The organism is Umezawaea endophytica, assembly GCF_025061645.1.
GTDB lineage: Bacteria > Actinomycetota > Actinomycetes > Mycobacteriales > Pseudonocardiaceae > Umezawaea > Umezawaea endophytica.
Genome location: NZ_JANYMP010000007.1, coordinates 163,061 through 277,649, shown reverse-complemented (window position 1 = coordinate 277,649; position 114,589 = coordinate 163,061). Strand labels below are relative to the sequence as shown.

The 114,589-nt window shown below is 72.2% G+C and carries 104 protein-coding genes and 2 pseudogenes (2 of these 106 cut by a window edge); 49 read left to right on the top strand and 57 right to left on the bottom strand.

Annotated elements, in window-relative coordinates; genetic code table 11:
- Positions 1-141, bottom strand: the 5' end (the start) of a protein-coding gene (locus tag NZH93_RS17580) for a glycoside hydrolase family 13 protein (RefSeq protein ID WP_259624177.1). The gene continues 1,494 nt to the left of window position 1, outside the view; the window shows 141 of its 1,635 coding nt (coding positions 1-141); its start codon is at positions 139-141; its stop codon lies off the left edge, out of view.
- 160 nt (positions 142-301) lie between these two features.
- Here NZH93_RS17580 and NZH93_RS17575 point away from each other — a divergent pair, with 160 nt between their 5' ends.
- Together NZH93_RS17575 and NZH93_RS17570 are read left to right on the top strand one after the other, a co-directional pair.
- Positions 302-1,306: a phosphotransferase family protein gene (locus NZH93_RS17575; protein WP_259624176.1), complete on the top strand. Its 1,005-nt coding sequence runs from the start codon at positions 302-304 to the stop codon at positions 1,304-1,306.
- A 7-nt stretch (positions 1,307-1,313) separates the two neighbouring features.
- On the top strand, positions 1,314-2,684 hold the full coding sequence (locus tag NZH93_RS17570; protein ID WP_259624175.1) for an MATE family efflux transporter: 1,371 nt from the start codon (positions 1,314-1,316) through the stop codon (positions 2,682-2,684).
- Here NZH93_RS17570 and NZH93_RS17565 read toward each other — a convergent pair.
- Positions 2,671-4,332, bottom strand: coding sequence for an NPCBM/NEW2 domain-containing protein (locus NZH93_RS17565; protein ID WP_259624174.1), 1,662 nt, complete (start codon positions 4,330-4,332; stop codon positions 2,671-2,673). The two genes, NZH93_RS17570 and NZH93_RS17565, sit on opposite strands and share 14 nt — an antisense overlap.
- 248 nt (positions 4,333-4,580) lie before the next feature.
- On the opposite strand from NZH93_RS17565, the gene NZH93_RS17560 reads away from it, so the two are divergent.
- Together NZH93_RS17560 and NZH93_RS17555 are read left to right on the top strand one after the other, a co-directional pair.
- The gene (locus NZH93_RS17560) at positions 4,581-5,291 is read left to right on the top strand and encodes an NAD(P)-dependent oxidoreductase (protein ID WP_259624173.1); all 711 of its coding nucleotides are present in this window, start codon (positions 4,581-4,583) and stop codon (positions 5,289-5,291) included.
- Positions 5,292-5,334: 43 nt separating this feature from the next.
- Positions 5,335-5,706, top strand: coding sequence for a winged helix-turn-helix transcriptional regulator (locus NZH93_RS17555; protein WP_259624172.1), 372 nt, complete (start codon positions 5,335-5,337; stop codon positions 5,704-5,706).
- A 16-nt stretch (positions 5,707-5,722) separates the two neighbouring features.
- On the opposite strand, the gene NZH93_RS17550 is transcribed toward NZH93_RS17555, so the two are convergent.
- Positions 5,723-6,202, bottom strand: a complete 480-nt coding sequence (locus tag NZH93_RS17550; protein ID WP_259624171.1) for a winged helix-turn-helix transcriptional regulator — start codon at positions 6,200-6,202, stop codon at positions 5,723-5,725.
- Between the two features lie 90 nt (positions 6,203-6,292).
- Between NZH93_RS17550 and NZH93_RS17545 the strand changes: the two genes are divergently transcribed.
- The 3 genes from NZH93_RS17545 to NZH93_RS17535 all read left to right on the top strand — a co-directional run bounded on the left by NZH93_RS17545 (position 6,293) and on the right by NZH93_RS17535 (position 10,450).
- A complete protein-coding gene (locus NZH93_RS17545) occupies positions 6,293-7,129 on the top strand; it encodes an SDR family NAD(P)-dependent oxidoreductase (protein WP_259624170.1) in 837 nt (278 codons plus the stop codon).
- A gap of 42 nt (positions 7,130-7,171) precedes the next feature.
- Entirely contained in the window at positions 7,172-7,804 is a 633-nt protein-coding gene (locus tag NZH93_RS17540; RefSeq protein WP_259624169.1) for a uridine kinase family protein, read from the top strand.
- A gap of 381 nt (positions 7,805-8,185) precedes the next feature.
- Positions 8,186-10,450: a M4 family metallopeptidase gene (locus tag NZH93_RS17535; RefSeq protein WP_259624168.1), complete on the top strand. Its 2,265-nt coding sequence runs from the start codon at positions 8,186-8,188 to the stop codon at positions 10,448-10,450.
- Positions 10,451-10,497: 47 nt separating this feature from the next.
- Here the strand turns inward: NZH93_RS17535 and NZH93_RS51455 are convergent, their stop codons facing one another.
- Both NZH93_RS51455 and NZH93_RS51450 read right to left on the bottom strand, forming a co-directional pair.
- Complete coding sequence (locus NZH93_RS51455; RefSeq protein ID WP_259624167.1) at positions 10,498-11,145, bottom strand: response regulator transcription factor; 648 nt, start codon at positions 11,143-11,145, stop codon at positions 10,498-10,500.
- Between the two features lie 31 nt (positions 11,146-11,176).
- A pseudogene (locus NZH93_RS51450) lies at positions 11,177-11,857 on the bottom strand (sensor histidine kinase); the annotation flags it as partial.
- A gap of 590 nt (positions 11,858-12,447) precedes the next feature.
- Here NZH93_RS51450 and NZH93_RS17520 point away from each other — a divergent pair.
- Positions 12,448-12,786 carry a hypothetical protein gene (locus NZH93_RS17520; RefSeq protein WP_259624166.1) on the top strand — a complete coding sequence of 113 codons (339 nt, stop codon included), beginning with the start codon at positions 12,448-12,450 and terminating at the stop codon, positions 12,784-12,786.
- Positions 12,787-12,826: 40 nt separating this feature from the next.
- On the opposite strand, the gene NZH93_RS17515 is transcribed toward NZH93_RS17520, so the two are convergent.
- Positions 12,827-14,512, bottom strand: coding sequence for a carbohydrate-binding module family 20 domain-containing protein (locus NZH93_RS17515; protein ID WP_259624165.1), 1,686 nt, complete (start codon positions 14,510-14,512; stop codon positions 12,827-12,829).
- Between the two features lie 181 nt (positions 14,513-14,693).
- Here NZH93_RS17515 and NZH93_RS17510 point away from each other — a divergent pair, with 181 nt between their 5' ends.
- Positions 14,694-15,686: a LacI family DNA-binding transcriptional regulator gene (locus NZH93_RS17510; RefSeq protein WP_259624164.1), complete on the top strand. Its 993-nt coding sequence runs from the start codon at positions 14,694-14,696 to the stop codon at positions 15,684-15,686.
- Here the strand turns inward: NZH93_RS17510 and NZH93_RS17505 are convergent.
- The 6 genes from NZH93_RS17505 to NZH93_RS17480 are packed head-to-tail and all read right to left on the bottom strand — an operon-like array spanning position 15,683 to position 22,435.
- A complete protein-coding gene (locus NZH93_RS17505; RefSeq protein ID WP_259624163.1) occupies positions 15,683-16,432 on the bottom strand; it encodes a nucleotidyltransferase domain-containing protein in 750 nt (249 codons plus the stop codon). The two genes, NZH93_RS17510 and NZH93_RS17505, sit on opposite strands and share 4 nt — an antisense overlap.
- Before the next feature lie 10 nt (positions 16,433-16,442).
- A complete protein-coding gene (locus NZH93_RS17500; protein WP_259624162.1) occupies positions 16,443-18,443 on the bottom strand; it encodes a glycoside hydrolase family 31 protein in 2,001 nt (666 codons plus the stop codon).
- Between the two features lie 16 nt (positions 18,444-18,459).
- Positions 18,460-19,266 (bottom strand): carbohydrate ABC transporter permease, encoded by an 807-nt coding sequence (locus NZH93_RS17495; RefSeq protein ID WP_259624161.1) that lies wholly within the window; start codon positions 19,264-19,266, stop codon positions 18,460-18,462.
- A complete protein-coding gene (locus NZH93_RS17490; protein WP_372506665.1) occupies positions 19,263-20,177 on the bottom strand; it encodes a carbohydrate ABC transporter permease in 915 nt (304 codons plus the stop codon). The genes NZH93_RS17495 and NZH93_RS17490 overlap by 4 nt, the downstream gene beginning before the upstream one ends.
- Positions 20,174-21,406 (bottom strand): ABC transporter substrate-binding protein, encoded by a 1,233-nt coding sequence (locus NZH93_RS17485; protein WP_259624160.1) that lies wholly within the window; start codon positions 21,404-21,406, stop codon positions 20,174-20,176. The genes NZH93_RS17490 and NZH93_RS17485 overlap by 4 nt, the downstream gene beginning before the upstream one ends.
- A gap of 27 nt (positions 21,407-21,433) precedes the next feature.
- Entirely contained in the window at positions 21,434-22,435 is a 1,002-nt protein-coding gene (locus tag NZH93_RS17480; RefSeq protein ID WP_259624271.1) for a LacI family DNA-binding transcriptional regulator, read from the bottom strand.
- Positions 22,436-22,717: 282 nt separating this feature from the next.
- Here NZH93_RS17480 and NZH93_RS17475 point away from each other — a divergent pair, with 282 nt between their 5' ends.
- Both NZH93_RS17475 and NZH93_RS17470 read left to right on the top strand, forming a co-directional pair.
- The gene (locus NZH93_RS17475; RefSeq protein ID WP_259624159.1) at positions 22,718-25,678 is read left to right on the top strand and encodes a glycoside hydrolase family 3 protein; all 2,961 of its coding nucleotides are present in this window, start codon (positions 22,718-22,720) and stop codon (positions 25,676-25,678) included.
- 118 nt (positions 25,679-25,796) lie between these two features.
- Entirely contained in the window at positions 25,797-26,459 is a 663-nt protein-coding gene (locus NZH93_RS17470; protein ID WP_259624158.1) for a Pr6Pr family membrane protein, read from the top strand.
- On the opposite strand, the gene NZH93_RS17465 is transcribed toward NZH93_RS17470, so the two are convergent.
- The 14 genes from NZH93_RS17465 to NZH93_RS17400 form a co-directional block, all read right to left on the bottom strand.
- Positions 26,416-26,967 carry a GNAT family N-acetyltransferase gene (locus NZH93_RS17465; RefSeq protein ID WP_259624157.1) on the bottom strand — a complete coding sequence of 184 codons (552 nt, stop codon included), beginning with the start codon at positions 26,965-26,967 and terminating at the stop codon, positions 26,416-26,418. The genes NZH93_RS17470 and NZH93_RS17465 overlap by 44 nt on opposite strands.
- Entirely contained in the window at positions 26,964-28,448 is a 1,485-nt protein-coding gene (locus NZH93_RS17460; RefSeq protein WP_259624156.1) for an ABC transporter ATP-binding protein, read from the bottom strand. The genes NZH93_RS17465 and NZH93_RS17460 overlap by 4 nt, the downstream gene beginning before the upstream one ends.
- Positions 28,445-29,221, bottom strand: a complete 777-nt coding sequence (locus NZH93_RS17455; RefSeq protein ID WP_259624155.1) for an ABC transporter permease — start codon at positions 29,219-29,221, stop codon at positions 28,445-28,447. Before NZH93_RS17455 ends, NZH93_RS17460 begins: the two co-directional genes overlap by 4 nt.
- The gene (locus NZH93_RS17450) at positions 29,218-30,168 is read right to left on the bottom strand and encodes an ABC transporter permease (protein WP_259624154.1); all 951 of its coding nucleotides are present in this window, start codon (positions 30,166-30,168) and stop codon (positions 29,218-29,220) included. The genes NZH93_RS17455 and NZH93_RS17450 overlap by 4 nt, the downstream gene beginning before the upstream one ends.
- The gene (locus tag NZH93_RS17445) at positions 30,165-31,697 is read right to left on the bottom strand and encodes an ABC transporter substrate-binding protein (RefSeq protein ID WP_259624153.1); all 1,533 of its coding nucleotides are present in this window, start codon (positions 31,695-31,697) and stop codon (positions 30,165-30,167) included. The genes NZH93_RS17450 and NZH93_RS17445 overlap by 4 nt, the downstream gene beginning before the upstream one ends.
- Positions 31,694-32,482 (bottom strand): class I SAM-dependent methyltransferase, encoded by a 789-nt coding sequence (locus NZH93_RS17440; protein ID WP_259624152.1) that lies wholly within the window; start codon positions 32,480-32,482, stop codon positions 31,694-31,696. The genes NZH93_RS17445 and NZH93_RS17440 overlap by 4 nt, the downstream gene beginning before the upstream one ends.
- The gene (locus tag NZH93_RS17435; protein ID WP_259624151.1) at positions 32,479-33,672 is read right to left on the bottom strand and encodes an MFS transporter; all 1,194 of its coding nucleotides are present in this window, start codon (positions 33,670-33,672) and stop codon (positions 32,479-32,481) included. The genes NZH93_RS17440 and NZH93_RS17435 overlap by 4 nt, the downstream gene beginning before the upstream one ends.
- Complete coding sequence (locus NZH93_RS17430) at positions 33,669-34,688, bottom strand: enolase C-terminal domain-like protein (RefSeq protein WP_259624150.1); 1,020 nt, start codon at positions 34,686-34,688, stop codon at positions 33,669-33,671. The genes NZH93_RS17435 and NZH93_RS17430 overlap by 4 nt, the downstream gene beginning before the upstream one ends.
- A complete protein-coding gene (locus NZH93_RS17425) occupies positions 34,685-35,746 on the bottom strand; it encodes a PLP-dependent cysteine synthase family protein (RefSeq protein ID WP_259624149.1) in 1,062 nt (353 codons plus the stop codon). Before NZH93_RS17425 ends, NZH93_RS17430 begins: the two co-directional genes overlap by 4 nt.
- Entirely contained in the window at positions 35,743-36,576 is an 834-nt protein-coding gene (locus NZH93_RS17420; protein WP_259624148.1) for a Rossmann-like domain-containing protein, read from the bottom strand. Before NZH93_RS17420 ends, NZH93_RS17425 begins: the two co-directional genes overlap by 4 nt.
- Complete coding sequence (locus NZH93_RS17415; protein ID WP_259624147.1) at positions 36,573-37,835, bottom strand: ATP-grasp domain-containing protein; 1,263 nt, start codon at positions 37,833-37,835, stop codon at positions 36,573-36,575. Before NZH93_RS17415 ends, NZH93_RS17420 begins: the two co-directional genes overlap by 4 nt.
- A gap of 197 nt (positions 37,836-38,032) precedes the next feature.
- On the bottom strand, positions 38,033-38,929 hold the full coding sequence (locus tag NZH93_RS17410; RefSeq protein ID WP_259624146.1) for a class I SAM-dependent methyltransferase: 897 nt from the start codon (positions 38,927-38,929) through the stop codon (positions 38,033-38,035).
- Positions 38,878-39,498 (bottom strand): cysteine hydrolase family protein, encoded by a 621-nt coding sequence (locus NZH93_RS17405; RefSeq protein WP_259624145.1) that lies wholly within the window; start codon positions 39,496-39,498, stop codon positions 38,878-38,880. The genes NZH93_RS17410 and NZH93_RS17405 overlap by 52 nt, the downstream gene beginning before the upstream one ends.
- Before the next feature lie 365 nt (positions 39,499-39,863).
- On the bottom strand, positions 39,864-40,253 hold the full coding sequence (locus tag NZH93_RS17400) for a tellurite resistance TerB family protein (RefSeq protein WP_259624144.1): 390 nt from the start codon (positions 40,251-40,253) through the stop codon (positions 39,864-39,866).
- A gap of 163 nt (positions 40,254-40,416) precedes the next feature.
- Between NZH93_RS17400 and NZH93_RS17395 the strand changes: the two genes are divergently transcribed.
- The 5 genes from NZH93_RS17395 (at position 40,417) to NZH93_RS17375 (ending at position 45,629) form a co-directional block, all read left to right on the top strand.
- Positions 40,417-40,842 carry a hypothetical protein gene (locus NZH93_RS17395; protein WP_259624143.1) on the top strand — a complete coding sequence of 142 codons (426 nt, stop codon included), beginning with the start codon at positions 40,417-40,419 and terminating at the stop codon, positions 40,840-40,842.
- 2 nt (positions 40,843-40,844) lie between these two features.
- On the top strand, positions 40,845-41,111 hold the full coding sequence (locus NZH93_RS17390) for a DUF3817 domain-containing protein (protein WP_259624142.1): 267 nt from the start codon (positions 40,845-40,847) through the stop codon (positions 41,109-41,111).
- A gap of 204 nt (positions 41,112-41,315) precedes the next feature.
- Positions 41,316-42,857 (top strand): DUF4331 domain-containing protein, encoded by a 1,542-nt coding sequence (locus NZH93_RS17385; RefSeq protein ID WP_259624141.1) that lies wholly within the window; start codon positions 41,316-41,318, stop codon positions 42,855-42,857.
- Between the two features lie 70 nt (positions 42,858-42,927).
- A complete protein-coding gene (locus NZH93_RS17380) occupies positions 42,928-44,229 on the top strand; it encodes a tetratricopeptide repeat protein (protein ID WP_259624140.1) in 1,302 nt (433 codons plus the stop codon).
- Positions 44,226-45,629, top strand: a complete 1,404-nt coding sequence (locus NZH93_RS17375) for a nickel/cobalt transporter (RefSeq protein WP_259624139.1) — start codon at positions 44,226-44,228, stop codon at positions 45,627-45,629. The genes NZH93_RS17380 and NZH93_RS17375 overlap by 4 nt, the downstream gene beginning before the upstream one ends.
- Before the next feature lie 144 nt (positions 45,630-45,773).
- Here the strand turns inward: NZH93_RS17375 and NZH93_RS17370 are convergent, their stop codons facing one another.
- A complete protein-coding gene (locus NZH93_RS17370) occupies positions 45,774-46,742 on the bottom strand; it encodes a LysR family transcriptional regulator (RefSeq protein ID WP_259624138.1) in 969 nt (322 codons plus the stop codon).
- 179 nt (positions 46,743-46,921) lie between these two features.
- On the opposite strand from NZH93_RS17370, the gene NZH93_RS17365 reads away from it, so the two are divergent.
- Genes NZH93_RS17365 through NZH93_RS17355 form a run of 3 tightly spaced genes read left to right on the top strand, consistent with a single transcriptional unit; the run spans position 46,922 to position 50,198 of the window.
- Positions 46,922-47,734, top strand: coding sequence for a 2-amino-3,7-dideoxy-D-threo-hept-6-ulosonate synthase (locus NZH93_RS17365; protein WP_259624137.1), 813 nt, complete (start codon positions 46,922-46,924; stop codon positions 47,732-47,734).
- Complete coding sequence (locus NZH93_RS17360; RefSeq protein WP_259624136.1) at positions 47,731-48,828, top strand: 3-dehydroquinate synthase II family protein; 1,098 nt, start codon at positions 47,731-47,733, stop codon at positions 48,826-48,828. Before NZH93_RS17365 ends, NZH93_RS17360 begins: the two co-directional genes overlap by 4 nt.
- Positions 48,828-50,198 (top strand): class I adenylate-forming enzyme family protein, encoded by a 1,371-nt coding sequence (locus NZH93_RS17355; protein ID WP_259624135.1) that lies wholly within the window; start codon positions 48,828-48,830, stop codon positions 50,196-50,198. Before NZH93_RS17360 ends, NZH93_RS17355 begins: the two co-directional genes overlap by 1 nt.
- A 51-nt stretch (positions 50,199-50,249) precedes the next feature.
- On the opposite strand, the gene NZH93_RS17350 is transcribed toward NZH93_RS17355, so the two are convergent.
- The gene (locus NZH93_RS17350; RefSeq protein WP_259624134.1) at positions 50,250-51,059 is read right to left on the bottom strand and encodes an arylamine N-acetyltransferase family protein; all 810 of its coding nucleotides are present in this window, start codon (positions 51,057-51,059) and stop codon (positions 50,250-50,252) included.
- 21 nt (positions 51,060-51,080) lie between these two features.
- Positions 51,081-51,566: an SsgA family sporulation/cell division regulator gene (locus NZH93_RS17345; RefSeq protein WP_259624133.1), complete on the bottom strand. Its 486-nt coding sequence runs from the start codon at positions 51,564-51,566 to the stop codon at positions 51,081-51,083.
- 191 nt (positions 51,567-51,757) lie between these two features.
- Between NZH93_RS17345 and NZH93_RS17340 the strand changes: the two genes are divergently transcribed.
- Positions 51,758-53,035, top strand: coding sequence for a class I tRNA ligase family protein (locus NZH93_RS17340; protein WP_259624132.1), 1,278 nt, complete (start codon positions 51,758-51,760; stop codon positions 53,033-53,035).
- A gap of 6 nt (positions 53,036-53,041) precedes the next feature.
- Here the strand turns inward: NZH93_RS17340 and NZH93_RS17335 are convergent, their stop codons facing one another.
- On the bottom strand, positions 53,042-54,088 hold the full coding sequence (locus NZH93_RS17335) for an LLM class flavin-dependent oxidoreductase (RefSeq protein ID WP_259624131.1): 1,047 nt from the start codon (positions 54,086-54,088) through the stop codon (positions 53,042-53,044).
- A 100-nt stretch (positions 54,089-54,188) separates the two neighbouring features.
- Between NZH93_RS17335 and NZH93_RS17330 the strand changes: the two genes are divergently transcribed.
- A complete protein-coding gene (locus NZH93_RS17330) occupies positions 54,189-55,004 on the top strand; it encodes a helix-turn-helix transcriptional regulator (RefSeq protein WP_259624130.1) in 816 nt (271 codons plus the stop codon).
- Between the two features lie 39 nt (positions 55,005-55,043).
- Here NZH93_RS17330 and NZH93_RS17325 read toward each other — a convergent pair whose 3' ends face one another.
- Both NZH93_RS17325 and NZH93_RS17320 read right to left on the bottom strand, forming a co-directional pair.
- Entirely contained in the window at positions 55,044-55,829 is a 786-nt protein-coding gene (locus NZH93_RS17325; RefSeq protein WP_372506663.1) for an NPP1 family protein, read from the bottom strand.
- A 200-nt stretch (positions 55,830-56,029) separates the two neighbouring features.
- The gene (locus NZH93_RS17320) at positions 56,030-56,464 is read right to left on the bottom strand and encodes a hypothetical protein (protein WP_259624129.1); all 435 of its coding nucleotides are present in this window, start codon (positions 56,462-56,464) and stop codon (positions 56,030-56,032) included.
- A 202-nt stretch (positions 56,465-56,666) separates the two neighbouring features.
- Here NZH93_RS17320 and NZH93_RS17315 point away from each other — a divergent pair, with 202 nt between their 5' ends.
- Complete coding sequence (locus NZH93_RS17315) at positions 56,667-57,950, top strand: ABC transporter substrate-binding protein (protein WP_372506662.1); 1,284 nt, start codon at positions 56,667-56,669, stop codon at positions 57,948-57,950.
- Between the two features lie 15 nt (positions 57,951-57,965).
- On the opposite strand, the gene NZH93_RS17310 is transcribed toward NZH93_RS17315, so the two are convergent.
- Positions 57,966-60,410, bottom strand: coding sequence for a helix-turn-helix transcriptional regulator (locus NZH93_RS17310; RefSeq protein WP_259624128.1), 2,445 nt, complete (start codon positions 60,408-60,410; stop codon positions 57,966-57,968).
- 187 nt (positions 60,411-60,597) lie between these two features.
- On the opposite strand from NZH93_RS17310, the gene NZH93_RS17305 reads away from it, so the two are divergent.
- Together NZH93_RS17305 and NZH93_RS17300 are read left to right on the top strand one after the other, a co-directional pair.
- A complete protein-coding gene (locus NZH93_RS17305) occupies positions 60,598-61,455 on the top strand; it encodes a poly(ethylene terephthalate) hydrolase family protein (protein ID WP_259624127.1) in 858 nt (285 codons plus the stop codon).
- Between the two features lie 129 nt (positions 61,456-61,584).
- Positions 61,585-62,388 (top strand): SDR family NAD(P)-dependent oxidoreductase, encoded by an 804-nt coding sequence (locus NZH93_RS17300; protein ID WP_259624126.1) that lies wholly within the window; start codon positions 61,585-61,587, stop codon positions 62,386-62,388.
- A gap of 4 nt (positions 62,389-62,392) precedes the next feature.
- Here the strand turns inward: NZH93_RS17300 and NZH93_RS17295 are convergent, their stop codons facing one another.
- From NZH93_RS17295 to NZH93_RS17285, 3 genes are read right to left on the bottom strand one after another with little or no spacing between them, the layout of a single operon-like run.
- Complete coding sequence (locus NZH93_RS17295) at positions 62,393-62,986, bottom strand: TetR/AcrR family transcriptional regulator (RefSeq protein WP_259624125.1); 594 nt, start codon at positions 62,984-62,986, stop codon at positions 62,393-62,395.
- Between the two features lie 21 nt (positions 62,987-63,007).
- Positions 63,008-63,325 carry a branched-chain amino acid transporter permease gene (locus NZH93_RS17290; protein ID WP_259624124.1) on the bottom strand — a complete coding sequence of 106 codons (318 nt, stop codon included), beginning with the start codon at positions 63,323-63,325 and terminating at the stop codon, positions 63,008-63,010.
- Positions 63,318-63,998 (bottom strand): AzlC family ABC transporter permease, encoded by a 681-nt coding sequence (locus NZH93_RS17285; RefSeq protein WP_259624123.1) that lies wholly within the window; start codon positions 63,996-63,998, stop codon positions 63,318-63,320. Before NZH93_RS17285 ends, NZH93_RS17290 begins: the two co-directional genes overlap by 8 nt.
- Positions 63,999-64,060: 62 nt before the next feature.
- Here NZH93_RS17285 and NZH93_RS17280 point away from each other — a divergent pair, with 62 nt between their 5' ends.
- Positions 64,061-64,519: an Lrp/AsnC family transcriptional regulator gene (locus tag NZH93_RS17280; RefSeq protein ID WP_259624122.1), complete on the top strand. Its 459-nt coding sequence runs from the start codon at positions 64,061-64,063 to the stop codon at positions 64,517-64,519.
- Positions 64,520-64,535: 16 nt separating this feature from the next.
- Here NZH93_RS17280 and NZH93_RS17275 read toward each other — a convergent pair whose 3' ends face one another.
- Both NZH93_RS17275 and NZH93_RS17270 read right to left on the bottom strand, forming a co-directional pair.
- Complete coding sequence (locus NZH93_RS17275) at positions 64,536-64,928, bottom strand: hypothetical protein (RefSeq protein WP_259624121.1); 393 nt, start codon at positions 64,926-64,928, stop codon at positions 64,536-64,538.
- A 9-nt stretch (positions 64,929-64,937) separates the two neighbouring features.
- Complete coding sequence (locus NZH93_RS17270; RefSeq protein ID WP_259624120.1) at positions 64,938-65,342, bottom strand: hypothetical protein; 405 nt, start codon at positions 65,340-65,342, stop codon at positions 64,938-64,940.
- 211 nt (positions 65,343-65,553) lie between these two features.
- Between NZH93_RS17270 and NZH93_RS17265 the strand changes: the two genes are divergently transcribed.
- The 6 genes from NZH93_RS17265 to NZH93_RS17240 all read left to right on the top strand — a co-directional run bounded on the left by NZH93_RS17265 (position 65,554) and on the right by NZH93_RS17240 (position 71,344).
- Positions 65,554-65,820, top strand: a complete 267-nt coding sequence (locus NZH93_RS17265) for a GlsB/YeaQ/YmgE family stress response membrane protein (protein WP_259624119.1) — start codon at positions 65,554-65,556, stop codon at positions 65,818-65,820.
- 109 nt (positions 65,821-65,929) lie between these two features.
- Positions 65,930-67,099, top strand: a complete 1,170-nt coding sequence (locus tag NZH93_RS17260; protein WP_259624118.1) for an AI-2E family transporter — start codon at positions 65,930-65,932, stop codon at positions 67,097-67,099.
- A gap of 143 nt (positions 67,100-67,242) precedes the next feature.
- The gene (locus NZH93_RS17255; RefSeq protein WP_259624117.1) at positions 67,243-67,581 is read left to right on the top strand and encodes a cupin domain-containing protein; all 339 of its coding nucleotides are present in this window, start codon (positions 67,243-67,245) and stop codon (positions 67,579-67,581) included.
- Between the two features lie 161 nt (positions 67,582-67,742).
- The gene (locus NZH93_RS17250) at positions 67,743-67,886 is read left to right on the top strand and encodes a hypothetical protein (RefSeq protein WP_259624116.1); all 144 of its coding nucleotides are present in this window, start codon (positions 67,743-67,745) and stop codon (positions 67,884-67,886) included.
- Complete coding sequence (locus tag NZH93_RS17245; protein WP_259624115.1) at positions 67,847-70,636, top strand: M14 family metallopeptidase; 2,790 nt, start codon at positions 67,847-67,849, stop codon at positions 70,634-70,636. The genes NZH93_RS17250 and NZH93_RS17245 overlap by 40 nt, the downstream gene beginning before the upstream one ends.
- Before the next feature lie 69 nt (positions 70,637-70,705).
- Positions 70,706-71,344: a maleylpyruvate isomerase family mycothiol-dependent enzyme gene (locus NZH93_RS17240; RefSeq protein ID WP_259624114.1), complete on the top strand. Its 639-nt coding sequence runs from the start codon at positions 70,706-70,708 to the stop codon at positions 71,342-71,344.
- Here the strand turns inward: NZH93_RS17240 and NZH93_RS17235 are convergent.
- Positions 71,341-71,919, bottom strand: coding sequence for a TetR/AcrR family transcriptional regulator (locus tag NZH93_RS17235; RefSeq protein WP_259624113.1), 579 nt, complete (start codon positions 71,917-71,919; stop codon positions 71,341-71,343). The two genes, NZH93_RS17240 and NZH93_RS17235, sit on opposite strands and share 4 nt — an antisense overlap.
- 147 nt (positions 71,920-72,066) lie before the next feature.
- Between NZH93_RS17235 and NZH93_RS17230 the strand changes: the two genes are divergently transcribed.
- From NZH93_RS17230 to NZH93_RS51245, 3 genes and pseudogenes are all read left to right on the top strand, one after another.
- On the top strand, positions 72,067-73,695 hold the full coding sequence (locus NZH93_RS17230) for an ABC transporter transmembrane domain-containing protein (RefSeq protein ID WP_259624112.1): 1,629 nt from the start codon (positions 72,067-72,069) through the stop codon (positions 73,693-73,695).
- Positions 73,692-75,485, top strand: coding sequence for an ABC transporter ATP-binding protein (locus NZH93_RS17225; protein WP_259624111.1), 1,794 nt, complete (start codon positions 73,692-73,694; stop codon positions 75,483-75,485). The genes NZH93_RS17230 and NZH93_RS17225 overlap by 4 nt, the downstream gene beginning before the upstream one ends.
- Before the next feature lie 45 nt (positions 75,486-75,530).
- A pseudogene (locus NZH93_RS51245) lies at positions 75,531-75,599 on the top strand (large ribosomal subunit protein bL28); the annotation flags it as partial.
- 256 nt (positions 75,600-75,855) lie between these two features.
- Here NZH93_RS51245 and NZH93_RS17220 read toward each other — a convergent pair.
- The 4 genes from NZH93_RS17220 to NZH93_RS17205 all read right to left on the bottom strand — a co-directional run bounded on the left by NZH93_RS17220 (position 75,856) and on the right by NZH93_RS17205 (position 80,816).
- Positions 75,856-76,959, bottom strand: a complete 1,104-nt coding sequence (locus tag NZH93_RS17220) for a Gfo/Idh/MocA family protein (protein WP_259624110.1) — start codon at positions 76,957-76,959, stop codon at positions 75,856-75,858.
- Positions 76,956-77,690: a sugar phosphate isomerase/epimerase family protein gene (locus NZH93_RS17215; RefSeq protein WP_259624109.1), complete on the bottom strand. Its 735-nt coding sequence runs from the start codon at positions 77,688-77,690 to the stop codon at positions 76,956-76,958. Before NZH93_RS17215 ends, NZH93_RS17220 begins: the two co-directional genes overlap by 4 nt.
- Positions 77,691-77,817: 127 nt before the next feature.
- Positions 77,818-80,127 (bottom strand): ABC transporter permease, encoded by a 2,310-nt coding sequence (locus NZH93_RS17210; RefSeq protein WP_259624108.1) that lies wholly within the window; start codon positions 80,125-80,127, stop codon positions 77,818-77,820.
- Positions 80,124-80,816, bottom strand: a complete 693-nt coding sequence (locus NZH93_RS17205) for an ABC transporter ATP-binding protein (protein WP_259624107.1) — start codon at positions 80,814-80,816, stop codon at positions 80,124-80,126. Before NZH93_RS17205 ends, NZH93_RS17210 begins: the two co-directional genes overlap by 4 nt.
- Before the next feature lie 204 nt (positions 80,817-81,020).
- Between NZH93_RS17205 and NZH93_RS17200 the strand changes: the two genes are divergently transcribed.
- The 3 genes from NZH93_RS17200 (at position 81,021) to NZH93_RS17190 (ending at position 83,444) form a co-directional block, all read left to right on the top strand.
- On the top strand, positions 81,021-82,265 hold the full coding sequence (locus NZH93_RS17200; RefSeq protein WP_259624106.1) for a sensor histidine kinase: 1,245 nt from the start codon (positions 81,021-81,023) through the stop codon (positions 82,263-82,265).
- Entirely contained in the window at positions 82,262-82,930 is a 669-nt protein-coding gene (locus NZH93_RS17195; protein WP_259624105.1) for a response regulator, read from the top strand. The genes NZH93_RS17200 and NZH93_RS17195 overlap by 4 nt, the downstream gene beginning before the upstream one ends.
- A 73-nt stretch (positions 82,931-83,003) precedes the next feature.
- A complete protein-coding gene (locus NZH93_RS17190) occupies positions 83,004-83,444 on the top strand; it encodes a TIGR03618 family F420-dependent PPOX class oxidoreductase (RefSeq protein WP_259624104.1) in 441 nt (146 codons plus the stop codon).
- A gap of 36 nt (positions 83,445-83,480) precedes the next feature.
- On the opposite strand, the gene NZH93_RS17185 is transcribed toward NZH93_RS17190, so the two are convergent.
- Together NZH93_RS17185 and NZH93_RS17180 are read right to left on the bottom strand one after the other, a co-directional pair.
- Positions 83,481-85,085 (bottom strand): CocE/NonD family hydrolase, encoded by a 1,605-nt coding sequence (locus NZH93_RS17185; RefSeq protein WP_259624103.1) that lies wholly within the window; start codon positions 85,083-85,085, stop codon positions 83,481-83,483.
- Positions 85,086-85,161: 76 nt separating this feature from the next.
- Positions 85,162-85,896 (bottom strand): TetR/AcrR family transcriptional regulator C-terminal domain-containing protein, encoded by a 735-nt coding sequence (locus NZH93_RS17180; RefSeq protein ID WP_259624102.1) that lies wholly within the window; start codon positions 85,894-85,896, stop codon positions 85,162-85,164.
- Between the two features lie 102 nt (positions 85,897-85,998).
- Between NZH93_RS17180 and NZH93_RS17175 the strand changes: the two genes are divergently transcribed.
- A complete protein-coding gene (locus NZH93_RS17175) occupies positions 85,999-87,549 on the top strand; it encodes an FAD-dependent oxidoreductase (protein ID WP_259624101.1) in 1,551 nt (516 codons plus the stop codon).
- On the opposite strand, the gene NZH93_RS17170 is transcribed toward NZH93_RS17175, so the two are convergent.
- Positions 87,530-89,536, bottom strand: coding sequence for an ATP-dependent Clp protease ATP-binding subunit (locus NZH93_RS17170; protein ID WP_259624100.1), 2,007 nt, complete (start codon positions 89,534-89,536; stop codon positions 87,530-87,532). The two genes, NZH93_RS17175 and NZH93_RS17170, sit on opposite strands and share 20 nt — an antisense overlap.
- Before the next feature lie 131 nt (positions 89,537-89,667).
- Positions 89,668-90,582, bottom strand: coding sequence for a DUF1996 domain-containing protein (locus NZH93_RS17165; protein ID WP_259624099.1), 915 nt, complete (start codon positions 90,580-90,582; stop codon positions 89,668-89,670).
- Positions 90,583-90,870: 288 nt separating this feature from the next.
- Between NZH93_RS17165 and NZH93_RS17160 the strand changes: the two genes are divergently transcribed.
- Positions 90,871-93,039, top strand: coding sequence for a discoidin domain-containing protein (locus tag NZH93_RS17160; protein WP_259624098.1), 2,169 nt, complete (start codon positions 90,871-90,873; stop codon positions 93,037-93,039).
- Between the two features lie 79 nt (positions 93,040-93,118).
- On the opposite strand, the gene NZH93_RS17155 is transcribed toward NZH93_RS17160, so the two are convergent.
- Together NZH93_RS17155 and NZH93_RS17150 are read right to left on the bottom strand one after the other, a co-directional pair.
- A complete protein-coding gene (locus tag NZH93_RS17155) occupies positions 93,119-93,535 on the bottom strand; it encodes a YbaB/EbfC family nucleoid-associated protein (protein WP_259624097.1) in 417 nt (138 codons plus the stop codon).
- A 120-nt stretch (positions 93,536-93,655) separates the two neighbouring features.
- On the bottom strand, positions 93,656-94,030 hold the full coding sequence (locus NZH93_RS17150) for a nuclear transport factor 2 family protein (protein WP_259624096.1): 375 nt from the start codon (positions 94,028-94,030) through the stop codon (positions 93,656-93,658).
- A gap of 41 nt (positions 94,031-94,071) precedes the next feature.
- Between NZH93_RS17150 and NZH93_RS17145 the strand changes: the two genes are divergently transcribed.
- The 5 genes from NZH93_RS17145 (at position 94,072) to NZH93_RS17125 (ending at position 97,564) form a co-directional block, all read left to right on the top strand.
- The gene (locus NZH93_RS17145; protein WP_259624095.1) at positions 94,072-94,614 is read left to right on the top strand and encodes a PadR family transcriptional regulator; all 543 of its coding nucleotides are present in this window, start codon (positions 94,072-94,074) and stop codon (positions 94,612-94,614) included.
- Between the two features lie 34 nt (positions 94,615-94,648).
- A complete protein-coding gene (locus NZH93_RS17140; protein WP_259624094.1) occupies positions 94,649-95,782 on the top strand; it encodes a sensor histidine kinase in 1,134 nt (377 codons plus the stop codon).
- Entirely contained in the window at positions 95,779-96,453 is a 675-nt protein-coding gene (locus NZH93_RS17135; RefSeq protein WP_259624093.1) for a response regulator, read from the top strand. The genes NZH93_RS17140 and NZH93_RS17135 overlap by 4 nt, the downstream gene beginning before the upstream one ends.
- Before the next feature lie 80 nt (positions 96,454-96,533).
- Positions 96,534-97,241, top strand: coding sequence for a DUF2306 domain-containing protein (locus tag NZH93_RS17130; RefSeq protein WP_259624092.1), 708 nt, complete (start codon positions 96,534-96,536; stop codon positions 97,239-97,241).
- A gap of 110 nt (positions 97,242-97,351) precedes the next feature.
- Positions 97,352-97,564: an RGCVC family protein gene (locus NZH93_RS17125; RefSeq protein ID WP_259624091.1), complete on the top strand. Its 213-nt coding sequence runs from the start codon at positions 97,352-97,354 to the stop codon at positions 97,562-97,564.
- A 37-nt stretch (positions 97,565-97,601) separates the two neighbouring features.
- Here NZH93_RS17125 and NZH93_RS17120 read toward each other — a convergent pair whose 3' ends face one another.
- The 3 genes from NZH93_RS17120 to glyA all read right to left on the bottom strand — a co-directional run bounded on the left by NZH93_RS17120 (position 97,602) and on the right by glyA (position 101,964).
- On the bottom strand, positions 97,602-98,657 hold the full coding sequence (locus NZH93_RS17120) for a pyridoxal-phosphate dependent enzyme (protein ID WP_259624090.1): 1,056 nt from the start codon (positions 98,655-98,657) through the stop codon (positions 97,602-97,604).
- A gap of 288 nt (positions 98,658-98,945) precedes the next feature.
- On the bottom strand, positions 98,946-100,559 hold the full coding sequence (locus NZH93_RS17115) for a peptide chain release factor 3 (RefSeq protein ID WP_259624089.1): 1,614 nt from the start codon (positions 100,557-100,559) through the stop codon (positions 98,946-98,948).
- A gap of 91 nt (positions 100,560-100,650) precedes the next feature.
- A complete protein-coding gene (gene glyA / locus NZH93_RS17110) occupies positions 100,651-101,964 on the bottom strand; it encodes a serine hydroxymethyltransferase (RefSeq protein WP_259624088.1) in 1,314 nt (437 codons plus the stop codon).
- A 96-nt stretch (positions 101,965-102,060) separates the two neighbouring features.
- Here glyA and NZH93_RS17105 point away from each other — a divergent pair, with 96 nt between their 5' ends.
- A complete protein-coding gene (locus NZH93_RS17105; protein WP_259624087.1) occupies positions 102,061-103,011 on the top strand; it encodes a helix-turn-helix domain-containing protein in 951 nt (316 codons plus the stop codon).
- Here the strand turns inward: NZH93_RS17105 and NZH93_RS17100 are convergent, their stop codons facing one another.
- Positions 103,012-103,623 carry an SGNH/GDSL hydrolase family protein gene (locus NZH93_RS17100; RefSeq protein ID WP_259624086.1) on the bottom strand — a complete coding sequence of 204 codons (612 nt, stop codon included), beginning with the start codon at positions 103,621-103,623 and terminating at the stop codon, positions 103,012-103,014. It abuts the gene before it with no gap.
- Positions 103,624-103,806: 183 nt separating this feature from the next.
- Here NZH93_RS17100 and NZH93_RS17095 point away from each other — a divergent pair, with 183 nt between their 5' ends.
- A complete protein-coding gene (locus NZH93_RS17095; RefSeq protein ID WP_259624085.1) occupies positions 103,807-104,178 on the top strand; it encodes a hypothetical protein in 372 nt (123 codons plus the stop codon).
- A 12-nt stretch (positions 104,179-104,190) separates the two neighbouring features.
- Here the strand turns inward: NZH93_RS17095 and NZH93_RS17090 are convergent, their stop codons facing one another.
- Both NZH93_RS17090 and NZH93_RS17085 read right to left on the bottom strand, forming a co-directional pair.
- Positions 104,191-105,297, bottom strand: coding sequence for an FAD-dependent oxidoreductase (locus NZH93_RS17090; RefSeq protein ID WP_259624084.1), 1,107 nt, complete (start codon positions 105,295-105,297; stop codon positions 104,191-104,193).
- Positions 105,298-105,446: 149 nt separating this feature from the next.
- Positions 105,447-107,213: a glycoside hydrolase family 6 protein gene (locus tag NZH93_RS17085; RefSeq protein WP_276023561.1), complete on the bottom strand. Its 1,767-nt coding sequence runs from the start codon at positions 107,211-107,213 to the stop codon at positions 105,447-105,449.
- Positions 107,214-107,708: 495 nt separating this feature from the next.
- Between NZH93_RS17085 and NZH93_RS17080 the strand changes: the two genes are divergently transcribed.
- The gene (locus tag NZH93_RS17080) at positions 107,709-108,509 is read left to right on the top strand and encodes a hypothetical protein (protein WP_259624083.1); all 801 of its coding nucleotides are present in this window, start codon (positions 107,709-107,711) and stop codon (positions 108,507-108,509) included.
- Here the strand turns inward: NZH93_RS17080 and NZH93_RS17075 are convergent.
- Complete coding sequence (locus NZH93_RS17075) at positions 108,506-109,723, bottom strand: multidrug effflux MFS transporter (RefSeq protein ID WP_259624082.1); 1,218 nt, start codon at positions 109,721-109,723, stop codon at positions 108,506-108,508. The genes NZH93_RS17080 and NZH93_RS17075 overlap by 4 nt on opposite strands.
- A gap of 367 nt (positions 109,724-110,090) precedes the next feature.
- Here NZH93_RS17075 and NZH93_RS17070 point away from each other — a divergent pair, with 367 nt between their 5' ends.
- Positions 110,091-110,990, top strand: coding sequence for an FAD-dependent monooxygenase (locus NZH93_RS17070; RefSeq protein ID WP_259624081.1), 900 nt, complete (start codon positions 110,091-110,093; stop codon positions 110,988-110,990).
- Between the two features lie 99 nt (positions 110,991-111,089).
- On the top strand, positions 111,090-111,524 hold the full coding sequence (locus tag NZH93_RS17065) for a hypothetical protein (protein ID WP_259624080.1): 435 nt from the start codon (positions 111,090-111,092) through the stop codon (positions 111,522-111,524).
- On the opposite strand, the gene NZH93_RS17060 is transcribed toward NZH93_RS17065, so the two are convergent.
- On the bottom strand, positions 111,511-114,589 hold the 3' portion of the coding sequence (locus NZH93_RS17060; protein ID WP_259624079.1) for a P-loop NTPase family protein. The gene runs 128 nt beyond the window's last position; the window shows 3,079 of its 3,207 coding nt (coding positions 129-3,207); the start codon falls outside the window, past its right edge; it ends in the stop codon at positions 111,511-111,513. The two genes, NZH93_RS17065 and NZH93_RS17060, sit on opposite strands and share 14 nt — an antisense overlap.

The following is a 114,589-nucleotide window of genomic DNA, read 5'->3' as shown; positions in this document are numbered from 1 at the left end:
GTCGGCGCCGAGCCCGGCGATGTGGTCCAGCCCGGCGCGCAGCCCGCTGATGTCGCCGAGCCCGTCACCGTCCCCGTCCGCGAAGCTGCGGATGTAGACCTGGTAGATCACCGCGTCGCGCCACCACTCCCGCTGAGCCACGTGCTGCCCCCTCCTCCGGTCGTCCGCCGTCGATCGTGCCCCCGCAAGGCTCCCAGCGCTCGCCGACCGCGCGTCGGGAAGACTGTGGAAGCGCTCCCACGTTCGCGGTAGGTTCGTCGGCGGGACGGCCCTCCCGGCCGGGGTTCGAAGGAGTACCGCGATGGAAGCCGTGACCGAGAGCATCACCAAGAACCGGCAGCCGCTCGACGTGCTGCGCGCGATGGTGGTGCGCGCCTACGGCGAGGACCGGGCGCCCGACGGTGACGACTGGGCCGAGGAGATGATCCACGGCTGGTTCAACGTGGCGTACCGGGTCCGCCTGCGCGATGGCGAACCCGTCGTCCTCAAGATCGCGCCGCCCGCGGGGGTCGAGGTGATGACCTACGAGCGCGACCTCATGCGGACCGAGGTGACCGCGCTGGCCCTCATCCGCGAGCGCACGAGCGTCCCCGTGCCCGCCGTGCACTTCCACGACGACAGCCGCGAGCTGTGCGACGCCGACTACTTCTTCATGGAGTTCGTCGAGGGCGACAACCTGGGTGTCAACAGGGACAGCGTGCCCGAGGCGGAGAGGGAAGCCCACAACGAGGCCATCGGCGCGTTCAACCGCGAGCTGAACGGGATCAAGGGCGACCACTTCGGCCCGCTTCGGGGGTCCTCGACGCCGGACGCCACGTGGCGGCAGGTGTTCACCGGGATCATCGAGGACGTGCTCCGCGACGGCGAGCGCCGGGCCGTCGACCTCGGCCACGACTACGACGTCTTCCGGAGGCTGCTCGCCGACCACGCGGACAGCCTCGACGAGGTGACCGAACCCGTGTTCGTCGAGTGGGACCTGTGGGACAGCAACGTCATGATCCGCGACGGCGCGCTGGTCGCCATCATCGACCACGAGCGCGCGCTGTACGGCGACCCGCTGATGGAGGCCGGGTTCGTCTCGGACAGCCTGGAGGGGTTCCCCGGCGACTCCACGAGTTTCGTCCGCGGCTACGGCCGGGCGCCGTCGACGCCCGCCGAGCTGACGCGGCGCAAGCTCTACACCCTGCACCTGCTGCTGATCATGGTCATCGAGACCGTCTACCGCGGGCACACCGACCCCTCCCAGTACGACTTCGCCCGGACCCACCTCGACGCGCTGGTGGAGACGTTCGGCGACCGGCGGTGAACGCCGGTTGAACGCCGACCAAGCCGCCGCGCTCGGCACGCGGCCAGTCGGTCCGCTGCTGTGGAGCTCGTCGTTCCAGTCGACGATCGCCGTCGCCACCTACGGGATCTACGCGCTGACCAACGCGTGGTTCGTGTCGCGCGGCGTCGGGTCGATCGCGTTCGCCGCCGTGAACCTGGTCGCGCCGGTGCTGATGATCCTCGGCGCGGTGACGACCACCGTCGGCGCGGGCGGCGCGTCGCTGGTGTCGCGCAGCCTCGGGCTCGGCGACCTGCGGCAGGCCGCGCGGGCGACCGGCACCGCGTTCGTCGTCTACTGGGCGACGGCGCTGGTGATCACGGTGGTGGGCCTGGTGTTCCTCGACCCGCTGCTGACCCTGCTCGGCGCGACGGACGAGACCCGCGGCTACGCCCACGTCTACGGCGCGGTCATCCTGGCGGGCTCGATCACCGCGACCGGGTTCTCCAGCCTGGTCCGGGCCGAGGGGCGGATGCGGTTCGCCACCATGCTGTGGGTCGTGCCGGTGGTCTGCCAGATCGTCCTCGACCCGGTGCTGATCTTCGGGTTCGACCTCGGCGTCCTCGGGGCGGCACTGGGCACGGTCGGCGGCCAGGCGGTGTCGATGGGGATGAGCCTGTGGTTCTTCTTCGTCCAGCGCGACCGCCCGTACCGCGTCGCGCTCGCCGACCTGCGCCCCCACGGGCCGACCCTGCGGAAGCTGGTCGCGGTGGGCGCGCCGTCGTTCCTCGGCGGGTTCGGCGCCACGCTGGTGGTCGCGCTCGTCAACAACCTGCTGGTGGTGCTCGGCGGTCCCGTCCTGATGAGCGCCTACGCGATCTGCGCCCGCATCGGCACGTTCGTGCTGATGCCGCAGCTCGGGATCTCCCAGGGGATGCAGCCGCTGATCGGCTACAACGCCGGTCGCGGCCTGACTGACCGGGTCGACCGGACGCGCACCCTCGCCGTGCGCGCGTCGCTCGCCTACGGAACGGTCGCCTGCCTGGCGGTCCTGGTCACCGCCGGACCGCTGGTGGGGGTGTTCACCGACGACCCCGCGGTCCGGGACGCGGCCACCGACGCCCTGCGGGTCCTCGCGCTCGCCTACCCCTTGGCGGGGGTCGCGATCCTCGTGTCGGCCTACTTCCAGGCGATCGGCCGCGCCCTGCCGTCGTACGTGATCTCGATCGGGTCGATCATCGCGATCAGGGTGCCGGTCCTGCTGGTGTTCGGCCTGTTCGGCGTCGGGTGGCTGTGGGTCAGCTTCCCGGTGGCCGAACTCGTCGCCGCCGTCGCGGCCCTGACGATCCTGCGGGTGCTCGGGGGTGACCGCGCGGCGTGGCGGCCACCCCCGTTCCGGCGTCGCGTCAGGCGCAGGTGACTGTGGCGTCCGCCCAGTCCGCGTGGTCGTACCGGGCACCGTCCACGGTCGGCAGGACGGCCAAGTGCACGTACTGCTGGCCGGTCACGTTCGCCGTGATCCGCTTGGCCGCGTCGGTGCCGCGCACCACGCCGCTGGTGGCGACCTGCCCGCCCCCGGCCCACACCTCCAGCGTCACGCTGCCGTTGTCGCCGGTCTCGTCGTCGAGCCCGACCCACGCCTGGAAGCTCGTGCACCGGCCGCCGAGGTAGTAGCGCACCTCGCTGCGGGCGTGCACGCCGATGCCCCGCGCGTACGTGGTGCCGCCGATGGTCAGCGTCCGGCCGTCACCCCCGGCCCGTTCGCCGTTGCTGCGGTCGATCTCCACCGGCCCGTAGGCGCTGGCGGCCAGGCTCGCCGACAGCGCGGACACCTGCGTCGTGCCCGCCGGGGGAGTGGCGAACGCGCCCGCGCGGCTGACGCGGTAGACCACCGTGCCGTGCGCCGGGACGGAGGCGCTGATGGCGCCGGACGTCGTCGTGACCGCCTTCGACCACAGGTCGGTCAGCCGGTACGAGGTCGCGTTGCCCAGGCCCGCGGCGGTGGCCGTCGTGCTGATCGTCGCGGCCGAGCCGTTCTCGTTGAACAGCGCCACCGCCACGTCACCGCTGTCCAGCGGCTTGGTCAGCACGTGCAGGCCGTTGGCGTTGGAGATCTCCGTGGCCTGCACGCCGAGACCGTCCTGGTCGAGCGCGATCACGTCGCGGTTGGTCAGGATCGAGTACGTCGCGTCGCTCGCCGTGCGCAGGTCCGCGCCGATCAGCAGCGGGGCGTTCATCATCGACCAGAGCGTGAAGTGGCTGCGGTACTCGGTGTCGGTCATGCCGCCGTTGCCGACCTCCAGCATGTCCGGGTCGTTCCAGGCGCCGCGCTGGGAGTCCGTCGACCGCTGCACGTTGGACTTGAAGATGTTGAGCATGCTGCCCCAGTTGTCCTCGATGTCCCCCGTGGTGCGCCAGAGGTTGCCGACGGGCTGCGCCCAGTCCCACGGCGCGTTCGACCCCCACTCGCAGATGGAGAACACGATGGGCCTGCCGGTGGCGCGCAGGGCGTCGCGCATGGTCGTGTACCGCTGCTGGGCGCTCTGCCCGAGGTGGTCGCCGCAGTTGTCGTACTTGAGGTAGTCGACGCCCCACGAGGCGAACAGGTTCGCGTCCTGCTGCTCGTGGCCGATGCCGCCGGGGAAGCCCTGGGAGTCGCAGGTCTTCGTGCCCGCGCTGGTGTAGATGCCGAACTTCAGGCCCTTCCCGTGCACGTAGTCGGCGACGGCCTTGATGCCGTTGGGGAACCTGGTCCGGTTGGGCACGAGGTTGCCGCTCGCGTCCCGGTTCGGCTCGGCCCAGCAGTCGTCGAGGTTGACGTAGGTGTAGCCCGCGTCCTTGAGCCCGCGGGAGATGAACAGGTCCGCGATGCCGCGCACCATCTGCTCGTTGAAGTCCGCCCGGCAGTGGGTGGAGTTCCAGTTGTTGAAGCCCATCGGGGGCGTTTGGACGAGGCCGTTCTCCAGCGCCGCGGCGGGGGTGGCGGGGACGACGACGGATCCGATCGCGGTGAGCAGTCCGAGCAGGGCCGAGCCGAGAGCTGTACGACGCTTCTTTGCGTGGTTCATGCAGCCTCATTCTTCGGAATCGAACAACACTGATCAGAAAAGTAAGCAGAATCATCGGACCCGAACAAGACTGGGCGGTCAAGGGCAGGTCGAGTGGATTACGCCGTGAGAACGTTCTCGGTCCGGTCAGACCGCCGTTCCGCCGCGGGCGCCTTGACTATCGTTGCGGGAACCGTGGTACCGGGAGCTAGCGTCGCGGACGGGCCGGGAAGATCACCCGGCCACCACGTCCTACTGGGGGTACCACGGTGAGCAAGATCGTCGTTTTCGGTGCTGGAGGCCGGGGCGGCCGACGTTCGGTCGAGGAGGCGCTGTCCCGCGGCCACCGGGTGACGGCCGTCGTGCGCGACCCGGCGAAGTACGCGGACCTGGCTACGAGCGGTGCCGTCATGGTGGCGGGCGACGTGACGGACGCCGACGCGGTCGCCGTGGTCGCCGAGGGCCACGACGCGGCCATCGTGTCCGTGTACCGCGCGGACGTGCCCGCGGACGAGTTCTACGGCGCCTGCGCGAAGGCGATGCTGGCCGGACTGGGCAAGGCGGGCGTCGGCCGGATGGTCGTGCTCGGCATCGGCACCCTGCTGGAGACCGCGCCCGGCGTGCGGTTCATGGACCAGCCGGGGTTGCCGCCGCCGTTCAGGCCGTTCAACCTCGGCCGGGCGGTCGAGCTGGAGGTGCTGCGCACCACCGAGTCGGACGTCGACTGGGTCGTCGTGGCGGCGCCGCCGACCCCGTTGGACGACGAGGCGCCGCGCACCGGCCGCTACCGCACGACCGGCAACGAGCTGCTGCCCTACGACGACGGCGACGGCCCCACGTTCGACTACCCGTACGACGACCGCGGCCCGCGGTTCACCTTCAGCGACCTGGCCGTGGCGCTGGTCGACGAGGCCGACAACCCGGCGCACCACCGGGAACTCGTCGGCGTGACCCACCCGGACGCGAGGGGGAAGGCTTGACGGACAACGGGTTCCCGTGGTGGTGACCACGTATCCTGGTGGTGTGAGCGAGCCACTGGACCCGACCATGTTCCACGAGTGCCAGGACGTCCCGGTGCCGGTCCGGGTCGGCGACAAGTGGACCGGGAAGATCCTGGTGTGCTTGAAGGACGGCAAGCGCCGCTTCTCGGAACTCCAGGTGCCGCTGCGGGGGATCACGCCGAAGGTGCTCACGGAGTCCCTCCGCGCGATGGAGCGCGACGGGTTCGTCGTGCGGCGCGCGTATCCGGGGGTGCCGCCGCGGGTCGAGTACGAGGTCACCGATCTGGGGCGCACGCTGCTGGAGCTGATGGAGACGACCTGCCAGTGGACGGCGACGCACCTCGCGGAGGTGCTCAACGCCAGGCAGGCCTACCAGGAGCGCACAGCTTCCTAGGTAGGGCCGTCGTTGATCAGTCCGAGTAGCGGTCCCGGAAGGGGGCGCTGGCGGCTGGGCCCGCGGTGAAGACGTAGTCGTCGCCGTCGACCCGGCGGCCGGTGGTGCGGTCGACGAGGACCGGGTCGGCCTCCTCGCCGGTGGTGGCGTCTACCAGGATCATGCTGCGTTCCGACGGGGCCAGTCTGGAGTTGCCCCACGCGGCCAGCGCGACCACGATCGGGCGCAGGGAGCGGCCGAGGTCGGTGAGCACGTACTCGTGCCGGACGGGGTTGGTCTGGTAGGGGCGCTTGTCCAGCACTCCGTTGGCCACCAGGGTCTTCAGCCTGCTGGTGAGGATGCTGGTGGAGATCTTCGTGTTCGCCTGGAACTGGTCGAAGCGGCTGTAGCCGTCGAAGCAGTCGTGCAGGATCAGCAGGGTCCACCACTCGCCGACGTAGCCCAGCGCCGTGGACAGCGGGCATTCGCGGTCTTCCAGCCTGATCTTGGCGACCACGGTCGCCTCCTTCCGCAGAGTCGATTCGACTTTAGCAGTCACTCGTGCCTAGAGTGACTGCTAAGAACGAAGTGACTAGGAGGGATCCGCATGAGGACCTGGTTCATCACCGGCGGCACGCCCGGCGGCTTCGGTGCCGCGTTCGCCGACGCGGCACTGCGGGCGGGTGATCGCGTCGTGCTCACCGCGCGCCGGGTCGAGCCCCTGCGCGAGTGGGCGGAACGGCACGGCGACCGCGTGCTGGTGCTGCCGCTCGACGTCACCGACGCCGGGCAGGTCGACGAGGCCGTGGCGGCGGCCGTCGCCCGCTTCGGCGGCATCGACGTGCTGGTCAACAACGCGGGCCGGGGCTGGGTCGGGTCGGTCGAGGGCATGGACGAGAAGGCGGTGCGGGACTCGTTCGAGCTGAACTTCTTCTCGGTGCTGGCCGTCACCCGCGCCGTCCTGCCCGGCATGCGAGCCCGCGGCGACGGGTGGGTCGTCATGATGTCCTCGGTCGCGGGCCTGGTGGGCGTGCCCGGCTTCGGGTCCTACAGCGCGGCGAAGTTCGCGGTGGAGGGGATGACCGAGGTCCTGCGCCACGAGGTCGAGCCGCTGGGCGTCAAGGTGCTCGCCGTGGAGCCCGGCGCGTTCCGCACCGCCGCCTACGCGGGCTTCGCCACCGAACCCGCCACCGAGTCCATCGAGGACTACCGGCCGCTGCTGGACTCCGTGACCGCGACGATGGTCGACCAGCACGGCCACCAGCCCGGCGACCCCCGCCTCGGCGCGGAAGCCGTGGTGCGGGCCATCTCCAGCGCCGACCCGCCCCGACGGCTGGTGCTCGGCGGCGCGGGCCACGACCGGGTCGTAGCGGGCCTGGAGGCGACCCTCGCCGAACTCCGCGCGCACGAGGCCGAGTCCCGAGCGGTGGACTTCCCGGTGTGAGGTCAGGGCTATCGTCGAGTCGGGTGGGCGAGGAGGTCCTGAGTGCGGCTGCATCCCGGTGAGGTCCAGGCCTCGGGGTGGCGGGTCGAGGAACCCGCCGCCCTGGTCGGACGGTTGCGCGCGGCGGCGTCCGGCGTCACCGGGCGTCCGCTGGTCGTCGCGGTCGACGGGCGCGGCGGCGCGGGGAAGTCCACCTTCGTCGAACGGCTGCGCGCGGTCGTCCCCGCGTCCGCGGCGGTGCACACCGACGACGTCGCCTGGCACCACGCGTACTTCGACTGGGGCGGCCTGCTGGTCGAGAACGTCCTGCGGCCCCTCCACCGCGGCGAGGCGGTGGAGTTCCGGCCGCGCGCCTGGATCGAGCGCGACCGTCCCGGCGCGATCCGCGTCCCGTCCGGGGTGGACGTCGTGTGGGTCGAGGGCACCGGGATCATCCGCGAGGAGTTCGCCCCGTGGGTCGACGCCTCGATCTGGGTGCAGGGCGACCTGGACGAGCAGGAGCGGCGGCTGGTGGCGCGCGACGGCGACTCCCCGGCCCAGCGGCGGCACGTCGCCGCGTGGCTGGCCGAGGAACTGCCCCTCCTGCTCCGCGAACAGCCGTGGCGAAGGGCGACGGTCGTCGTGGACGGCACGGCACCCGGTGTCGGGATCGCCACCGCCCCTCCGGTCCCCTGAAACCCCGCCACCCGCACGCCATTTCCCCGAAGAGCGGCGACTTGTCCTTTTTCGGTTCTTTTGGCACCGCCTGACGGAATGGCGAATGGCCCACTGTTCCGCATTGCCCCCATTGGCGTATTTCCAAGGAAGGATTCCGGGTGCACGCTTCGACCTGGCGCGTCGTGCCTGGTCATCACCGTGATGGCGGGAACGGTGGCGCCTTTTCGCGTCCGAATGACGACCGTGTTGCGAGGTGTTAAAAAGTTAGTGCGGTCGTCTGTTGTCCATTCGACGTCGGTGGACGGATCCTGATTCCGTTCTCGGAACACCTCACCCCCGAACACGATCCTCCCCTGTCACGACCTGGGTCGTGCTCGCCCTGCATGAGGAGATCCACCGATGGAGTTCAGACGTCCACTCGTCCTGGCCGCGACCGGTGTCGTGGTCGCGGCACTGGTCACCCCGACAGCCGCCCAGGCCCAGCCCGCTCCCACCGCCCAGAGCGCCGAGGTCCAGGCCGCCTCCGCGGCGAGCGCCCTCGTCGCGGCGAAACCCGAAGTTCTGCACGCGAGCGCTGACGACGTGTTCGTGCAGCACCCGGTCATCTCGTCGACCGACGGCCTCAAGTACGTCCCGTACGACCGCACCTACAAGGGGTTGGCGGTGGTCGGCGGCGACTTCGTCGTCGTCACCGACTCGGCGGGCCAGGTCCTGACGACCTCGGTCGCGCAGGACACCACCATCGCGCTCGGCACGACCACGCCGACGGTGTCCAAGGCCGCGGCCGAGGCGACCGCCCGACAGCAGATGTCCACTGTGGACAGCGTCGGCGGCGCGCAGCTCGTGGCGTACACGGTCGGCACGCCGAGGCTGGCGTGGAAGAGCTCCGTCGTCGGCCGCGGCGCCGAGGGCCCGAGCAAGCTCGACGTCGTCGTGGACGCGATGACCGGCAAGGTGCTGACCACGCAGGAGCACGTCCTGCACGGCACCGGCTCCAGCGGCTGGAACGGCCCGGTCACCATCAACACCACGCACGTCGGCAGCACGTACTCCCTCAAGGACCCGTCGCTGACCAACGTGAGCTGCCAGGACGCCGCCAACAACACGACGTTCAGCGGCACCGACGACGCGTGGGGCAACGGCACCGCCACCAACCGCGAGACCGGCTGCGTCGACATCCTGTTCGCCGCGCAGACCGAGGCCAGGATGCTCACCCAGTGGTTGGGCCGCAACGGTTTCGACGGCTCGGGCGGCGGCTGGCCGATGCGCGTCGGCCTGAACGACCAGAACGCCTACTACGACGGCAGCCAGGTCCAGATCGGCCACAACTCGGCCAACCAGTGGATCGGCTCGCTCGACGTCGTGGCGCACGAACTGGGCCACGGCATCGACGACCACACCCCCGGCGGCATCTCGGGCAGCGGCACGCAGGAGTTCGTCGCCGACGTGTTCGGCGCGTCCACCGAGTGGTTCGCCAACGAGTCCTCGCCCTACGACACCCCGGACTTCCTGGTCGGCGAGACGATCAACCTCGTCGGCAGGGGCCCGATCCGCAACATGTACAACCCGTCCGCGCTCGGGCACGCCAACTGCTACTCCAGCTCCGTCCCCGGCTCCGAGGTGCACGCCGCCGCCGGTCCCGGCAACCACTGGTTCTACCTGCTGGCCAACGGTTCCAGCCCCACCAACGGCCAGCCCGCCAGCACCACGTGCAACGGCTCGGCGGTGACCGGTCTCGGCGTCCAGACCGCGATGAAGATCTTCTACAACGCGATGCTGGTCAAGACCTCCGGCAGCTCGTACCTGAAGTACCGGACCTGGACGCTGACCGCCGCGAAGAACCTCTTCCCCGGTAGCTGCGCGGAGTTCAACACCGTCAAGGCGGCGTGGGACGCGATCAGCGTGCCCGCCCAGTCGGCCGACCCGACGTGCAGCGCGACCGGCACCGTCACCGTGGCGAGCCCCGGCAACCAGTCCACCGCCGTCGGCACCGCTGTCAGCCTCCCGCTCTCCGCGAGCGGCGGCACCGCGCCGTACACCTGGACCGCCACCGGCCTGCCCGCCGGTCTGTCCGTCAACTCCGGCACCGGCACCATCTCCGGCACCCCGACGACCGCCGCCACGTCGTCCGTGACCGTGACGGCGACCGACAGCGCGAGCCGCAGCGGCTCGGCGTCGTTCACCTGGACCGTCGGCACCACCAACGGCTGCTCCGGCCAGAAGCTGCTCAACCCCGGCTTCGAATCCGGCGCCACCTCGTGGACCGCCAGCAGCGGTGTCATCGGCCAGCACGCGGCCGACGGCCAGGCGGCGCACGGCGGCACCTGGAGCGCGTGGCTGGACGGCTACGGCAGCACCCACACCGACACCCTGTCCCAGTCGGTGGCCATCCCGTCCGGCTGCCGGGCCAGCCTGACGTTCTACGTCCACATCGACTCCGCGGAGACGACCGGCACCACGGCCTACGACAAGCTGACCGTCGCGGCGGGCACGACGACCATCGCCACCTACTCGAACCTCGACAAGGCGACCGGTTACGCGCTGAAGACGATCGACCTGTCCTCGTACGCGGGCACGACGGTCGCGCTGAAGTTCACCGGCGTGGAGGACAGCTCGCTGCAAACGTCCTTCGTGGTCGACGACGGGGCGGTGACGCTGAGCTGACGCCACGGCGCGGCGGCGGGCACCCTCACGCCCGCCGCCGCGCCGTCCTACCGGACGATGCCGTGCTCCCAGGCCCACGCGGCGATCTCGACCCGGTTGCGCAGGGACAGCTTGTCCTGGATGCGGCCGAGGTGGGTCTTGACGGTGCTGAGCGACAGGTTCAGGTCCGCGGCGACCTCGTTGTTCGTCCAGCCGCGCGCGACCCTCGTGACGACCTTCGCCTCCTGCCCGCTCAACCGGTCCGCGGCGGCGTCGTCACGCGTGCGGCGGTCGTGGACGTGCTCCAGCAGCCGCACGGTGACCGACGGGGAGATCAGCGACTCGCCGTGCTTCGCCGCCCGGACGGCCTCGGTGAGCAGGCGGGCACCGGAGTTCTTCAGCACGAACCCGCTCGCGCCCGCCCGCAGCGCCCCGTACACGTACTCGTCCAGGTCGAACGTGGTGACGACGACGATGTTCGTCGACGCCGTCGCCGGGTCGCGCTTGAGCGCCCTGGTCGCCTGGAGGCCGTCGACCCGCGGCATCCGGACGTCCATCAGGCACACGTCGGGCCGGAGCGCGCGCACCTGCTCGACGGCTTCCACGCCGTCGGCCGCGAGCCCCACGACGCTGATGTCGGGCTGGGCGTCGAGGATGAGCTCGAAGCCCGCGCGGATCAGCTCCTGGTCGTCCGCGACGACCACCGTCACCGTCATCCGCCGTGCTCCTCTGCCGGGCCGGGATCGAGGCGCGCAGCAACCAGCCGCCTCCTGGGAGTGGACCACTGGTCAGCTCGCCGCCGAGCGCCGACACGCGCTCGGCGAGGCCCAGGACGCCGAAACCGCTCGGCCGGAACCGGGTTCGGCCCGAGCGGGCGCCGTCGTCGCGGACGAGCACCACCAGGTGGTCGTCGTCGGGTTCGATCACCACCTGGACGGCCGTGGCGGAGCGGGCGTGCTTGCGGACGTTCGTCAGCCCCTCCTGGACCACCCGTTCGACCGACTTCGCCAGTTCCGGCGACCAGGCGCCCGCGTTGACGCCGCCCGCCACCTCGAGGGTCGCCGGCGGGGTGAACCGGCCGACCTGCTCGCGGATGGCGTCGAAACCGCCGGTGCCGGGCGGCCGGTCGGGGCCGCCCTCCCGCAGCAGGCGCACCATCCGACCCATCGCGACCAGGCCCTCCTGGCCGGTCCGCTCGATGTTGCCGAACAGGTCCCGCCCCTTCGGGTCGGTCACGACCGCTTCGCCCGCCTGGGCCTGGACCACCATCGCCGTGACGAAGTGGGCCACGTGGTCGTGCAGGTCCCGCGCGAGTTCCAGGCGTTCGGAGCGGCGGATCCCCTCCTCTTCGGACCTGCGGCGGGCGTCGAGCGACCTGAGGTGCAGGCCCGCCGCCAGGAACGCGATCGGCAGGATCCCGGCCCACACCTCCAGGTTCTCCACCAGCGGCAGGGTCGCGGCGGGCGCCAGCCGCCGGGGCAGCAGGGCGATGGCGGCGAGGACCGGCAGGACACCCGGCACCAGCAGCCCGACCGGCAAGCGGCGGGCGTAGGACAGCAGGACCAGGAGCAGGGCGGACAGCTCCAGCAGGCCCGGCGTGCGCTGGAGCACGGAGGTCTCGGTCAGGTGGGTGGTGGCGAGCGAGCCGACGGCCGCCAGGGTGCCCAGGCCCAGCGCCCGCACCGGGTGGCCCGCCGCGGCCTGGCCCCGGACCGCCCAGGCCAGCAGCCCCGCGAGCGCGGCCGAGACCAGCAGGGTCTGGCCGGACGGCGTGCGCGGGTTGAGCGTGGCGAGGTCGGCCAGCGCCAGTCCGGCCAGCGCGAGACCGGGGACCACGACCCACGGGGTGGAGGGGTGCAGCTTCACGACGGGGAACGCTACCGGCGGCCCCGACCGTCCCGTTCAGACTTTCGGTCGAACGTCGTGGTCGCGGTCCGTACCGATGGCCGACACCGCGGCACGGCGGTCGCGTCCAGGATCGTGGTGCCGAGAAAACCCGACAGGAACGGATTCCCCTGATGACTCGACTCGCCCTGCTGGCGCCCGTGCTCGTGCTGACCGCGTGCTCGCTCACCGGCTGCGGCCTCATCGGCAGTAGCTGGGACGTGCGCGTGGAGGTGCACGGCGAGGGCACCGCCGACGTGAACGCGGAGTTCGCCGGGGAGGATGCCGGGCCGAAGGCGGTGACACTGCCGTTCGAGGAGAGCCGGAACGTGGGGTTCGGGTTCAACTACGTCTTCGTCGACAAGGCCCCGCCGGGCACGGTGTGCAAGATCTTCGTCGACGACGTGCTGCGGGAGGAGAAGACCGTGGACGAGAACGGCAAGACCAGGTGCTACGCGAACAACCAGGACTGAGCCGGTGGCCCCGTCCACAGTGGACGGGGCCACCGGGCCGTCAGTTCCGCCAGGTGTCGTTCAGGGTGGCGGGTGACGTGGCGGTGCGGTTCGCGCCGCTCTCCCACGTCACGGCGCCGTTCGACTCCTTGCGCAGGTACTTGTACTGGAACGCGGTGCCGTTCGGCAGCGACACGGACGCCTTCCACACCGGGTAGGCCGCCGAGCTCAACGGGATCGCCGCCGCCGGGTTCCACGAGCCCAGCGCCGCGTGGTCGCCGACGACGAACACGTTCTGCCCCGGCATGGTCGTGGCGTTGACCGCGAACGCGGCCGTGCCGTTGCCGGGCTGGGGGTCGGTGCCGCCGGTCGAGCCGACGTGCAGCGCGAGCGCCTCACCCGCGCCGACCGTCGCGGTGAACTGGCCGTTCGAGCCGACCGCGTAGGACACCGCGCAGCCGTCGCGCTGGACATCGCAGTAGTTCCCGGCGGGCAGCGAGGTCTGGAACGTGCGGGTGAGCGCCGAGGTCTCCTTGTTGATCGCGACGAAACCGCGCGTGCCCCGGCTGAACGAGATGGCGTTGTTGCCGTTGTCCCACCAGTTCGCCACCGCGGTGCCCGCCACCGCGTTGCGGAAGCCGACCATGTTCGCGATCTGCGGCCACTTGTGCTGGCACTTCCAGCCGTTGGCGTAGCAGGCGGCCGCGCCGGGAGGACCGGCGTCGTTGTCGGAGAACTCGTAGCCCGAGTAGACCTGCGGGGCGCCGTAGGGCCACGCGAGCATGAACACGTTGGCCAGGGTGTACGTCGAGCCGTTCTTGTAGTTGAGGGTGGAGCCGTTGCGCTCGGTGTCCCAGTTGTCGACGAACGGTCGGGCCTGGTTGCTCGCGAGGTAACCCCAGGACTGGCCGAAGTTGCTGAGGTACGAGAGCTTCTCGTTGGTGAACACGCGTTTGACGTCGTAGGCGTAGCGGAACTCGTCCACGTCGCCGGAACCGGTGTACTCGGTGGGCTGGACGGCCTCGCCCGCGCCGTAGATCACCTCGTGCACCCAGAAGGCGTTCGGGTTGCTGAGCCTGGACTTGATGGCGGACAGGTCGGCCGCGGCGATGTGCTTGGCCGCGTCGACGCGGAAGCCGTCCACGCCCATGGAGAGCAGGTTGTTCAGGTAGGCCGCGATGGTGCCGCGGACGTAGTCGCTGCCGGTGTTCAGGTCCGACAGGCCGACCAGTTCGCAGTTCTGCACGTTGTCGCGGTTGCGGTAGTCGTTGATCTGGCTGCGGCAGGAGTGGAAGTCCTGGTCGCCGTAGTAGCCGGGGTAGGTGTACTTCGAGTAGGTCGTGCCGCCGGTCCCGGTGCCCGAGCCCGCGGACATGTGGTTCACCACCGCGTCCGCGATGACCTTCACGCCCGCGGCGTGGCAGGTGTTGACCATGTTCCGGAACTGCGACTCGGTGCCGAGCCGTCCGGCGATCCGGTAGCTGACCGGTTGGTAGGAGGTCCACCACTGGCCGCCCTGGATGTGCTCGGACGCGGGGGAGACCTCGACGAAGCCGTACCCCTTCGGGCCCAGGACGGTGGTGCACTCGGTGGCCACGCGGTCGAACGACCACTGGAACAGGGTGGCGGTCACGTCCTTGGAGCCGGGCGGGGTGGCCTGGGCCGCGGGAACGGCCGACGGGATGGCTATCAGACTGGTGAGCAGGGCCGCTACCGCGAGCAGGGCCCTCCGGGTTGAGGGGACCACGTTGTCTCCTTGGGTGCAGGGTGTGCTCTACGTCATACCAGTTGCACGAGTTGCTGAAAACGTCCGCAAAGTCTTTCAGCGGGTTCGGCGGCACCCGCTCGGCAGTGCGGAGCAACGTCCGGCGGGCCCCCGAACCGCCGATCATGACCGGGGGGCTCACGCGCCCGTAGAGTCACCGGGTGTGACAGCTCGGCTCAGTGACATCGCGACCCAGGCAGGCGTCAGCGAGGCGACCGTCAGCCGGGTGATCAACGGCAAGGCGGGCGTCTCGTCCTCGACCCGGCAGGCCGTCGTGGCCGCGATGGACGTCCTCGGCTTCGAACGCCCACCCAAGCTGCGGCAGCGCAGCCAGGGGCTGATCGGTCTGATCATCCCCGAGCTGACCAACCCGATCTTCCCGATGTTCGCGCAGGTCATCGAGCAGATGCTCACCAGGGACGGCTACACGCCCGTCCTGTGCACGCAGACCCCCGGCGGCTCGTCGGAGGACCAGTTGACCGAACTGCTCGTGGACCACGGCGTCACGGGCATCGTCTTCGTCGCGGGGCTGCACGCGGACACGACCGCCGACATGGACCGGTACGTGAAGCTCGCGGGCCGCCGGGTGCCGTTCGTCATGGTCAACGGGTTCACCGACAAGGTGTCCGCGCCGTTCGTGTCCGTCGACTACCGCTCCGCCGCCCGGCTCGCCGTCTCCCACCTGGCGGAACTGGGCCACGAGCGGATCGGCCTCGCCGTCGGCCCACCCCGCTACGTCCCGACCCAGCGCATGGTCGAGGGCTTCACCCTCGCCCGGCCGGGCACGGAACTGCTGGTCGAGCACTCGCTCTACACGGTCGAGGGCGGCCAGGCGGCGGGCACCGCGCTGCTGGACAAGGGGTGCACGGCCGTCGTGTGCGGCAGCGACCTGATGGCGTTCGGCGCCATCCGCGCGGCCCGCCACCACGGCCTGCACGTGCCGCGGGATGTGTCCGTGGTCGGGTTCGACGACTCACCGCTCATCGTCTTCGCCGACCCGCCGCTGACCACGCTCCGTCAACCCGTGGACGCCATGGGCCAGGCGGCCGTGCGCGCGCTGATGGAGGAGATCGGCGGCACCCCGGCCCCGCACGCGGAGTTCGTGTTCCAGCCGGAACTCGTGGTGCGCGGCTCGACCGGGGCGAGACCCCGCTAGGTACTGGTGTCGACCAGTTCGCGCACGGCTCCGGCGATGCGCGAGGCCAGGTCGGCGTCCACCAGGCCGACCTCGGCCAGGAACGCCTCGACGGTCGCCCCGAAAGCGCGGACCAGCTCCGCCGGGTCCGTCGCGCGGACGAGGGTGGCGTCCAGCGGTGCCGTCACCTCGGCGGGCAGGTCGTCCAGTCCGCGCCCTTGAACCGCGGGCAGACCGTGCCGCAGGCAGGCGAGCGCGAGCACCTGGTCCCGCAGGCCGCTCACCATGTGCTCCGCCTGCCAGACCCGGCCGCGCGCGATGCTCGACCTCGCGTGCAGGGCGTGCAGCCAGCCCATCCCCACGAGGTCGAGCGCGTCGGGCGGCCGGGACCTCGGCACGTCCGCGGCGGTGCCGGACAGCAGCCGGAACGCCGGGCCGGTCGCGCCGAACGCCGCCGGGGGCCAGAACGACAGGTCGACCTGGAGGGTGTCGGGCAGCAGGAACACCCGGAAGAGCGCCGCCCCGCTCCGGACGTCGAGGTGGTGCACGACCTGGTGGTCCCGGTACAGGCGATCCGTCCAGTCCCGCACCACCTCGTCGCGATCGGCGTCCTCGTCCAGGCACAGCGCGAGGTCGATGTCGGACCACCGGTCCTCGCGGTCGCGCGCGGCGGAGCCCACCAGCGCGACACCGGTGATCCGGGGGTCGGCCTCCGCCGCCGACACCAGGTCGGCCCGCAGCCGTTGTCGTCCATCAGGGGTGAACACGGTCCTGACGCTAGCGGTGCACCGGCACGTCGGCGTCGTCGCGCAGGTACACCGGGATGCGCGAGCGGGGTGTGGGGGCCTCGATCGTGCGGCCGCCCAGGTGGCGTTCGCCGGTGGCCGCGTCGGTCCACGCGCTGCCCGTCGGCAGGTGGACCCGGCGGGTCTCGGCGCCGGGGTGCAGGACCGGGGCGACGAGCAGGGCCGGGCCGAACAGGAACTGGTCGTCCACCTCCCAGGCGCGCTGGTCGTGCGGGAAATCCACGAACAGCGGGCGCATCGGGGGCACGCCGGACTCGTGGGCCACGCGCATCTGCTCCATCACGTAGGGGCGCAGGCGTTCCCGCATCCGCAGCGACTCCTCGATCGAGGCCAGCGCCTCCGGCCCGTAGGACCACACCTCGTTCGGGCCGCCGGTCATCTCCGCGCCGAACTCGCCGCGCGGGTCGCGGAAGCCGTGCAGCCTGAACAACGGGCAGAACACGCCGTACTGGAACCAGCGGGTGATCAGCTCGCGGTACTCGGGCGAGTCCGGGTCGCCGCCGTGGAAGCCGCCGATGTCCGTCGTCCACCACGGGATCCCGGCCACCGCGAGGTTCAGGCCCGCCCGGACCTGCGCGCGCAGCGAGTCCCACGTGGCCGGGATGTCGCCGGACCAGACGGCCGAGCCGTAGCGCTGGCTGCCCGCCCACGCGGACCGGCTGAGCAGCACCACCTCGTCGTCGCCCTCGGCCAGCAGGCCCTCGTGGAACGCCCTGGCGTGCGCCTGCGGGTAGAGGTTGGCCACCTCGGAACCCGGACCGGCGTGGAAGCGCAGGTTGTGCGGGTGGCCGGGCTGGATCTCCGGTTCGGACGCGTCGAGCCACCACGCCCGCACGCCCTTGTCGTGGTAGTTGCGCTTCACGGTGTCCCACAGGAAGCGGCGGGCCTCCGGGTGGGTCGCGTCGTAGAGCGCGACCGGCACCTCGGCGGCGAAACCCTTGTCCTTCCACGGGGCGTGCACCGCCATGCCCTGCTCGGCGCCCACCAGCAGCCCCCGGTCGCGCAGCTCGGGGAAGTTCTCCGACAGCGGGCTCACGGTGGGCCAGATCGACACCATCAGCTTGGTGCCCATGGCGTCCAGTTCGCGGACCATGGCCTCGGGGTCGGGCCACTCGGCCTCGTCGAACCGCCAGTCGCCCAGGTGCGGCCAGTGGAAGAAGTCGGCGACGACCACCGCGAGCGGCAGGCCGCGGCCGTGGTGCTCGCGCGCCACGGCGAGCAGTTCGGCCTGGGTGCGGTAGCGCAGCTTGGACTGCCAGAACCCGGACGCCCACTCGGGGAGCATCGGCACGTGACCGGTCGCGTCGGCGTAGTGGCCGAGGATCGCGGCGGGGGAGTCGCCGGTGGTGATCCAGTAGTCGATCTGCCGGGCGTTGTCGGCGACCCAGCGGGTGCCGTTCTCGGCGAGTTCCACCCGGCCGACGGCGGGCAGGTTCCACAGGAACCCGTAGCCGCGGCTGGACAGCAGGAACGGCACGGACACCTCGGCGTTGCGCTGCACCAGGTCCAGCACGAGGCCCTTCTGGTCGAGCCTGCCGTGGGTGCGCTGGCCGAGGCCGAAGACCCGCTCGCCCTCGTACGCGGCGAACCGCTGCTCCAGCCTGCCGTACCCGCCGCCGGACGGCACGAACATCCGCGGGCCGGGCCACCAGAAGTGCGCGGGCCGCTCGGCCAGCAGTTCCTCGCCGGTGTCGGTGCGGGTGAACCGCAGCCGCGCGTCGATCCCGGTGTCGGTGTCCACGACCTCCACGGTCGCGGTCAGGGCACCGACCACCACGCTGCCCGTGCGCCCGTCGGCCGTCACGACCACCGGGGCCGGTTTGGGCGGGATGAGGGCGCCGGGCACGTCGTCGCGGATCGCGTGCTGCCCGGCCCGCACGCGCAGGCTGTCGTCGCCCCACGGCTCGACGCGCAGCACCTCGTGCCGCACCGCCACGTCGAGCGCGCGACCGTCGTCGCTGATGGAGATCATGGTGGCTCCCAAGGGGTCAGTCCTTCACGGCGCCGCTGGTGAGACCGGCGACCACGAAGCGCTGGGCGATGACGAGCAGGACGGCGGCGGGGACCGACGCCAGGACGGCGGTGGCCATGACGCCGTTCCAGTCGGCCGACTGGTTGCCGACGAACCGGTAGATGCCGACGGTGATCGGCTGGAACGACTGGCCGGTGGTGAGGGTGACGGCGAACAGGAAGTCCGCCCAGGCGAACAGGAACGAGAACAGCCCCGCTGTGACGAGCGCGTTGCGGCTGATCGGCAGGATGATGGAGAAGAACGTCCGCCAGTGCCCGGCACCGTCCACACGGGACGCTTCCGACAGCTCGCGGGGCACGGACACCATGAACGCGCGCAGCAGCAGGACGGCGAACGGGATCGTGGCCGTCGAGTCGGCCAGCACCAGGCCGAGGTAGCTGTCGATGAGCCCGAGGTTGCCGAACACCGTGTAGAGCGAGTTCGCCATCACGATGCCGGGGATCATCTGCACGATGAGCAGCGCGAAGACGATCGACGTGGCGCCGCGGACCTTGAGCTGTGCCAAGGCGTAGGAGGCCGGGGCGGCGATGATCAGCGACACCACGACGGTGCCGAGCGCGATCAGCACGCTGGACAGCAGGTGGCCGCCCTGGGTGCCGAGCGCCTTGCGGTAGCCGTCGAGGGTGCCTGCCACCGGGAACCAGTCCGGCGACGGCTTGAGCAGGGCGCCGCTGGGCTGGAATGACGCGTTGACCATCCAGTAGAGCGGGAACAGCAGGACGGCCACGACCAGCACGCCCACGAGGGTCTTGCCGGCCTTCACGACGCCGCCTCCGCCAGCGTGGACCGCAGCGAGCGCAGGTACAGCAGCCCGAAGCCGGTCGCCACCAGGATCAGCAGGTTCCCGACCGCCGCGCCCTGGCCGAACGCGAAGTCGCGGAACGACAGCGCGTAGGACCACGTGGTCAGCGTCTGGGTCGAGTTCGCCGGGCCGCCGCCGGTGACGACCATGATCACGTCGAACACCTTGATCGTGTAGACCAACCCGAGCATCAGCACGATCCCGGTGACCGGGCGCAGCAGCGGCCAGGTGATGTGCCGGAACCGCTGCCACGCCCCGGCCCCGTCCAGTTCCGCCGCCTCGTACAGGGTGGCCGGGATCGCGCGCAGCCCGCCGTGCAGCACGACCAGGTTGAACGGGACGCCGATCCAGATGTTGGTGATGATCACGGCGGGCAGCGCCCACGTCGTGCTGGTCAGCCACGGCACCGGCGCGCCCACCAGGCGCAGCAGCGCGTTGAGCACGCCGTGGTCCTGGTCGAACATCCACCGCCACACCGCGCCGCTCACCACCAGCGGCAGCAGCCACGGCAGCAGGAGCAGCGACCGCAGCGTCGCGCTGCCGAGGAACCGGCCGCTGAAGAACACCGCGAGCGCCAGGCCGATGCCGAACTGGAAGACGATCGACCCGACGGTGAACAGCACCGTGTTCAGCACCGCCGTGGTGAACAGCGGGTTCGCCAGCACGGCCGCGTAGTTCGCCAGTCCGACGAACGGCGCCTGCCCGGTGTAGAAGGAGCGCACGGTGTAGTCCTGCGCGCTCATCACGAGGTTGGCGACCAGCGGGTAGCCGAAGAACACCACCACGTACAGCAGCACGGGCGCGAGGAACGCGAACCCCGCGTAGCCGGTGCGGCGGCGTCCCGGCGACACCCGGCCGGCCGTCAGCGTCACGACCCGCTCGCCTGCTGCGCCTGGGCGAGTGCCTGCTCGGCGGGCTGCTGGCCGGTCAGCGACGACTGGATCGCCGCCGCCAGCGCCGCCGACACCTTGGGGTACTTCTCGCCGAGTTCCGCGGTGCGGGACCGTGCGGTCTCGACCTCCTCGACGAACGCCTTCATCGGCGGGTTCTGCTCGCCGAACTTCTTCGCCACGTCCACTTTGGACGGCACGTAGGCGTGGGCCTTGCTCCACTCCAGCATCGTCGGCTCGGCGAGGACGCAGGCCAGCACCTTGCCCGCCGCCTGCTGGGTCGGGCCGCCGGTCGCCGGGATCGCGCCGACCTCGCCGCCGAGCGCGACGGTGGGCTTGCCGCCCTTCTGCGGCACGGGGATCGGCACCACGCCGTACTTCAGCGACGTCTCGGCGTCCAGCCGGGCGAGGTTCCACGAGCCGTTGACCATCATGGCCGCGTTGCCCGCCACGAACTGGTCCGCCACGTCGTTCTGGCTCCAGTTCACCACCGACTTCGACGCCGCGCCCGCGTTCACCAGCTCGGTCACGTACTTCAGCGCCTCCACCGACTTCGCCGAGTCCAGGTGGGCCAGGTCGGCGCCGTTGCTCCAGAAGAACGGGAGGAACTGCCAGGTTCCCTCCTCCGACGGCAGCGCCGAGAACGCGAGCCCGTACTTCCCGTTACCGCTGAGCTTCGTCGCGGCGACCTTCAGCTCCTCCCACGTCGTCGGCGGCTGCACGCCCGCCGCGGTGAGCAGGTCCTTGTTGTACATCAGGGCGAGCCCGTTCACGCCGGGCGCGAGGCCGTACACCTTGTCCTGGTAGGTGCCCGCCTTGACGATGCTGTCGTAGTACCCGTCGGTGGCGATGCCGTAGTCGGTCAGCGGTGTGAGCGCGCCGGTCGCCGCGACCTGCTGGAGCGTCGGGTTGTCGGTGAACAGCAGGTGCGGCAGCGTCTTCGAACTGGCCCCCTGCAACACCTTCGGCAGCATCTGCGCGGCCGGGATCGCCTGCCGCTCGATCTTCACGCCGGTCTGCCGGGAGCACGCGTCGAGGATCTTCTGCCACGCCTCCGAGCCCTGCGCGTCGGCGTAGTAGTCCAGTTCGGTGATCGTCGTGGCCGCTTCCCCGGTCCCTCCACCGGGAGCGGGGGCGGGGGAGCAGCCGGTCATCGCCAGTGCCAGCAGTGCGGTCGCGGACAGCGTCCAGCCGCGCTTGGTCGTGCTCATCGGAACTCCTAGGAACGAGGTGGGGGCTCAGACGTGCGTCGTGCTGCCGCGCACGGTCAGCCTGGGGGCGAGCAGACGGGTCTCCGCGCTGGTGTGGCCGCCCAGGCTGCGGACGGTCATCTCCACGGCGAGCGCGCCGACCTCCTCGGCCGGGATCGCGACCGTGGTGAGGGCGACCGGGTGGTTCTCGGCCATGCTGTCCGGGCAGACCGCGACGACCGACACGTCCTCGGGCACCCGGCGGCCGCGGTGGCGCAGGTCCGAGAGGACGGCGGGCAGCACGGCCTCGTTGTGCACCACCAGACCCGTGACGTCGGGGTGCCGGGCGAACAGCTCGTCCAGCCCCGAGCTGACCGCGTCGTAGGAGTGCTGGCACGACCGCGGCACGGCCTTCACCCGGCGGGCGCGAGCCGCGTCGGTGAAGCCGCGCAGGAAGCGCGCCGCGTAGCTGGTGCCGCGCCGGTACACCGCGGGGGAGGGGCCGACCAGCGCGATGGAGCGGTGGCCCAGGTCGGCCAGGTGGCCCACGCAGACCGCGCCCGCCGCGGTGAAGTCGAGGTCCACGCACGGCAGCCCGCTCGGCGAGTCCGGCGCGCCGATCAGGACCACCGGCCGGTCGAGCGCGAGCAGCATCGGCACGCGCGGGTCGTCGCTCTCCACGTCCATGACGATCAGCGCGTCGGCCAGCGCCGAGGACGCGACCCGTTGCAGCGCGGCGGGGCCCTCGTCCTTGGTGAGCAGCAGGACGTCGTGGTCGTGGTCCCGCGCCGCCTTCACCACCGAGGCGACGAACTGCATCACCACGGCCACGTTGAGGTCGGTGCGCAGCGGCACGACGAGCGCCAGCACGCTGGTCCTGCTGCTGGCGAGCGCCCGCGCCCCGGCGTGCGGGTGGTAGCCGAGCCTGCGGATGCTCTCCTCGACCAGCCGCTTCGTCTTCGGCGAGATCGAGCGCTTGCCGCTGATCACGTACGAGACCGTGCTGGGCGCGACACCCGCCGCACGGGCGACCTCGTGGATCGTGACCATGGCGTGCTCCTCGTCGTCGAAGCGCATCGATTTCGTTCGAAGGTAAGTGAAGCGCCAGTTCCGCACAACCTTTTTCGCGCATTCGACGGCTATTCGACTGTCGAATTCGTCGAACGCCCAGGTCGTGTCCGATTCAGTATTTCCGTAGCAGGTCAGAGCGTTGTGGGCGGCTACTCCGAACGCTCCTTGACCCCCTTGTAACAGCGGTGCAATAGTGCTGGGCGGTCCTGGGTGGATTTCATCGAACCGATTCGACGAACGATCTTCTGCGAAGGTGGAACCATGGGCGGAACACCGGTGAGGCGCGTCCTGGCACTGCTGGTGGCCGCGGTGCTGGCGGCCCCGGTGGGGGTCGGCTCCGCCGCTCCACCCCCGTTCCGCGACCCGGACCTCCCGCTCGCCGCGCGGGTCGACGACCTGCTCGGGCGGCTCACCCTCGACGAGAAGGTGTCGCTGCTGCACCAGTACCAGCCCGCGATCCCGCGGCTGGGCATGGCGGTGTTCAAGACCGGCACCGAGGCGCTGCACGGCGTGGCCTGGTCGACCGACTACGACCACAACGGCGACGTCGTCTACGCGGACGGAACCGTGTTCCCCCAGGCACTCGGCCTCGGCACCACGTGGAACCCGGACCTGGTGAAGAGGGTCGGCACGGCCGTCGGCACCGAGGCGCGCGGTTTCCACGCGCGCAACCCCACGGTGTGGGGCCTCAACGTGTGGGCGCCGGTGGTGAACCTGCTGCGCGACCCGCGCTGGGGCCGCAACGAGGAGGGCTACTCCGAGGACCCGCTGCTGACCGCCCGGATCGCCACCGCGTACGGCGGCGGCATGCAGGGCGACGACCCGGACCACCTACGGACTGCGGCGACGTTGAAGCACTACCTGGCCTACAACAACGAGGTCGACCGGTCCACCACCAGTTCCTCGGTGCCGCCGCGGATCCTGCGCGACTACGACCAGCAGGCGTTCGAGCCGGTGCTGCGGGCCGGGGCGGCGAACGCCGTCATGCCGTCGTACAACCTGGTCAACGGCAGGCCCACCACCGCGGAACCCGACCTCGACGGCGCCGTGCGGTCGTGGTCGGAGCGGGACATCGCGATCGTCAGCGACGCGGGCGCCCCGACGAACCTGGTGAACTCGCAGGGCTACTTCGCCACCAAGGCGGACGCCGCGGCGGGCGCGATCAAGGCGGGCCTCGACAGCTTCACCGACGACGGCGTGAACGGCGTCCCCACCGTCACGGCGGTGAAAGCCGCGCTGGCACAGGGATCGCTCACCGTCGCGGACGTCGACGACGCCGTGCGGCACCTGCTGTCGCTGCGCTTCCGGCTGGGCGAGTTCGACCCGCCGGGCCGCGACCCGTACGCGGGGATCACCCCGGACGTCATCGGCGCGCCGGAGCACCGGGCGCTCGCGCGGCAGGCCGCCGCCGAGCAGGTGGTGTTGCTGCGCAACGAGAAGAACGTCCTCCCGCTGAACGCGGGCCGGTCGAGGAAGATCGCCGTCGTCGGCCCGCTGGCCGACACCCTGTACGAGGACTGGTACAGCGGCACGATGCCGTACCGCGTGACCCCGTTGCAGGGTGTCCGGGAGCGGTTCGGCGGCACCGTGGCGTCCGCCGAGGGCGTGGACCGGATCGCGTTGAAGAACCCCGCCACCGGCCGCTACCTGACGGCGTCGACCGACCCGGCGGGCGGCGCGCTGGTCGAGGACGGCGGGACGGCCGGTGCGCCCCAGTCGTTCGACGTGTTCGACTGGGGCACCGGGAAGTCCACCCTGCGCACCGTCGCCAACGGCAAGTACCTCACCTACTCCGGCGGCGCGCTCGTCAACAACGCCGCCCAGCCCAACGGCTGGTTCGTGCAGCAGCAGGTGAAGCTGGCCACCCAGCCGGACGGGTCGGTCGTGGTCGAGTACGCGGGCAACGAGGTCACCCAACCCTGGTTCGGGCCCAACAGGTTCGGCGTGGTCGGCGCGGACGGCGTGCTCCGGTTCTCCGCGCCCGACGCGGCAGGCGCGACGAGGTTCTCCCGCGAGGTGCTGGCGGGCGGCGTCGACGCGGCCGTCGCGGCGGCCAAGGGGGCCGACACGGCGGTGGTCGTCGTGGGCAGCATGCCGTTCATCAACGGCCGTGAGGACAACGACCGCGCGAGCACCGAACTCGCCCCGGCGCAGATGGCGTTGGTCGACGCCGTGCGCGCGGCCAACCCGAACACCGTCGTGGTGGTGGAGAACAGCTACCCCACGACCGGTTGGGACGCCCACGACGTCCCCGGTCTGCTGTGGACGACCCACGCGGGCCAGGAAACGGGTCATGCGCTCGCGGACGTGCTGTTCGGCGACCGCAACCCGAGCGGGCGGCTCACCCAGACCTGGTACGCCTCGGACGCGGGCCTGCCGAGCATCCTCGACTACGACATCGCCAAGACCGGCATGACCTACCAGTACTACCGGGGCACCCCGCTCTACCCCTTCGGGTACGGCCTGAGCTACACGTCGTTCCGCTACGACAACGTGCGGGTGGACCGGCCCGTCACCACCGCGAACGGCGTGGTGCGGGTCCGGGTCGACGTGACCAACACCGGTTCCCGCGACGGCGCGGACGTGGTGCAGCTCTACACCAGCGCCCGCGACGGCCGCGCCCCGAAGGCCGACAAGCGGCTGCGGGCGTTCCAGAAGGTCGAAGTCCCCGCGGGGCAACGCCGGACCGTGACGCTCACGGTCAAGGCCGCCGACCTGGCGACCTGGGACGTGACGCGCGAGAAGTCCGTGGTGGAGGGCGGCCGGTACGACTTCTCGGTCGGCCGGTCGGCCACCGACATCGTCCGCACGCTGCCCGTCGTGGTCGCGGCGGACCGGATCCCGGACCGCGACCTCGGCAAACCGACGCAGGCGCAGAACTTCGACGACTACGCGGGCGTCACGCTCACCGACACCAGCAAGTCGGGCGGCACGTCGGCGTCGGTCGCCGCGGGTGGCCGGCTCGCCTACCGCGACGCCCGCCTCACCAACGCCCAGCGCGTCGCCGTCACCGCCTCCAGCCCGACCGGGGCCCGGCTGACGGTCCGCCTGGACGACCCGGTCGACGGCCGCGTCCTGGGCGTCGTCGACCTCCCCGCCACCGCGGACAAGTACACCTTCCGGACGGTTTCCGCCGACCTGGCGAGGGCGTCCGGCACGCACGACGTGTTCCTGGTGTTCGACGCCCCGGCGGTGGTGTCGACGTTCCGGCTGACCCGCTGACCCGCTGACCCGCTGACCCGTCACCCGGTCGGGCGGACTCGGCGGCTCCGGGTGTCGCCCGACCGGGCCTGCCAGTAGACAGGGTTCCGGACTCCGGAACCGCTGAGGGTTGGCACACATGGACAAGCGCACGACGGCCCGGCTCTGGTTCGGCGCGACGGCGCTGGTCGTCCTCGTGGGACTGGTCGTCCAGATGGTGTTGAGCGGGACCAGCGGCCGGGGCGACTCCGTCGGGGCCCGGCTGTTCACGATGTACTGCTTCTTCACCGTGCAGTCCAACGTGATCGTCTGCGTGACGACCGGGCTGCTCGCGGCGAACCCGAACCGCCCGTCCACGGTGTTCCGCGTCTTCCGGTTGGCGGGGCTGGTCGGCATCGCCGTCACCGGGATCGTCTTCCACCTCGCTCTGGCGGGCCTCCAGGAGTTGCAGGGCTACGCGGCGCTGGCGGACTTCCTGCTGCACACCGCGTCACCGCTGCTGACCGTCGTGGGCTGGCTGCTGTTCGGCCCGCGGGCGCCAGCCGGTGCCAGGGTCGTCCTGCTCTCGCTCGTGTTCCCGTTGGCGTGGCTGGTGTTCACGCTCGTCCGCGGACCGTTCGCGGACTTCTACCCGTACCCGTTCCTGGACGTCCGAGTCCTCGGCTACCCGGCGGTGCTGGTCAACTGCGTCGTCGTCGGGCTCCTGTTCGGCGCGCTGGCGGCAGGGGCCGTGGCGCTCGACCGGGTGCTGACCCGCGCTACCGGGCCAGCGGGATCTCGAAGTGCACGGTCTGGAAGCTGATCGGGTCGCCGTCGCGGTTGTCGTGGACTTCGGTGGCCGCCGACCGCCAGAACGGTTCGGCGCCCTCGATCCGCGTGTCGGTGTGCAGGTACAGGCGTTCGTAGCTCGGGATGTCGGCGACGAACTCCGTCGCCAGCGCCACGAGCGCCTTCGCCAGGCCGCAGCGGCGGTGCTCGGGCCGCACGTACACGCGGAAGAGCTGCGCGGTCGGTCCGGACGGGTATCGCTCGGCGAGCCACGCCGGGTGCGGCGGGCTCTTCGGCGCGGTCGAGCGGACGCCGGTGGTGGCCACGACCTCGTCGCCCTTGGTCGCCACGAACAGCGCGTGCCGTTCGGGGACCAGGTACGCCCCGGCCAGGTCGACCACGTCGGCGTGCCACTCGGGCCGGTAGCCGTAGCCGAACTCGTGGTAGAAGGTGTCCAGCATGACGCTGCGCGCGCCCGGCAGGTCCGCCTCGGTCGCGGGCCGGACCTCGTAGGGGCCGACTTCGCGGTGGTACCTGGTCACTTCCGCTTCTCCTCTGTTCGTCGGCCCGCACTGCCGAGCAGGCCGGTGGTCACCGGGTGGGTGGGGGAGCCGAGCACGGCGCGGGCCGGGCCCGCTTCGACGACGCGGCCCTCGTGCAGCACCGCGACGCGGTCCGCGAGCCGGGCGACGACGCCGAGGTCGTGGCTGATCAGCACGAGCGCGCAGCCGTGCGCGGCGCGCAGGTCGGCGAGCTGGTCCAGCAGCGCCGCCTGGGTCAGGGTGTCCAGGCCGGAGGTGATCTCGTCGCAGACCACCACGTCCGGGCGCGCGAGCAGAGCCCGGACGAGCGCGGCGCGCTGGAGTTCGCCACCGGACAGGCCCGCCGGGCGCCGGGCCGCGGTGCACTCGTCCAGCCCGACCCCGGCCAGCGCGTCCAGCGCGCCCCGTCGAGCGTCCGAAGTGGACGTTCCGCGCAGCCGCACGGCGGTGCGGGCGACCTGGTCGAGCACACTCCGGTGCTCGTCGAACGACCCCCGCGCGTCCTGGAACACGTACTGCACCGCCGCGAGGTCGGCACTGGAGCGGCGGCGCAGCGAGCGGGCCAGCCCCCGGCCGTCGAGCAGCACGTCACCGGTGCGGGACTCGTGCAGCCCGGCGACGCACCGGGCGAGGGTGGTCTTGCCGCTCCCGGACCGCCCGACGACGGCCAGGCACTCGCCCGCGCCGACCGCCACGTCCACCCCGTGCAGGACGGTGGCCCGGCGGTGGGTCGCGGTCAGGTCGCGGACCTCCAGCCGTGGCACGGTGTCCGGGGCCTCGGAGGGCACGGTGACCCGAGGCTGGGCGGCGACGAGGGCGCGCGTGTACTCCTGCCGGGGCCGGGTCAGCACGTCGTCGGCCGGGCCCGCCTCCACGACCCGGCCCCCGCGCAGCACCACGACCTCGTCGGCCAGCGCCCGGACGACGTCCAGGTCGTGGGTGAGCAGCACGACGGCCACGCCCTGCGCCACGACCGCCGCGAGTTCGTCCACGACCTCGGCGCGGGTGATCGGGTCCTGACCGGTGGTGGGCTCGTCGGCCACGAGCACCGCCGGGTCGCCGACCAGCGCCTGCGCGAGCACCACCCGTTGCTGCTGCCCGCCGGAGAGCTGGTGCGGGAACCGGCGCAGCAGCTCCTCGGGCACCCGTGCCCGCCGCAACGCCGTGGCGACCAGGTGCTGACCCCCGCGCGCCGCGGCGATCTCCCGGAACACCCCGCCGATCCGGCGGACGGGGTTGAGCACGCTCGACGGGTGCTGCGGGACGAACCCGACCCGCCCGGCCACCGAGACCCGGCCGGTCACGACGACGCCCGGCGCGTGCTCACCGAGCAGCGCGAGACCGGTGGTCGTCTTGCCGCTGCCGGACGCGCCGACCAGCGCGAGCACCCGGCCCGCCGCCAGCGCGAAGCTCACGCCGTCCAGCAGCACGGTCCCGCCCGCGACGGCTCGCAGGTCCTCGACGTGCACCACGGGGGTCACACCCGGACCTCCGAACGGGTTCGCAGTGCGCGGTCGAACACCAGGTTGAGCCCGATCGACAGCGACACGACCAGCAGCGCGGGCACGACGACCGCCCACGGCTGGAGGAACAGGCCGCCGCGGTTGCGGTCGACCATGACGGCCCAGTCGGCGGCGTCGGGCGGCACGCCGACACCGAGGAAACTGGCCGACGCCACCAGGTACAGGGCGCTGGTCAGCCGGGTGCCGACGTCGGCCGCCACGGTGCGGAGCATCGACCGCCCGGTGTAGACGATCGACGTCCGCCACCACGACTCGCCCTGCATCCGCATCGCCTCCAGCGCCGGGCGCCCGGCGATCTCCAGCGCGGCGGCGCGGGACAGCCTGGCCACGTCGGGGAAGTTGACCAGGACGACCACGCCCACCAGCACCGCCAGCCCCTGGCCCGCGATGGCCGCGACCAGGATCAGCACCAGCAGCGACGGCACGGCGAGCAGCAGGTCCAGCGGCCGCATCACCAGCTCGTCGACCAGCCGGAGCCGCGACGTCGCCGCGAGCACGCCCCACGGCACGCCGACGGCGTAGGACCCGAGCGTCGCCAGCAGCGCGACGAGCACGACCGTCCGACCGCCCGCGAGCACCTGGTGCCACACGTCCCGGCCGACGAAGTCGGTGCCCAGCAGGTGGTCCGCCGCGAACGGCGCACCCCTGGTCAGCTCGTCCGGGACGACCAGCGGCCCGAGCAGCGCGAGCGCCAGCGGGATGACGACCAGCAGACCGCCGACGGCCCTCACGCCAGCCCCGCCGATCGGGGCGCCAGCCGGAACGCGGCCAGGTCGGCGAGCAGGTTCACCAGCACGGTGGTGACGGCGAAGACGACCGCGAGCCCCTGCACCACCGGCAGGTCGCGGCCCGCGACCGCGTCGACCAGCGCGGTGCCCAGTCCGGGGATGACGAACACCGCCTCCACGACGATCACGCCGCCCAGCAGCCAGTCGGTGGTCCGCGCGACCTGCTGCACCGCCGGGGCCAGCGCGTTCGGCAGGGCGTGGGCGAACCGGATCCGCGTCACGCCGATCCCGAGCCTGCGGGCGTGCCGCACGTGGTCCGACGCCAGCGCGTCGATCATCCCCGCCCGCACCAGCCTGCTGATCGAGCAGATCGGCCGGGCGAGCAGCACCACCAGCGGCAGCACCAGCACCTCCGGGTGGGCGAGCAGGTTCCCGCCCGCGCCGACGGCCGTCGGCGGCAGCCAGCGGAGCTGGACGCCGAACAGGGCGATCAGGACGATGGCCAGCGCGAACTCCGGGATCGAGTGCAGCCCGACGCTGATCGCCGTGAGCACCCGGTCGAGCACACCGCCCTCGCGCAGCGCCGCCAGCACGCCGACCAGCACCGACACCGGGACGAGCAGCACGAGGGTGAGCACGGCGAGCGCCGCCGTGGGGCCGAGGCCGTCGAGCAGGAACTCCGAGACCGGCCTGCCGGAGATCAGCGAGACGCCGAGGTCCAGCCGGGGGAGGCCCGACAGCCACGCCCACCAGCGCTCCAGCGCAGGCTGGTCGAGCCCCATCGCCACCCGGATCTCCTCGATCCGTCGCGGGTCGGGGTTGTCGCCCGCCAGCGCGACGGCCGCGTCGCCCGGCAGGGCCCGCACGAGCAGGAACACCAGGGTCGCCACGGCCAGCACCTGGAGCACGCCGAGGCCGAGCCGCCGGACGGCGTACCGGCGCAGGCTCACCCCAGCCACACCCGGTCGAACCGCGCCCAGTCCAGGGTGTTCGCGGGCGCGGTCGCGACGCCGCCGACGTTCGGCGACGTACCGACGATCCAGTCGGCGAAGCCCCACATCAGGTAACCGCCCTGGGCGTGCAGGGAACCCTGCATCTCCCGGTACGCGGCGGCGCGCTCCGTCTCGTCCACTGTGGACACCGCCTTCCGGTACAGCGCGTCGAACTCTGGCCGTGCCCACTTGGTCACGTTCGTGCCGGAGTCGGACAGCAGCCGCTGCGCGATGTGCGTCTCGATCGGCATGGCGCCGGAGCGGAAGCTCGACAGCGACCCGTTCTTCAGCGTGTCCGACCAGTAGCTGTCCTTGTTGCCCGTGACGACCTCGATGGTCAGCCCGGACCCCTTGGCCTGGTCGGCGAACACCGTCGCCGCCTCGACCATCCCGGCCGCCGCCGTGGAGGTGTCGAGCCTGACGGTCAGCCCTTCCGCGCCCGCCTTGCGGATCAGGAACTTCGCCCGGTCCAGGTCACGGCCGCGCTGCGGGATGTCGTCGGCGTAGTGCTCGTAGCCCTTGCCGAACAGGTCGTTGCCGACCTGGCCGCTGCCGCCGAGCACCGCCTCCACCAACTGCGGCCGGTCGGCCAGCAGGAACAGCGCCTCGCGCAGGTCCGGGTCGTCGAACGGCGCGCGGTCCACCTTCATCGCGAACGACTGCACGGCGCTGTTCGGCGAGCGGTGCAGGGTCATCCGGTCGCTGCCGGTGTTGGCGCGCGCGGTCGTGGGCGTGAGGTCGTGCGCGTACTCGACCTGCCCGCCCAGCAGGGCGTTCGCCCGCGCCGACTCCTCGTTGGCGATCACGAACTCCAGCTCGTCCAGGTGCGGCGCGCCCTCCCAGTAGTCCGCGTTCCTCTTGAGCAGCACCGACTTGCCGGGGGCGAACGACTCGAAGCGGAACGGGCCCGACCCGATCGGCGCGGTGAAGTCCTCCGTCCCCTCCGGCACGATGTACGTCCCGAACGCCGCCAGCGCGTTGGGGAACTCGACGAACGGCCGCGTGAGCGCGAACTCCACGGTCCGGTCGTCGACCGCCCTGCTGTTGGGCAGGTCGATCAGCGACAGGCTGGACTTCGCCCGGAACGTCCGCTGGGGATCGAGGATCCGGGCGTAGCTGGCCAGCACGTCCTGCGCGCGCACAGGCTTGCCGTTGTGGAACACCGCTTCGCGCAGGGTGATGCGCCAGCGCAGGAGGTCGGCGCTGGGCTCCCACTTTTCCGCGAGCCGGGGCTGCGCGGACACGTCCTGGCCGAGGTCGGCGAGCTTGTCGAACACCGCCTTGGACCGGGCGGCCTCGACGAACAGGTTCGCCAGGTGCGGGTCGAGCACCTCCTTGGCGCCACCGCCCGCGAACGCCGCCCGCAGCCTGCCGCCACCGCGCGGACCGGCCGCGGCGGGGGCGGGCGCGTCGGTGGCGCAGCCGGTGAGCGTGACGGCCGAGAGCCCGGCTGTCAGCCCGAGGAAACCTCGGCGGGTGAGGGTCACTGGTGGGTCCTTTCGGTGAGGCGCGCCACGACGTGCAGGCGGTCCCCGGACAGGGTGGTGATCAGATCGGCGTCGGGTGTCCACGGCTCGTCGGTGCGCGGGCCGGGGCGGTCGAACAGGGCCAGCACCTCGAACCCGGCGAGGCCGAGCAGGTGCCGCAGCTCCTGGGGGAACAGCAGCCGCCACGCCGAGCGCTGCACCAGCGGCTCGTCCTGGCCGGGCCACTCCCAGGCGCGACGGCGGCGCAGGAGCTGGTCGGCGTGGTCGATCCACAGCTCGGTGTGCGAGGTGTACGGCACGTCCCGCCAGGTGACGGTCCTGGTGCGGACGCCGTCGAGCAGTTCGGTGCTGCCCAGGAAGAACGCGCCGTTGCGCATCTCGGCGACGAGCAGCCCGCCGGGCACCAGGTGCTCGCGGCAGCGGGTCAGGAACGCGTCGAGGTCGGCGTTGGTGTGGTTGTAGAGCAGGGCGCTGTCCAGGCAGGTGAGCACGTCGAACCGCCGCCCCAGCGCGAACGTCCGCATGTCGCCGAGCACGAACTCCGCGTCCGGGTGGTGTTCCCGTGCGTGCCCGACCATCCGCTCCGAGCTGTCCAGCCCGGTGACCCGGTACCCCGCGCGCGCCAGGTACCCGGCGTCGCGGCCCGTGCCGCAGCCGACGTCGAGCAGGGCCCGGCCACCGCCGAAGCGGGCCACCAGGTCGTGGACGAACCGCGCGGCCACGTGGTCGGGGTCGGGGAACTGGTGCTCGTACAGCTCGGGGTTGTCCGTGAGCAGGTTGGTCATCGCGCGACCTCCGGTCGGGTGAGTGCTCCACGGCGGTGCAGCCACGCGACACCGGCGGCGCAGACGAGGCCGATCGCCACGCACAGCGGCGACGTCAGCCACCCGGCCGCGCCGATGGTCCAGCCGATCGCCGCGTTCGCGAGCGCCGCCACCACACCGGAGGCGAGGTAGAACATGCCGAAGTACGTGCCCGCCAGCTCGTCGCGGCCGAAGCCGGGGACCAGCTCGTAGACGAACGGCTGGGCGATCATCACGCCGACGGACAGCAGGAACGTCGCGATCAGCACCGGCACGACGCCGTCGGCCACGGCCGTCGCGACGAACCCCGATCCCATGACCGCCAACCCGAGCGCGATGGCCGGACCCCGCGCCCGCCGGGCCGACAGCGCGCGGGTGATCCGCACCTGGAGGCCGAGCGTGGCGACCGTCGACACCAGGAAGATCAGCGCGACGACGCTCGCGGACCCGGTGGCGCGCTGGGCTTGCAGCGGCAGCACCAGGTAGAGCTGGTTCTGGAGGGCGAACATGCCGGTCAGCGCGAGCGTGAACGCGACGAACCGCCGGTTCGCCAGGCACTCCCGCCAGTCGCCGAGCACGGTGCCGCGTCGCGCGGGCACCGGCCGGGAGGGCAGCACGGCGGCCTGCGCGACGGTCAGCACCAGGAAGATCCCGGCGGCCACCAGCGCCGCGACGCGGAAGTCCCACAGCAGCAGGGCGCTGCCGAGCACCGGTCCGGCCAGCGCCCCGGCCTGGCCGAAGACGGCGAACAGCGCGAAGGCCTCGGCCCGGTCGGCTTCCCGCGCCTCCACGGCGATGTACGCGCGCACGGCCGGGTTGAACAACGCCCCCGCGAGTCCACTGAGGACTGATGCGGCGAGCAGCACGGCCACCGACTCGCCCACCGCGAACAGCCCGAACCCGACCGCCCGCAGCGCGCAGCCGACGATGATCACCCGTCGCGGCCCGAGCCGGTCCGCCGCCGTGCCGCCGACCAGGAACAGCCCCTGCTGGCTGAGCGTGCGCACCCCCAGCACCACGCCGATCGTCGCCGCGGACAGGCCGAGACCGCCGCCCAGGTACGTGGCCAGGTAGGGGATCAGCAGGTAGAAGCCGGTGTTCACGCCGAACTGGTTGACCAGCAGCAGCCGGACGGGCAGCGGGAACCGCCGCACCGAGCGCAGCGTGGTCACCGCGGCGCCACACCGAGGCCGGGAGCGCCGGACAGGCGCAGGACGCCGTCCTCGCCACCGAGGCCCGTCCACGGGTCGTCCGCGAGCAGGAGGTGGCCGTCCAGGTCGACCCACCGGGCGTGCCCGGACAGGTGCGCGGCGGGCGCGATGCCGAGCGAACTGGCGACCAGGCAGCCCAGCATCACGTCCACACCGGTCTCGCGAGCGGCGGAGATGATCTCCAACGCGGGCCCGATCCCGCCGCACTTGGCCAGTTTCACGTTCACGCCGTCGACGAGCCCGGCCAGCGCGCGCACGTCGGCCGCGGTCGCCGCGTCCTCGTCGGCGATCAGCGGGACGGCGCACCGGTCGCGCACCCACGCCAGTCCGGCCGGGTTACCGGGTGCGATGGGCTGTTCGAGCGCGTCCACCACCACACCGGCGGCGGTGAGCAGCTCGACGACCCGCACGGTGTGCTCCGGCGTCCAGCCGCCGTTGGGGTCGAGCAGCAGCCTCGTCCCCGGCGCGGCGGCGTGGACGGCGGTCACGGCGGTGACGTCGTGCTCCGTGCCGAGCTTGACCTTGAGCAGGGTGAAGCCCTTGGCCGCCAGCGCTTTCGCCTGGAGGGCGGCGTCCTCGGGGTCGGTGATGCCGATGGTGTACGCCGTCGGCGCGTCGGTCCACAGTGGAACCCCGGCCAGCGCGTGCACGGGCACCCCGCGCTCCCGGCCGATGACGTCGTGCAGGGCGGCGTCGACGGCCGCCAGCACGCCGGGCGGGTGGTCGAGCCCCGGCAGGTCGGCGAGCAGCGCCCCCGGTGCGGAGTACTCGACCGCCAGCGCCCGGAAGTCGTTGAGGGACAAGAGGATCCCGTCGAGGTCCAGGTCGTGGAAGACGCTCGTCACCACCTCGCCGTGACCGCGCAGGCCGTCGTGCTCCACGACCACCTGGACCGCGTCCCGCCGGGCCATCACCGAGCGCGAGATGCGCAGGGGCGTCCGCAGGGTGAGGCCCCGCACCGTCCACCCCAGCTTCACGCGGACACACCCACGGCCAGCCGCGGGTCGACCACGGACCGGCAGCGCGCCCAGCCGCCGACCTCGACGGCCTCGGCGTGGCCGATCTCCATCGGCCGGTCGGCCGCGGTGCCCAGCAGGCCGCGCTCGGCGCAGAAGTCGTCGTCGAAGATCGTGCCGAGGTACCGGTGCGGGCCGTCCGGGAAGATCGTCACCACGCTCGCGCCGGTCTCGACCCGCGCCACCCACGCGGCTACCAGCGCCACCGCGCCGGTGCTCCAGCCGCCCGAGACGAAGCAGTCCCTGGCCAGCCGCCTGCACGCGTCCACGACCTCGACCGGTCCGAGCCAGTGCACCTCGTCGAACTCGGAGTAGGCCACGTTGCGCGGGTAGATGCTGCTGCCCAGCCCGCGCATCACCCGTGACCGCGCGGGCTGGCCGAAGATGGTCGACCCCACCGCGTCCACGCCGACGAGCCGGACGCGCGGCCAGTAGCGGCGCAGCGCCGAGATCACGCCCGCGCTGTGGCCGCCGGTGCCCACGCTGCACACCAGGACGTCGACGCGGTCGAGTTGCTCGGCCAGTTCCCTGGCCAGACCGGTGTACCCGCTGGGGTTGTCGGGGTTGTTGTACTGGTCCGGCCAGTAGGCGCCGGGCAGGTCGTCGAGCACCGACCGCAGGCGGTCGAGCCGGGCCCGCTGCCAGCCGCCGGTCTCGTGCGGGCGGTCGACGACCTCCAGCCGGGCGCCGTGGGCGCGCAGCATGGCTCGCATCGACGGCTCCAGCTCGTCGTCCACCACCAGCACCACGGGGTGGCCGAGGACCTGGCAGGCGAACGCGAGTCCGATGCCGAAGGTGCCGCTGGTCGACTCCACGACCACGGCGCCCGGCCGCAGTTCGCCCCGGTCGCGGGCCGCCAGCAGCATCGCGACGGCGGGCCTGGCCTTCATGCCGCCCGCGCTCAGCCCTTCGAGCTTCGCCCAGAAACCGCTGTGCCGGTGGGGGAGCGGCGTGTCGATCCGGACGACCGGGGTCTTTCCGAGCAGGTCGAGCAGGTGGGTGTTCCGGCGTGGTGTCACGACGCGCGCTCCCGCTGGTACTGGTAGATGGTCGTCGGGCCGCCGTCGAGCCAGAAGAACGGGAACGGCTCGGCGGACACGGCGGTCACGCCCGCGCCGATGAACCACGGCAGCACGGCGCTGGCCGTCTGGGCGAACGCGACGACCGGCCGTTCGGCGAGGGAAGCCTTGCGCAGCAGCGGTTCGAAGCTGCCGTTGCCCACGGCCATGCCGGACACGAGCACGAGGTCGCAGTGCTCCACCGCGTCGAGCGCGTCCGTGACGACGGGCTCGTCCCACTCGGTCCGGCCGCCCTTGAGGTCACACGGCACGTACCGCAGACCGCGGGCGCGCAGGTGGTGCAGCAGCGAGTTCACCACCCCGACGACGAGGACGCGGTGGCCGGGTGCGGCTTCGAGGAGGTCGACCACGGCCGACGCGCGGGCAAGGGACTTCTCCAGCGACGAGCCCGCGCCCACGACGACCTGCCGCGCGCCGGACCGCTCGTGCGGGTGCGCGCTCATCAGGTACGCGTCCAGCGCGGCGGTCCGGATGGCCCGGCTGGGGTGGTCGAGCAGGTCCGCGGCGGTCGCGCCGACGCAGTCGTGCACGTCGGCGTCGGTGAGGTCGCCCGGCTCGACCGCGCACGACCCGACGGCCTGGTCGATCCGCAGGCTCACCACGGTGTTGCGGTACGACCGGCCCCTGGACGCGTGCCGCGCGCCCTGGCTGGTGGTGAAACCGACGCTCACGGTGGTGGACGCAGGGTCCGGGCCGAGCGCTCCGGCGCGGACCAGCGCGACCAGGTCGGCGACGGACGGGACGGGCTGGTGGGTCGACCGCACGCTCACGCGGGCTCCTCCGCGTACCGCACGGTCAGCCCGGCGACCGCCCGTTCGGCCTTGGCCCGCGCGCCCGTGCCGTCGACGTCGGTGACCACCACGTGGCCGAGGTAGGTGTTGTTGCTGGTGGGGTCGCCCGCGCGGTGGCCTGGAGGCTTGACCGACCAGTCCACGACACCGGGGTCCCGGTCGAGCGCGTCCACGCCGTCGACACCCGCGACGAGTCCCGCGCGCGGGGGCAGCAGGAACGAGATGGCGGCGCTGCTCACGCCGGTGCCCGCGGGCGTCAGCGACGGCGCTTCACCCACCGCGAGCTGGGCGAACACGGCGGGCAGGTCGACACCCGTCACCCGGCGGATCAGCTCGGTGATCTGGTTGCCCGCAGGCCGCGGGTTCACCTCGATCAGCCTCGGGCCGTCGGGGGTCAGCTTGACCTCGGTGTGCGCCACCGCGCTGTCCAGGCCGAGCGCCTCGATCGCCGCGACGGCCGTGCCCACCGCCGCGTCGCGGTCGGCGGTCGTGAGGTCGGCCGGGAACATGTGCCCGCTCTCGACGAACCACGGCTCGCCCGCGAGGCTCTTGTCCGTCACGCCGACCACGTGTGTCACGCCGTCGGCGGTCACCGTCTCGACGCTCACCTCCGGGCCGGTCAGCAGCTCTTCGAGCAGCACCGTCGGCACGCGCGGCTGGTCGCGCGCGTTGACCGGGAACGCCTCCAGCGCCAGGAAGGCCTCCCGGAGCTGGACCTCGTCGACGACCTTGCGGACGTGCATCCCGCCGCACAGGTCCACCGGCTTCACCACCAGCGGATAGCCCAGCCCGGCCGCCGCCTTCGCGGTCGCCGACCAGCCCTCGGCCAGCTCGAACCGCGGGCCGGGCACGCCCGCGTCCCGCAGCGCCGCCCTGGTGAGGTCCTTGCGGTAGGCGCGGTCCACGGCACGGGGATCGGGCCCCGGCAGGCCGAGGTGCGCGGCGACGGCGGCGACCGTCGACAGGTAGTAGTCGCAGGACGTGATCACGCCGTCGAAGCGCAGCACCTCGTGCAGGCGCTCCACGTGGGTCAGCAGCGCGGGCACGTCGTTCGTCTCGGCGGTGAGCACGTTCTCCGCCGCCAGCAGCGGGTGCGGGCCCGCACCCGGCGCCGAGCGCAGGTAGTGGTGCAGGTCGCGGGTGAGGAACGTGAAGCGGTGCCCGGTCTCGCGGATGGCTCTGGGCAGCAGCGAGCTCATCGCGCCGACCCAGCTCTCGATCATCAGCAGGTGCGCCACGCATTCCCCTTTTCCCGGCGGCGGGCCAGTCGGCAGCCTCGGGGGAATGGTAATCATTGTCAGTAATTTGGCGAGCGGCCTGCCGCGTGATGTGGCACACGGTGTTGATCACGCATGGATCGGTGACCGGACCCCGGCCGTGCGCGCCGCGCCGCGGCCGGGGTCCTCCTGTCGCCGCGCTCGGCCGTGTTGGACGGCTAGCGCGAGGGCTTCTCCGCGAACACCCACCTGTTGCCCGCCAACGGGTCGTCCGGTTCGGGCAGCGGGCCGCGGCCGTGGTGGCGGGTGAAGTCGAACGGCGTGTGCACCGAAGTGGACCAGCCGCGTTCCGCCAGCGCGCCGGAGGAGTCCGGGCGCGGCTCGGCGTCGAGCAGCGCCAGCAGGTCGAAGCCGACCTGGCCGCGCGCCGCGGAGTACAGCGGGTCGTCCTGGGTGTCCGGCAGGTCCCTGGCGAGCTTGACCTCGAACGCGACCGAACTGCCCGGCGCGCTCAGCCCGTCCACGGCGTCGATCAACCCCTCCTCCGCCGCGCTCGACAGGAACAGCAGCACCCCCTCGACCAGCCACGCCGTGGGCAGGGTCGGGGAGAAGCCCGCCGCGACCAGCGCGCCCGCCCAGTCGTCGCACAGGTCGACCGCGACGGCTTCGCGGACCAGCTTCGGGGTCGCGTGCAGGCCGTCGAGCACCTCCTGCTTGAAGTCCAGCACGCCCTCCCGGTCGACCTCGAACAGCACGAGACCGGGCGGCCAGTCCAGCCGGAACGCCCGCGCGTCCAGACCGGCCCCCAGCAGCACCACCTGGCGGGCGCCCGCGCGGGTCGACCGGAGCAGGTGGTCGTCCAGGACCCTGGTCCGCAGGCCGAAGTAGCGGGCCAGCCGACCCCACAGCGGGTTCGCGTCGCCGTCCGGCACCTCCCACTCGCGGACGGGCCAGTCCGCGGACGCCTTGGCCGCGCGGACGAAGTGCTCGGCGTAGAGGTCGCTCGCCAGGCTGTCGCCCCGGTGCGTCTCGATCGCGCGCGCCGCCGCGACCATGAGCGCCGTCAAGCCGACGCCGTCCTCCACGCCCGGATCCCGATGCTGGGTGCCGACCACTTGTCCTCCTCGTCCGTGAACAGCTTTTCGTGCGTGGTGGTGCGAGCGCCGTAGACCACGCTCATGAATCGCAGGATCTCCTCGTCCGGGAGGTGCATGCTCGTCGTGCAGTCCGTCAGGACCGTGACGTGGAAACCCTTCTGGAACGCGGTCCGCGCGGTCGAGTCGACGCACACGTCGGTGTACAGCCCCGCGAACAGCAGGTGCCCGATGTCCCGCTCGGCAAGGTGCTCCTCGAACCCGTCACCGAGGAACGCGTCGAAGCACGCCCGCTTGGTGAAGACCGCCTCACCCGGCGCGGGCGCGACCTTGTGGAACTCGGCGCCCCACGAGCCCTCCAGGCACCTGGGTCGCCGGTCCCGCTGCCTGCGCGGACCCCTCCGCACGACGTCGCCGAGGTAGCGGACGAACACGACCTCCGTGCCGTGCGCCCGCGCCGCGTCGACGGCCCGCGCGGCGTTCGACGTCACGGTCTCCAGCGTCTCGGGGGAACCGCGGTAGGCCGCCGCGGCGGCCGGGCCGGTGCAGAAGTCGTTCTGGAGGTCCATCACGACCAGCGCCGTCCTCACGAGCCCACCGCCCGCGCACGGGCGGGGTGGAACGCTCTTCTGACGGGGCCTGGTCGATCGACGGCAGCGCGCATTGATTTCTTCTCCGGATGTGGGATGACAAATACGAGAATCGCCCTGATGAATTTGTGGGCCTGTCGTCCGGTCGTCCCGTCAGATGGTTGCACGTCTGCCGGAAAAGCAATCCGCAGTCACCGAAAAGGATGAATCGCACACGAATGGCGGTGCGGTGCGCCGAAAGTGCGCGGTGTTCGGCTGGTCGAGCGACGTTCGCGGGGACCCGCGCACGCTCCGCTTCCGCCACCGCGGCGCGGCAGAACGGCCACCCGCGACGTGGCGTCGCGGGTGGCCGTCGGAACCGTGGGTCAGACCGCCAGCGCGGCCCGCACCTTGCCGATCATCTCGTCCTCGGCGTCGACCACCTGGCCGTCGGCCGTGGCGACCTCCTCGCAGATCGCGATCATCGCGGCCGGGAACGACTCGGCCTCGGCGGGCGCCTTCGCGGCGAGGATCCGCATGGACGCGCCGAGCGCGTCGAGGACGGCGCGCTCCAGGTCGGCGTCCGTGCCCTCCGGCAGGCGGACGCGGGATCCGCCGAGCACCTCGCGCAGCTCGCGAGAGAGGTTCACCATCGCCTTGAGACCCGCGAAGCGCTCCTCGACCACCGGGCCGGGGTCGGCGTGCGACACCAGGACCATCGCGCCGTAGACGGCCCTGCGCAGGGTTCGGCTTTCCACGTCCGTGTAGAAAATCATGCGGTCACCCTAGAACGTGCCCCGGAACCGCTCGTCGGGGACTTGGCGAAGATCCGTCGTTCCTTGGCCGTCCGCCTCGTTCCGGCGCGCCGACGCCGTGGTTAGCGTCGTCCTCCACCAGAGGAGGAGAAGTGATGTCGGCAAGTTCCGCGGTGGGGGATCGGTGACGAAGCTCCTGCTGTCCGTTCACGTGCTGGCCGCCGTGATCGCCATCGGACCGGTCGCGGTGGCGGCGAGCATGTTCCCGGCCGCGCTGCGCGCGGCCACCCCCGACCAGACCGCGCTCCGCCTGCTGCACCGGATCTGCCGGGTGTACGCCGGGGTCGGGATCGTGGTCCCGGTGTTCGGCCTCGCCACCGGCAGCAGCCTCGGGGTGCTCGGGGACGCCTGGCTGCTGGTCTCGATAGCGCTGACCGCCGCGGCGGCCGGGGTGCTGGGCCTGCTGGTGCTGCCGAGGCAGCGGGACGTGCTCGCGGGGGTGCGGGTGGAGCCCTCCCGGCTCGCCGCCCACGCGGGCGTGTTCAACCTGCTGTGGGCGGTGGTCACCGTGCTGATGATCGTCCGACCCGGCTCCACGACGGGAGCGTGACCATGCCCCCGCGCTCCCTGCGGATCGCCGCGACCGTCGAACTGGTCTCGCTGGCGGTCCTGTTGGTGAACCTCGCGACCGCCCACTGGGCGCCGCTGTCGTCCCTGATCGGCCCGGTGCACGGGTGCGCCTACCTGTTCGTGCTCGTGCTCGCCTTCCGGAGCAGCCCGTCCCCGCGGGTCAGGCTGATCGCCTGGATCCCCGGCATCGGTGGCGCGCTCGCGACCTGGAGTCGCGTGTGGACGGTGCGGAGCCGTTGGCGCGCTTGATCACCAGTCCACCTCGGGTGGATTCTTCCGCGATCGGTGAACCAGGTCGCATCCCTCGATCGAACGGGTTGTGTCCGTGCGCGCAGCAGCCGCGCGGACCCGGATCCGCTCGTGACGCCGGCAGGACCGCGTTCCGGCGGGTCCCTGTCGACGAAGGGATGGAGCATGTCAGCACCTCCTCACCCACGACGAAGACGGCGTGCGGTGTCAGCCCTGGTCGCGGCCGGGAGCACCCTGCTCACCGCCGGTCTGGTCGGGTTCGGGCCGAGCACCGCGGACGCGTCCAGCCACCGCGAGGCCCCGCTGGTCGCGGGCGACCCGCCGGTGGACAACACCGACGTGTACGCGTTCGTCAGCCCGGACAAGCCGGACACCGTCACCCTGGTGGCGAACTGGTACCCGTTCCAGGAACCCAACGGTGGGCCCAACTTCTACCCGTGGGCGACCGACGCCCGCTACGACATCAACATCGACAACGACGGGGACGCGCGCGCCGACCTGACCTACCGGTGGACGTTCGCCACCCAGGACAAGCGCGGGAAGACGACGTTCCTCTACGACAACGGCCCGGTCACGTCGCTCGACGACGAGAACCTGCTGTTCCGGCAGACCTACACGCTGGAGGTGATCGACGGGAACGGCAGGTCGAAGAAGCTGGTCAAGTCCGGCCGCGTCGCGCCGTCCAACACGGGGCCCGCGTCCATGCCGGACTACGGGAAGCTGCGGGACCAGGCCGTCACCGACGTGCCCGGCGGCGGGAAGTCGTTCGCCGGGCAGGCGGACGACGCGTTCTTCCTCGACCTGAGGGTGTTCGACCTGCTCTACGGCGGTGACCTGTCCGAGGTCGGGCAGGACACCGTCAAGGGCTACAACGTGAACACGATCGCCCTCCAACTCCCGAAGTCGGCGCTGGCGCTCAAGGGCGACGCGGCCCGCAACCCGGTGATCGGCGTCTGGAGCGACACCGAGCGGCAGTCGATGCTGCTCACGCCGGGCAGGTCGACGCCGACCGGACCGTTCGTCCAGGTGTCGAGGCTCGGCAACCCGCTGGTCAACGAGGTCGTCGTGCCCGCGGCGCTCAAGGACGGGTTCAACGCGTCGACACCCGACCAGGACGGGAAGAAGCCGGACCTGGTCAACCGGGTGACCGACCCGGAGGTGCCCAAGCTGGTCCAGGCCATCTACGGGATTCCCGCCCCGGCCACTCCGCGCAACGACCTGGTGGAGATCTTCCTGACGGGCATCACGACGAAAACGCCGGGGCCGATCAAGGCGGACCTGAACTCGCAGTTGAACAACGCGGACGTGAACCCGAAGAAGTTCGTGCCCTCGGAGCAACTCCGGCTCAACACCTCGGTGCCGGTGGCCGCCAAGCCGAACCGGCTGGGGGTGCTCGCGGGCGACCTCCAGGGCTTCCCGAACGGGCGCAGGCTCACCGACGACGTGCTCGACATCGAGTTGCAGGCCCTCGAAGGGGCGGCGGTGAGCGGGATCGTCCCCGCCCTCGCCGCCGGTGACCAGGTCAACGCCAACGACAAGGCGTTCGGCAAGTCGTTCCCGTACGTGGCCCTGCCGAGCGGCAACGCCGTCAACGCGGCCTCGACGGGCGGGGCGGTGCTGCCCGGCGGCGGCGAACTGCCGTCCGGCCCGATGGCGCTCAACGGGATGGTCGCGGTCGCGCTCATCGGTTCGGGCGCCTGGCTGTTCCGCCGCGGTCCACTGTGGAAGAAGTCCGAGGCAGCCTAGTTCCTCCCCGTGGCGCGTGCGTCCTTCCCCTCCGCGCGCCACGGGGACCCACCCGACCGGAGGTTCCCCGATGACTTCCCCGAGCGGCCGCAAGAGGTTACTCGCGCTCGTCGCCGTCGTCGGCGGCGTCGCACTGCTCGCCACGACCGCCGCCACCCTTCCGCGCACCACCCCGACGCCGCCCGCGTCGGCCCCGATCGCCGAGACCGCCCTGTCCCGCGCCATCTCCACCGCACAGGCCAGGTTGCGCGCCACCCCGGACGACCCGGCCACCTGGGCGCGGCTCGGCTCCGCGTACGTGGAGCAGGCCCGCGTCACCGCGGACCCGTCCTACTACGGCAAGGCGCAGGGAGCGCTGGAGAAGTCGCTCGCCCTGCGACCCGAGAACGGCCAGGCGCTCATCGGTTTGGGCGCGCTCGCGAACGCCCGCCACGACTTCACCGCCGCCCGTGACTGGGGGTCGCGGGCGGCGGTGGTCCTGCCCGACACCGCCGAGGCGCAGGGCGTGCTCGCCGACGCCCACACGCAGCTCGGCGACGCGGACGCGGCCACGGCCGCCGTCCAGCGGATGCTCGACCTCGAACCCGGCGTCCCCTCGTTCACCCGCGCCTCCTACGACCTGGAACTCCACGGCCGCACCGACGAGGCCCGCCAGGCGCTCGACCGCGCGCTCCAGGACGCCACCGGACCGGGCGACGTCGCGTTCTGCCGCTACTACCTCGGTGAGCTGGCGTTCGGGTCCGGCGACCTCGACCTCGCCGACGAGCACTACGACCTGGGCCTGCTGGCCGATCCGCGCGACGTGCCGCTGGCGCAGGGCAAGGCGAAGACCGCCGCGGCCAGGGGGCGGACCGACGACGCGCTCGCCGCCTACCGGGACATCACCCGCCGGGTGCCGCTGCCGCAGTACCTCCAGGAGTACGCCGTCCTGCTGCGCGACGCGGGTCGCGCGGACGAGGCCGATCGCCAGTGGGACCTGGTGGCGCGCCAGGAGGAACTGCTCGCCGCCGCGGGTTCGGTGGACCACCTCACCTCCTCGCAGACCGCCGCCGAGCGCGGTGACGCCGCTGCGGCGCTGGCCCACGCGGAAGCGGAGTGGGCGCGGCGGCCCAACACCCTGGTCGCCGACACGCTGGCGTGGGCGCTGCACCTCAACGGCCGGGACGCCGAAGCGCTCGGGTTCGCGGACCGGGCGGCGGCGCTCGGCAAGCGCGACGCCGTCTTCGCCTTCCACCGCGGCACGGTCCTCGCCGCGCTGGGCCGTGACGCGGACGCCGTCGCGGCGTTGGAGGACTCGCTGCGGATCAACCCGCGCTCCCCGGTGGCCGCTCCGGCGTCGACAGCGCTGGCGGGACTGCGGGGGCGGCGATGAGGAAAGCGTTGGCGTTGCTGGTGCTCTGCCTCGGAGCGGTGCTCGTCGTGCCCGCACAGGCGAACGCGCACCCGTTGGGCAACTTCACGGTCAACCACCACGTGGGCGTCACCCTGCGGCCCGCCGGGGTGGAACTGCGCGTCGTCGTCGACAGCGCCGAGATCCCGACGCTCCAGGAGCCCGTCACCGACGCGGGCCGCGAGTGCGCCGCCGTGGCCGCGGCGACGGCCGTCACGGCGGGCGGACGGCCGGTCGCGCTGGCCGTGGCGTCGAGCGGGCTGGAGCACCCGCGCGGCGACGCGGGGCTCACCACGACCAGGACGACCTGCGTGCTCACCGGCGCGGCGGACCTGGACCGCGAGACTATTGTGACCGTGCGGGAGACCTACCGCGAGGACCGGATCGGCTGGCGCGAGATGACCGCCGTCGGGGACGGCGTGGCGCTGGTCGACCCGGCGGTGCCGACCGCGAGCGTCAGCGACGAGCTGCGCCGCTACCCGGACGACCTGCTGGCCGATCCGTTGGACGTCCGCTCGGTCGACCTGCGGGTGGCGCCCGGATCCAGCACAGCGGCACCCGGTGGCGTCCGGACCGGGCTGGGGCCGGTCGACTCGGTGGTGGCCGCGGCCACGTCCGCGTTCACCGACCTGGCGGGCAGCGAGGACCTGACCCCCGTGGTGGGGGTGCTCGCGGTGCTGCTGTCCCTGTTGCTGGGCGCGTCGCACGCGGCTCTGCCGGGGCACGGCAAGACGGTGATCGCCGCGTACCTCGCGGGCAGGCGGGGATCGGTCCGCGACGCGGTCGCCGTCGGGGCCACCGTGACCGTCACGCACACGGCGGGTGTGCTCGTGCTGGGACTGCTCGTCAGCGCGTCGAGCGCCGTCGCGGGCGAGGACGTGCTGCGGCTGCTCGGTGTGGTCAGCGGGCTGCTGGTCGCGGGCATCGGCGCGGTGCTGCTGCGCTCCGCGCTGCGCCGTCGACCCGCCGAGGCCGCGGTGCGGGAGCTGGTCGGTGCGGGAGCGCCCGTGGGCCACGGGCATGGCCACGGTCATGGTCATGGACATGGCCACGGGATCGGTCGGTCGGGGCTCGTCGGGATGGGGATCGCGGGTGGGCTGGTGCCCAGTCCGTCCGCGCTGGTGGTGCTGCTCGGCGCGGTCGCGCTCGGGCGGACGTGGTTCGGCGTCGTGCTGGTCCTCGGGTACGGGGTCGGCATGGCGGCCACGCTGACCGCTGTCGGGCTGCTGCTCGTCCGGCTGCGGGACCGGGTGGAGGCGATGGCGAGGGTGGACCGGTTCCGGGCGCGCCTCGGCGGGCTGGTCGCGCTGGTGCCCGTGCTCACCTCGGTGCTCGTGCTGGTCGTCGGACTCGGCCTCGCGGTCCGGGCCTGCCTCGGATGACGCGGGGTGTTGGGCCTGTTGCGCTGCCGCGCGGCCAACGGGAGCAAGCCGTACTGCGACGGTTCGGGTCCCTCGGACTACGACGGGGAGTGGTCGCGCGGACGGGCGAACATGGAGTCCACAGTGGACCGGGAAGGAATCCGGTCACTCGCCGTCGAGGGCGAATTCCGCTCCACCGGACCTCCACCACGACGAATACGTGGCGCTCCGGTGCACGCGGCGGTGATATCCGGCGATGAATCCGGAGTGCACGCGGTCGATCTGGTCGGCGACGGCCGAGTTCTCCGGCCACACCAGGACGAGTCGGCGGTGCAGCGGATTTCCGACGAGGGGTTTGACGACGATTCCGATGGCTTCCCGCACGGCGGGGTGGACGCCCGCGACGGTGTTCTCGGAACGCACGAGTTCGAGTGCCGTGTCAAGGTCGGCCCCGAAGTGTTCGAACTTCGGGGTGAACCCGGCGGCCTCGCAGGTGAGCTGGAAGGTCGACCTTGGACCGCCGACGGATTCCTCCGGCATGGTCCACCGCTCGTCCGCCAGGTCGGTCAGGTCGAGCGTGCCCCGACTGGCGAGGCGGTGGTCCGCGGGCAGCGCGACGAAGACGGGTTCGGTCAGCAGAGGTCTCCTGTGGACTCCGAACGGGAGTCTGGGAGGCGTGCGGGCGAACTCGGCCAGGACGGCGAGGTCGAGCTTCTCGGTGCGCACGTGGTCGAGGACGGCCTCGCCGTTGCGCTCCATCTGGGTCGTGATGTCCTGTCCCGGCAACGCTTCGCGCACCGCGGACATCAACTGCGGGATGAGCGCGCCGGTGACGCCTCCCAGGTGGACGGCCGCGGGGTGCGCCCGGTCGGCGATCTTGCGGGCGGTGGCGCACAGGTCGTCGAACTTGTCGACGATCTCCTGTCCGCGCAGGACGACGTGCTCGCCGAGTTCGGTGAGCACGACCCCGTTGGAGGCGCGCACGAACAACTGGCCGCCGAAGGTCCGCTCTATCCGCCGGATCTGGGCCGTGAGGCCGGGTTGTGCGATCTTGAGATCCGTGGCGGCCCTCCGGATGCTGCCCGCCGCCGCTACGGCCAGCACGACGTGGAGATGACGAAGTTCTGCTCGCACCGGACCACCTTATTGCAGAATTCCGGGCCCGACTGCTGCGAACGGATTCTTCACTTGGTCCGATAAGCGGCTTCAGGTCGGTATGAGGGTGATAACTTTCGAGTTATCGCTTCCTGATACTGCCCGATCGCTTCGTTTTCTGGTCTGCTGAATTGACCGAAACAAGGAGCGTTTCAAGCGTGTCTGACCCCCGGAAAGCTCTGCGGCTGAGGCGATTATCACGGCCGCACGACGAAAAATACCTCTTCGTCCCCCTCGACCACAGCGTTTCGGACGGACCCGTCGTTCCCAACCACCGGTGGGACGGTCTCATCCACTCCGTGGTGGCCGGTGGGGCCGACGCGATCGTGGTCCACAAGGGCCGGGTCCGGCTGATCGACCCGGTCGTGCTCGGCGACTGCGCGCTCGTGGTCCACCTCAGCGCGGGCACCGCGCACGCCGCCGACACCAACGCGAAGGTCCTCGTCGGCGACGTCGAGGAAGCGCTGCGGCTGGGCGCCGACGCGGTCAGCGTCCACGTCAACATCGGCTCGGACACCGAGGCGCGGCAGCTCGCCGACCTCGGCGTCGTCGCGTCGGCGTGCGACGCGTGGAACGTGCCGCTGATCGCGATGGCCTACGCCCGCGGGCCGCGCGTCGCCGATCCGCACGACCCGGTGCTGCTGGCCCACGTGGTCAACATCGCCGCCGACCTCGGCGCGGACATCGTCAAGACGTCCATGGCGCTGCCGATCAGCCGCATGGCCGACGTGACGGCCCACTGCCCGATCCCCGTGCTCGCCGCGGGCGGTCCGGTCGACCACGTCGACCCGGTCGGGTACGCCGCGGCGGCGATGCGCGCCGGGTGCGCCGGTCTCGCGATCGGTCGCCGCGTCTTCACCGACCCCGCTCCCCGCAGCCTCGTCGCGGGGCTCTCGTCCGCCGTCCACCAGGGCACCCGCCGGGGTGCCCACGCCGATCACCCCATCACGACCACGACAGGTGCCGCGTGAAATTCGCTTGGATCGACGTCCGCCAAGTACCCGAACACCAGCTCGAAGGAGTCGTCGACGCCGCCGTGCACGCCCGTGCGCGCGCCGTCGTCGCGGCTGACGCGGCCGTGCTCGCCACACTTCCGCCCACCGTCAAACGCGTGCTGCTGCTCCCCGACGGGACACCGCCGCCGGAGGGCGAGCACGGGGTCGACGTCGTGACGCAGGTCGTGCACGACGAGGACGGCGTGCACGCGCTGCGCGGCACCGGCCGGGCCGCGTTCGTGGAGGTGCGCGACGACCGCACGCTGCGGCTCGCCTGCCTCGCCGCGGTGGAACTGCCGCACACCGTCGTCAGCTTCACCGACCCGACCAAGATCCCGCTGGAGATCGTGATCGCCGCGGCGGACCGCGCGAGCGGCGAGCTGATCTGCGTGTGCGCCGACGTGGAGGAGGCCGGGATCGTCGTCGACGTCCTGGAGCACGGCTCGGACGGCATCATGCTGGCCCCGCGCGGCGCCGAGGACGTGTTCGCCGCGGTGAGGTTGCTGGAGGCGAGCACACCCCCTGTCCAACTCACCACCCTGACCGTGGACTCGGTGGAGCACAGCGGTCTCGGCGACCGCGTGTGCGTGGACACCTGCACCCACTTCGAGGAGGACGAGGGCATCCTCGTCGGGTCGTTCTCCACCGGGTTCATCCTGTGCTGCAGCGAGACGCACCCGCTGCCGTACATGCCGACCCGGCCGTTCCGGGTCAACGCGGGCGCGCTGCACTCCTACGTGCTCGGCGCGGACAACCGCACCAACTACCTCAGCGAACTCCGCTCCGGCGGCTCCGTCCTCGCGGTCAACGCCGAGGGCCGGACGCGCAAGGTCGTGGTGGGGAGGGCGAAGCTGGAGTCCCGGCCGCTGCTCACCATCACCGCGCACTCGCCGGAGGGGGTCGTGGTGACCCTCATCGTCCAGGACGACTGGCACGTCCGCGTCCTCGGTCCGGGCGGCAAGGTCCGCAACGTCACGGAACTCCAGCGGGGCGATGAGCTGCTCGGCCACGTGGCGACCGACCAGCGGCACGTGGGCTACCCCATCGGCGAGTTCTGCAAGGAGAGCTGATGACGCTCCGCGTCGAGGACCTGATCGGCGACCTGCTGGCGAGGGGCGCCGACGACGCCCCGTTCCTCACCCACCGGCACACCGTCACCCGCGGCGAACTCCGCGAGGCGGTCGCGGCCGACGCGCGCGCGTTCGCCGCGTCGGGTGTCCGGCGCGACAGCTCGGTGGTGCTCCAGGCACCCCCGAGCTTCACCCAGGTCCAAGCGCTGCTGGCGCTCTGGGCGTTGGGCGCGCAGGTCATGCTGGTCGAACCGCGGCTCACCCCGGTCGAGCTGGAAGCGCTGCGGGTGCGGTGCCGCGCCCAGTTCGTGGTGCGCGCCGCGGACGTCGGGCGCAAGCTCGTGCGGTTCCGCGAGCGGTTCGAGCTGGTCACCACGACGCACGCCGACGGCGTGGCCGCGTCGACCGACCACTGCCTGGTGCAGTTCAGCTCCGGCTCCACCGGCCAGCCGAAGGTCATCGCCCGCACCGCCGAGTCGCTGCGGACGGAGGTGGAGGTGTTCAACCGGATGCCGGACCTGCCGGTGGCGGGGGAGAAGGTGCTGCTGCTCAGCTCCACGGCGCACAGCTTCGGCGTGGCGTTCGGGATCCTGCGGACGCTGCACGTCGGCGTGCACCTGGTGTTCTCCACCCAGGAGTCCGGGCAGGACGTCGTCGGCACGGCCGCGGAGCACGGGGTCGTCGGGATCACCGGGCTGCCGCTGCACTACGCGGCGCTCAACCAGGTGCAGGACCCGCCCGCGCTGCCCGCTCTGCGCTGGGTGCTCTCCGGCGGCGAGCTGATCCAACGGGAGGTCGAGGAGCGCTTCACCGACCTCTACGGCCTGCCGATCGGCCAGGGCTACGGCACCACCGAGACCGGCATCCTCACGATGGACGTCACCGGGCTCACCCGGCCGTCGGTCGGCCCGGTGTGCGACGGCGTCCGGCTGCGCGTGCGCGACGGGCAGGTGGAGGTCGGGATGGACCGGTCGCCCTACCTCGTCGAACCCGAGAAGGCGAACTACCGGGACGGCTGGTGGCGCACCAGCGACCGGGGCGAGCTGACCGCCGACGGGCTGCTGACCCTGCACGGCCGGGCGGATTCGCTGGTCATCTTCGGCGGCAACAACATCGACCTGCTGGAGATCGAGGACGTGCTGCGCACCCATCCGATGGTGGACGAGGCGATCGTCGTGTTCGACGGCGCGGTCGAGGCCTACGTGGCGACCACGTCCGACGACCTCGACGAGGCCACCGTCACCGGGTGGTGCGCGGCGCGGATGGCGGACTTCAAGCGGCCGAGCGTGGTCCGGGTGCTGCGCAAGCTGCCCAGGACGCCGAACGGCAAGCTCGTCCGCGACCGGTCGGTCCTCGCCGGGACCCCGTAGCGCGAGCCCCGACCGGGCCCGGAACGGCTCGGTGACGACCGTGACCACCGCTCACCCGACGTGGGCGGTGGTCATGGCGTGCGCGATCCGGTGCAGCCTCGCGGTGTCCAGGTCGCCGGTCGGCACGCCGAACCGCTCGGCCAGCACGGCGGCGTACTCGGCGTGGGTGTCCAGCGCCGACTCCACCCGGCCCGCGGGCCCGTCCGCCGTCAGGCGGGTGCCGAGCAGCGTCAGCACGTGGTCGTCGTGCGGCCGTTGCGCCATCAGCAGCCGCACGAACGGCGACTCCGGCGACGTCGTCTGGTACTCGTGCAGCGGCTGGAACGAGGCCAGGTCGGCGGGTTCCTCGCGCAGCCGGTAGCCGGGCAGCCGCCCGTGCCGGTGCATCCCGATCCACCAGTCGTCGTCGGGGGCGACCTCGAAGTCGAACCCGCCGCGCTCGTGGCGCCCGGCGCGCAGCGGCAGCGGGTCGAGGAAACCCTGGCCCATCCCCACGTCGGCGACCCACGTGCCGCCGTCGACGCGCACCAGCAGCGCCAGGTGGTTGCCCCAGTGCGGATCCCCCTCGTCGCGGTCGCAGATCGCCGCGACGGCGAGCGTCACGTCGAACCCCAGAGCCCCCAGCAGCTCGGCGAACGCGGTGTTCAGCTCGTAGCAGTAGCCGCCGCGGCGGCGGCGCACCACCTTGTCCAGGATCGTGGCCCGGTCCAGCGGCACGACGGCGTCCAGGTGCACGTCGAAGTTCTCGAACGGCACGGTCGCCAGGTGCGCCCGGTGCAGTGCGCGCAGCACGTCCGCGCTCGGCGCCACGCCGCCGCGGTGCCCGATCCGGTCCAGGTAGGCGTCGACGAGGTGTTCCACGCGCGGCAGTCTAGGAGTGGATCACCCCGGCCAGTCCGACAGCCGGGCCAGCTCCGTCGACCAGGCGGGCTCACCGATCTCCGCCAGGCTCGGCTCGGTGCCCAGCGGCATGACGTCCTGGGTGTGCCGGAGGAAGTCCTCGACCCACGTCACGGACAGCCGCAGGGTGATCCGCAGCTTCGGCGAGTCCAGCTCGACGCTGGTCACGAGTCCGTGGCGCACGCGCACGTTCCCGAGCCCCCCGCCTTCGGAGAGGAGTTCGCGGGAGAACGTCCAACTGGTGATCTCGTCGTCGTGCAGCAGCAGGACGACCGCGTACGGGTCGGTGGTCGACCAGCTCAGCGAGACCGGCACGCCGGTCTGGTTGCGGCGCCAGCCGTCGCGCGACATGACGACGGTCCTGGTGCTGCTGCCGACCACGGTGTGCGTGGTGTCGGTGCCGAAGCACGACAACCACTGCTGGTCGTCGCCTTCGCGGAACTGGTAGGAGTGGGGTCCGCGGATCATCGGGTCGGGTCCTTCCAGGCGGCGGGCCTTTCCGGTGAGGAGACGCGGGGAGGGCCCTGGATGCGTTTTGTGATCGAACCGCGACCGAACGGGCGCTTGACCATCCTCCGGACGCCGCGGAAATGCGGGTCGGGTCCGCGCGGCTCCGCTGCTACGGTCCGGCCGGAGCCCCTGACACCTGGAGGTGCCCGATGTCGCGGTGCTACCTGACCACCGCCGTCGCCCACCGCGGCGAGCCCGGTCTCGGGTACGCGCTGGAGGTGGTCCGGGCCGACGCGCTCGCCCGGCACCGCAGGCTGCGCGGCGACCGCGTGCGGTTCCTGACCGGCGCGGACTCGGAGGCGTTCGCCGACCTGCGGGAGCCGCTGGCCCTGTCGTACACCGAGTTCGCGACCCCCGGCCGCGACGGCAGGCACCCCGCCGGGGTCGACCGGCTCTGGCTCGCCTGCGCCGAGGCAGGTGACGTCCACCGCGACGCCGGAGCCTGGTACTTCCGGCTGTCGCGGCACGTCGACCGGCTCCGCGACCTGATCGGCAGCGGCAAGGTCCGGCTCGAACCCGCCGCCCGCCGGGACGAGGTGCTGGACCTCCTCGCGGACGGGCTGCCGGACGTGGCCGTGTCCGGACCCGGCGTGATCCCGGTGCCCGGCGACGAGGGCCTGTTCGTCGACCCGTGGTGGGACGAGGTCGCCACCTACGTCACGAGCCTCGGCCACGGCGTCGACGGGCCGAACGTCCGGCGCTGGTGGACGGGCGGCGACCGCCGGGTGCACGTGGTCGGCCACCACCGGCTGCGCGAGCACGCCGTGCTCTGGCCCGCGGTGCTGCTGTCCGCGGGCCTGCCGCTGCCGACCGACGTGCTGGTCCAGGACGCCGTGGCCACCGGGGAAAGGGAGACCGCCGCCCCCGGTGACCTGGCCCGGCGGTACGGCTCCGACGCGGTGCGGTGGTGGTTGCTGCGCGACGGGCCCGAGACGACGGACTTCGCCGCCTCGCGGGTCGTCACCCGCGCCAACGGCGACCTGGCCAAGGGCCTGGCCGACCTGGTCGACCAGATCACTGTGATGGTCCACCGCTACCGGGCGGGCAAGCCGCCGGTCGTCACCGGACCGGTCGCGGACGCCGAGGAGTTGGAGGCGGTCTGCCGGGAGACCCCCGAACGCGTGCACGACGCGCTCGCCGCGTTCGACTTCCGCCAGGCGACCGCGGCGGTGTGGAGGGTCGTGGAGGAGGCGCGGGCTTTCGCGCTGCGCGCCCGCCCGTGGGACCTGGCCCGCGCCGACCGCGAGGGTGACGTCCGGGCGGGCGAGCGGCTCGACGCCGTGCTCGCGGCCCAGCTCTCGGCGTGCCGGGTGCTGGCCCGCGAGCTGACGCCGTTCGTGCCCGCGCTGGCCACCCGGATCGCCCAGCGGTGCATCACCCTGACCGGGGCGCTGCCGCCGCACCAGGACCTGTTCCGGAGGTTGTGACCGCGGTCAGTCGGCCATCAGGTCGCGCACCATCGGGGCCACCTTGGTCCCGAACAGCTCGATGTTGCGCAGCACCTGCCCGGCGGGGTGGCCCGCGAGGCCGTACTTGAGGTCGAAGCGGGTCGCGCCGAGCGTCCGCAGCGAGGCGGCGATCTTGCGGGCGACGGTCTCGGGCGAGCCGACGTACCAGGAGCCGTTCGCGGAGACGTCCTCGTCGAACCCGGCCCTGGTGGGCGGCCGGAACCCGCGCTGCCGCGACATCCGGGTGAGCACCTCGGAGTAGTGCGGGAACAGCTCCTCGCGCGCCTGCTCGTCGGTGTCGGCGACGTGGCCGGGCGAGTGCACGCCGATCGGCTTCTCCGGCCGGTCGAGGCGGCGCTGCGCCTCGCGGAACAGGTCGGCGAACGGCCGGAACCGCGCCGTGGGCCCGCCGATGATCGCCAGCATCAGCGACAGCCCGTGCCGGGCGGTCCGCAGCACGGACTGGGGGCTGCCGCCCACGCCGATCCACGTCGGGATCGGGCCGCCCTCGGTGGTCGGCACGACGGTCTGGCCGGTGAGCGGGGCACGGGTGCGGCCGGACCAGTGCACGGGCTCCTCCGCCAGCAGCCGGGCGAACAGGTCGACCTTCTCCTCGAACAGCTCGTCGTAGTCGGCCAGGTCGTACCCGAACAGCGGGAACGACTCGGTGCTCGACCCGCGGCCGAGGATCACCTCCGCGCGACCGCCGGAGAGCGCGTCGAGCGTCGCGTACCGCTGGAACACCCGGACCGGGTCGTCGGAGCTGAGCACCGTGACCGCGGAGCCGAGGCGGATCCGGGACGTGCGGGCGGCGACCGCGGCGAGCACGAGGTCCGGCGCCGACAGCGGCATCTCGGTCGTGTGGTGCTCGCCGACGCCGAAGAAGTCGACCCCGACCTGGTCCGCGAGCACGCCGTGCTCGACCAGGCCGCGGATGGTGGCCGCGTGGGACATCGGCGCTCCGGCGTCGTCGGTGAGGACGTCCCCGAACGTGTCAAGGCCGAGCGTGGTGCCGCTCGAATACTTCGTCATGCCACGACGTTGCACGGGGAGCGGCGTCCGCGCCTCACCACGTCGTGGGTACCCACGGGAGGGGAGGGCACGGGCCGTGCGGCGGAGGGACGATGGGGTCATGAGTGAGCAGCTCGGGGAGTTCCTGCGGTCAAGGCGGGCGGCGTTGTCACCCGCCGAGAGCGGGGTCCCCACCTACGGCACGCCGCGCCGGGTGCCCGGCCTGCGGCGCGAGGAGGTCGCGCGGCTGGCGGGCATGAGTGTGAACTACTACACCCGCATCGAGCAGGGCGAGAGCCACCAGATGTCGGACTCGGTGATGGAGGCCATCGCCAACGCGCTGCGCCTGGACGAGAGCGAGCGCCTGCACCTGCTGCGCCTGGCGTGGCCCGCCCAGGTCACCCGCCGCGAGACCGGCCCGGAGGTGGTGCGCGCGTCGGTGCTGGCGCTCGCGGAGAGCAGCACCGACCAGGCGGTCATCGTCGTCGGCCGCCGCACCGACCTGCTGGGCGGCAACCGCCTCGGGTTCGCGCTGCTCGGGCTGAGGCCCGACGAGCGGCCGAACATGGCGAGGCAGGTGTTCCTCGAACCGGCGATGCGGGACCTGGTCGTGGACTGGGAGCGCGAGGCCCGCAACGCGGCGTCGTACCTGCGGATGGCGTCGAGCGACCAGCCGGACGACCGGCTGCTCGCCGAGCTGATCGGCGACCTGAGCATCAGGAGCGCGGACTTCGCGCGGATCTGGGCCACGCACCCGGTGGCGGAGTGCCTGCACTCGGTGCGCGAGTACGACCACCCGCTGGTGGGGCGGATGACGCTGAACGAGGAGAGCCTGCGCCTGCCGGACGATCCGGGTCAGCGGATCATCTTCAGCGGCGCGGCACCGGGGTCCGACTCGGCGGACCGCCTGCGGCTGCTGGACTCGCTGGTGTCCTGAGGCCGGGGAGGCGGTCCGGCCTCCCCGGCGTCGCTCAGGTCAGCCGTTGGGGTTGAACGGGATGCTCGCGGGCTTGGCCTTGGCCAGCTCCCCAGGGAAGGAGCCCTCGCGGAGGCCGAACTGGGCCGAGCCGAAGTCGGCCGACGTCAGCCTGTCCCGCAGGCCTGCGGGGTAGTTGTCCCAGCCGACGAGCGGCGGGTACTGCCAGGTGCCCTTGTGGTTCTCCGGCTGCTCGGTGAAGCTCGCCAGCCGGAAGCAGTGCGTGGACGCGCCGTCCTTGTGGTAGATCACCTTCGGGTGGTTGCCGGTCTCGTCCCACGCGACCTGGTTGCGGGAGTAGATCTGGTACTTGCCGTGCGCGGACGTGGAGACGAACTGCGCGGTGCCGTTCTGCACCCACACCACGACGTGCTCCCAGTCGTGCCGGTGGCCGCCGAGCCCCGACCCCGCCACGGCCTGGTCCTTCTCGAAGTACAGGCCGTAGATGTAGCCGCACCACCCGTTGTTGCACTTCACGCGGGAGTACGCGTTGGTGTTGTCGAGGTCCCACGAGTCGTGGCAGCTCCCGTTGACGGCGCCGGTCGTCTTGAGCCCCGGCGCGATGGTGCCGTCCCGGCCGATCGCCGGGGTGGGGTAGCAGCCGTCGCCGTCGTAGTCGAAGGCGGGTTCGTAGGTGCGGTCCTCCCAGGGGGCGGACCAGTCGAGTGCCTGCGGGGGGTCCGCGAGCGCGACACCCGCGCTCGCGAACAGCGTCGCGGCGACGGTGCCGAGGACGAACGACACCTTGCCCGCCCGTCGACGCCGTGACGCCGCCCTTGAACTCACTGCTCGCATGGTGCTCCTCGTCCGAACGGCCCGCGTCCACCGCGGCGGCTCGGTGGGCGCTAGTGGTGTGAGGCCCGTCACCCGGACCAAACATGAAGAAGTGTCGCGAATATGAGATCAAAGTCAAGTGGCGGCAGGTGGGACGTGCTGTGAACGCCGGGGACGGGGTGGGCGAACAGCGGTGGCGTGCGAGCCGGTGCTCAGCGGCTCGCCGGGGCCTCCGCGCGGCGGTTCGCCCTCGCGGGCAGCAGCAGGACGGCGCCACCGATCGCGATCGACACCAGCGCGACGACGTTGAGCACCTGGTCGACCGGCTGGTACATGCCGAGGTGTTGCAGGTGGTAGGCGAGGTGCAGGACGTTGAACACCGTCCACCCGGCGCCCGCGATCCGGACGACGTACGTGTCGGCCGCGCGCCACGCGGCGGCCAGGCTGAGTGCGGTGAGACCGAGGTAGGCGGCGCCGACGTCCTTGACGAGGTGCTCGCTGTACGGGCCGAGCACCGGCAGCCACCGGTGGCCGAAGCCGGGGAAGGTGTCGTACCAGTGCACGGGGGCGAAGTACGCCCAGCAGCCGACGGACGCGGCGACGACCGCGAGGAGGAGCAGCACGACGCGGCGTGAGGAGGTGGTCATGACCCTGGGACGAGGTGGTGTCGCGGAACGTGACAGCCGGGTCCGCTGTGAGTGGTGCTCATCATTTCCGCAGATCAGCGGATTGGAGTCCGGTGTTCACCGGGTGGACACGAAGACTTGACACGTGTGTGTGGCGCTGCGCACACTCCCAGCCTGGGAGCGCTCCCAGGTTTCCCCTCCGCCGGGATTGAGGAGTCGACACGTGTCCGAACGCGCACTCAGACGGGTGACGGCGCTGGCTTGCGCCGTCCTGCTCTCCACCACCGCGGCCTGCGGGAGCGACGAGGGCTCGACCGTCACCGCCGACGTCGAGCTGACCATCGCGACGTTCAACGAGTTCGGCTACGAGGACCTGCTCAAGCAGTACCAGGACACCCACCCGCACGTGCGGATCACGCACCGCAAGACCGGCAAGGCCGACGACCACCACCAGACCATGTTCACCAAGCTGGCCTCCGGGTCGGGGCTCGCCGACGTCGAGGCCGTCGAGGAGGGGTGGATCAACCAGGTCATGGCGAAGTCCGACCAGTTCAACGACCTCACCAAGATCGGTCCCTCCGACGTCACGGCCGAGCGCTGGCTCCAGTGGAAGTCCGACGCCGCCAGCAACCGCGACGGCGAGCTGATCGGCTACGGGACCGACATCGGGCCGATGGCGATGTGCTACCGCCGCGACCTGTTCGAGGACGCCGGGCTGCCGTCCGACCCCGACGCCGTCGGCGAGCTGTTCGCCACCTGGGAGAGCTACTTCGCGACGGGCGACCGGTTCGTCGCCAAGTCCGGCCGGGCGTGGTTCGACAGCGCGTCGCAGGTGTTCAACGCGATGGTCAACCAGAACAAGGTCGGCTACTACGACCGGGACGACAACCTGGTCGTGGAGTCCAACGAGGCCATCAAGAAGGACTGGGACCAGGTGACCGCCGCGGTCGGGGGCGGCCAGTCCGCCAAGCTCGTGGCGTTCGGCAACGAGTGGAACACCGCGTTCAAGAACGCCGCCTTCGCCACGAAGACCTGCCCGTCGTGGATGCTCGGCGTCATCGAGGCCCAGTCCGGCCCGGAGAACGAGGACAAGTGGGCCGTCACGGCCTCGTTCCCCGGAGGCGCGGGCAACTGGGGCGGCTCGTTCCTGACCGTGCCCAAGCAGAGCAAGCACCCGAAGGAAGCCGCCGAGCTGGCCGCGTGGCTGACCGCCCCCGAGCAGCAGATCAAGGCCTTCACCGCGAAGGGCGCCTTCCCCAGCCAGAACGAGGCCCTGCTCTCGCCCGCGCTGCTCAACCAGACCAACCCCTACTTCGGCAACGCCAAGGTCGGCGCGCTGTTCGCGGAGCAGGCCAACAAGGTGCCCGCCGCGCAGCACAAGGGGCCCGCCGCCGGGCAGATCCAGGACAAGGTGTTCGCCGACGCGCTCCAGGCGGTCGAGAGCGGCGTCGAGGTCGACGAGGCCTGGAAGCAGGCCGTCGAGGGCGCGACGAAGCTCGCCAAGTAGCGGCGTCCACGACCGTCAGGTGAGGACCTTGGTCAGCTCGACGCGCGAGCGGATGCCGAGCTTGGTGAAGATGTTGCGGAGGTGGTGCTCCACGGTGCGCTGGCTGAGGAACAGCCGGGCGGCCGTCTCGCGGTTGGTGGCGCCCTCGGCCACGAGCCGGGCGATCTGCGACTGCTGGGGCGTCAGCTCGGCGGCGCGGCCCGCCCTCGGTTCGGTGGTGGGCTCGCCCGCCAGGCGCAGTTCGGCGCGGGCGCGGTCCGTCCAGTAGTCGGCCTCGTGGTGCTCGAAGTGGCGCACGGCGTCGCGCAGGAGTTCCCGTGCCCGCTTGGGTTTGCGGTTGCGGCGCAGCCGGGTCGCGTGGAACAGCTCGGTCTTGGCCAGCTCCATCGTCGTGCCGCTGACCTGGTGCAGGTGGATCGCCTCGTCGAAGTGCTCCTCGGCCTCCTGGCCGGTGGAGACCAGCGCGTGGCAGCGGTGGGCCAGCGCCAGCCTGCCGGGGCTGCCGGTGCTGCGCGCCCAGTCGTCGTAGCGCCGCAGCGCCCGGTCGGCCGTGGACGGACGGCCGCACGCCACGGCGGCCTCCACGAGGTGCGGCGCGGCCATCGCCTTGATGCCCGCGTGCACGCCGCCCGCGGTGATCGGGGGGATGCGGCGCAGCGCGTCGGACGGGCGGTCGCGGGTGAGGTCGACGCACAGGAACGCCCAGGCGCCGATCGTGCCGCACCGCCCGAGGCCGCGCTGGTCGATCTGCTCGGCCGCGGTGCCGATCCGGTGCACGGCGGTGTCGGCGTCCCCGCGCAGCGCGGCGAGCAGCGCGAGGATGACCAGGTGGTCGACGACCGCGTTGTGCTGGCCCGCGGCCGTGGCGGCGTGGACGCCCTCGAACGCCGACGTGTAGGCGACCGAGTGCTGGTCGACCATCAGCGCGGACAGCGCGCGGCACGTCAGCGCCCACGGCACGAGCGTGGTCAGCCCGCTCTCGCGCGCGGCGGTCACGCCCCGGCCCGCCAGCTCGTGGGCCTTGGCCGAGTCCCCGAGGATGTAGGCCGCGTGACCGCCCCACACCTTCGACTGGGGGGCGTGGTGGTGGTCGGCCAGCTCCACCACGGACCGCAGCGCGGGCAGGGCCTCGTCGTGCCGTCCCGCGTAGGACGCGGCGGTGCCGATCAGGTGGTCCAGCGTCAGCGCCGTCCCCGGTGGCTCGTCCGCCGTCCGCAGCACGGCCGCGAAGTCGGCCACCTGCCCGTGCAGGTGGTGGTCGCCCGCGATGGCCGCGGCCTCGCCCGCGAACCCGAGCGCGGTGATGGCGAGCGCCCGACGGCTGGCCAGCAGCTCGCCCGCCGCCCGCATGAGCCTGCGCGCGGCCGTGTCGGGCAGCCCGTTGCCCAGGTCGAGGCCACCGCGGACGACGTCGGCGAGCGCCCGCAGCTCGGTGTGGTCGGACAGCGGCGTCGCCTCGCGCAGCAGGGCGCGAGCCCGGTGGGGCACACCGCGCTTCCAGTGGTCCGCCGCCGACGCCACCAGGCGGCGCGCCCGCACGTCCGGCTCCGTCGTGAGGGCCGCGGCACGGCCGTGGTCGCGAGCCGCGGCGGCGTAGTCGCCCCGGCCGCGGGCCAGGCTCGCGGCGTGCGCGAGGTCGTCGGCCTGCGCGTCCCGCGCGCCGGGCGCCAGCGCGGCCTCGTGCCACGTGCGGCGCGGCCCCGACGGCAGGACCTCCGCGAGGACGGCGTGGGCGGCGTAGCGGGAGGACAGCGCCAGCTCCGTGCGCAGGGTCTCGCGGACCAGCGGTCGGGGGTCCATCAGCGCGGCGGCCTCCTCGACCGCCGCCACCCCCAGGTCGGGCAGCCGCACGAGCGTGTCGACGTCGATGTCCCCGTCCACCAGCACCATCGCGAGCGCCCGGTGCGCGGCGGGGGAGAGGGCGTCCAGCCGCGCCCGCAGCCTGCGGCGCAGCGAGCTGTCGGCGGGCAGACCGGTCGGCGCGGGCGAGGCCCCGCCGAGCTGCTCGCTGGTCAGCGACCGGGACAGCTCCACCAGCGCCAACGGGTTGCCGCACGCGGTGTGCGCCAGGTCGTCGGCGAGGTCGGAGGGCAGGCCGGGCCGCAGGTCCCGCAGCACGCGGATGCTCGTGGCGCGGTCCAGCGGCTCCAGTTCCACGCACGGCAACCCGTGCGTCGCGCTCTCGGTCGCGATCAGCACGGCCACCGGCTCGTCCTCGACGTCGGCCAGCAGGTCGAGCAGGTGGGAGGCGTCCAGCAGGTGCGCGTCGTCCACGCACAGCAGCACCCGCCGGTGGCCGTCCCCGCCGAAGTCGGCGGCGGCCTGGCGGGCGGCCCGCAGCAGGGACGTCTTGCCGGAGCCCGCCTCGCCCCGCAGCACCAGCGCCCCACCGCGCCCCGAACGGGCGCGATCGAGCACCGCGTCCACGGCGACGCGCTGCCGGTCACGTCCAAGCAGCATGGTCCCAGTTCTGCCACATCGCGGCTGCCAGGGGAACCGCCGCGAGTCGGGTGTTCCTACCGATGCCCCGGCGCGGCGGGGTTGCGGTCCGGGTTGCGGTGGACCGGCACATCCGCCGATGCGGGCGGGCGCGGTGACGGCGGATGGTCAGCGGTGTTCATCCCCTGCGTGAACGAGGAGCTTCCCTGTGCGACTCCGCAAGCTGATCCCCGCGCTGGCCGTCCTGCTGGCCGGCGTCACGGCAGTACCCGCCTCAGCCGCCGCCAACCCCTACGAACGCGGACCGGCCCCCACCACCGCCAGCGTCGAGGCCGCGCGCGGCCCGTACGCCACCGCGACGGCCACCGTGTCCCGGTCCTCCGTCTCCGGTTTCGGCGGCGGCACGATCTACTACCCGACGAGCACCGCCGACGGCACGTTCGGCGGCATCGCCATCTCGCCCGGCTTCACCGCCTCCCAGTCGAGCGTGAGCTGGCTCGGGCCCCGCCTGGCGTCCCAGGGCTTCGTCGTGTTCACCATCGACACCAGTTCGACGCTGGACCAGCCCGACAGCCGCGGCACCCAGTTGCTGGCCGCGCTGGACTACCTCACCGGCACCAGCGCGGTCCGCTCCCGCGTCGACGCCACCCGGCTGGGCGTCATGGGCCACTCGATGGGCGGAGGCGGTTCCCTGGCCGCGTCCCGCACCCGACCGGCCCTCCAGGCGGCGATCCCGCTGACCCCGTGGCACACGACCAAGAGCTGGACCACGGACCGGGTCCCGACGCTGATCATCGGAGCGGAGAACGACACCACCGCCCCGGTCGCCCAGCACTCGGAACCGTTCTACACCAGCCTGACCGCCGCCCCGGACAAGGCGTACCTGGAGCTGAACAACGCGAGCCACAGCGCGCCGACGAGTGCCAACGTCACGGTCGCGAAGTACAGCATCTCGTGGCTCAAGCGGTTCATCGACAACGACACCCGCTACGAGCAGTTCCTCTGCCCCGGCCCGTCCAGCGGGACCCTGGTGCAGGAATACCGCAACACCTGCCCCAACTCCTGACCGCCGCTCCCTGCCCGGCGCCGCGACGATCCCTCAGTCGTCGCGGCGTTCGGCGTTCCCGTCCACAGTGGAGTGGACTTGCCGGTCCATTTTTCGCGGAGCACGGTGGGTTCCACAACCTCAGGAAAGGTGGGACGCACGGTGGATCTGCGGATGACGGGCAAGCGGGCGCTCGTGACGGGGTCGAGTTCGGGTCTCGGCTCGGCCATCGCGAAGGCCTTGGCGGCGGAAGGCGCCGAAGTGGTGGTGCACGGCCGCGACGCGGCGCGGGCCGAGGCCGTGGCCAAGGAGATCGAGGCCGACGGCGGGACCGCGTTCGTCGCGATCGGCGACCTGGGCACCGACGCGGGGGCCGACGAGGTCGCCCTAGCGGCCGGGGCGGTCGACGTCCTGGTCAACAACGTCGGCGTCTTCGACATGTCGAAGGGCTGGACGGACACCACGTCCGCCGACTGGGCGGACCTGTACAACACGAACGTGATCTCCGGCGTGCGGATGATCCAGCGGCTGGTGCCGTCGATGCGCGAACGGCGGTGGGGGAGGGTCGTCCAGATCAGCAGCGTCATGGCGGTGATGCCCCTGGCCGTCCAGCCGCACTACAACGCCACCAACGCGGCGCGCGACAACCTGTCCCTGTCGCTCGCCCGTGAACTGCGCGAATCCGGGGTCACGTCGAACGTCGTCGCACCCGGCGGGATCCTCACCCCCGCGTCGAAGGCGCGGCTCACCGCGGTCGGGCACGCGAACGGGCTGAGCGGCACGTGGGAGGAGATGGAGCCCGAGGTCGTCCGGGCGGTGGCGCCCAACGACATCGGCCGGATCGCGCGGCCGGAGGAGATCGCCTCGGCCGTGGCGTACCTGGCGAGCCCGGTGGCGGACTTCCTGACCGGGATCACCCTGCGGTTCGACGGGAACTGGTACTCGGCGGCGTGACCGCTCAGGCGGCGCGCATCCGTTCGATACCCTCGTCCAGTGCCGCCTCCAGGTGGGAGCTGTCGCCGGTCGCCATCAGGATCGTCACCCCGCCCTGCATCGCCGACAGGAGCGCGGTGGCGGCCCGGTCCACGTCGAACGACGGCGACAGCTCGCCCGCGGCCTGCATGGACCGCATGCCCGCCGCCAACTGGTCACCCCACCGGCTCAGCAGCGTCCGCAGGATCGCCCGCGCCGCCGGGGAGCCGTGCCCGACCTGGAGGTACAGGGCGCTGAGGGCGCACCCGTTCTCCTGGTCGCGGTAGCGGTCCACCACGGTCGCGCGCCACTCGTCCCAGGCTTTCCACGACGTGAGGTGCGCGAGGCACTCCCCGTTGTCCTCCATGGCGCGGTCGGCCTCCAGTTCCCCGACGGCGAGCAGCAGTTGCTCCTTGCCCTCGGGGAAGTAGTGGAAGAGCTGGCTCTTGCTCGTGCCGGTGCGGAGCATCACGTCGTCCAGCGTCGTCGTCACGATGTTGCCCGCGCGGAACAGCTCCGCCGCGCCCTCGACGATGCGCGCCCTGGTCGCCGCGCCCTTGGCGGTCAACGTCCTGGTCATACCCCGACGGTAGCCCTCCGGTCAGCCCAGCGCGCTCAGCAGGGCGACGTGGACCGCCGTGCCGCCGAGGACGCTGAGCATCGCGTTGCGCCGCCACAGGTGCAGGCCGACGGTGGCGGCCAGCCCGGCGCCGACCGCGAGCGCCGAGGACGGCTCCACGTCGCGCACGGTGTAGACGGCGAGCACGAGCATCGCGCCCACCGGCAGCCGCGGGCCGAGGTGGGCGACGACCGCGGAGTCCCGCAGCGGCGCCAGCACCGCGAACGGCAGGGCGCGCAGCAGCCAGGTGATCGCGAAGCTCAGGCCGACCGCGGCCCACACGTACCCGTGGTCAGGCATCGACGGTCCTCCTGGACGAGACCGCGCGCCGCGCGAGCAGACCCGCGGTGAACAGGGCCATGGCCACGAGCAGCATCCGCTCGTGGAAGAGCAGGAGCGCCACCACGGCGCTCAGGGCGGCGATGACGGCGGTCGGCACGTCCCGGCGGGTGCGGTGGGCGTCCAGGGCCAGCACGACGAACAGCGCGGTCAGCGTGAACTCCAGCCCGGCGATCGAGGAGGGCACGAGCGACCCGAGCAGCGCTCCCGCGGTGGCCCCGCTCACCCAGTAGAGCTGGCAGAAACCCTGCAACCACAGGATCCGCGGGCCCGTCCACTCGTTCGGGGGCTTGGCCGTGACGAGTGCGAACGCCTCGTCGGTCAGGCCGAACGTGCCGAGCGCCTTGCCCGCCGCGCCGCGGATCCGGTGCAGCGGGAACGACACGGCGTAGAAGACGTGCCGCAGGTTGACCAGGAACGCGGTCAGCGCGACGGTCGCCAGCGGGACGGCGGCGACCACCAGGCCGACCAGCAGGAACTCCAGCGAGCCCGCGTAGACGAGTGCGGTGAACACCGTGGCCCACCACCACTCCAGTCCGGAGTGGACGACCAGCACGCCGAGCGTGGCGCCGAGTGCGAGGTAGGCGAAGCTCACGGACCGGGTGTCGTGGACCGCCAGGCGGAGGTGGTGCATGGGGAAACCATATTTCGAAACCGACGTAATGTGGTGTCGTCTTCGGGTCGTAGAATGGTCTCGTGAGCAACAAAGTGCCACTGGATTCGGTTGATCGTGAAATATTGTTCCACCTGCGTCAGGACGGCAGGCTGACCAACGTGGAACTGGCCAAGCGGGTCGGGCTGACGCCGCCGCCGTGCCTGCGGCGGGTGAAGCGGCTGGAGGACGCCGGGATCATCACCGGCTACCGCGCGCGGGTGGACCTCGCCGCGACGGGCAGGGGGTTCGAGGTGATCGTGACCGCCGAGATCCGGGTGAACGACCGTGAGACCGTCGACGAGCTGGAAGCCCTGCTGCGCTCCTACGACGAGGTCGTCGAGTGCCGAAGGCTCTTCGGCCGCCCCGACTACCTCATGCGCGTGCGGGTGGAGGACGCGCAGGCGTACGAGAAGTTCCTGGTGGAGAAGGTGATGAGCCTGCCGCCGATGGCCCGCGTCGACTCGCACCTGACGATGCGGGAGGTCAAGTCGGAGGACTAGGGCGTGTCCTGCGGACCTAGTCCGCGTCCGCCAGGTCGTCGACGTCGGTCACCTCGTGGCCCTCGAAGACCACCATCACGCCCAGTTCGGAGAGGCGCGGTTCGGCGCACTCCGCGAACCGGACCACCCAGTCCCGCCCGGTGTGGAAGGTGAACTCCGGGTCGTCCGCCGTCTCGGCCACGGAGGCACCCAGCGCGTCCGCCACCGCGGCTCGGGCGGTGGCCAGCAGGCGGTCGCGGTCCGCCAGGACGTCGGTGATGAACGCCGGGTCCAGGTCGGCCACCGTGGACGGCTCCTCGACCAGCACGGCCACCGCGGCGCCGCCGCTCGTCGTCGTCCAGCAGGTCACGCCGTCCGGCGCGTGGTCGACCGGCGTCAGTTCGCCCAGGCCGGGCAGGGTGAACGTCATGCGGTCAGCCTACCGAGCGGCTCGGGCGCGCCCCCGCAGGGCGCGGGTCACGGCCGCGACCAGCGCGCCGCCGCCGACCGTGCCCAGCAACACCAGCGCGCCGCCGACGACCCACAGGCCGGAGTCGTCCTGGCCCGCCGCGTGGACGGCCCAGGCGGCGGTGAAGGGCAGGGCGACCGCGGCGACGGCCGCCCAGGGCGGGACGACGACCGTGCCCACCGCGACCAGTCCGACGAGGACGAGACCGCACGCGATGACCTGCGGCGCCTCGTAGGGGCCGGTGGTGGAGCCGGTGACCGGGTCGACGTCACGGGTGTCGTCCGTCCCGAGGAACACCCACCACGTGCCGACGGAGAGCGCGGCGAGACCGAGCGAGAGGAGGAGCGACCTTACCGGTGTCCGTTCGGTACCCATGGGTCCACTCTGCGCCTGCGCGACGACGCCCGCCAGCGGGGGCCGGGCAGGTGGACCACGGCCTGCGGCCGAACGGCCCATCCGTTCACCAGCCCCGAAAAAGCACCCGTTCCGGGGTGTTTGGAGCGCGTGGCCGCCGGGCATTCCTCCACCAAGCGAGACGTGAGCGGCGCCGGATCAGGTGGCGCCGCCGGAACCAAGGAGAACTGTCGTGGGTGTGTTGGGTTGGATCGTCCTGGGCCTCATCGCCGGTGCCATCGCGAAAGCGATCATGCCCGGCAAGGACCCCGGCGGCATCATCGTCACGATGCTGATCGGCATCGTGGGCGCGATCCTCGGTGGCTTCATCGGTCGGGCGCTGTTCAACAGCGACATCAACAGCTTCTTCGACCTGAGCACCTGGCTCCTGGCCATCCTCGGCTCCCTCGTCCTGCTCGGCATCTACCGCTTGGTGACCGGCAGGCGCGCGCACGCCTAAACCACCCAATAGGTGTGCAGCACGGACCCCGGCGACCCTCCCCCCTGTCGCCGGGGTTCGTCATGTCCGGACTGTTGTTCGCGAACCTCGGCAGAGCGGTGACGGGTCAATGAGCGGTAGCGGGAAACCCCCGGCGGACGACGTCCGGGACGTCGTGCCGCGAATCCTTCGGGTGGCCGCCGCCATCGGGTGGCGGTTCCTGGTCGTGGTGGCCGCGCTCTACGTGGTCGGCACGGTGACCGGGTACCTCGCCGGGCTCGTGGTGCCGGTCGCCATCGCGCTGCTGCTGGCGGCCCTGCTGGCTCCGGGGGTCGACCAGTTCGCCGGGCTCGGCGTCCCGAGGGGACTGGCCACCGCGCTGGTCCTGGTCGGGGGACTGGTGATCCTGGGCGGGGTGCTGACGTTCGTCGTCGTCACCTTCGTCAACGGCATCCCCGGACTGGTCTCGCAGTTGTCGCAGAGCGTCGACACCGCCACGAAGTGGCTGACCGACGGACCGCTGCACCTGAGCGACAACCAGATCCGCGAGGCGTCCGCCCGGTTCATGGCGACCCTGACGGAGAACCAGTCCGACATCACCACGGGCGCCCTCACCACGGCCGCCACGGTCGGGGAGGTCCTGACCCAGACGCTGCTGGTGCTGTTCACCCTGATCTTCTTCCTCTACGACGGCCCGCGGATCTGGCAGTTCCTCATCCGCGCCGCCCCGGACCGCGTGCGCACCAGGGTCGACGTCGCGGGCAGGCGCGGGCTGGCGGCGCTGGTGAGCTACGTGCGCGCCACGTCGGCGGTCGCGGTGGTGGACGCGGTGGGCATCGGCATCGGGCTCGCGGTGCTCGGCGTCCCGCTGGCGATCCCCTTGGCGGCGCTGGTGTTCCTCGGCGCGTTCATCCCCATCATCGGCGCGGTCGTCGCGGGCAGCGTCGCGATCCTGATCGCGCTGGTCGCCAACGGCGTGGTCGCGGGCCTCGTGGTGGCGGGCATCGTGATCGCCGTGATGCAGCTCGAGAGCCACGTGCTGCAACCGCTCCTGCTCGGCCGCGCGGTGAAGCTGCACCCGCTGGCGGTGGTGCTGGCCATCACGGGCGGCCTGCTCGTCGGCGGCATCGCGGGCGCGCTGCTGTCCGTCCCGCTGCTGGCGGTGCTGAACTCGGGCATCCGGTCGCTGCTCAGCGAGGCCGACGAGCACGTGGACCCGGCCGACGTGCACGCGAGCGAGCCGGAGGAATCCGCACCCGACGAACCGGGCCTGGACACCGAGGTCGGCCCGAAGCCCTGACCCGGTCCGGGCGACCGGGCGCGCGGCGCCGTTCCGGGCCAAGCTGTTCGGGCGGGCCCGCCGCTCGGCTGTCACGGACAGGGCGGTGGTCCGGTCATACGGCACGGGCGCCGGCGAGCGGCGTCCCGAGTGAGGAGACCCGGATGTCGAAGACCTCGTTGACCGAACTGGCCCACCAGCACCTGGACCTGGCGCGCGACGCGTCGAGCGGGCGCAGCGCGCACACCGTCAACGGCGGGCACGAGCACGCGCTGCGGCAGACCGTGATCGCGCTGCTCGCCGGTCAGCTCCTGCACGACCACGAGAGCGGCGGCGAAGCCACCCTCCAGGTGCTGGAGGGCCACGTGCGGCTCGTCGCGGGCACCGACTCGTGGGACGGGACCCCCGGCGACCTGCTCGCCGTCCCGGACCGCAGGCACCGCCTGGAGGCCGTCGAGGACTCCGTCGTGCTGCTCACCGTCGCCCTCCAGGTCGGGGTGTGAGGGCGGAGGACCGCGCCCGTCCTCGTTGAGACGGCTGCTATTCGCCATCGGGCGGAATGGAACCCCTTGCGCCGCTTCGGCTTTCCTATGATCGGCCGAGGCACGGGGGCCTCCGGTGCCGTTGTCCACCGCGGGTGTGCGGTGCGGGGGAAGGGTTTCCGATGAGACGTGGACTGACGGCGTTGGTCGCCGCCTGCGTGGTCGGTGGGGGTGTGCTGCCGGTGACGGCTGCCGTGGCCGCACCCCAGGGCGACGTGGTGAAGACGTGGGACGCGACGGTGACCTCCGGTCAGGTCCCGGCGTGATCGGCGTCGGCGTCGACGCGCACGAACTGGAGGCGCTGCCCGCGAGCGGCGCCACCGGGACCGTCGAGGTGCAGTTGACCGACGGCCAGGCGGACCGCGTTCGCGCGGAGGGGATCACGATCGTGGAGCGCCGGGTGGCGGCCACCGCCGCCGGGGACGGCGTGTTCCGGCCCTACAGCGGCGCCAACGGCATCGCCCAGGAGTTGCGGGACCTCGCCCGCGACCACCGGGACCTCGCCAAGGTGGAGTCCATCGGCAAGACGGTCGAGGGCAAGGACATCCTGGTCGTGAAGGTGACCAAGGACGCCTCGACCACGCCGGACGGCGCCCGTCCCGGCGCGCTCTACCTCGGCGCGCAGCACGCCCGCGAGTGGATCACCCCGGAGATGACCCGCAGGCTGCTGCACCACTTCGTCGACGGCTACGGCCACGACGCGGCGATCACCTCGCTGGTGGACACGACGGAGCTGTGGTTCCTGCCGGTCGCCAACCCCGACGGGTACGACTACTCGTTCTCCGGCGCCCCCGGCGCCCGGAACTGGCGCAAGAACCTGCGCGACAACAACGGGGACGGCGTGTTCGGCGCGGGGGACGGCGTCGACCTCAACCGCAACTTCGGGTACCGCTGGGGCTGGGACGACGAGGGCTCCTCGCCCGACCCGGCGTCCGAGATCTACCGCGGTCCCGTCCCGGACTCGGAGCCGGAGACGAAGGCGCTCTCCGCGTTCGAGCGGCGGGTCAAGCCCGAGATCGCGGTCAACTACCACTCCGCCGCCCAGGTGCTGCTCTACGGCGTGAGCTGGCAGACGGCCACGCCGACGCCCGACGACGTGCTGTTCAAGGCACTCGCGGGCACGCCGGACAACCCGGCCATCCCCGGCGTGCGGCCGCAGCTCACCTCGGACATCTCCACGTCCAACGGCGACTCGATGGCCCACGCGCACAACGTGAACAAGGTGCTGATGGTCGCCGACGAGATGGCGAGCTGCCAGGCCGCGTCGGCGTCGGACCCGAACGACGAGTGGGAGCCGCGGGACTGCGCCAGCTCGTTCCAGTTCCCGGACAGCGAGAAGCTCATCCGCGCGGAGTTCGAGAAGAACCTGCCGTTCGCGCTGTCGGTGGCGCGGTCGGCGCCGCACCCGGCGGAACCGGTCTCGTCGGTGGGCACGCCCGCCCCGGCGTTCACGCCGAACGCGTTCTCCACCTCCTACGGCGAGAGGGGCGCGCAGACCGTGTCGGTCACCGCGCGCAAGAGCCTCGCCGCGAAGCGGCTGCACTACCGCGTCGGCGGGGGTGCCGAGCACACGGCCGCCCTCAGCCCGTGGAAGGGCGGCAAGGTCTACGGCGGCGCGAACAACCTGTACTACGACGAGTACCGCGGTCGGGTGAAGGGCGCGAAGCCCGGTGACGTGGTCGAGTACTGGTACACCGGCGTCGCGGGCGGCACGCTCGTCAGCAGCGACAGGCTTACCTACACCGTCGCCGACCGCGCGGACGGGGAGGTGCTGGTCGTCGCCGACGAGGGCGGCGGCACGGACAACTCCGCGGCCTACGTGGCCGCGCTGGCCGCGGCCGGGCACCCGAACGCCGCCGTGTGGAACGTGGCGACCCAGGGCGCTCCGGACGCGCTGGGCGTGCTCGGCCACTTCAAGGCGGTCGTGTGGGCGGTCGGCGGGCACACCGCGGGCGCCACGACGACGCTGGAGGTCCGCGACCACCTCAACGAGGGCGGCAGGCTGATCGAGGCGGGTGCGGCGGCCGGGATCAACGAGCCGCTGAACGCCACGCTGGTCAACGTGGACGACTTCGGCCAGTACTGGCTGGGCGTCGGGTCGTCGACCAGGCTGGGCCCGCCGACCGGCTTCACCGGCTCCGGCGCGCTGGCGGGCGCCACGGCGTCGTTCCCCACCCCGCCCGCGCGGGTCGGCGGCTTCTCGGCCACCTCGGATTCGTTGCCCGTGGCGAAGTTCCCGCAGTTCGCCAGCTCGCTCGCCGGAGCGTACGACGGGACGCGCGGGCCGTTCGAACCGTTCGAGGGCGACGGGTTCGCCGCCGCCGCGCACGCCGACAGCGCGTACACGCGGCTGGCCCGGACGGCCGACCTGACCGGTGTCGCCGCCGGGCAGTCGCCGCAGGTGCGGTTCGCGCTCTCCCACGACGTCGAACCGGGCTTCGACTTCGTGCTCGTCGAGGCCCACCGGGTCGGGTCCGACGACTGGACCACGCTCCCGGACACCGGGGGCACCACGGGCACGGGCCTGCCGGAGGACTGCGTCGGCATGGTCGGGCTGCACCCGTTCCTGGCGCACTACCTGACCCCGTCGGGCGGGACGTGCGCCCCGACGGGCACCAGCGGGTCGTGGAACCGCCTGACCGGGAACAGCGACGGCTGGCAGCAGATCGCCGTCGACCTGTCGGCGTTCGCGGGCAGCCGGGTCGAGTTGGCGGTGACCTTCCTCAGCGACTCGATCGTGGGTGGTCGCGGTGTGTTCGTGGACAACGCGGAACTCGTCGTCGGCGGGTCCGCCGTGGACAGGTCGGACTTCGAGTCCTCGCTGGGCGCGTGGACGTCCACCGCGGCGCCCAGCTCCTCGCCGTCCGCCCTGTGGAAGCAGTCCGGCGCGGTGTTGAAGCTCGGCGCGGCGGTCTCGCGCGAGCGGTCGATCGTGCTCGGCTTCGGCCTGGAGTCCGTGCCCGCCCCGCAGCGCACGGCACTGCTGCGCAAGGCGCTGCGGCACGTCGCGGGCTGATCCCTCCGCTCGACCCGGAACGGGGAACGTCCACGTGGACGTTCCCCGTTCCGCTTAGGCTTCGATGGTGTGACCGCCAAACCGCCGCTCGCCGCCGTCGCCACGGCGCACCGCACCCTGAACACCGTGCTCGCGGACCTCACCGACACGGCCGTCACCGGACCGTCCCTGTTGCCCGGCTGGACGCGCGGCCACGTCCTCGCCCACCTCGCGGACGCGGCGCGGGCCAGGGCGCGGGTGGTCGAGCACGCGCTGCGCGGCGAGGTCGTCGTGATGTGGGAGCCGGGGGAGCGGGACGCGGTCATCAAGGCCACCGCGACCCGGAGCGCGGCCGAGCACCGCGCCGCCGTCGCCGAGCACGCCGAGCGGCTGGACCGGGCGTGGGCGGGCGTCGAGGACTGGACGGGCTTCGACTCCGCCGTCGAGATCCGGTGGCGCGAGGTGTGGATCCACCTGGTCGACCTCGACGTGGGGGTCCGGCCGAAGGCGTGGACCCTCGACTTCTCCCTGCACGCCGTGGACTTCCTGCACACCCGGCTGCCCGACGGGTTCGGCGTGCGCGCGACGGACGTGGACCGGGCCTGGGGGTCGGGCGCGGAGATCACCGGGGCGGCGCACGACCTGGCCGCGTGGCTCGCGGGGCGGGTGCCCGACGAGTGGCCGTCCGGGCCGCTGCCCGAGCTGGGGCCCTGGCCCGCCTACCGCTAGACCGCCCAGGAGGCCAGCAGGGTCCGCACGTGGCACCGCAGCTCGTCGTCGGAGAACGCCGCCCGCGCGGTGAGCACCCGGTAGACCACGGGGCCGATGAACTGCGCGGCGGACAGGTCCGGCGACGGCATGCCGGGCGCGTCCGGGCGGACGCGGTCCAGGACGGTCCGCGCGCTGGCGCCCAGCAGGTCCGCGGCGTGCACGAGGGTGCGGACCTCCGGGTCGTGCTGCGCCTCGCCGACCAGCGCCCGGTAGGCGAGCCCGGCCGGTGAGGCGGTCAGGAACCCGCTCAGCGCCCGCGCGTAGGTGAGCAGGTCCTCGGCGGCGTCCGGGTGGGCGGGAGTGGTCAGCTCCTCCTCGACGTCTTCGAGGACCGCTTCGAGCAGGATCTCGGCCTTCGTCGTCCACCACCGGTAGAGCGTCTGGCGGCCGACGCCCGCGCGTTCGGCGATGCCCTTCATCGTCATCGCGGCGTAGCCGACGTCCACCAGCAGGTCGTCGACGGCGTGCAGGACCGCCCGCCGTGCGCGCTCGCTGCGCGGGCGGCCCATCCGGGTGGTCGCTTCGGTGGCCATCGGGCGAACTGTACCGAGACAGCGTGTCCCGCATGTGTTAGCGTGATAAACGAGTCACCGTGACCCGTAAGTCTGCCGCCCGTTGGCGCCCACGCCACCCACCTCGCGGTGCGGCACGTCCACTCACTGCCTCCCGAGGTGTACCCCTTGCGTCCAGAGAACGCCCTGATCGTCGACGTCCTGCGTCGGCGGGCCCGCCCGGCACTGGCCGGGTGCTCGGCCTCCGTCGTCCACCAGACCTGCGAGGCGCTGGTGCCGCTGGCCATCGGCCTCGCGGTCGACCACGCGATCGACGGCGCTCCGCCGATCGCGATCCTGATCGCGGTCGCCGCCGTCCTGCTCCTGTTCACCGTGCTCGCGACCGGCGGCGGCGTCGCGTCGTGGGTGCTGAGCTCCACCTCCTTGCGCGAGGCCCACGAACTGCGGGTCCGCGCGATCGGCCACGTCCTGTCCGACCCGGCCGTCGGTCGCGACCGGCGGCCGGGCGAGCTGATGAGCATCCTGACCTCCGATACGAAGGCGACCGCCGACATCGTGCGCGTGCTGGCCTACCTGGCGTCCGGGGTCGCGGGCCTGGCCGTCGCGGTCGTCGTGCTGCTGCGCGTCGACCTGTGGCTGGGCCTGGGCATCGTCGTGGTGCTGCCCCTGCTGGTGCTGGGCATCGACCGCCTCGGCCCGTGGGTCGAGCGCAAGGTCCGCGCCCGCCAGCAGGCCGGTGGCCTGGCCGCCGCGCTGGCGGCCGAACTCGTCCACGCCCTGCGCCCGCTGCGCAGCTTCGGCGGCGTCCCCGAGGCGGTCCGGCGCTACCGCCGCGCCAGCGGGCGGTCGCTGGACACCGTGCTGGACACGGCGTCCGCCACCGCCGTCGTGACGGTGGTGGGCCAGCTCGCGACCGGCGCCGTGCTCGTCGGCACGGCGGCCGCCGCCGGCACGATGGCGCTGTCCGGCCGCGTCTCCGTCGGCGAGTTCGTGGCCGTCGTGCTGATGGCCTCGTTCGTCGCGGAGCCGGTGCGGCGCATCGCTTCCAGCGTGGAACAGGTCGCGGGCTCCCGCGCCGGGGCGGCCCGCGTCGCCGCCCTGCTGACGTCCACGGCCCGCCACGGGGGCCCGCTGTCCGGCCGTCCCGGCCCGCTGTCCGTGCGGGACGAGGAGACCGGGCTCGACTTCACCCTCGCGCCGGGTGAGGTGCTCGGCATCGCCACGACCGATCCCGCCACGGCCGACGCGGTCGTCGCGCTGCTGGCCGGTCGGGCGCCCCGGTCGTCGGGGAGCGTGATGGTCGGCGACGTCGACGCGCGCGGGCACGTGCTGGTCGAACCGCACGCCGCGTACCTGCTCGGCGGCACGCTCACCGCGGCGCTGGACACCGGTCGGGGCACCGCGGGCGTCGAACGCGCCCTGGTCGCGGCCGGTGCCGAGGAGGTGCGGGAGTCCTTGTCCAGGCAGGGAGGAGTGCTGCTGGAAGGTGGTGCGAACCTGTCCGGCGGGCAGCGGCAACGGGTCGCGCTCGCGAGGGCGCTGGCGGCGGAACCGCCGGTGCTGGTGCTCCGCGACCCGCTCACCGCCGTGGACGCCGTCACCGAGGACTCGGTCGCGGAAGGGCTGCGGGCCCTGCGCGGCGAAGGCGATCGGGGGACGGTGATCGTGACCACCTCACCGCCGCTGCTGTCCCGGTGCGACCGCGTCGTGTTCCTCGACGGCGACGGCCCACCCGTCGTCGCGACCCACGTCCGGCTGGCCGAGGTCCCCGCGTACGCCGAGGCGGTGCTCCGATGAGCGCGACGCTGACCGACCGTCCCGTGTGGACGGACCACGGGGCTCCCGTCCTGCCGATCGCCACGAGCAGGCAGAGCCTCGCGGGACTGGGGCGGGCGCTGCGGAAGCACCCGGCCGAGTGCGCTTCCGCCGTGCTGCTGACCCTGCTCGCGGGTGTCGGCGTCGTCGCGGTGCCGCTGTTCCTCGGCAGGCTGGTGGACGCCGTGCGCGCGGGCGCCCGGCAGGACCTGGTGCCACTGCTGGCCTTCACGGCCGCGAGCGTCGTGTTCGGGGCCGTGTTCGCCGCGCTGGCCCAGCGCACGACCGAACGGCTGGGCGCGCGGGTCGCGGCCGACCTCCGCGAGGAGGTGCTGGCGCGGGCGCTGGGCGTCGAGTCGCGGGTGCTGGAACGCGTGGGCAGCGGCGACATCGCCTCGCGCGTCACCGAGGACGTGGAGAACTTCGTCGCGGCGGTCCCGCTGGCCGCCACGGTGTTCAGCGCCGCCACGACGATCGTGGTGTCGGCGGCCGGGTTCGCGTCCGTGGACTGGCGGCTGGCGCTCGCGTTCACCGTCGTCTTCCCGGTGTACTGGGTCAGCCTGCGCGCCTACCTGCCCAAGGCCGGTCCGCTCTACGCGGCGGAACGGCGGTCGGCTGCGGATCGCGGGCAGGTGGTGCTGGAGTCGCTGCACGGCCTGTCCACCGTGCACGCCTACGACATGGCCGAGCCGCAGACCCGGCGGGTGGCCGCGGCCTCGGAGCGGACGCTGGCCGCCGCGACGCGGGCCCTGCGCCTGTTCATCCTGTTCATGAAGTCCATGAACGCGGCCGAGGCCCTCGGCCTGTCGGCGATCCTGCTCGCCGGGTACTGGCTGGTCGACGCGGGCGCGGTCACGGTCGGCGAGGTCACCGCCGCCGCGCTGCTGTTCCACCGCCTGTTCGACCCGCTCGGCACGGTGCTGCTGTCGTTCGACGACGTGCAGCGCGCGGGCGCGGCGCTCGCCCGGATCGTCGGCGTCACCCTCGTCCCACCGCCCGAGCCGAAGCCGGACCGGCCGCACGACGGGCCGGTCGGCATCGTGGGGCGCGGCCTCCGGCACTTCTACGACGAGGGGCACGAGGTCGTGCGCGGGATCGACGTCGAGGTGCCCGCCGGGACGTCGCTGGCCGTGGTCGGCGCGAGCGGCGCGGGCAAGACGACCCTCGCGGGGATCCTCGCCGGGGTGTTCCCGCCGTCGGCCGGGAGCACGCTGCTGGTGGACGCCCGCGGGAGCGTGGACGTCGGCGACCTGGACGCGGGGCAGGTGCGCGACTGGATCGGCATGGTGTCCCAGGAGACGCACGTGTTCGCGGGCTCGCTGCGCGACGACGTCCTGTTCGCCGCGCCGGGCAGCACCGACGCCGAGGTCCACGCGGCGTTGCGCGCGGTCGGCGCGGGCGCGTGGGTGGCCGCGCTGCCGGACGGGCTGGACACCGCGGTCGGGGCGGGGGAGCACCCGCTGACCGCGGCCCAGGTCCAGCAGCTCGCCCTGGCCCGCCTGCTGCTGCGCGACCCGCCCGTGGTCGTGCTGGACGAGGCCACCGCCGAAGCGGGCAGCTCCGGCGCCCGCGACCTGGAGCAGGCCGCCGCCGCGCTGGTCGCGGGCCGGACCGCGGTGGTGGTGGCGCACCGGCTCACCCAGGCGCGGGCGTGCGACCGGATCGCGGTCGTGGCGGACGGGCTCGTGGTGGAACTCGGCACGCACGACGACCTGGTCGCGCTGGGCGGCCGGTACGCCGACCTGTGGAGCGCGTGGTCCCGGCGGTACTGAGGGCGTGCCGCTGACGCGGGCGGGTCGCGGGCCGCGAGCCGGGGGCGGGTCACGGGTCGTGAGCCGGGGTTGGGCAAGCAGGTCTCGCACTCCCACCGGCGCACCTCGCGCCGGTGATTGCCCAGCACCTGGTGGCCGCCCGGCACCTGGTGGCCGCCCGGCACCTGGTGGCCGCCCAGCACCTGGTGGCCGCCCAGCACCCGGTGGCCGCCCAGCACTCGGCGGCGACGCTATCGGCTGCCGAGGGCAGGCACGTCGTGTTGAGCCTGTCGGTGGAGGTGGTCAAGGCCGTGGACCGGTGGCAGGCCCGCGGCGCGTTGTCGAAGCGGTACGGCGTACCGGCCCGTGTGCGGCCGGTACGCCGATCGCCCTACCCGAGGGTCGCGGTGCGCGGGTCCCAGTCGACCGGCAGCGCGGGCGGCACCTCGACGGTGCTCGTCACGTCCACCGACCGGCCGAGCGCCGCGGACTCGTCGATCGACAGCATCGCGTCGAGCACGTGCTGGGCCAGCGCGCCCGACGCCCGTTCCGTCGCCCCGGAACGGATCGCGCGCGCCAGCTCCAGCACCCCGGTGCCCCTGGTGGCGGGATGTCCTTCCGCCGCCAGGGTTTCCGGTTCCTCGACCCCCGGCACGTGCAGCGTGGTGGCACCGTCGAACCTGTTCGGGTCCGGCAGCACGAGGGTGCCGAGCGTGCCCGTCACCTCGACGAGACCGGTGCGCTTCACCGCCGCGTCGAAGCTCAACACCACCTGCGCCGACCCGCCGCGCTCGAACTCGACCAGTGCCATGACCGACGTCGGCACCGTCACCGCGAACTCGACGCCCGCGCGCGGACCGGAGGCGATGACCCTGGTGTCGCGCGCCCGGCTCGCGGTGGCGGTGACCCGCCGGATCGCCCCGAACACCTGTACCAGCGTGGTCAGGTAGTACGGGCCCATGTCCAGCAGCGGCCCGCCGCCCGCCTGGAACAGGAACTCCGGCGCCGGGTGCCACGACTCCGGTCCCGGCGTCTGGAAGATCGCCAACGCCGTGCGGGGCTCACCGATCCGGCCCGCGTCGACGGCCCGCCGCGCGGTCTGGAGACCCGCGCCGAGCACGGTGTCCGGCGCGCTCGCGACCCGCAACCCCTTCTCCCTGGCGCGATCCAGCAGCTTGCGCGCCGATTCCCGGTCCAGGGCAAGGGGTTTCTCGGTCCACACGTGCTTGCCCGCGTCCAGCGCGGCGAGCCCGACCTCCACGTGCGCGGCCGGGATGGTCAGGTTGACCACGATCTCGACCTCCGGGTCGTCGAGCACCGCGGCCACCCCGCCCGAGCGGGGCACGCCGTGGAGCTCGGCCCGTTCCGCCGCGCGCCCGACGTCGAGGTCGGCAACGGCCAGCACCCGCACGTCCGGGAAGGACGTGAGGTTCTCCAGGTACGCGTCGCTGATGACGCCCGCGCCGATGACGCCGACGCCCACCCGCGCGCTCACCGGTCGGCGTCCGCTAGGTAGGCGCGGCTGGCGGCGACGGCGTCGAACACGTCGCCGTCGTAGGCGTCGAACTCGACCACGCGCAGCGCGTTCGGCGCCGCCGCGAGCACGTCGCCCACCGGCACCCGGCCCTGTCCGGCGGGGACCTGGCCGGTCCCGTCGGTGGCCAGGTCCCCGTCCTTCACGTGGATCGCCACGACCCGCTCGCCGAGGCGGCGCAGCAGCGCGGGGGCGTCCTCGCCGCCCGCCGTCGCCCAGTAGGTGTCGACCTCCAGGACGATGGCGGGGTCGAGCTGGTCGGCGAGCACCTCGAACGCGCTCCGACCGTCGATCCGCGACTCCAGTTCCCACCAGTGGTTGTGGTAGCCGACCCGCACCCCGTGCTCCGCCGCCACGGCGGCGGCCTCGTTCAGCGCCTTGGCCGTGGCCGCGACGTCCGAGGCGTCCTGCCACTTCTCCTCGCCGATGTACGGGTCGATGACGACTCCGATGCCGCACTCGGCGGCCACCGCGAACACGGGCGCCTGTTCGACGCCCACGAGCCGGGCGTGCGCGGTCGGCGCGCTCAGGCCGTGCTCGGGCAGCAGGGTCCGGAGGGACTCGGCGTTCTCCAGGACCCCGTAGGGCTCGACGAGGGTGAAGCCGATGGCGGCGAGCCGCCCGAGGGTGTCGTTCGGATCGGCCGCGAACGCGCCGCGGACCGAGTAGAGCTGCACGGAGGGCTCAGTCATTTCCAGCTCCTGACTTCGACGGTGGAGGCAGTGTGGGAGCGCTCCCACAATCTCTACCACGTGGTAGAGATTGCCGCCAGTGCCTTGCCGGGAACCGGTTTTCCCGCCGAAGTGGAACGCACGACCGCTACTCGGTCCGCAGCGCCGTCGCGGTGCGCGTCCGGGCCGCCCAGCCCGCGGGGAGCAGCGCGCCGAGCACCGCGATGACCAGACCGCCGAAGGCGAGCAGGACCACGGTGGTCGGCCCGTACACGGCGAACGAGGACGCGGGCAGCCCGGTGCCCGCGCTCCGGCCCATCGCGGGCAGCACGGCGTCGTGCAGGGCGACGCCCAGCGGCACACCGAGTCCGCCACCGACCACGCCGACGACCGCCACCGACGCGAGCACCATCGCGATCGTCTGCCCCGGCGTCATGCCGAGGGCCTTGTGCACGCCCAGGTCGTGCACGCGGTCGCGCGTGTCGAGCACGACGCCGTTCAGGACGCCGAGCCCAGCCACGGCGATCAGCAGCAGCGTGAGGAACGTCGTGAGCGCGACGATCGTCAGGAGCATGTCGCTGAACCCCGCCTGGCCCGCTCGCGCGGTGACGCCCAGCGGGCGCAGCGCGGCGTTCAGGCCGTCGAGGTAGGTGGTGACGTCGGTGCCGGGCCGCACCGCGATGCCGAAATTGCTGACCACGGGGTTGGTGAGCGTCGCGGCGTCGGTGAAGACCTGCATGCCGTCGTTCTGGAGGTCGAACACCTCGCCGACGATCCGCACGGTCACGAGTTCGCCGCGGTCGTCCAGCGTGACGGTGTCGCCGATCCTCGTGCCGGTGGCGCCCAGGAACGGCGATGGCACAACGGCTTCGCCGGGCGCGTCGAACCACTCGCCCGCGATCATCCGGTAGTCGCCGGGGGAAGTGTCCCCGTCGAACGCGATGAGCGTGGTCGACCCGGAGAACGCGGCGACGGTCACCTCGCGCCGGGACGTGCTGAAGTGCGCCAGCGTGCCGGGCTGCGCGGCGATGGCGGCGTTGACCGCGGCCACGTCGAGGGACGCTGGCAGCCCCCTGTCGGGGCCCGGCCGGTCGGCGCCGATGACGACGTCGGTGGTGTGGTCCCTGGCGTCCTGCACGTCGCTCAGCGACGCCGCCAGCCCGACGGCGAACGTGACGGCGGTGGTGCCGAACACGATCGCCGCCAGCATCGCCAGCGCACGGGCGGGCCGGGTGAACGGGTGGGCGAGACCGAGGCCGACCGGGCGCGGCAGCGGGAGCCCCGAGGTCAGCCGTGCCGCCCACCGGCCGCGGCCGACGCCGGGCGTGCGGCCGACCGCGAGCGCGTCCACCGTGCGCAGCCGCCCGGCGCGCCACGCGCTCGCCCACGCCGTCACCGCCACCACGCCCAGCGTCCCGGCGACCACGGCGACGTCGACCCAGGGGGCGACGGGGGACACGGTGGTGCCGTAGACCTCGCTGGTCTCGGCCAGCACGGGGATGGCCAGCAGGTTGCCCGCGACCACCCCGAACGCCGCTCCGACGCCCGCGGGCAGCAGCGCCTGCGCCACGTAGGCCCGCACGACCTGGCCCGGCGTGAACCCGAGCGCCTTGAGGACGCCGATCCGCCGCAGCCCGGAGGCGACAGCCCCCGCGACCACGTTGCCGACGATGAGCACGGACATGACCAGGCCCAGCGCGCCGAACGCGACGAGGAACGGGACGAACAGCGCGGACTCCTTCACCGCGTCCTGCCGCGCGGCGATCCACGTCCGCGTCCCGCTCAGCCCTTGGGCGGGGACGGCGGCCGCGGTGCTCGCGTCGACCTGCTCGGTCGTGGCGGCGGAGGCGAACCGGTAGAGCACCTGGAACCCGCCCGCCGTGTCCGGCGGGGTCAGCGCGGCGACCTGGGACGGCCACACCCACAGGTCGGCGGTGCGGCTGATCGACCTGGCCACGCCGACGACCCGCAACTCCGGCGCGCCGGGCAGGGCGGGGAACCGGAGCGTGCGGCCCACCTGGTCCGGCATCCGGAAGTCGGCCGACAGCACGACCTGGCCGGGCCCGGTGACCCACGTGCCCTCGACCAGCGCCACGGCGTCGACCGGCCCGCCGGTATCGGCCCGGCCGACCACCGTCATGGGCGGGAGCTTCGGACCGTCGTCGAGTTCCGGGGAGGCCGACGTTACCGGGAACGGGCCCGCCGCCGCCGTGACGCCCGCGGCGGTCTTCGACGCCTCCAGGTCCGCGGCCGTCGTCGCGCCCGCGTCGAACTGGGCGGTCACGTGCGGCCCGCTCTGCTCGGCGAACGCCCGGTCGAACGGCGCGCTGGACGCCACCAGCAGCGACCCGGCGAGCACCGACGCGGTCACCGCCATCGCCGCGGCGAGGCCGATCACGACCGTCTGCACCCGCTTGCGGCCCACGCCGGAGCGGACCACCTTCCCCAGCGCGCTCATCGCGCGGGCTCCGCGCTGACGTCGTCGGCGATCCGGCCGTCGACCAGGCTGATCGTGCGGGTGGTGCACCGGCGGGCCAGCGCCAGGTCGTGGGTGACCACGACGACGGTCTGGCCCTCGGCGTTCAGTTCGGTCAGCAGCGCGCTGACGTCCTCGCCGGACGCGGTGTCCAGCGCTCCAGTCGGCTCGTCGGCCAGCAGCAGCGCGGGCCGGTTCATCAGCGCCCTGGCCACCGCCACGCGCTGCCGCTCACCGCCGGACAGCCTGCCGGGGTAGGCGCGGGCGTGCCGGTCGACGCCGAGCTTCCCGAGCAGGTCGGCCGCCCTCGCCCTCGCCTCCGCGCGGTCCATCCCGGCCAACTGGGCGGGCAGGACGACGTTGTCGGCGACGGTCAGGTCGTCCAGCAGGTTGAAGAACTGGAAGACCATGCCGATCTTGGCGCGCCGGTAGCGGGCCGACGCGGCCTCGCCCAGCCCGTCCACCCGCACGCCGTCCACGGTCACCGTGCCCGCGCTCGGCCGGTCCAAGCCCGCGACCAGGTTCAGCAGCGTGGACTTGCCGCTGCCGGACGGGCCGAGTACCGCCACGGCCTCGCCGGGCCGCACGGAGAACGACACGCGGTCCAGCGCGGGCGGTCCCTCGCCGTACTCGCGGCTCACGGCGTGCAGTTCGATCAGCGGTGTGGTCATCGGGGTCTCCCCAGTGGGTGTCGGATCAGGCCCGGAGGACGCTAGGAGCGGGACCGGTCGCGGCGAGTCCGCACGCCGGGCCATTTCCGGTACGGCGCTGGGATGAGGCGCGGCGGTGTCATCCCTGCGGCGTAGTCCGGCGGTGCGTCGGGGGAGGTCCGTGGGAGTGATGTCCTGATCCGGCCCGTCGGCCAGAATGGGCCGGTGACGACCAGGGTGGTGGACCGGCTGCGGGTGTGGGCCCGACCGAGTGGCCCGCCACCCGCGCCCACCTCGCGCGGGTGGGTGTTCGACGTGGTCCTGGCGCTGGTGGTCGGCGTCATGACGGTGGAGTACGCCCTCAACCGCGGCGACGTGGCGCAACCCCACCCGCCCCTCGTCGGTCCGGTGGTGGTGCTCCACGAGCCGCAGCCGGACGGCCGGTTCTGGGTGGCGGTGCTGGCCCTCCTGGCCGCGGTGGCCCTCGCGTACCGCCGCAGGTACCCGCTCGCCGTGCTGTGGGTCGTGCTGTTCGCCGCCGTGCTGACCCCGGAGGAAGCGCCCCGCGTCATCTTCTACGCGTGCGTGATCGCCGCGTACACCGCCGCCGCGTACAGCCCGTACCGGGTCCCGACGCTGGGCAGCGTGCTGGTGTCGCTGGTGGTGGTCGGGCTCTTCACCGACGGCGACCTGCCGGTCGTGCCCAACGAGTACGCGCCCTTCCTGATCCTGGTGCCGATCGTCGTGGCGGCCAACGGCATGCGCACGTGGAAGCTCCGCACGGAGGAGGGGCAGGCGCGCGTCCTGGCGCTGGAACGCGACCGGGCCGAGGCGGAGCGCCGCGCGGTGGAGGGGGAACGCGCCCGGATCGCCCGCGAGCTGCACGACGTGGTGACCCACAACGTGAGCGTGATGGTCATCCAGGCGGGAGCGGCCAGGAAGGTCATGGACACCTCGCCCGACCAGGCGCGGGAGGCGCTGCTCGCCGTGGAGGCGGGCGGCCGGGCGGCGATGTCCGAGCTGCGCCACGTGATGGGCCTGCTCACGATGGGCGCGGAGGACACGGGTGACCTCGCTCCCCAACCCGGCCTCGACGAGCTGGAGGTGCTGGTGGACCGCGTGCGCGACACCGGCGTTCCGGTCGCGCTGACCGTCGCGGGGGAGCGGCGGTCGCTGCCGCCGGGGGTCGAGCTGGCCGCGTACCGCGTGGTGCAGGAAGCCCTGACCAACACGGTGAAGCACGCCGTGGGCGCGTCCGCCGCGGTGACGCTCGACTACGGCGCCGACGTCCTGCGCGTGGAGGTCACCGACTCCGGCGGGACACCCGGCGCGGCGGCGGCCACCGGCAACGGGCGGGGCCTGATCGGCCTGCGCGAACGCCTCGCCGTCTACGGCGCGACCCTGAAGAGCGGACCGCGCCTGCTCGGCGGCTACCGCGTGACCGCACTGATCCCCTTGGAGACGACGTGACCACCCCGCTGCGAGTCGTCGTGGCCGACGACCAGACGCTGGTCCGCACCGGCTTCCGGATGATCCTCACCGCGGACGGGATCGACGTGGTCGCCGAGGCGACGACCGGTGTCGAGGCCGTCGACGCGGTCCGCCGCACCCGGCCGGACGTCGTGCTGATGGACGTCCGGATGCCCGAGATGGACGGCCTGGAGGCCACCCGGCGCATCCTGACCGGCGCGGAGGGCGAGCCGCGGGTGATCATCCTGACGACGTTCGACCTGGACCACTACGTGTACGCGGCGCTGTCCGCGGGCGCGGGTGGCTTCCTGCTCAAGGACGTCACGCCGGAACACCTGGTCGCGGCGGTCCGCCTGGTCCGGTCCGGTGACGCCCTGCTCGCCCCGGCCATCACCCGCCGCCTGGTGGAGCGGTTCGCGGGCCGTGACGCCGACGCGCTGCACCGCGACCTGTCCGCCCTCACCCCGCGCGAGCTCGAAGTGCTGCGCCTGCTCGCCGAGGGCCTGAGCAACGCCGAACTCGCCGCTCGCCTGCACCTGTCCGAGGCCACGGTGAAGACGCACGTGGCCCGCATCCTCGCCAAGCTCGGCCTGCGCGACCGCGTCCAGGCCGTCATCGTGGCCTACGAGACCGGACTGGTGAGCCCGACCGGCCGTCCCGCGTGACGACGCGGGGGAATGCGACGGCGGCGGGCCGCGTTCGGGCGACAGGGGCACGTGATCACCTGGAGGGGACCCGATGGCGACTCTGACGGACGCGGCGGCGCTCGGTGCGGGTGAGAGCGGGCTCGTGGTGGTCTCCACGCTGCGCGCCGACCTCACGATCCAGGCGTCGGTGGTGAACGCCGGTGTCCTGCGGCACCCGCTGCGGGACGTGGAGGTGGTCGGCTTCGTCACCTACGGCAAGGTGAAGCTGGCGAACCTGCGGGAACGGCCGCAGCTCACCGCGACCTTCCGCAAGGGCTGGCAGTGGGTCGCGGTGGAGGGTGCGGCGGAGATCATCGGGCCGGACGACCCGCACGGGCAGGTCGACGACGAACGGCTCCGGGTGCTGCTGCGGGAGGTCTTCACCGCGGCAGGCGGGACGCACGACGACTGGGACGCCTACGACCGGGTGATGGCGGAGCAGCGCCGGGCGGCGGTGTTCGTGGAGCCGAAACGGGTCTACAGCAACGGGTGACGCGGCTGCGGGCGTGGCCGCGTCACCTCGCGGCGGTCAGCCGAACACGGCCAGGGTGACGCCCGACGGGTGCTCGGGGTCGTGGAAGACCTCGAAGTGGCACGGCACGGTGGCCACCGCGTCGGCCGTCGGGTCGCCGGTGCCGTGGTTGCGGGCGAAGCGCGGGAACGCGCCGCCCGAGACGTGGACCCGCAGGCGGTGACCGCGGCGGAAGCGGTACGCGGTCGGGTCGAGCACGACCTCGACGGCCTTGACCCCGTCGGCGCCCGGCACGCGCAGGACGCCGTCGCACACGTTGAGCGACACGCCCTTGGGGTCGACGTCGCACAGCCGCACGAACACGTCGGCGTGCGGGGTCGAGGTGCGGACGTGGATCGTGGCCGACACCTCGCCGATCACGTCCAGGTCCCGCGCGAGCGGGGGCCTGGTGTAGACGAGCACGTCCGCGCGGGCCTCGACGGACCGGTTGTCGTGCTGCTTGGCCTCGCCGCTGAGCATCGGGCCGCCGACCGTCGGCGTCGGGTCGGCCGGGTCGTAGGTGAAGCGGTCCGGCGCTGTGTCGCCGGGCTCGTCGTCGGCCAGACCGCCGACGGGCTGGAGGTAGAAGGTCTTCGGCTTCGACTCGGCAGGCGGCCACTGCTCGAAGTCCAGCCAGGTGGCCGCCTGCTGGAGGAAGACCCGCACGGGCGGGCGGTGGAGCTGGGCGCGGTCGTCGAGCAGGTGCGCGGCCAGCCACGACGCCTGGTCGGCGAGCATCGGCCGGAAGCTCGCGGGCTCACCGTGCTTCCACGGGCCGATGGTCAGCCTGGTCCTGGCGCCCGCGGCCTGGAGCGCCTTGAAGTCGGTGAGCTGCCGGGCGAGGAACAGGTCGTACCAGCCGGTGACCATGCTGGTCGGCGTGGTCAGCTCGGCCAGCCGTCCGCTGTGGTCGGTCTCGGCCCAGTCCTCCGGGGACTCGGCGTGCGTCGTGACGTCGGCGAGGAACGGCACCCGCTTGCCGATCGCGGCCACGTCCGCCGAGCGCAGCGGCAGGTGCGACATCGCCCGCCGGGTGCGCTTGATCCGCACCGGGTTGGGCACGGCGGCGAACCGCTCCTCCTGCCTGCCGATCTGGGCCGACCAGGACAGCATGTTGTCCAGCGCCATCACCCCGCCGGGGTAGAACGCGGTGGTGAACTCCGACGCCGTCACGCCGAGGCACATCGCCTCCAGCGGTGGGTCCAGGTACGGGGCGACCGCCCACTGCGTGTGCCCGAGGTAGCTCGCGCCCGCCATCGCCAGCCTGCCGTCGCACCACGGCTGCTCGCGCAGCCACGCGGCGGTCGCCAGGCCGTCCTCCTTCTCCTGCCGGAACGCCCGGAACTCGCCGCCCGAGCCGAACGTGCCGCGCACGCTCTGCACGACCACCTGGAAACCGCGGCGGGCGAAGGTCGCGCCGAACAGCGCCCCCATCGGCCCCCGGCGGCCGTACGGCGAGCGGACCAGCACCACCGGCAGCGGCTCGGTGCCCGGCGGCCGGTACCGGTCGGCCAGCAGCCGGACGCCGTCCGGCATCGGGATCACCAGGTCCCTGGTGACCACGGGCTTCGGCACCTCCGCGGCGGGCAGACCGAGGACCTTGTCGACGAGGCGTTCCAGCACGGGCGGCCACCTTTGCGCAGGTTAACGACGGATAACCCGAGGCTACCCGCGCTGTCGGACCGGCCGCAGGACCGGATCAGCGGGCGAACGCGTGCGCGATGCCGTCGAGCACGGCGCCGAGACCCGCCTCGAAGGTGGTGTCGGCGTCCGGCTCCTCGCCGTCGTGGGTGATCACCTTCTCCACCGTGGGGTAGCGGCCGGTGGCCAGCATCCGGCGCAGGTAGGGGACCGACGCCCGTTGCCACTGCGCCAGTGCCAGACCCGTGGCCCGCTCGGCGCGCGCCTCGCCGACCTCGGCCCTGATCGCCCCGGTCACGTAGGCGGTGAACGTCCGCACGGCCCGCATCACGTCGGCGACGTCGGTGAAGTCGGCCGTGCGGTCCAGTGCCGCGAGCGACTCCTCCAGGAACGCCAGCGCGTTCGGGCCGCGGACGTGCGGCCTGCCGCCGAGCAGGTCGATGAACCACTCGTGCCGGTGCGCCGCGTCGCGCAGCCGGTGGGCGATCGAGCGCAGCGCCGCCCGCCAGTCCTCGCCGGACGGCTCCGACGGCGGGGGGAGTTCGCCGTAGACCTCGTCGACCATCAGGTCCAGCAGTTCGTCCTTGCTCGCCACGTAGCCGTAGAGCCGCATGGGCCCGGCGTCGAGAGCGGCGGCGACCTTGCGCAGCGACACCGCGTCCATCCCGTCGGCGTCGGCGAGGCCGATCGCGGCGGCGACGATGCGGCTCCTGCTCAGCGCCGTGGGCGCGGGCCTGGTCGGCGGCTCCGGCCGGTCCCAGACCAGCTCGTTCCCGTCGGAGTCGTCCCGCACGTCCCGCCCACCTCCACGCCGTTCCGATCGGAGATCAACGTACACCTCGACGGCTCGATACGGCGTATGTTCCGATACAGTGTATCGATCCGAGGAGGGTTCATGAGCGGGGAAACGGCTCCGGTGCTCGTCGTTGGCGGAGGCCTGGTCGGGCTGTCGGCCGCGTTGTTCCTGGCCGCCCGAGGGGTGCGGCCACTGCTGGTGGAGCGTCGACCGGCGAGTTCGCCGCACCCCAGGGCCATCGGCTACACGGCCAGGACGGTGGAACTGCTCCGCTCGGTCGGCCTGGAGTCCGCCATCCCGACGGGAGGCGCGAGCACCGCGGTCCGCCGAGCCAGGGTGGAGAGCCTCGCGGGCACGTGGTTCGAGGAGCAGCCGTGGTCACCGCCGTCGGCCGCGCCGGAGGTCGAGCACTCGCCGTGCGGGCCCGCGGGCATCGCCCAGGACCGGCTGGAGCCCCTGCTCCGCGACCGCGCCGTCGCGCTGGGCGCCGACGTCCGGCTGTCCACCGAACTGGTGTCGTTCGAGCAGGACGACGCCGGCGTTTCCGCCGTGCTGCGGGCGGCGGACGGCGGCGAGTACGAGGTGCGCGCGGAGCACCTCGTCGCTGCCGACGGCCACCGCAGCCCGGTGCGCGAGGCCCTCGGCGTGCACCGCACCGGTCGCGGCCACCTGGCCACCGTGCGCAGCGTGCTGTTCCGCGCCCCGCTGGAGGAGTACCTGCGCGGTGGCGTCGGCCAGTTCGCGATCGACCAGCCGGGGCTGAGCGCGTTCCTCACCACCTACGGCGACGGCCGGTGGGTGCTGATGTTCGAGGACGACGTCGACCGGGACGAGAAGACGCTGCGGGACCTGGTCGCGCGGGCGATCGGCCGGTCCGACGTGGCCGTGGAGCTGATCACCACCGGCCGGTGGGAGCTGGCCGCCGCGGTCGCCGACACCTACTCGGTCGGCCGGGCGCACCTGGCGGGCGACGCCGCGCACACGTTGCCGCCCAACCGCGGCGGCTACGGCGCGAACGTCGGCATCGAGGACGCGCACAACCTGGCGTGGAAGCTCGCGGCGGTGCTGGCGGGGGAGTCGACGCCGGGGCTGCTGGACACCTACGACGCCGAACGGCGGCCGGTCGCCGAACTCTGCCACCGGCAGTTGTTCGCCCGACCGGAGCGGTACAACCCCGAGCCGACGCGGGACGTGCCGCTCATCGACGACCGGGCGATGGTGTTCGGCCAGCTCTACCGCTCGGCCGCCGTGCTCGACGCCGGTCCGGACCTGCCGCCCGCGCTGCGGCCGGAGCAGTGGGCCGGGCAGCCGGGAACCCGCGCCCCGCACCTGTGGCTCAGCCGCGACGGCGCTCGACCGTCCACACTGGACCTGTTCGGCCGCGGGTGGGTGTTGTTGTCCGACAACGACGACTGGGCCGACGCGGCGAAGGCCGCGAGCCCGGCGCTCGACCACCGGCGGGTCGACGTCGACGGCTTCCGGACGGCCTTCGGCCTGCACGACGGCGGCGCGACCCTCGTGCGTCCCGACGGCTACATCGCCTGGCGTTCCCCGGACCTGCCCGCCGATCCGGCGAACGCGCTCACCTCGGCGCTGCGCCAGGTCTCCTTCGCCACCGCGCGGCCGTCGGTCAGCCTGCCCGGTCGGTGATGGTGAGGGTCGGCGCGCCGTCCACGATGCCCACCACGACGTGCTGGCCGCCGCGCAACTCACCCCCGAGCAGGGCACGCGACAGCCGTCGGTCCAGCTCCCGGCCGATGGTGCGGCGCAGCGGGCGCGCGCCGTGCTCGGGGTCGTAGCCGCGGGCCGCCAGCCAGTCGACGGCCTGCTCGCCGACCTCCAGGGTGATGTCCTGCTCGCGCAGCCGGAGGCGGGTGTCCTCCAGCAGAAGCCCGGTGATCTGGCGGAGCTGGTCGGCGTCCAGGCCGCGGAACAGGATCACCTCGTCCAGGCGGTTGAGGAACTCCGGCCGGAAGTAGCGGCGGACGGCCGCCATCAGCGGTTCGCGCAGGTCTTCCGCCGGACGGCCGGACGAGGCGGCGGCGAGGAGCTGTTCGGCGCCGATGTTGCTGGTCATGATGATCGCGGTGTTGGCGAAGTCGGCCGTCCGGCCCTGCGCGTCGGTCAGCCTGCCCGCGTCCAGCACCTGGAGCAGGGTGTTGAAGACGTCTGGGTGCGCCTTCTCGATCTCGTCGAGCAGCAGCACCGAGTACGGCGTGCGGCGGACCGCCCCGGTGAGCTGGCCAGCGTCGTCGTAGCCGACGTAGCCGGGAGGAGCGCCGGTCAGCCTGGTCACGGTGTGCTGCTGGGAGAACTCGCTCATGTCGAAGCGGATCAGCCGGTCCCGCGACCCGAACAGCGCCTCGGCGAGCGCGCGGGCCACCTCCGTCTTGCCGACGCCGGTCGGACCCAGGAACAGGAACGAGCCGACGGGCCGGTCCGGGTGCTTGAGACCCGCGCGGCCCTGCCGGACGGCGTCCGCGACGGCCTCGACGGCCTCGTCCTGGCCGACGATCCGCTGGTGCAGGTGCTCCTCCAGGTGCAGGAGCCGGTGCCGCTCGGCCTCCGTGAGGCGGGACACCGGGATGCCGGTGCTGCGGGACACCACCTCGGCGACGTCGTCGGCGTCGACGCTCGGGGCGTCGGCCATGGCGGCGCGCGCGGTCTCCAGGTCGGCGGTGGCGCGGGCCAGTTCGTCCTCCAGGAACAGGACGCGCCCGTGGTCGTCCCCGGCGGCGGCCACCTCCCGTTCGAGGTGGTCGATCCGCCGCTGCACGGCGTGCGGGTCCGGCGCCGCGGACTTCTCCCGCAGCCGGACCCGAGCGCCCGCGCGGTCGAGCAGGTCGACGGCCTTGTCGGGCAGGAAGCGGTCGGCGATGTAGCGGGTGGACAGCTCCACGGCGGCGACGAGCGCCTCGTCGGTGACGCGCACGCCGTGGTGGCCCTCGTACCGGCCGCGCAGACCGGTGAGGATGGCTATCGCCTCCTCGCGCGACGGCTCGGCGACGAGGATGGGCTGGAAGCGCCGTTCCAGCGCTGGGTCCTTCGCGATGTGCCGCCGGTAGTCCTCGACCGTGGTCGCGCCGATGACCTGGAGCCTGCCGCTGCTCAAGGCCGGTTTCAGCATGTTCGCGGCGTCCATCGGCGCGCCCTCGGCGCTGCCCGCGCCGACCACGGTGTGCAGCTCGTCGAGGAACAGCACCACCATCCGGTTGGCGGCGGACACCTCGTCGATCACGCCCTGGAGCCGTTCCTCGAACTCGCCCCGGTACTTGGACCCGGCCACCATGCCCGCGAGGTCCAGCGAGATCAGCCGCCTGCCCTCCAGGGTGGCGGGTACGTCGCCGCCCGCGAGGCGCTGGGCGATGCCCTCGACGATCGCGGTCTTGCCGACACCGGGGTCGCCGATCAGCACGGGGTTGTTCTTGGTCCGCCGGGACAGGACCTCCAGGACCTCGTCGATCACGTCGTCGCGGCCGACGACCGGGTCGAGCTGCCCGTCCCTGGCGGCGGCGGTGAGGTCGCGGCCGAAGTGGTCGGTGCGGCGCGTCGACGGGCCGGACTGGTCGCCGCCCGCCAGACCGCCGAAGAGCTTGCCGACCAGGTCGTCCAGCGAGCCGATCCAGTCGTCAGCCATGCGGTGCCGCCTCTGCGTCGGGGGTGTCCGTCCTCCCCGATACTCCGCTTCCGCGGACGGAACCGCCACCGTCGTGGCCGAGGGCCGGCGGGGCACTCTCCCGCCGGCCCTCGTTCGTCCACAAGGGACGGTCAGGGCCTGCCGGGCAGGCGGTAGTTGTTGCCGAGCGCCTGGCCGCGGTTCGGCTTGTACTGGTCGTAGCCCTTCGGGTCGCACTGGAGGCCACCGTTGATGCAGTGGGTCACCAGCGCGTCCAGGGTCGGCGCGTCCCACGCGTTGAAGAAGTCGTAGTGCCAGGTGTAGCCGCGTCCGCTGGCCAGTCGGACGGTGGACATGTCGCCGTCGACCGGGAAGGCGATCTTGAACTCCAGCATCGGCACGGGCCGAGGGTGGCTGGCCGGGCACGCGCCGTTGACCGGGTACGCCATGTGGCTCTTGTGGTCGGCGGAGTCGAGGTCGCGGCCGTTCCAGCAGCTCGGGGCCTGGTAGCGGATGTTGGCCTGGCTGCCGAGCATGCAGTTGGCCGGGAAGTCCCAGTTGTGCGAGCTGTTGCCGCACTCCCAGCCCTCGATGGCGCCGGGGGCGGTGCGGAACTCCTCCTGGGTCGCGGTCGAGTTGCCGACCACGTACCGCAGGCCCGGCGGGAACGGCCGGACGGCGCGGTAGTCGAGGATGCCGGTCTTGTAGTAGATGACCTGCTTGCCGATCGGCAGGACGGCCTGGTTGTTCTTGAAGACCGTCGGGAACCAGTAGGCGGACAGGTCGTCGGGGTTGACGCACGACGTGTTGTACGGGCCCGCCGCGACCAGGGAGTTGAGCGTGGTGCTCGCGCTCACCGTGTTGTTGCCGACGAACGAGTGGTCGTGCGACGCCCCCGGCAGGTTGGGGAAGATGATCGGGTCGTCCGGCGCCCGCTTGGTCACCGAGCAGTTCGTCTGGAACTCGTGGTGGGTCACGAGCTCGTCGGCCTGCGCCGCCGACCCGGCCGTGGTCAGGGTGGCCGCGACGAGGGCGCCTGCCACCAGGAGTGAGAGTTTTCGGAGCACGGATCCTCCAGCAGGGAGAGGAACGCCGCAGGGTCGCGGCGCGAACCACGAACGCCCAATCTTGGAGAGCGCTCTCCCGTAGGATGTGACCCCGCTCATCTGCTGTCAAGGGTCCGATGCAGGCCATTTGTCGTACCGGAACACAATTTCGCAGGTAGTGCGCTTGACAGCGTCGACATCCAGTCGTAACACTCGTGCTTCACCGGAGAGCGCTCTCCCACTGCTGCCCGCCTCGGCGGGTAGGGGGCGGCTCATCCCGGCGCGGTCCCCACCGAGGTAGGAGATGTCATGCGCACCCATCCGCCCGACGCGTCCCCGCAGCGCAGGCGAACCCGTCCCGTCGCACTGGTCGCACTGGTCGCCCTCTTCCTGGGCCTCCTCGTGGCCACGGCGAACCCGGCCCAGGCGGCGACCCTGCTGTCCCAGGGCAAACCCGTGACGGCGTCGTCGAGCGAGGGAGCGGGCACGCCCGCGTCCGCCGCCGTCGACGGTGATCCCGGCACCCGCTGGGGCAGCGTGTTCAGCGACCCGCAGTGGCTGCGGGTCGACCTCGGCTCCACCGCCACCATCAGCGAGGTCGTGCTCCGCTGGGAGGCGGCCTACGCCACCGCGTTCCAGATCCAGGTCTCCGACAACGACGCCGACTGGCGGTCGATCTACAGCACCACGACCGGCACCGGCGGCAACCAGACGCTCGCCGTCAACGGCACCGGCCGGTACGTCCGGGTCCTCGGCACCCAGCGCGTCGGCGGCTACGGCTACTCCCTGTGGGAGTTCCAGGTCAGCGGCACCCCCGGCACGACCGGCCCCAACCCCGGTGGTCCCGGCGTCACGCGGGTGACCGGTTCGCAGGGCAACTGGCAGCTCTCCGTCGACGGCGCCCCGTACGTCGTCAAGGGCCTCACCTGGGGTCCGCCGGTCTCCGAGGCGGCGGCCCGGATGCCGGACGTGAAGGCCATGGGCGCCAACACGATCCGCACCTGGGGCACCGACGGCACCAGCAAGACCCTCTTCGACGCCGCGGCGGCGAACGGGATCAAGGTCGTCGCGGGCTTCTGGCTGCAACCGGGCGGCGGTCCCGGCAGCGGCGGCTGCGTCAACTACGTCACCGACGCGACCTACAAGTCCACGATGCTCGCGGAGATCCAGCGCTGGGTGACCGAGTACAAGGGCCACCAGGGCGTGCTGATGTGGAACGTCGGCAACGAGTCCATCCTCGGCATGGGCAACTGCTTCTCCGGCGCGGAGCTGGAGAACCAGCGCAACGCCTACGCGCGGTTCATCAACGACGCGGCGCGCGCGATCCACGCGATCGACGCGAACCACCCCGTCACCAACACCGACGCCTGGACCGGCGCGTGGCCGTACCTCAAGGCCAACACCCCGGACCTGGACCTGTACTCGGTCAACGCCTACAACGCCGTGTGCAACGTCAAGCAGGACTGGATCAACGGCGGCTACACCAAGCCGTACATCATCACCGAGGGCGGGCCCGCCGGTGAGTGGGAGGTCCCCAACGACGCCAACGGCGTGGCGACCGAGCCGACCGACGTGCAGAAGCGCGACGGCTACACCCGCGCGTGGAACTGCGTGCAGGGCCACGCCGGTGTCGCGCTGGGCGCGACGCTCTTCCACTACGGCACCGAGGGCGACTTCGGCGGCGTGTGGTTCAACCTGATCCCCAACGGCGAGAAGCGCCTGTCCTACTACGCGGTCCGGCAGATGTACGGCGGCGCGGCGGCGGCCAACACCCCGCCGGTCATCACGAACATGGCGCTGAGCCGCACCACCGACGTCCCGGCGGGTGGCACGTTCACGTTGTCCGCCAACGTCAGCGACCCCAACGGCGACCCGATCAGCTACACGATCGGCTTGAACAGCAAGTACATCAACGGCGCGGGCGGCATCATCTCCGCGGCGTTCACCGGCAGCGGCCCGTTCACGGTCACCGCGCCGCAGATGCTCGGCGTGTGGAAGGTGTACCTGTACGCCAGGGACGGCAAGGGCAACATCGGCATCGAGACGAAGTCCTTCCGCGTCGTCGCGCCGCCGGTGCAGGGCACGAACGTCGCGCAGGGCAAGCCGACCACGGCCTCGTCCTACCAGCAGGTCGGCGACGGGGCGCCGTACCCGCCGGAGCGGGCCACCGACGGCAACGCCACCACCCGGTGGGCCAGCGACTGGAGCGACCCGCAGTGGATCCGGGTCGACCTCGGTTCGGTCACCCAGATCAACCACGTCCAGTTGATCTGGGAAGCCGCGTACGGCAAGGCCTACGAGATCCAGGCCTCCGACGACGGGAACAACTGGCGGTCGCTGTTCGCGACGACCACCGGTGACGGGGGAGCGGACGACATCCCCGTCACCACGTCCGCCAGGTACGTCCGCGTGAACGCCACGCAGCGCGGCACCGCGTGGGGCTACGCGCTCTACGAGCTCGGCGTCTACCGCCGCTGAGCCCCGACCGGTGCGGGCGTTTCCTGCCCGCACCGGTCGTCAGCGCCCGCTGAACGATCTGTGGACCTCGCCGGTCCGCTCACCTGCCGTCGTCCATCACCTCGGGGCCGTCCCAGTCCTCGTCGTCATCCCCGCGCGGTTCCCGCCGCGAGGCGGTCGGCGGGGGATCGGGCTCGGGGAACCGCTTGCCCGCGTCGTCCACGAGCAGGCGCACGCCGACGTCGTCCGCGCCCACGGTCTGGGCGGCCGTTTCCTGGAGCAGCGCGGGAATCCGCGACTGAGCGCGCCGCACGCACTCCAGGACACCCGCGGCCACGCCCGCGAGCGAGCCCGGCATCTCCAGTTCCGTGAGCGCCCCGCTGCTCGACACGGTCACCTTGATCAGGCCGTCGCGCGAGGTCTCGGTCACCGACATCCGGGACACGCGGTCGTGCAGGTCCTGGAAGCGCCGCGCGTCGTCGGAGAGCTTCTGCTGCCACCCGTTGTGGTCCGACATGACAGCAGGGTCGCGCATCCATCGCCGACTGATCAATCGCCTGTACGGCGCAGAGAAGTGGCGCAACAGCCCCACATTCGGGTCGCGGCGCTCGTCAGGGGCGCCACGACCCGGCCGGGGTCAGCCGAAGAAACCGACGATCCGCCGGATGCGACCGTCCTCGGTGAACTCCACGAAGTCCTGACCGGGCAGCGCGGTGCCGAGGTTCACGCCGTCCGCGACGATCGGCGCGGGCGAGGACAGGAGCCAGGTGAACCGGCCGACGAGGTGGTAGGCGTCCAGGCCGCTCGTCGGCGCCATCGTGGCGCCGGGGAACTGCTCGGCGAAGCCGAGGATGTGCTGGGTCAGCCCGTCGACGCCCACGACGGGGTCGGTGGTGGGGTCGGTGTAGGTGGCGTCCTCGGCCCAGCACTCGGCGAGCGCGGACCGGATGTCGGCCTCGGTGGTCAGGGACCACGCGTGGGCGTACTGCTTGACGGCTTCCTGGGGATCCATAGTCAACTCCTCACTAGTCAAGACTGGACTATACTCGGTTCGTGTCCACCGGTGGCTACCTCGTTCTCGGACTCCTGCTCGACGGCCCGGCCTCGGGCTACGAGCTGGGGGCCCGCGCGTCCAGAGCGGTCGCGTACTTCTGGCCGATCACCCGCTCGCACATCTACGCCGAACTGCCCAAGCTCGTCGACCGCGGGCACGCCACCGTCGTGGTGGTCCCCCAGGTCGGCGCGCCGGACAAGAGCGTCTACACCGCGACCGAGGAGGGGCGCCTGGCGTTCCGCGCCTGGCTGGACGGCTTCGACGACGTGACCGAGCACGGCAGGCAGCCGTTGCAGATCCAGCTCTACTTCGGCCACCACAGCAGCCGGGAGCACCTGCTGGCGCAACTGGACCGGTGGGCCGACGAGGTTCGGCGGATGCTCGACTTCTGCCGGAACATCCTCGCCGAGGGGCCGTCGGTGGATCCCGACGGCGGGCGGGCGGTTCGCGCGCTCACCGCGCACTTCGCCATCAACCGGGCCGAGGCCGACCTGGCGTGGATCGAGGAGGCCAGTGCGACGGTCGACCGTACTTTGGACTGATCTGGAACGGCTGCCGCCCTCGTACGATCGTCGGGTGCCGGAACTCCTGCGCTCCCTGTGGGGCGAACCCCGTCCGTCCGACGCCCCGCGCCGGGTGTGGCGGGACTGGGCGCTCGTGGGCGTGCTCGTGCCGCTCGCCGTGCTCGAGGGGTTCCTGCGCCCGGACATGCCGTGGCGGGTGGTGTCGGTCGTCCTCTGCGTGCTGCTGGTGCCGACCCTGCTGTGGCGGCGGACCAGGCCGCTGCTCATGTTCGCGATCACCTTCGCCACCACGGGGCTGGCCCCGCTGTTCACCGAAGGGCACCCGCCCGAGTCGTACACGATGGCGTGCCTGCTGCTGCTGATCTACGCCCTCTTCCGGTGGGGGTCGGGCCGGGAGGCCGCCACCGGCCTGGCGGTGATCGTCGCGCACGTGGCCTTCGCGGTGTCGCTGGGCCACATCAGCCCCGGCGACGGCGCCGCCGGGCTGCTCGTGACGTTCTCGGCGGTGTCGGTGGGCGCGGCGGTCCGGTACCGGGCGGGCGCGCGGACCCGGATGATCGACCAGGTGAAGCTGGTGGAACGCGAACGGCTCGCCCGCGACCTGCACGACACCGTGGCGCACCACGTGTCGGCCATCGCGATCCGCGCCCAGGCGGGCCTGGCGACGGCCGCCACGAGCCCGGACGCGGCGGTCGACGCGCTGAGGCTGATCGAGTCCGAGGCCTCGACCGCGCTGGGCGAGATGCGCGCCATGGTGCGGGTCCTGCGCCGCGACCTGCCCGCCGAACTCGCGCCCAGCCCCCGCGTCGCCGACCTCGAACAGCTCGCGGGCCGTCAGCGCTCCGGCCCGTCCGTCGAGGTGGGGATCATCGGCGACGTCGACGGCCTCCCGCCGTCGGTCGGCACCGCGATCTACCGCCTGGCCCAGGAGTCCGTCACCAACGCCCGGCGGCACGCCCGGCACGCCACCCGCATCGAGGTCCGCGTCGCCGCCGACGCCACGTCCGTCCGGCTGAGCGTCAGCGACGACGGCGACTCGGGCTCGGCGGCGGCGCCGTCGGGTTACGGGCTGATCGGCATGGTCGAACGCGCGGGCCTGCTCGGCGGCACCTGCGAGGCGGGCCCGAACCCCGGTCGCGGCTGGACCGTCACCGCCGTGCTGCCCCGCACCGGGGCGCAGGCGTGAGCGTCCGCGTGGTCGTGGCCGACGACCAGGAGATCGTCCGCACCGGGCTCACGATGATCCTCAACGCCCAGCCGGGCATCGAGGTCGTCGGTGAGGCCGCCAACGGGCAGCGGGCCGTGGAACTGGCGCGGGCGCTCCGCCCGGACGTGTGCCTGTTCGACATCCGGATGCCGGGCGTCGACGGCATCGAGGCCACCCGGCTGCTGGCCGGACCGACCGTCGCCGACCCGCTCGCGGTGGTCGTCATCACGACCTTCGACCTCGACGAGTACGTCTACGCCGCGCTCCGCGCGGGCGCCCGCGGGTTCCTGCTCAAGGACGCGGGCCCCGCGCTGCTGTCCCAGGCCGTGCACGCCGCCGCCGACGGCGACGCGCTCATCGCGCCGAGCGTCACCGCGCGGCTGCTGACCGCCTTCGCGGGCGGCGGCCCGGCCGCACCGTCGGCGCAGCCGGTGGAACCGCTGACGGAACGCGAGGAGCAGGTGCTCGCGACCGTCGCGAGTGGACGGACGAACAGCGAGATCGCCGACGAGCTGTACATCACGCTGAGCACCGTCAAGACCCACGTCGCCAGCCTGATGGCGAAGCTGGGCGCCCGCAACCGGGTCGAGATCGCCATCTGGGCCTACGAGACCAACCGCGTCCGCCGGTCGCCCGACCGGAAGTACTAGGCGCGCCTGGTACTCCGGACGGGTGCGGCTCCGGCCTTTCCACCGATGATCCGGCGCCCCGCCGTCGTCAGGATTCACCCATGACGACGAGGAAAGCCGACTGGCTCGTGCCCACGTCCCTGATCCTGCTCTCGCTCGTGCCCTCGGTGGCGGGTGGTGTCCGGGTCGCCGAACTGGCGCGCGGCGCCGAGATCACGCCCGCCAACGAGCGGTTCTTCGCCCTGCCGCTGCCGGTCGTGCTGCACATCGTCGGGGCGACCGCCTTCTGCGTGCTGGGCGCGTTCCAGTTCTCGCCGGGGATCCGGCGCAGACACCGGGGGTGGCACCGGTGGTCCGGTCGGGTCCTGGTCCCCGCCGGGCTCGTCGCGGCCCTCACCGGGCTCTGGATGGCGCTGGGCTACCCGCGTCCGCCCGGTGACGGGGTGCTCCTGACCCCGTTGCGCCTGGTGTTCGGTTCGGCGATGGCCGCGGCGATCGTTCTCGGGTTCCTGGCGGTGCGGCGGCGGGACTTCGCGGCGCACCGCGCGTGGATGATCCGGGGTTATGCCATCGGTCTCGGGGCGGGGACGCAGGTGTTCACCCACCTGCCGTGGGTGGTGGCGGGGGTGGCGCCGGGGGAGGTCACGAGGGCCGGGTTGATGGCGTTGGGGTGGGTGGTCAACGTGGTGTTCGCGGAGTGGGTCATTCGGCGGAAGCCCGCCTCGGTGAGGGGCGGTCGGGCGGTGGTGGGTGCGTCGGTAGGGGATTCCGGTGGTGGCAGGGGAGACGGGGTCGGGTCGGCGGGGTAGCGTGGGTTCGTCGTGTCCTCGGGTCACACCGGGAGCCGCGACCCTTCCGCGCCGTGGTCGTCGCAGACCCGGCCGCCGGACCAGGTAAGACGACGCAGAGGACCGGGCAGATGCCAACGGCCGACGTGCACGCGACCCCCTCCGAACCCACTACCGAGACCATGTGCGACGTGTGCCCCCATCCGGTGGCCTCGCACGACCCGATCGCCCAGCGGTACTGCACCGCGATGGCGGCCAGCGGGAACCTCCGCCGGTGCCTGTGCTCGGGGAAGACGAGCGGGATGACGTACAGCAACTCCAGCAAGGGTTATCTGGAGAAGTAGCGCCGGGAAGGCTGGTTGGAGAAGCAGCGGCCCGAGTTCAGCGCTGTTCGTGCGAGGCCCGTTCCATGACGTCGGGGTAGCGGGTCACGTCGTTGTTGCCGCCGGACACGACGCAGACGGTGAGGCCGCCCATGTCGCCGTCGAAGGCCCTGCCGATGGCGCTGGTGGCCAGTGCGCCCGCTGGTTCGGCGATGATGCCGTCCACCTGGTAGAGGTCGAGCATTTCGACGCACACGGCGGCTGTGGAGACGGAGACCAGTTTCGCGCCGCTGTCGCGGATGATCGGGAAGGTGATGTCGCCTGCTCGGCGGACTGCGGCGCCGTCGACGAAGGTGTCCAGATCGGGGAGGGTGACGGGGTGGTCTGCTGTGAGGGCGGCGGCCATGCTGGCGGCGCCTTCGGGTTCTACGCCGATGAGGTCCACCTCGCTGTGCCTGGCGCGTAGCCAGGTCGCCATGCCCGCCAGTAGGCCGCCGCCTCCTACGGGGACGATGATGCGGTCCGGTGCGCGGCCCAGTTGGGCGATGATTTCCACGGCTACGGTGCCTTGGCCTACGAGGGTGCGCAGGTCGTCGAAGGCGGGGACGATGACGGCGCCGGTTTGGTTGGAGTGTGCTGTCGCGGCGGAGTGGGCGTCGTCGTAGGTCTCGCCCGCGATGGTGATGGTGATCCAGTCGCCGCCGATGGAGGCGATCCTGGCTCGTTTTTGGGGTGGGGTGGTGCTGGGGAGGAAGACGGTTCCTCGGATGCCCAGTGCGGAGCAGGCGTAGGCGACTCCCTGGGCGTGGTTGCCCGCGCTGGCGCAGACGACTTCGGTGGTGGTGTCGTCGAGGGATGCCAGTAGGCGGTAGGCGCCGCGGAGTTTGTAGGAACGGACGGGTTGGGTGTCTTCTCGTTTTACCCAGACCTGGCCGGGGGTTTTGGCGGAGAGGCGGGCGTTGTGCTGCAACGGGGTGCGGGTGACTACGCCGAAGAGTTGGCGGGCGGCTTCGTCGACCTTCGCGGCTCCTAGGCGGAGTTCGGGTAGGCCTAGGTGTGGGGGGAGGGTTGTGGGTAGGGCCGTGGGGGCTTTGGGGGCTGATGGGACGGGCAAGGGGACCACCTCCGCTGACCTGGTCAGGATGGGGGTGGTGGTGGGGGTTGGGCGACCCCTAGAGGCCCCTGTGGTCCGGTTGGGTGCCGGGGTTGTGTTGGTGGGGTGGCCGATTTGACTTGGGGCCCCTAGATTTGCCCCTTCGTCGGACAATAAAGGGCAGAGGGTGAAGCTGCCGTCCGACGCAAGTTTAAGGGGCAAATCCCCCAAGTAAAATCGGCCACGGTTGCGTAGGCGGCGTCACGTTGGGTGCGTGGTTGGTCGTCTGCGCTGGGGTGGTGGTGGTTTTTAGGTGGTGCCGGCTACCAGGGTTTCTAGTACTAGGCCCTCGTTTAGGCGCAAGGTTACGTTTAGGGCTGTTTGGTCGTTGAATACTACTAGTTCTGCGCCGTCTGCCCTGGTGAGGAATTCTCCTCTGTTGCCCAGGTTGATGGTGTTGCGGAGTTTGGGGTCTGGCATTCTTCTGACCATGGTGTATGGGAGGTGGTCCATTTTTACCACGCAGCCGAATTCTGCCAGTAGGCGGTGTACTGCTACCTCGAACTGCATAGGGCCTACGGCGCCGAATACTGGTACGCCGTCGCCCCTGCGGTCCGAGGTCAGTACCTGTACTACGCCTTCTTGTGCTAGTTGTTCTACGCCCTTGCGGAATTGTTTTGCGCGGCTGAGGTCTGTCAGGCGGCCTACCGCGAAGTGTTCTGGGGCGAAGCTGGGTAGGCCTGGGTAGCGGACTGCTGGTTTGCCCGCGTGCAAGGTGTCGCCTACTCGTAGGGCTGAGGCGTTGATCAAGCCGATTACGTCGCCTGGGTAAGCCACGTCGAGGGTGGTGCGTTCTCGGCCGAATACTTGTTGTGCGTATTTTGTGGCGAAGGGTTTTCCGGTTGTCGCGTTGGTGACCACCATGCCGCGTTCGAAGACGCCTGAGCAGACGCGGGCGAAGGCGACCTGGTCGCGGTGGGACTTGTCCATTCCCGTTTGGACCTTGAAGACGAAGGCGGAGAACGGGGAGTTCAGGGGGCGGGAGTCGCCGTTGATGTCGTGTCTTGGGGTGGGGCGGGGGGCAAGGGAGACGATTAGGTCAAGTAGGTGGCGTACGCCGAAGTTGAGCACGCCGGAGCCGAAGAGGACTGGGGTGGCGGTGGCGTCGAAGAACTTGGCGACGTCGAATTCGCCGCCGGAGATGTCCACCAGTTCGGCGCTCTCGACGGCGTGGGTCCAGTCCTCGCCTTCCTCGTCCAAGGCCCTGGTGGGGTCGATCCGCTCCTCCGGGGCGGCGGTGGCGCCGCCTGCTGTGCGGGTGTAGCGGATGAAGGTGCCGTCCGCTCGGTCCAGCACGCCGCGGAACCTGCCCGCCTCGCCGACCGGCCAGGTCAGGGGCATGGGCTCCAGGCCGATGCGCTGCTTGATCTCCTCGCAGAGGTCGAGTGCGTCGCGGCCTGGGCGGTCCCACTTGTTGATGAAGGTGATGACGGGGATGCCGCGGTGGCGGCAGACGTCGAACAGCTTGAGCGTCTGCGGTTCCAGGCCCTTGGCGGCGTCCAGGAGCATCACGGCGCAGTCGACCGCCGAGAGGACGCGGTAGGTGTCCTCGGAGAAGTCGGCGTGGCCGGGGGTGTCGAGGAGGTTGATGACGGCGTCGCCGTAGGAGAACTGGAGTGCGGCCGAGGTGATCGAGATGCCTCGGGCCTGCTCCATCTCCATCCAGTCGGAGACGACGCCGCGCCTGCCCGCCTTGCCGTGCACGGCGCCCGCCTCGGAGATCACCTTCGCGTGCAGCGCCAGCGCCTCGGTGAGCGTGCTCTTGCCCGCGTCGGGATGGCTGATGACCGCGAACGTCCGGCGCCGGCTCGCTTCGCGGAAAGCGGCCGATGGGGAGGTGTCCACCGGGGTGGCGGCGGTCATGCGTGGTCCATCCGATCTGTCGCTGACAGGGGGTCACCGGAAATCTACCCTGGCCCGCGGTGCCCCTCCGCGCCGATCGGTGCCAACGCCGTCACCGCCCGTTCACCCGCCTCCGCAGCGCCACCGCGTCCGGGCGGACCGACTCGGGGGCCTCGCCGTCCAGCAGGACCCGTCCCATCAGGTCCGCGACGGCGGGCGTGTCGTCCGGGGTGAACCCGCGCCGGACGATCTCCTGGGTGCCGATCCGCAGTCCGCGCAGTCCCTCGGACGGGTGTTGCCACGGCAGGCCGATGCCGCTCAGGTAGATGCCCGCCGACCCCAGCCGGGCCGCGGCGGGTTCCCCACCTCCGAGCCGTGCGGCGTCGACGGCGACGTGGTGCGACCGGGTGAACTCGCCGTCGTGGCCCGCCACGTCGAAACCCCGCTCGTCCAGGGCGAGGGCGAGTGCCTGGGCGGTCGTGACGCAGTCGGTCGCGTAGCCGGGGCCGGAGGCCGCCAGTTCGGCCGCTGTCACGGCCAGCGCTCCCAGCCGTCCGGCGTCGTAGTTCGCCACCATGCCGGGGTACACGGTCGTGGAGATCCGGGCCGCCAACTCGGCGTCGCGGGTGACGACGGCGCCACCCGACGGGCCGCCGAACGACTTGTAGGTGGAGAAGGTCAGCACGTGGGCGCCCTCGACCAGTGGACGCTGGAACTGCTTGGCGGCCACCAGACCGGCCATGTGGGAGGCGTCGTAGAGGAGGGTCGCGCCGACCTCGTCGGCTGCTTCGCGGACCGCGCCGACGTCGTGCGGGAACAGCATCAGGCTGGCGCCGATCACCACGACCTTCGGGCGGTGCTCCCGCAGGAACGACGGCAGCCGGTCGTAGTCGATGTCGAGCACGTCGGGGTCGTAGGGCAGGTCGACCACGGTCAGGCCGCGGATGGCGGGCACGCCCTGCGCGTGGTGGCTGGTGTGGCCGCCCGCGGCCTCCGGCAGCACCGCGATGGTGTCGCCCGGCTCCGCGAACGTCGAGTAGACGGCCAGGTTGGCCAGGGTCGCGCTCTGGAGGCGGACCTCGGCGTAGGAGCCCTCCATCAGATCGGCGACGAGCAGGGGCGCGAGCACCTCGAGGGTGTCCAGGTGGTCCAGGCCGACCTGGTACTTCTCACCGGGCCACCCCATGCTCGGCCTGTTGGACACGGCGGTCGCCACGGCCGACCGCGCGGCGGGGCTCAGGACGTTCGTGCCCGCGTAGAGCACGATGCCGTCGTCGTCGAACTGCGAGGCGTGGGCGTCCAGCGCCTCGCGGACCGCCTTGAGCACGGTCTCCGGGTCCAGTCCGCCGATCGCGGCCTCGACCTCGCACAAGCGCTGCTGGGCCTTGGGCGACGCCCACGGGGCGGTCCTGCTGCTCGTCGTCACGTCGTCGACGCTAGGAGCGCGCTGCCCGCCCGCACCACCTCGGGCCGTCGCGAAGGTGGTCTACAGTTTTCCTACCGCTGTAGGAAAGGCCAGCTCATGCAGGTGCTGTTGGACGAGTTGTCCGCCTTGCTCGGGCGCGCCGTCTCGGTCGACGACGTCGCGGGCGGGGTCGTCGCGCACAGCGCCCAGACCGACGGCGGCGACCTGTTCGACGACGCCCGCGTCCGGGCGATCCTGACCAGGCGCGTGCCGCCGGACGTGGCCGCGTGGCAGGAGCGGCACGGCACCACCACGGCCGTCTCACCGGTGCGGGTGCCGGAGAACCTCGCGGTCGGGGTCTCGCCGCGGGTGTGCTTCCCGCTGCTGCACGACGGCGCGCGGGTCGGGTACCTGTGGGTGATCGAGGGCGGTCGGGCGCTGTCGGACGAGGAGACGGCGCTCGTCGAGGCCCGCGTCCCGGCTCTCGCCGCACGGCTGGCGCCCGAGGGCGAGCCGTGGGAGGCACTGGTGACCGGCGACAGCCACCAGCGGTCGCGGGCGCGGGAAGCGCTGCTGGCCTCCGGGCTGCGCGGTCGGGTGCTGGTCGTGGTCGCGTTGGCGCCGAAGCGCGTGGTGCGGGTGCTGCCGGAGGGGTCGCCGGTGCCGGAACTGGGGACCCGGACCGGGGTCAGCGCGCCGCACCCGCTGGACCAGGCGCACCTGGCTTACCAGCAGGCGCTGGCCGCCGCGGAGCTGTCAGCGCTGGACCCCGCCCTGCCCTTCGTGACGTCGTGGCACGGGCTCGGGGCCTACCGGCTGCTCATCGACGGAGGTCCGGAGGAGGTGCTGGGGGCGTTGTCCGAGCCCCTGCGGACCACGTTGGAGACCTACCTCGACGCCGGGTGCGACGCGCGGGTGGCCGCGCAGCGGCTGCACCTGCACCGCACGAGCCTCTACTACCGGCTGGGGCGGATCGCCGAGCTGACCGGTCGGGACCTGGCCACCGGGGCGGCCAGGCTGGAGCTGCACCTTGCGTTGAAGCTGGTCCGGCTGGGCCGGAGGGCCTGATCAGCCCTTCGCCGCCGCCGTGAGGTAGGGCTCCAGCGCGGTCGCCACCAGTGCGTACCCGGCGGGGGAGGGGTGGAAGCGGTCGGCGGAGAACAGGGAGCGGTCGGTCGCGAAGCGGGCCGAGAGCTGGGCGCCGATCGGCGCGACGGTGCCGCCCGCCTTCCGCACCGCGTCGCTCTGGGCGCCCGCGTACTGGCCGCTGATCACCGACACCAGACCCCGGTAGGCGGGCGGGACGTGGGAGACGACGCCCAGGTCCGGCGCGGGGGCCACGACCACCCGCGCGCCCGCTCGGCGGAGGGCGGCGACGGCGTCGTGCACCAGACCCGCGCCGATCGTGGTGGGCACGAACGACGTGAGGTCGTTGGCGCCGATGACGATCAGGGCCAGGTCGACACCCGCCGAGAGGGAAGCGCGAACCTGGGCGGCGAGGTCGGCGGACCTCGCCCCGGAGACGGCGTGCACGCGGAGGTCGACCGGGTGCCCGGCGGCGCGGAGGGCGGCGGCGAGCCGGTGGCCGATGGTCTGGTCGGCGCGGGAGCAGCCGACGCCCGCGGCCAGGGAGTCGCCCAGGACGTGGAAGCGCAGGAGTTTCGTGTCCGAAGTGGTCATCGGATCGTTCAACGTTCGGTGCGCTGGTGGTGGTTCCGGTGTTCGTCCTGAGCGGACAGTGACCGGTCAGGGGCCGGATGTCGCCCTGCTGGGTGGAATCGGCGGTGTCGGGGCGGGTACCCCCAGCCGGGAGCGGCGAAAAGTGGTGCGCTGCGACTCTTCGAACAACCGTGAGGAGGCGTCGTGGCGAAGTCCAACTTGCGGAAGACGCGGAAGGCCGTCGAGTTCGGGAGGCTCCAGTGGGTGGCCCTGCTGGTGGGCCTGTTCCACCTGGGGACGGCGGTCCACCCGCTGTTCGCGTTCGACACCACGGATCCGTCGCTGAGGGTCTGCACGGGGGTGCTGGGGGTGGTGATGGCGCGGAAGTGGGAGAACGCACGGCGGTTCGGGATCGCGCTGGTGGTCGGCTACGGGGGGTTGGTGCTGTCGCAGTTCGCGGCGCCTGCCGAGATGGAGCCGGTCACGCTGATCTACGCGCGCACGGCGTTGAGCGGGTTGTTGATCGTCGTGCTGTCCGTTCGGGGCGCCGCGCCTGTGGGGAAGGGCGCGAAGTGAGCCCCGCGCGGGTCAGAGGGCGAACAGGGGGTTCGGGGCGTCGGCGGTGAGGGTCAGGTCGGCCAGCGCGCGGCCGATGGCGGGGGTGAACTTGAAGCCGTGGCCGGAGAAGCCCGCGGCGACCACCAGCGGGCCGACCCGGTCGAGGACGAAGTTCGAGGTCGTCGTCGTGGTGTAGGTGCAGGAGATCGGGTCGAAGTCGTCCGGGTCGACGCCCGGCAGCCAGTCCCGCGCGTAGCGGCGCAGCGCCAGCAACTGGTCCGGTTCGGGGCGGTAGGACCTGGTGTCCGGGTCCACCACCGGGCCGGTGCCGTGGAAGCCCGCCTTGACGCCCTCACCGGGGGTGGCCAGGCCGTAGACGCCGCTGGGGTAGCCGGTGTCCGTGTCGAGGTCGTGGGTGAACGACGGCCACGCGAAGCCCTGGTCGCGGGGCCGGAAGTGGGCGGGCTGCTCCTGGGTGACGCGCAGGGGCGGCAGCCGGACGAGGTCGCCCAGCAGCTTCGACGACCACGCCCCCACCGCGACGACGGCTCGGCGGGCGTGCAGGGTCGTGCCGTCCGTGCGGACCTCGACGTGCTGGTCGCCGTGGACGGAGATGCCGGTCACCGGGGTTTCGTGGCGCACGGTCGCGCCCAGTTCGACGGCGGCCTCCTGGAGCGCGGTGACCGAGTGGTCGGCGTGCAGGCGCCCGGCGACGGGGTGGAAGAAGACACGGCCGTCGAAGCGCAGACCGGGCCACCGCTCGGCGGCCTCGGCCAGTGGCAGCCACGTGCCGGGGTTGTCCGCCTCGTCCAGCGCCCGCGCGAGGTGCTCCAGCCGCGCCGTCCGCCCGTGCGCGACACCGCCGGTCAGGGTGAGCAGCTCCCGGCCCGTCCCGGCTTCCAGCTCGCGCCACCACGCCAGCGCCTCGTGCGCGAGTCCGATGTAGACCGGCTCGGTGTAGGAGACGCGGAAGATGCGGGACGCGCCGTGCGAGGCGCCCCTGGTGTGGCCGTGGGCGAACCGCTCCAGCAGGAGCACGTCGGCGCCGCGCGCGGCGAGCTGCCACGCGGCGGCGGATCCCATCGCACCGCCGCCCACGACGACCACGTCGACGTCGAAGCCCACCAAGTCCCGCACCGCCGTCCTTGATCACCGGGATTCGACGGTAGCTCGCGAGCAGGGCCGCGACCAGGGCGTCCACGGACCGAGACGGTCCCGTTCTCGGCCGAACGGCGGATGCCGTCCTCGCGTGGGACGAGGACGGCACCCGCTGGTCGATCAACCCACTAGAGCGCCGGGTAGGCGTTCTTCATGAGCTCCTGGAACTGCGCGGAGAACCAGGCGCCGGACAGCGGCGCGTCGGGCAGCGCGCCGGACATGCTGTTGCCGTTGCGGGCGTTGCCGGTGTACGTCGGGTCGCACATGCGGTCGAAGCCCTTGCCCTCCTCGTTCGGGATCTCCTTGCTCGCGCCGTCGGACTCACCCGGCGGCTTGACCCACACGTAGGCGTCGATGCCCGAGGCGGGAGCGGCCGTCGGACGCGCGCCGAGGCCCGCACCCTTCTGGTTGCACCAGTTGCCGAGGTGGATGCGGCGGTCGATGCGACCACCGTCGACGTACGCGTCCGGGCTGGTCGTCGGGCCGGGGCCCGTCGGACGGGCGGTGCCGCCCCAGCCGTTGCGCGAGGTGTCGATCAGCATGCCGACGCCCGAGTCGAAGCCCGCCTGCACGGCCCGCTGGCGGAACGCCTGGGCGTACGACAGCTCGTCGACGTACTTGTTGTAGTCGATCCACTTGGCCTTCTCGCGGATCGGCTGGCCGCCGACCGTGTCGCCGACCTTGAAGTACGGCTCGGTGGTGGCGCCGTAGTTGGCGGTGTTGGCGATGAAGCCGTGCACGTTGGCCTTGGTGCTGCCGGAGGCGTTGGCCGCGGTGTACAGCAGTTCCGCGGTCGGGCCGAAGTTGTCGTCCCAGCCGAGCCAGCCGTGGTGGCCGATGTCGATGTAGTTGTAGACGTTCGCCACCGCGCCGAGCTTGGCGAGCGCGTAGCCGACACCGGTCACGTAGTTGCCGTTGGCCTTCATGACGTCGCAGTTCGGCGTCGAGGTGGGGCGCGGGCTGACGTTGGTGATCAGGTTCGGCAGCGAGTCGATCTCGACGACCGTCACGATCCGCAGGTTCGCGTACGCGGACCTGCCGAGGATCGCCGCGATCGGGTCGATGTACTCGGTCTTGTACCGGTCGATCTCCGTCGCGCCCAGCTCACCGTTGGACGCCAGCGCGGAGCAGTCGCGGCCGGGCAGGTTGTAGATGACGAGCTGGATCGTCAGGGTCGACCCGGCGGCCTGCCGCACGGCCTCGTCCAGGTGGGCGACCAGGCCCCTGGCACTCGTGGTGCCGTTGATCGCGGCGATGCGGTCCAGCCACACGGCGGTCGGCTGGTTGGAGATCCGGCTGCCGCCCGACTCGGCCGCGGCCTTCGCGGACCAGTCCGGGTTCACGTAGACCTTGGCGCCCACGTACGGGTTGTCCACCCGGTTGCCGGGGCCAGGGCCGCCCGGCGTGGTCGTCGTGGTGGTGGTCGTGGTGGTGGTGGTCGTGCCCGGCTGGCCGGTGCACGTGACGTTGTTCAGCGAGAACGACGTCGGCGAGGCGTTGGTGCCGGAGTAGGTGCCGTTGAAGCCGATGTCCACCGACGCGCCCGCGCCGAGGTTGCCGTTCCAGGACATGCTGGTGGCGGTCACGCCGGTGCCGGACTGCGCCCAGGTGGCGCTCCAGCCCTGCGAGATGGTCTGGCTGCCGGGGAACGCGAACCGCAGCGTCCACCCGCCGGTGATGGCGTCACCCACATTGGTGATCTTCACCGACCCGGTGAACCCGCCACCACCCCAGTTCGAGGTGCTGTAGTCGACCTTGCAGCCCGGCGCGGCCGACGCCTGGGTGCTGGTCGCGATACCGATCATGGCGACGAACAGTGCGATCGTCGCGCTGATGGCCGCGATGCGCGGACCTCGGCGCGGTGGGCTGGGGTGCCCGCTTGCAGGGGAACTCATCTTCACGATCTCCTCACGACGCCTTTGTCAGGGATCTGGTGCGTGGGGCGGCTATCCGGACGACCGCGTCTGGGAGCGCTCCCAGACAGGAGGGTAACGGCAGTGTTACGCGGTGTACAGACCGCATTTTCGGGCGGTGGTCTGGAGTCCACTGTGGATGGTCAACTCCGGTCGACGTCGGCGAATGGCTGCTTTTGTTGGCGAACAGCCCTTTCGGTCGCATCCGATCGGCGGGTCGTGCGCCCGGAGGGAGTACTCGGCGGTCCTCCGGATGGAGGCGGATATCGCCGTCCCGCGTCGATCAACTCTGGGAGCGCTCCCAGAAGAATTGGTCTCCGAGGAGACATCCGATGAGCACTTCGCACCGGTGGCCGGCCCACCGCGCGAACGGGTGAACCGGTTGCGCCGAAACCGCCGAACGAGGGAGTCCGGCCGCTGATCTCAGGGGACACTGGTCCTCCCGTACCCCTTCGCCGCCCCGGAGCGTGGAGAACAGTGCCCAGCAGTGAACCCCTCGACCTGCCGCCGTACCGCGCGGTGCTCGTCGTCGACACGAAGGACTTCGGCAGCAACGACGACGTCGTGCAGACCGTCATGGCCGAATCGATCTACGACATCCTCACCCGCGCCTTCGGGCGGGCGGGTCTCGCGCACGTGGTGGAGGCGCCGCTGTTCCCCCACCTCACCGGTGACGGCGTCGGCATGGGGTTCGACACCCGGTACCTGCCCGCCGTGGTCAGCCGCTTCTTCGACGCGCTCCAGCAGGAACTGGCCGAGCAGGACTCGCGGATGCGGGTGTTCCGCCGCACGGCGTCCCTGCGCATGCGGGCGAGCCTCAACGTCGGCCCGGTGTCCGACCCCGGCCCGGACGGCAGGTCGGCGGTGGTCGGCAGCACCGTCATCACCGCGCACCGGATGCTCGACACGGCCCCCGTCCGCGCGGCGCTGAGCGGCTCCGATCCCGAGCAGACGTTCGTGTCCGCCGTGCTCTCCCAGCGCGTGTTCGAGGACGTGCTCGTCAGCGGGTACGCGACGCTGTCGCCGTCCCGCGTGGCGCCGGTGCCCGTGTCGGTGAAGGAGTTCAGCGGCACGGTCTACCTGTACGTCCCCAAGCCGAGCGGCGACCTGCTGCGCGACGGGTTCGGGTCCGGCTACCAGGCCGTGGTGGACGCCGTAACGCCCGAACCCGCCCCGCCACCGTTGGGGCACGTCACGACCAACACGTTCTCGGGCACCAGCAACGCGCCGGTCGTCCAGGTCGGCACCCTGCACGGCGGCCTGAACCAGGGGCGTTAGCCGAGTGCGGGCCGCGGTCGGTTGAGCACGAGCGAGACGAGCAGCGCGAGGGCGCTGAACCCGGCGACCACGGCCGCCATCGGCAGCGCGGTCCCCGGACCGCCCAGCCCCACCAGCGGGGTGGCCAGACCGCCGCCGATGAGGAACTGGAGCACGCCCAGCAGCGCCGAGGCGGACCCCGCCGCCCGTGCCTGGTCGGCGAGCGCGAGCGACGAGGCGTTCGGCATCACCAGGCCGAAGGAGGACACGAGGAAGAACAGCGGGACCAGCAGGCCGATCAGGCCGAAGCCGAAGAGCACCGCGGCCAGGACGAGGAGACCGGACACCGCGGCGAGCAGGAGGCCGGAGCGGAGCATGGCGTGCTCGCCGAACCGGCCCACCAGCCTCCTGTTGACGGCGCCCGCGAGGATGATGCCGATGCCGTTGAGGCCGAACACCAGGCTGAACTGCTGCGGGCTGAGGTCGTAGACGCCCTGGAGGGCGAACGAGGAACCGGAGACGTACGCGAACAGCGAGGCGAACATCAGGCCCGACGCGAGGGCGTAGCCGATGAACGTGCGCTCGGTGAGCAGGCGGGCGTACGTGCGGAGCGCGGCGGCGGGCCGCGCGGGGGTGCGTCGGTCGGCGGGGAGCGACTCGGGCAGCACCAGCGCGACGACGGCCAGCAGCGCGGAGCCGAGCACGGCGAGGGTGACGAACACGCCGCGCCAGGACGTGAAGGTCAGCAGTTGGGCGCCGATGACCGGTGCCAGTACCGGGGCGAGTCCGTTGACCAGCATGAGGGTGGAGAAGAACCGGGTCATCTCGACGCCGGAGTACCGGTCGCGCACGACCGCCCTGGCGATCACCAGACCCGCCGCCGCGCCCGCGGCCTGGACGGCGCGGGCCCCGATGAGCACACCGCTCGTGGGGCTGATCGCGCAGAGCACGGAGCCGACGACGTACAGCGCGAGCCCGACGAGCAGGGGACGGCGCCTGCCCAGCGCGTCCGACAGCGGCCCGACGAGCAGTTGGCCCGCAGCCAGGCCGACGATGAACGAGGTCAGCGTGAGCTGCACGGTCGCGTCCGCGGCGTGCAGTTCACCGGCCATCTGCGGCATCGCGGGCAGGTACATGTCGATCGACAGCGGCCCGAACGCGGTGAGCCCGCCGAGCACGAGCGCCAGCTTGAACACCGTCGGCGCGACCAGGGGACGTTCGGCCGTGGTGCTCATCGTTCTCCCGCGCTAGGAATGGTGGTCCACCCGGCACAATTGCAGTCTGCGGGCCGGATGTTTCCACTTGTGAGGTGGAACACGCTTTCCGCCTACGGGAAAGCGCCGTTCGAGGTGGACTCGGCGGGCCGGGCACGCCACCATCCCTTGTGGACGGATCCTGGTCGGGGAGGGGAAGTGCGGTGACGCGGTCGCGGGTGCTGGTCGTCGGAGGCGGGATCGCGGGGGTGGCCGCCGCCATCGCCCTGCGGGACGGCGAGGTCGACCTGGTCGAACGCGCCGCCGAGTGGCGGCCGGGCGGCACGGGCCTCTACCTGCCCGCCAACGCGGTCCGCTCGCTGCACGCGCTGGGCGTGGGGAGGAGGTCGTGCGCCGGGCGGCGCCGATCACCCGGCAGCGCACGCTGGACCACCGCGGCAGGGTGCTCATGGACGTCTCCGCGCGCGAGGTCTGGGGCGACGTCGCGGACTGCGTGGCCATCTCCCGCACCGACCTGCACGAGGTGCTGCGCGGGTCCCTCGCCGACGGCGTCGCGCGGCTCGGCGTCGGGGTCACCGCCGTCGGACCGGACGGTCTGGTGACGTTCGACGACGGTTCGACGCGTTCCTACGACCTGGTCGTCGGCGCCGACGACATCGACTCCACCGTTCGCGGCGCCGCCTTCCCCGACGTGCGGCCGAGGTTCCTCGGCCAGGTGTGCTGGCGGTTCGTCCTGGACGGCGAACCCGACCTGGAGGGCTGGACGGCCCGCCTCGGCCCGAACGGCCGCACCTTCCTGACCGTCGGCCTCGGAGACGGCCGCGTCTACTGCTACGCCGACACGAACAGCACCACCGCGACCGCCCCGGACGGCGACTGGCGCGACCGGTTCGCCGACTTCGCCGACCCGGTGCCCCGCCTGCTGGAACGGGCGACCGATGCCTACTTCGCCCCGCTGGCGGAGATCGACGACACCCGGTGGACGAGGCCGGGGCTGGTGCTGATCGGCGACGCCGCCCACGCGTGCTCACCGAGCATGGCCCAGGGCGGCGCGCTGGCGCTGGAGGACGCGGTCGTGCTCGGCGAACTGGTGCGCGACCGCGATGTCACCGAGGCGGTGGAGGCGTTCACCGCCCGCCGCGAGGAGCGCGTGCGCTGGGTGATCGCGCAGAACCACCGCCGCGACCGCGCCCGCAACCTCCCGACCCCGGTGCGCAACCTCGTCGTGCGGACCGTGGGGACGAAGCTGGTCAAGGTCAACCACGCGCCGTTGCACGCCACCCCGTGAGGCCGGGCGCAGCAGAGTTGATCTAGCCATTCGGAGGCTGTCCGACTCCCGGTGACGTGGTTGTCTGGGAGCGGACTTCCCCGTGTGGAAAGGAAAACCATGACCTGGTCACGTTTCCTCGTGGTGCTCGCCGCGGTGCTCGGGATGATCGGCATGACCGCCGTCCCGGCCACCGCGGGCACCCCGTCACCGGTCTCGATCGCGAGCGATCCGACCCCGGAGGAGCAGGAGAGCCTCCGCCTGGTGGCGGGCGTCATCTGGACACCGGAACTGGCGGCGGGCTGGAACATGAACAGCGACGTCGCCGACGTCATCTCCACGGCGACCGGGCAGATCCTCCAGTGCTCCGAACGCTTCGCACTCGTCCCCAGGCCACCGGGCTTCATCCCCGGCCTGCTGTACCTGGTCCTGTACGCCCGCAACCTCTACGACTACTTCCTCGTCGTCAGGGACAACCGCACCTACCGCGCGTGCGTCGTGACGGCCGCGGCCAACTACCGAACGGCGATCGAACTGGCGTCTATGGGGATCTGACGGGCGACACTCTGGCGGCGATCGACAGTTCGGCGATCACCACGTCGATTGCCGCCGGGTCCGCTTTCAGCACGGCGGGCACCGCGAGGTGCCAGGCCTCCGACCGCAACACCTCGTCCACCGGGCCTGGAAGAACTGCTGCTGTCACCAGGATCTCGTTCCGAGGTCGGCGAAGTGGGAGCACGGGCATCGGAGACCTGCGGTATGGGGAATGAGCCAGCTCGTTGCGCCGTGCCCACACCGCGGTGGCTCGTCGCCGATCACCGACGTCCACCGCCGTGTCCCTGATCAGCGTGAGGGCCACGAGCTGGTGCTGATCCTGGAGCGACGCCGCGATGCGCTCAGCTTGGTCGAGCAATCGGAGGGCCAGGCCGTTGTAGCCGATCTCGTACACCGCACTTGCGCTGACGGCCAAGGCCCCCGCCCCGTTCAACGTGCGGAAGCGCGCCTCGTCCGCAAGGTGGGTTCCACCTGCCGTGGCGAACTTCTGCGCGATCGACGTCACCAGTCCCGTCCACCGGCGCGACCGCCAGTCGGCACCCGACGCGGAGACGAGCGCGACCGCGTCGTCGAGGTTGGCCGCGCTCGCAAGCGAGTCGGCCAGGGTCTTCACGGTTGTCGCGTGCCAGGTGCGGCCGGTGTCGTTCCGCACCAGTCGCTCGGCGTCTGCCAGGATGGTGGCGGCACGAGCGGAATCACCAGCCCGGATGGTCGCCCTCGCGCTCATCACCAGCAGTTCAGGGACACCGCTGTCATACCCGACTTCTTGTGCGATCCGAGTGGCGTTCTCGACGTCGCCGAACTCGGCAACGGCCCTGGCGACCTCTGTGAGAGTTTCCGCCGCGGTGAACGGGATTCCAGTGACGAGCCTTGCCCGAATCTCTGCGCAGAAGAGCAGTTCTGCGGCATGGTCAGCCTCGCCCGCTTTCGCCACGGCTGCGGCCAACGCCGTGTACTGCACAGCTGCCGCGTAGTGGTTACGAACGCTCTTGATCAGCTCTGCGGCAAAGGTGAAGTTCCCCATCGCCGTCGCCGTTTCAAGGGTGAGTCGCCTCAGCCACTCGTCGGTCGAGGCGTCGGCTAGAGCTTTGCCCGCGGCGAACGCCGCCTCGTCGTGCACGGCCGTCGCCACGGTGAACAGGATTCGCGCCCGATGGCCTGGATCGCCGATCTCGTGAGCTGTCTCGCGCACGTCGGAGATCCACCGGTCGACAGGCCCTGATCCCGTTTTCGCCATGCCCATCAGCAGATCCGCTCGATCCGCGGGATCGGCGACGGCCCGCACCAGCACCTCGGCATGGTCGTAGTCGCCGCGCTGGACGGCGGCGACCGTCAGGAACGGCAACGCCTCGGCGCGGGAACGACCGGCCACCAGCGAGACGACCCGATCGAGATCACCCAGTTCGGCAGCCGTCCTGATCACCGAGGTCATCCGCCGCCTGCCCAGGTGCGGGTCGTAGGGCGACTTCACCGCCCTGCTTGCCGTGGTGAGCAGACGCCCCCATCGCTGGTCACCAAGCCGCATGGCCCCACGAGCGAGTGAGAGCAGCGTGGCCACCGCCTCGCGCTCTGGCACAGTGGGGGCGAGGCCGAACAGCAATTCGGCATGGTCGAGGTCGCCCTGTTCGGCAACGACGACGGCCAACGCCGCCAAGAGCTTCGACCTGGCGTGGACGTCGGTGATCGATGCGATCACGGCCTGCGCTTCGGCTTGTGCGTCGATCGAGCCGGGGTGGTCGGTGGACTGCGCCGCCATCGAGACGAGGGTTTCCGCCCGGCCAACCGGATCGACGATGGAGCGGGCTGTGGCGGTGGCCCGATCGGCGTGCCCGGCGGCCAACCAGGCAGCCGGGAGGTCCCTGGGGATCCTGGCGTTGCGGTGGCCTAGGTAGTCGCGGTGCACCGCGAGCCGGGTCGAGGCGACCAGATCGGTGCTGGTGGACTGGGCAGCGGCGATCTCGTCGAGCGACGAGGCGTCCCCGCCGGACTGCGCCAGGACGCGGTCCTGGCGAGCAGGATCGGTCGCACAAGCGACCATCCGCGGTACGTCGTCGGTCTCGACGAGGACTGCGAAGTAGCCACGCAACAGGTAGTCCGGTGTGCTCACGGGCCACCCCTGCTCTCGGTAGCCGTCAGCCCACGCGTGCAAGCGCGCCCGGTAGTGCTCCAACTTCGACAGGCCGAGCGCTGCCACCGCGATGGCCTGGAGTTCTTCGTGACCGAGCAGGTAGATGTCCGCTGCTTGCGCGGAGGTTCGGCGGCGGGCGAAGCTCCGGCCCGCGACGGTGCCGAGGAGGTCCTTCACCGCCCACTCCGACGTGGCCGTGAGGACAGCGAGGTCAGCCGCAGTCAAACCGCCGCCCGCGCTCGCGACGAGTCCGAGGAGGTCGACGCCTACCGGGTCGCCTTTCAGCAGCGCCCGGAGTTCCCGTTCCGCCTCGACCCTGATGACCTGTGCCCTGGGGGATGGGCCCAAGGGGCGGATGATCGCGGGATTCCGCAACGGGTGGTGCTCGGGCACGTCGGCGGGCAGTTCCGGATCGGGACGCCCGGCTACGACGACCCGCATCTCCTCCGGGAGCAGCGCGGCGATGCTGTACGCGTCGAATCCGGTGTGTACGCCGCGATCCTCGTCTAGGCCGTCGACCAGCAGCACCAAGTGCTCACCCCGGTCCGCGCAGGCTGCTGCGGCGTCGTCGAACAGGCCCAGCAGGTGGGCCTCGCGATTGGCGTCGGTCAGGAACGCCGGTTGTTGCTGGCTGGTCAGATCGAGCAACTGCCCCATCACGTTGTCGATGAACGCGGTCCGCGTACTCTGCCCGGACAGCCGCGCCGTGATGAAGAACGACACCAGCCGCACGCCCGGCGGAGGGTGCAGCACGAACCACGACATCAGCGCGGTCTTCCCGGACCACGCCGAGGCGCGCCACCAGGCGTAGCCGCCGGTGGGTGACGTGCAGAACGCGGCGAGTTCGGCCAGTTCGGTCTCTCGCCCAACCAGTTCCTTCGGCGCGATCCGCAGCACCTGCTTGTGGTACCGGGTCGTCACCGGAACACCGGTGAAC

Coding starts and splice junctions, on each gene's coding strand:
- NZH93_RS17575 (WP_259624176.1), top strand. CDS start 302: ATGGAAGCCGTGACCGAGAGCATCACCAAGAACCGGCAGCCGCTCGAC.
- NZH93_RS17565 (WP_259624174.1), bottom strand. CDS start 4,332: ATGAACCACGCAAAGAAGCGTCGTACAGCTCTCGGCTCGGCCCTGCTC.
- NZH93_RS17545 (WP_259624170.1), top strand. CDS start 6,293: ATGAGGACCTGGTTCATCACCGGCGGCACGCCCGGCGGCTTCGGTGCC.
- NZH93_RS17535 (WP_259624168.1), top strand. CDS start 8,186: ATGGAGTTCAGACGTCCACTCGTCCTGGCCGCGACCGGTGTCGTGGTC.
- NZH93_RS51455 (WP_259624167.1), bottom strand. CDS start 11,145: ATGACGGTGACGGTGGTCGTCGCGGACGACCAGGAGCTGATCCGCGCG.
- NZH93_RS17520 (WP_259624166.1), top strand. CDS start 12,448: ATGACTCGACTCGCCCTGCTGGCGCCCGTGCTCGTGCTGACCGCGTGC.
- NZH93_RS17500 (WP_259624162.1), bottom strand. CDS start 18,443: ATGATCTCCATCAGCGACGACGGTCGCGCGCTCGACGTGGCGGTGCGG.
- NZH93_RS17485 (WP_259624160.1), bottom strand. CDS start 21,406: ATGAGCACGACCAAGCGCGGCTGGACGCTGTCCGCGACCGCACTGCTG.
- NZH93_RS17480 (WP_259624271.1), bottom strand. CDS start 22,435: ATGGTCACGATCCACGAGGTCGCCCGTGCGGCGGGTGTCGCGCCCAGC.
- NZH93_RS17475 (WP_259624159.1), top strand. CDS start 22,718: ATGGGCGGAACACCGGTGAGGCGCGTCCTGGCACTGCTGGTGGCCGCG.
- NZH93_RS17470 (WP_259624158.1), top strand. CDS start 25,797: ATGGACAAGCGCACGACGGCCCGGCTCTGGTTCGGCGCGACGGCGCTG.
- NZH93_RS17440 (WP_259624152.1), bottom strand. CDS start 32,482: ATGACCAACCTGCTCACGGACAACCCCGAGCTGTACGAGCACCAGTTC.
- NZH93_RS17400 (WP_259624144.1), bottom strand. CDS start 40,253: ATGATTTTCTACACGGACGTGGAAAGCCGAACCCTGCGCAGGGCCGTC.
- NZH93_RS17390 (WP_259624142.1), top strand. CDS start 40,845: ATGCCCCCGCGCTCCCTGCGGATCGCCGCGACCGTCGAACTGGTCTCG.
- NZH93_RS17380 (WP_259624140.1), top strand. CDS start 42,928: ATGACTTCCCCGAGCGGCCGCAAGAGGTTACTCGCGCTCGTCGCCGTC.
- NZH93_RS17375 (WP_259624139.1), top strand. CDS start 44,226: ATGAGGAAAGCGTTGGCGTTGCTGGTGCTCTGCCTCGGAGCGGTGCTC.
- NZH93_RS17355 (WP_259624135.1), top strand. CDS start 48,828: ATGACGCTCCGCGTCGAGGACCTGATCGGCGACCTGCTGGCGAGGGGC.
- NZH93_RS17345 (WP_259624133.1), bottom strand. CDS start 51,566: ATGATCCGCGGACCCCACTCCTACCAGTTCCGCGAAGGCGACGACCAG.
- NZH93_RS17340 (WP_259624132.1), top strand. CDS start 51,758: ATGTCGCGGTGCTACCTGACCACCGCCGTCGCCCACCGCGGCGAGCCC.
- NZH93_RS17335 (WP_259624131.1), bottom strand. CDS start 54,088: ATGACGAAGTATTCGAGCGGCACCACGCTCGGCCTTGACACGTTCGGG.
- NZH93_RS17330 (WP_259624130.1), top strand. CDS start 54,189: ATGAGTGAGCAGCTCGGGGAGTTCCTGCGGTCAAGGCGGGCGGCGTTG.
- NZH93_RS17320 (WP_259624129.1), bottom strand. CDS start 56,464: ATGACCACCTCCTCACGCCGCGTCGTGCTGCTCCTCCTCGCGGTCGTC.
- NZH93_RS17310 (WP_259624128.1), bottom strand. CDS start 60,410: ATGCTGCTTGGACGTGACCGGCAGCGCGTCGCCGTGGACGCGGTGCTC.
- NZH93_RS17295 (WP_259624125.1), bottom strand. CDS start 62,986: ATGACCAGGACGTTGACCGCCAAGGGCGCGGCGACCAGGGCGCGCATC.
- NZH93_RS17290 (WP_259624124.1), bottom strand. CDS start 63,325: ATGCCTGACCACGGGTACGTGTGGGCCGCGGTCGGCCTGAGCTTCGCG.
- NZH93_RS17285 (WP_259624123.1), bottom strand. CDS start 63,998: ATGCACCACCTCCGCCTGGCGGTCCACGACACCCGGTCCGTGAGCTTC.
- NZH93_RS17275 (WP_259624121.1), bottom strand. CDS start 64,928: ATGACGTTCACCCTGCCCGGCCTGGGCGAACTGACGCCGGTCGACCAC.
- NZH93_RS17270 (WP_259624120.1), bottom strand. CDS start 65,342: ATGGGTACCGAACGGACACCGGTAAGGTCGCTCCTCCTCTCGCTCGGT.
- NZH93_RS17260 (WP_259624118.1), top strand. CDS start 65,930: ATGAGCGGTAGCGGGAAACCCCCGGCGGACGACGTCCGGGACGTCGTG.
- NZH93_RS17255 (WP_259624117.1), top strand. CDS start 67,243: ATGTCGAAGACCTCGTTGACCGAACTGGCCCACCAGCACCTGGACCTG.
- NZH93_RS17250 (WP_259624116.1), top strand. CDS start 67,743: ATGAGACGTGGACTGACGGCGTTGGTCGCCGCCTGCGTGGTCGGTGGG.
- NZH93_RS17235 (WP_259624113.1), bottom strand. CDS start 71,919: ATGGCCACCGAAGCGACCACCCGGATGGGCCGCCCGCGCAGCGAGCGC.
- NZH93_RS17225 (WP_259624111.1), top strand. CDS start 73,692: ATGAGCGCGACGCTGACCGACCGTCCCGTGTGGACGGACCACGGGGCT.
- NZH93_RS17215 (WP_259624109.1), bottom strand. CDS start 77,690: ATGACTGAGCCCTCCGTGCAGCTCTACTCGGTCCGCGGCGCGTTCGCG.
- NZH93_RS17210 (WP_259624108.1), bottom strand. CDS start 80,127: ATGAGCGCGCTGGGGAAGGTGGTCCGCTCCGGCGTGGGCCGCAAGCGG.
- NZH93_RS17205 (WP_259624107.1), bottom strand. CDS start 80,816: ATGACCACACCGCTGATCGAACTGCACGCCGTGAGCCGCGAGTACGGC.
- NZH93_RS17190 (WP_259624104.1), top strand. CDS start 83,004: ATGGCGACTCTGACGGACGCGGCGGCGCTCGGTGCGGGTGAGAGCGGG.
- NZH93_RS17175 (WP_259624101.1), top strand. CDS start 85,999: ATGAGCGGGGAAACGGCTCCGGTGCTCGTCGTTGGCGGAGGCCTGGTC.
- NZH93_RS17170 (WP_259624100.1), bottom strand. CDS start 89,536: ATGGCTGACGACTGGATCGGCTCGCTGGACGACCTGGTCGGCAAGCTC.
- NZH93_RS17160 (WP_259624098.1), top strand. CDS start 90,871: ATGCGCACCCATCCGCCCGACGCGTCCCCGCAGCGCAGGCGAACCCGT.
- NZH93_RS17155 (WP_259624097.1), bottom strand. CDS start 93,535: ATGTCGGACCACAACGGGTGGCAGCAGAAGCTCTCCGACGACGCGCGG.
- NZH93_RS17150 (WP_259624096.1), bottom strand. CDS start 94,030: ATGGATCCCCAGGAAGCCGTCAAGCAGTACGCCCACGCGTGGTCCCTG.
- NZH93_RS17130 (WP_259624092.1), top strand. CDS start 96,534: ATGACGACGAGGAAAGCCGACTGGCTCGTGCCCACGTCCCTGATCCTG.
- NZH93_RS17125 (WP_259624091.1), top strand. CDS start 97,352: ATGCCAACGGCCGACGTGCACGCGACCCCCTCCGAACCCACTACCGAG.
- NZH93_RS17115 (WP_259624089.1), bottom strand. CDS start 100,559: ATGACCGCCGCCACCCCGGTGGACACCTCCCCATCGGCCGCTTTCCGC.
- NZH93_RS17105 (WP_259624087.1), top strand. CDS start 102,061: ATGCAGGTGCTGTTGGACGAGTTGTCCGCCTTGCTCGGGCGCGCCGTC.
- NZH93_RS17100 (WP_259624086.1), bottom strand. CDS start 103,623: ATGACCACTTCGGACACGAAACTCCTGCGCTTCCACGTCCTGGGCGAC.
- NZH93_RS17085 (WP_276023561.1), bottom strand. CDS start 107,213: ATGAGTTCCCCTGCAAGCGGGCACCCCAGCCCACCGCGCCGAGGTCCG.
- NZH93_RS17075 (WP_259624082.1), bottom strand. CDS start 109,723: ATGAGCACCACGGCCGAACGTCCCCTGGTCGCGCCGACGGTGTTCAAG.
- NZH93_RS17065 (WP_259624080.1), top strand. CDS start 111,090: ATGACCTGGTCACGTTTCCTCGTGGTGCTCGCCGCGGTGCTCGGGATG.